89 protein-coding genes (1 of these 89 running past the window's edge) are annotated in these 115,343 nt (G+C 50.9%); 43 read left to right on the top strand and 46 right to left on the bottom strand.

Features of this window, described 5'->3' with window-relative positions; all coding sequences use genetic code 11:
• A protein-coding gene (locus ACYVC2_RS12360) for an FG-GAP-like repeat-containing protein (RefSeq protein WP_461102740.1) crosses the window boundary here: on the bottom strand, window positions 1–2,952 show its start. It extends 3,633 nt beyond the left edge of the window; the window shows 2,952 of its 6,585 coding nt (coding positions 1–2,952); it begins with the start codon at window positions 2,950–2,952; its stop codon lies beyond the left edge, outside the window.
• Between the two features lie 221 nt (window positions 2,953–3,173).
• On the bottom strand, window positions 3,174–3,335 hold the full coding sequence (locus ACYVC2_RS12355) for a helix-turn-helix domain-containing protein (protein ID WP_461102739.1): 162 nt from the start codon (window positions 3,333–3,335) through the stop codon (window positions 3,174–3,176).
• 485 nt (window positions 3,336–3,820) lie between these two features.
• On the opposite strand from ACYVC2_RS12355, the gene ACYVC2_RS12350 reads away from it, so the two are divergent.
• The 3 genes from ACYVC2_RS12350 (at window position 3,821) to ACYVC2_RS12340 (ending at window position 9,078) form a co-directional block, all read left to right on the top strand.
• The gene (locus ACYVC2_RS12350; protein WP_461102738.1) at window positions 3,821–4,027 is read left to right on the top strand and encodes a hypothetical protein; all 207 of its coding nucleotides are present in this window, start codon (window positions 3,821–3,823) and stop codon (window positions 4,025–4,027) included.
• Window positions 4,028–4,299: 272 nt separating this feature from the next.
• A complete protein-coding gene (locus ACYVC2_RS12345; RefSeq protein WP_461102737.1) occupies window positions 4,300–5,538 on the top strand; it encodes an SGNH/GDSL hydrolase family protein in 1,239 nt (412 codons plus the stop codon).
• 75 nt (window positions 5,539–5,613) lie between these two features.
• Window positions 5,614–9,078 carry a PVC-type heme-binding CxxCH protein gene (locus ACYVC2_RS12340; protein ID WP_461102736.1) on the top strand — a complete coding sequence of 1,155 codons (3,465 nt, stop codon included), beginning with the start codon at window positions 5,614–5,616 and terminating at the stop codon, window positions 9,076–9,078.
• A 332-nt stretch (window positions 9,079–9,410) separates the two neighbouring features.
• Here ACYVC2_RS12340 and ACYVC2_RS12335 read toward each other — a convergent pair whose 3' ends face one another.
• The 5 genes from ACYVC2_RS12335 to ACYVC2_RS12315 all read right to left on the bottom strand — a co-directional run bounded on the left by ACYVC2_RS12335 (window position 9,411) and on the right by ACYVC2_RS12315 (window position 18,410).
• The gene (locus tag ACYVC2_RS12335) at window positions 9,411–9,725 is read right to left on the bottom strand and encodes an antibiotic biosynthesis monooxygenase (RefSeq protein WP_461102735.1); all 315 of its coding nucleotides are present in this window, start codon (window positions 9,723–9,725) and stop codon (window positions 9,411–9,413) included.
• Between the two features lie 62 nt (window positions 9,726–9,787).
• Window positions 9,788–13,885: a hypothetical protein gene (locus tag ACYVC2_RS12330; protein ID WP_461102734.1), complete on the bottom strand. Its 4,098-nt coding sequence runs from the start codon at window positions 13,883–13,885 to the stop codon at window positions 9,788–9,790.
• Window positions 13,886–13,989: 104 nt separating this feature from the next.
• Entirely contained in the window at window positions 13,990–16,818 is a 2,829-nt protein-coding gene (locus tag ACYVC2_RS12325) for a tail fiber domain-containing protein (RefSeq protein ID WP_461102733.1), read from the bottom strand.
• A 157-nt stretch (window positions 16,819–16,975) separates the two neighbouring features.
• Window positions 16,976–17,140: a hypothetical protein gene (locus tag ACYVC2_RS12320; RefSeq protein ID WP_461102732.1), complete on the bottom strand. Its 165-nt coding sequence runs from the start codon at window positions 17,138–17,140 to the stop codon at window positions 16,976–16,978.
• 337 nt (window positions 17,141–17,477) lie between these two features.
• The gene (locus ACYVC2_RS12315; RefSeq protein ID WP_461102731.1) at window positions 17,478–18,410 is read right to left on the bottom strand and encodes a PLP-dependent cysteine synthase family protein; all 933 of its coding nucleotides are present in this window, start codon (window positions 18,408–18,410) and stop codon (window positions 17,478–17,480) included.
• A gap of 379 nt (window positions 18,411–18,789) precedes the next feature.
• Between ACYVC2_RS12315 and ACYVC2_RS12310 the strand changes: the two genes are divergently transcribed.
• From ACYVC2_RS12310 to ACYVC2_RS12295, 4 genes are all read left to right on the top strand, one after another.
• Window positions 18,790–19,608 (top strand): SDR family NAD(P)-dependent oxidoreductase, encoded by an 819-nt coding sequence (locus ACYVC2_RS12310; RefSeq protein ID WP_461102730.1) that lies wholly within the window; start codon window positions 18,790–18,792, stop codon window positions 19,606–19,608.
• A gap of 79 nt (window positions 19,609–19,687) precedes the next feature.
• The gene (locus ACYVC2_RS12305) at window positions 19,688–20,575 is read left to right on the top strand and encodes a helix-turn-helix domain-containing protein (protein WP_461102729.1); all 888 of its coding nucleotides are present in this window, start codon (window positions 19,688–19,690) and stop codon (window positions 20,573–20,575) included.
• Between the two features lie 107 nt (window positions 20,576–20,682).
• Window positions 20,683–21,042 carry a hypothetical protein gene (locus ACYVC2_RS12300; protein ID WP_461102728.1) on the top strand — a complete coding sequence of 120 codons (360 nt, stop codon included), beginning with the start codon at window positions 20,683–20,685 and terminating at the stop codon, window positions 21,040–21,042.
• A gap of 502 nt (window positions 21,043–21,544) precedes the next feature.
• The gene (locus ACYVC2_RS12295) at window positions 21,545–22,612 is read left to right on the top strand and encodes a tail fiber domain-containing protein (protein WP_461102727.1); all 1,068 of its coding nucleotides are present in this window, start codon (window positions 21,545–21,547) and stop codon (window positions 22,610–22,612) included.
• A gap of 576 nt (window positions 22,613–23,188) precedes the next feature.
• On the opposite strand, the gene ACYVC2_RS12290 is transcribed toward ACYVC2_RS12295, so the two are convergent.
• The 10 genes from ACYVC2_RS12290 to ACYVC2_RS12245 all read right to left on the bottom strand — a co-directional run bounded on the left by ACYVC2_RS12290 (window position 23,189) and on the right by ACYVC2_RS12245 (window position 36,142).
• Window positions 23,189–23,395, bottom strand: a complete 207-nt coding sequence (locus tag ACYVC2_RS12290; protein WP_461102726.1) for a hypothetical protein — start codon at window positions 23,393–23,395, stop codon at window positions 23,189–23,191.
• A gap of 4 nt (window positions 23,396–23,399) precedes the next feature.
• Window positions 23,400–23,645 carry a hypothetical protein gene (locus ACYVC2_RS12285; protein WP_461102725.1) on the bottom strand — a complete coding sequence of 82 codons (246 nt, stop codon included), beginning with the start codon at window positions 23,643–23,645 and terminating at the stop codon, window positions 23,400–23,402.
• Between the two features lie 20 nt (window positions 23,646–23,665).
• A complete protein-coding gene (locus ACYVC2_RS12280) occupies window positions 23,666–24,130 on the bottom strand; it encodes a helix-turn-helix domain-containing protein (protein WP_461102724.1) in 465 nt (154 codons plus the stop codon).
• Window positions 24,131–24,200: 70 nt separating this feature from the next.
• A complete protein-coding gene (locus ACYVC2_RS12275) occupies window positions 24,201–26,207 on the bottom strand; it encodes a family 20 glycosylhydrolase (RefSeq protein WP_461102723.1) in 2,007 nt (668 codons plus the stop codon).
• Window positions 26,204–27,760, bottom strand: coding sequence for a sialate O-acetylesterase (locus tag ACYVC2_RS12270; protein ID WP_461102722.1), 1,557 nt, complete (start codon window positions 27,758–27,760; stop codon window positions 26,204–26,206). Before ACYVC2_RS12270 ends, ACYVC2_RS12275 begins: the two co-directional genes overlap by 4 nt.
• Entirely contained in the window at window positions 27,757–29,043 is a 1,287-nt protein-coding gene (locus ACYVC2_RS12265; protein ID WP_461102721.1) for an MFS transporter, read from the bottom strand. Before ACYVC2_RS12265 ends, ACYVC2_RS12270 begins: the two co-directional genes overlap by 4 nt.
• Window positions 29,044–29,047: 4 nt before the next feature.
• Complete coding sequence (locus ACYVC2_RS12260; RefSeq protein WP_461102720.1) at window positions 29,048–30,196, bottom strand: Kelch repeat-containing protein; 1,149 nt, start codon at window positions 30,194–30,196, stop codon at window positions 29,048–29,050.
• 5 nt (window positions 30,197–30,201) lie between these two features.
• The gene (locus ACYVC2_RS12255) at window positions 30,202–31,134 is read right to left on the bottom strand and encodes a dihydrodipicolinate synthase family protein (RefSeq protein ID WP_461102719.1); all 933 of its coding nucleotides are present in this window, start codon (window positions 31,132–31,134) and stop codon (window positions 30,202–30,204) included.
• Window positions 31,135–31,300: 166 nt separating this feature from the next.
• Window positions 31,301–32,824, bottom strand: coding sequence for a RagB/SusD family nutrient uptake outer membrane protein (locus tag ACYVC2_RS12250; protein WP_461102718.1), 1,524 nt, complete (start codon window positions 32,822–32,824; stop codon window positions 31,301–31,303).
• An 18-nt stretch (window positions 32,825–32,842) separates the two neighbouring features.
• Window positions 32,843–36,142 carry a SusC/RagA family TonB-linked outer membrane protein gene (locus ACYVC2_RS12245; RefSeq protein ID WP_461102717.1) on the bottom strand — a complete coding sequence of 1,100 codons (3,300 nt, stop codon included), beginning with the start codon at window positions 36,140–36,142 and terminating at the stop codon, window positions 32,843–32,845.
• Between the two features lie 208 nt (window positions 36,143–36,350).
• Here ACYVC2_RS12245 and ACYVC2_RS12240 point away from each other — a divergent pair, with 208 nt between their 5' ends.
• The 5 genes from ACYVC2_RS12240 (at window position 36,351) to ACYVC2_RS12220 (ending at window position 41,654) form a co-directional block, all read left to right on the top strand.
• The gene (locus ACYVC2_RS12240) at window positions 36,351–37,055 is read left to right on the top strand and encodes a FadR/GntR family transcriptional regulator (RefSeq protein WP_461102716.1); all 705 of its coding nucleotides are present in this window, start codon (window positions 36,351–36,353) and stop codon (window positions 37,053–37,055) included.
• A 10-nt stretch (window positions 37,056–37,065) separates the two neighbouring features.
• Complete coding sequence (locus ACYVC2_RS12235) at window positions 37,066–38,271, top strand: sialidase family protein (RefSeq protein ID WP_461102715.1); 1,206 nt, start codon at window positions 37,066–37,068, stop codon at window positions 38,269–38,271.
• Between the two features lie 16 nt (window positions 38,272–38,287).
• A complete protein-coding gene (locus ACYVC2_RS12230; protein WP_461102714.1) occupies window positions 38,288–39,472 on the top strand; it encodes a n-acyl-d-glucosamine 2-epimerase in 1,185 nt (394 codons plus the stop codon).
• Between the two features lie 1,411 nt (window positions 39,473–40,883).
• Entirely contained in the window at window positions 40,884–41,174 is a 291-nt protein-coding gene (locus ACYVC2_RS12225; protein ID WP_461102713.1) for a hypothetical protein, read from the top strand.
• Between the two features lie 33 nt (window positions 41,175–41,207).
• The gene (locus tag ACYVC2_RS12220; RefSeq protein ID WP_461102712.1) at window positions 41,208–41,654 is read left to right on the top strand and encodes a hypothetical protein; all 447 of its coding nucleotides are present in this window, start codon (window positions 41,208–41,210) and stop codon (window positions 41,652–41,654) included.
• A 699-nt stretch (window positions 41,655–42,353) separates the two neighbouring features.
• On the opposite strand, the gene ACYVC2_RS12215 is transcribed toward ACYVC2_RS12220, so the two are convergent.
• The gene (locus ACYVC2_RS12215) at window positions 42,354–42,950 is read right to left on the bottom strand and encodes a hypothetical protein (protein WP_461102711.1); all 597 of its coding nucleotides are present in this window, start codon (window positions 42,948–42,950) and stop codon (window positions 42,354–42,356) included.
• 72 nt (window positions 42,951–43,022) lie between these two features.
• Window positions 43,023–43,505 carry a TonB family protein gene (locus ACYVC2_RS12210; RefSeq protein WP_461102710.1) on the bottom strand — a complete coding sequence of 161 codons (483 nt, stop codon included), beginning with the start codon at window positions 43,503–43,505 and terminating at the stop codon, window positions 43,023–43,025.
• A gap of 307 nt (window positions 43,506–43,812) precedes the next feature.
• On the opposite strand from ACYVC2_RS12210, the gene ACYVC2_RS12205 reads away from it, so the two are divergent.
• The 11 genes from ACYVC2_RS12205 (at window position 43,813) to ACYVC2_RS12155 (ending at window position 54,486) form a co-directional block, all read left to right on the top strand.
• Complete coding sequence (locus ACYVC2_RS12205) at window positions 43,813–44,550, top strand: LytR/AlgR family response regulator transcription factor (RefSeq protein ID WP_461102709.1); 738 nt, start codon at window positions 43,813–43,815, stop codon at window positions 44,548–44,550.
• Between the two features lie 212 nt (window positions 44,551–44,762).
• Window positions 44,763–45,536 carry a hypothetical protein gene (locus ACYVC2_RS12200; protein WP_461102708.1) on the top strand — a complete coding sequence of 258 codons (774 nt, stop codon included), beginning with the start codon at window positions 44,763–44,765 and terminating at the stop codon, window positions 45,534–45,536.
• An 81-nt stretch (window positions 45,537–45,617) separates the two neighbouring features.
• Window positions 45,618–46,553, top strand: a complete 936-nt coding sequence (locus ACYVC2_RS12195; RefSeq protein WP_461102707.1) for an NAD-dependent epimerase/dehydratase family protein — start codon at window positions 45,618–45,620, stop codon at window positions 46,551–46,553.
• An 83-nt stretch (window positions 46,554–46,636) separates the two neighbouring features.
• Entirely contained in the window at window positions 46,637–47,131 is a 495-nt protein-coding gene (locus ACYVC2_RS12190; protein ID WP_461102706.1) for a YybH family protein, read from the top strand.
• Between the two features lie 56 nt (window positions 47,132–47,187).
• On the top strand, window positions 47,188–47,727 hold the full coding sequence (locus ACYVC2_RS12185; protein WP_461102705.1) for a YybH family protein: 540 nt from the start codon (window positions 47,188–47,190) through the stop codon (window positions 47,725–47,727).
• A 60-nt stretch (window positions 47,728–47,787) separates the two neighbouring features.
• Window positions 47,788–48,282, top strand: coding sequence for a RidA family protein (locus ACYVC2_RS12180; protein WP_461102704.1), 495 nt, complete (start codon window positions 47,788–47,790; stop codon window positions 48,280–48,282).
• A gap of 108 nt (window positions 48,283–48,390) precedes the next feature.
• Window positions 48,391–49,635 (top strand): DUF1624 domain-containing protein, encoded by a 1,245-nt coding sequence (locus ACYVC2_RS12175; RefSeq protein ID WP_461102703.1) that lies wholly within the window; start codon window positions 48,391–48,393, stop codon window positions 49,633–49,635.
• A complete protein-coding gene (locus ACYVC2_RS12170; RefSeq protein ID WP_461102702.1) occupies window positions 49,617–50,201 on the top strand; it encodes a GNAT family N-acetyltransferase in 585 nt (194 codons plus the stop codon). The genes ACYVC2_RS12175 and ACYVC2_RS12170 overlap by 19 nt, the downstream gene beginning before the upstream one ends.
• An 83-nt stretch (window positions 50,202–50,284) precedes the next feature.
• On the top strand, window positions 50,285–50,689 hold the full coding sequence (locus tag ACYVC2_RS12165; protein WP_461102701.1) for a hypothetical protein: 405 nt from the start codon (window positions 50,285–50,287) through the stop codon (window positions 50,687–50,689).
• Between the two features lie 22 nt (window positions 50,690–50,711).
• The gene (locus ACYVC2_RS12160; protein ID WP_461102700.1) at window positions 50,712–51,224 is read left to right on the top strand and encodes a YybH family protein; all 513 of its coding nucleotides are present in this window, start codon (window positions 50,712–50,714) and stop codon (window positions 51,222–51,224) included.
• A gap of 28 nt (window positions 51,225–51,252) precedes the next feature.
• The gene (locus ACYVC2_RS12155; RefSeq protein ID WP_461102699.1) at window positions 51,253–54,486 is read left to right on the top strand and encodes a histidine kinase dimerization/phosphoacceptor domain -containing protein; all 3,234 of its coding nucleotides are present in this window, start codon (window positions 51,253–51,255) and stop codon (window positions 54,484–54,486) included.
• Window positions 54,487–55,072: 586 nt separating this feature from the next.
• Here ACYVC2_RS12155 and ACYVC2_RS12150 read toward each other — a convergent pair.
• The 5 genes from ACYVC2_RS12150 to ACYVC2_RS12130 all read right to left on the bottom strand — a co-directional run bounded on the left by ACYVC2_RS12150 (window position 55,073) and on the right by ACYVC2_RS12130 (window position 64,966).
• Window positions 55,073–55,285 (bottom strand): LytTR family transcriptional regulator DNA-binding domain-containing protein, encoded by a 213-nt coding sequence (locus ACYVC2_RS12150; RefSeq protein WP_461102698.1) that lies wholly within the window; start codon window positions 55,283–55,285, stop codon window positions 55,073–55,075.
• 167 nt (window positions 55,286–55,452) lie between these two features.
• A complete protein-coding gene (locus tag ACYVC2_RS12145; protein WP_461102697.1) occupies window positions 55,453–58,881 on the bottom strand; it encodes a VCBS repeat-containing protein in 3,429 nt (1,142 codons plus the stop codon).
• Between the two features lie 9 nt (window positions 58,882–58,890).
• A complete protein-coding gene (locus ACYVC2_RS12140; RefSeq protein ID WP_461102696.1) occupies window positions 58,891–59,925 on the bottom strand; it encodes a GntR family transcriptional regulator in 1,035 nt (344 codons plus the stop codon).
• A 241-nt stretch (window positions 59,926–60,166) separates the two neighbouring features.
• Window positions 60,167–61,666, bottom strand: coding sequence for a RagB/SusD family nutrient uptake outer membrane protein (locus ACYVC2_RS12135; protein WP_461102695.1), 1,500 nt, complete (start codon window positions 61,664–61,666; stop codon window positions 60,167–60,169).
• 9 nt (window positions 61,667–61,675) lie between these two features.
• Window positions 61,676–64,966, bottom strand: a complete 3,291-nt coding sequence (locus ACYVC2_RS12130; RefSeq protein WP_461102694.1) for a SusC/RagA family TonB-linked outer membrane protein — start codon at window positions 64,964–64,966, stop codon at window positions 61,676–61,678.
• Between the two features lie 92 nt (window positions 64,967–65,058).
• On the opposite strand from ACYVC2_RS12130, the gene ACYVC2_RS12125 reads away from it, so the two are divergent.
• Window positions 65,059–69,096, top strand: a complete 4,038-nt coding sequence (locus ACYVC2_RS12125; RefSeq protein ID WP_461102693.1) for a two-component regulator propeller domain-containing protein — start codon at window positions 65,059–65,061, stop codon at window positions 69,094–69,096.
• Between the two features lie 400 nt (window positions 69,097–69,496).
• Here ACYVC2_RS12125 and ACYVC2_RS12120 read toward each other — a convergent pair whose 3' ends face one another.
• From ACYVC2_RS12120 to ACYVC2_RS12110, 3 genes are all read right to left on the bottom strand, one after another.
• Entirely contained in the window at window positions 69,497–72,466 is a 2,970-nt protein-coding gene (locus ACYVC2_RS12120) for a PVC-type heme-binding CxxCH protein (protein ID WP_461102692.1), read from the bottom strand.
• 14 nt (window positions 72,467–72,480) lie between these two features.
• Window positions 72,481–74,658: a hypothetical protein gene (locus tag ACYVC2_RS12115; RefSeq protein WP_461102691.1), complete on the bottom strand. Its 2,178-nt coding sequence runs from the start codon at window positions 74,656–74,658 to the stop codon at window positions 72,481–72,483.
• A gap of 131 nt (window positions 74,659–74,789) precedes the next feature.
• Window positions 74,790–75,605 carry a hypothetical protein gene (locus ACYVC2_RS12110; protein ID WP_461102690.1) on the bottom strand — a complete coding sequence of 272 codons (816 nt, stop codon included), beginning with the start codon at window positions 75,603–75,605 and terminating at the stop codon, window positions 74,790–74,792.
• A 316-nt stretch (window positions 75,606–75,921) separates the two neighbouring features.
• On the opposite strand from ACYVC2_RS12110, the gene ACYVC2_RS12105 reads away from it, so the two are divergent.
• On the top strand, window positions 75,922–77,607 hold the full coding sequence (locus ACYVC2_RS12105) for a glucosidase family protein (protein ID WP_461102689.1): 1,686 nt from the start codon (window positions 75,922–75,924) through the stop codon (window positions 77,605–77,607).
• Window positions 77,608–77,876: 269 nt separating this feature from the next.
• Here the strand turns inward: ACYVC2_RS12105 and ACYVC2_RS12100 are convergent, their stop codons facing one another.
• The gene (locus ACYVC2_RS12100; protein WP_461102688.1) at window positions 77,877–79,340 is read right to left on the bottom strand and encodes a sugar ABC transporter ATP-binding protein; all 1,464 of its coding nucleotides are present in this window, start codon (window positions 79,338–79,340) and stop codon (window positions 77,877–77,879) included.
• Window positions 79,341–79,351: 11 nt separating this feature from the next.
• A complete protein-coding gene (locus ACYVC2_RS12095) occupies window positions 79,352–80,398 on the bottom strand; it encodes a Gfo/Idh/MocA family protein (RefSeq protein WP_461102687.1) in 1,047 nt (348 codons plus the stop codon).
• Between the two features lie 237 nt (window positions 80,399–80,635).
• On the opposite strand from ACYVC2_RS12095, the gene ACYVC2_RS12090 reads away from it, so the two are divergent.
• The 7 genes from ACYVC2_RS12090 to ACYVC2_RS12060 all read left to right on the top strand — a co-directional run bounded on the left by ACYVC2_RS12090 (window position 80,636) and on the right by ACYVC2_RS12060 (window position 88,025).
• A complete protein-coding gene (locus ACYVC2_RS12090) occupies window positions 80,636–81,664 on the top strand; it encodes a GntR family transcriptional regulator (protein WP_461102686.1) in 1,029 nt (342 codons plus the stop codon).
• Between the two features lie 3 nt (window positions 81,665–81,667).
• Window positions 81,668–82,486, top strand: coding sequence for a sugar phosphate isomerase/epimerase family protein (locus ACYVC2_RS12085; RefSeq protein WP_461102685.1), 819 nt, complete (start codon window positions 81,668–81,670; stop codon window positions 82,484–82,486).
• Window positions 82,487–82,520: 34 nt separating this feature from the next.
• Window positions 82,521–83,354, top strand: a complete 834-nt coding sequence (locus tag ACYVC2_RS12080) for a phosphogluconate dehydrogenase C-terminal domain-containing protein (protein WP_461102684.1) — start codon at window positions 82,521–82,523, stop codon at window positions 83,352–83,354.
• A 52-nt stretch (window positions 83,355–83,406) separates the two neighbouring features.
• Window positions 83,407–84,795: a glycoside hydrolase family 140 protein gene (locus ACYVC2_RS12075; protein ID WP_461102683.1), complete on the top strand. Its 1,389-nt coding sequence runs from the start codon at window positions 83,407–83,409 to the stop codon at window positions 84,793–84,795.
• 41 nt (window positions 84,796–84,836) lie between these two features.
• A complete protein-coding gene (locus tag ACYVC2_RS12070) occupies window positions 84,837–85,775 on the top strand; it encodes an ABC transporter permease (protein ID WP_461102682.1) in 939 nt (312 codons plus the stop codon).
• Between the two features lie 2 nt (window positions 85,776–85,777).
• Window positions 85,778–86,788 carry a substrate-binding domain-containing protein gene (locus ACYVC2_RS12065; protein ID WP_461102681.1) on the top strand — a complete coding sequence of 337 codons (1,011 nt, stop codon included), beginning with the start codon at window positions 85,778–85,780 and terminating at the stop codon, window positions 86,786–86,788.
• Window positions 86,789–87,338: 550 nt separating this feature from the next.
• Window positions 87,339–88,025 (top strand): hypothetical protein, encoded by a 687-nt coding sequence (locus ACYVC2_RS12060; protein WP_461102680.1) that lies wholly within the window; start codon window positions 87,339–87,341, stop codon window positions 88,023–88,025.
• Window positions 88,026–88,164: 139 nt separating this feature from the next.
• On the opposite strand, the gene ACYVC2_RS12055 is transcribed toward ACYVC2_RS12060, so the two are convergent.
• A complete protein-coding gene (locus ACYVC2_RS12055; protein WP_461102679.1) occupies window positions 88,165–88,428 on the bottom strand; it encodes a tyrosine-type recombinase/integrase in 264 nt (87 codons plus the stop codon).
• 1,284 nt (window positions 88,429–89,712) lie between these two features.
• Here ACYVC2_RS12055 and ACYVC2_RS12050 point away from each other — a divergent pair.
• On the top strand, window positions 89,713–90,717 hold the full coding sequence (locus ACYVC2_RS12050; RefSeq protein ID WP_461102678.1) for an aldo/keto reductase: 1,005 nt from the start codon (window positions 89,713–89,715) through the stop codon (window positions 90,715–90,717).
• Window positions 90,718–90,726: 9 nt separating this feature from the next.
• On the top strand, window positions 90,727–91,617 hold the full coding sequence (locus ACYVC2_RS12045; RefSeq protein ID WP_461102677.1) for a helix-turn-helix domain-containing protein: 891 nt from the start codon (window positions 90,727–90,729) through the stop codon (window positions 91,615–91,617).
• Window positions 91,618–91,961: 344 nt separating this feature from the next.
• On the opposite strand, the gene ACYVC2_RS12040 is transcribed toward ACYVC2_RS12045, so the two are convergent.
• The 3 genes from ACYVC2_RS12040 to ACYVC2_RS12030 are packed head-to-tail and all read right to left on the bottom strand — an operon-like array spanning window position 91,962 to window position 93,744.
• Entirely contained in the window at window positions 91,962–92,753 is a 792-nt protein-coding gene (locus ACYVC2_RS12040; protein ID WP_461102676.1) for a helix-turn-helix domain-containing protein, read from the bottom strand.
• 29 nt (window positions 92,754–92,782) lie between these two features.
• Window positions 92,783–93,514 (bottom strand): NAD-dependent epimerase/dehydratase family protein, encoded by a 732-nt coding sequence (locus ACYVC2_RS12035; RefSeq protein ID WP_461102675.1) that lies wholly within the window; start codon window positions 93,512–93,514, stop codon window positions 92,783–92,785.
• Window positions 93,475–93,744: an SDR family NAD(P)-dependent oxidoreductase gene (locus ACYVC2_RS12030; protein WP_461102674.1), complete on the bottom strand. Its 270-nt coding sequence runs from the start codon at window positions 93,742–93,744 to the stop codon at window positions 93,475–93,477. Before ACYVC2_RS12030 ends, ACYVC2_RS12035 begins: the two co-directional genes overlap by 40 nt.
• 984 nt (window positions 93,745–94,728) lie before the next feature.
• Between ACYVC2_RS12030 and ACYVC2_RS12025 the strand changes: the two genes are divergently transcribed.
• Window positions 94,729–95,013, top strand: coding sequence for a DUF6881 domain-containing protein (locus tag ACYVC2_RS12025; RefSeq protein ID WP_461102673.1), 285 nt, complete (start codon window positions 94,729–94,731; stop codon window positions 95,011–95,013).
• Between the two features lie 22 nt (window positions 95,014–95,035).
• The gene (locus ACYVC2_RS12020; protein ID WP_461102672.1) at window positions 95,036–95,488 is read left to right on the top strand and encodes a WapI family immunity protein; all 453 of its coding nucleotides are present in this window, start codon (window positions 95,036–95,038) and stop codon (window positions 95,486–95,488) included.
• 136 nt (window positions 95,489–95,624) lie between these two features.
• On the opposite strand, the gene ACYVC2_RS12015 is transcribed toward ACYVC2_RS12020, so the two are convergent.
• From ACYVC2_RS12015 to ACYVC2_RS11990, 6 genes are all read right to left on the bottom strand, one after another.
• Window positions 95,625–95,981, bottom strand: a complete 357-nt coding sequence (locus tag ACYVC2_RS12015) for a hypothetical protein (RefSeq protein ID WP_461102671.1) — start codon at window positions 95,979–95,981, stop codon at window positions 95,625–95,627.
• Between the two features lie 154 nt (window positions 95,982–96,135).
• On the bottom strand, window positions 96,136–96,963 hold the full coding sequence (locus tag ACYVC2_RS12010; RefSeq protein WP_461102670.1) for a hypothetical protein: 828 nt from the start codon (window positions 96,961–96,963) through the stop codon (window positions 96,136–96,138).
• A gap of 52 nt (window positions 96,964–97,015) precedes the next feature.
• A complete protein-coding gene (locus ACYVC2_RS12005; RefSeq protein WP_461102959.1) occupies window positions 97,016–97,300 on the bottom strand; it encodes a dihydrofolate reductase family protein in 285 nt (94 codons plus the stop codon).
• Window positions 97,301–98,060: 760 nt separating this feature from the next.
• Complete coding sequence (locus ACYVC2_RS12000; RefSeq protein ID WP_461102669.1) at window positions 98,061–99,461, bottom strand: Gfo/Idh/MocA family protein; 1,401 nt, start codon at window positions 99,459–99,461, stop codon at window positions 98,061–98,063.
• 307 nt (window positions 99,462–99,768) lie between these two features.
• A complete protein-coding gene (locus ACYVC2_RS11995) occupies window positions 99,769–99,927 on the bottom strand; it encodes a hypothetical protein (protein WP_461102668.1) in 159 nt (52 codons plus the stop codon).
• Window positions 99,928–100,273: 346 nt separating this feature from the next.
• A complete protein-coding gene (locus ACYVC2_RS11990) occupies window positions 100,274–100,657 on the bottom strand; it encodes a winged helix-turn-helix transcriptional regulator (protein ID WP_461102667.1) in 384 nt (127 codons plus the stop codon).
• Between the two features lie 103 nt (window positions 100,658–100,760).
• On the opposite strand from ACYVC2_RS11990, the gene ACYVC2_RS11985 reads away from it, so the two are divergent.
• Window positions 100,761–101,513 (top strand): SDR family NAD(P)-dependent oxidoreductase, encoded by a 753-nt coding sequence (locus ACYVC2_RS11985; protein WP_461102666.1) that lies wholly within the window; start codon window positions 100,761–100,763, stop codon window positions 101,511–101,513.
• 293 nt (window positions 101,514–101,806) lie between these two features.
• Here the strand turns inward: ACYVC2_RS11985 and ACYVC2_RS11980 are convergent, their stop codons facing one another.
• Both ACYVC2_RS11980 and ACYVC2_RS11975 read right to left on the bottom strand, forming a co-directional pair.
• Window positions 101,807–102,586, bottom strand: a complete 780-nt coding sequence (locus tag ACYVC2_RS11980) for an ABC transporter permease (protein WP_461102665.1) — start codon at window positions 102,584–102,586, stop codon at window positions 101,807–101,809.
• Window positions 102,583–103,503 (bottom strand): ABC transporter ATP-binding protein, encoded by a 921-nt coding sequence (locus ACYVC2_RS11975; protein ID WP_461102664.1) that lies wholly within the window; start codon window positions 103,501–103,503, stop codon window positions 102,583–102,585. The genes ACYVC2_RS11980 and ACYVC2_RS11975 overlap by 4 nt, the downstream gene beginning before the upstream one ends.
• Before the next feature lie 205 nt (window positions 103,504–103,708).
• Between ACYVC2_RS11975 and ACYVC2_RS11970 the strand changes: the two genes are divergently transcribed.
• The 3 genes from ACYVC2_RS11970 (at window position 103,709) to ACYVC2_RS11960 (ending at window position 106,491) form a co-directional block, all read left to right on the top strand.
• Window positions 103,709–104,743: a sensor histidine kinase gene (locus tag ACYVC2_RS11970; RefSeq protein ID WP_461102663.1), complete on the top strand. Its 1,035-nt coding sequence runs from the start codon at window positions 103,709–103,711 to the stop codon at window positions 104,741–104,743.
• A 7-nt stretch (window positions 104,744–104,750) separates the two neighbouring features.
• Entirely contained in the window at window positions 104,751–105,461 is a 711-nt protein-coding gene (locus tag ACYVC2_RS11965; RefSeq protein WP_461102662.1) for a LytR/AlgR family response regulator transcription factor, read from the top strand.
• 265 nt (window positions 105,462–105,726) lie between these two features.
• A complete protein-coding gene (locus ACYVC2_RS11960; protein ID WP_461102661.1) occupies window positions 105,727–106,491 on the top strand; it encodes a response regulator transcription factor in 765 nt (254 codons plus the stop codon).
• A 67-nt stretch (window positions 106,492–106,558) separates the two neighbouring features.
• Here ACYVC2_RS11960 and ACYVC2_RS11955 read toward each other — a convergent pair whose 3' ends face one another.
• On the bottom strand, window positions 106,559–106,870 hold the full coding sequence (locus ACYVC2_RS11955; RefSeq protein WP_461102660.1) for a hypothetical protein: 312 nt from the start codon (window positions 106,868–106,870) through the stop codon (window positions 106,559–106,561).
• Window positions 106,871–107,153: 283 nt separating this feature from the next.
• Between ACYVC2_RS11955 and ACYVC2_RS11950 the strand changes: the two genes are divergently transcribed.
• Window positions 107,154–108,251: a hybrid sensor histidine kinase/response regulator gene (locus ACYVC2_RS11950; RefSeq protein WP_461102659.1), complete on the top strand. Its 1,098-nt coding sequence runs from the start codon at window positions 107,154–107,156 to the stop codon at window positions 108,249–108,251.
• A gap of 30 nt (window positions 108,252–108,281) precedes the next feature.
• Window positions 108,282–111,086 carry a PAS domain S-box protein gene (locus ACYVC2_RS11945; RefSeq protein WP_461102658.1) on the top strand — a complete coding sequence of 935 codons (2,805 nt, stop codon included), beginning with the start codon at window positions 108,282–108,284 and terminating at the stop codon, window positions 111,084–111,086.
• Between the two features lie 193 nt (window positions 111,087–111,279).
• Here ACYVC2_RS11945 and ACYVC2_RS11940 read toward each other — a convergent pair whose 3' ends face one another.
• The 4 genes from ACYVC2_RS11940 to ACYVC2_RS11925 form a co-directional block, all read right to left on the bottom strand.
• The gene (locus ACYVC2_RS11940) at window positions 111,280–111,585 is read right to left on the bottom strand and encodes a response regulator (protein ID WP_461102657.1); all 306 of its coding nucleotides are present in this window, start codon (window positions 111,583–111,585) and stop codon (window positions 111,280–111,282) included.
• Window positions 111,586–111,736: 151 nt separating this feature from the next.
• On the bottom strand, window positions 111,737–112,231 hold the full coding sequence (locus tag ACYVC2_RS11935; RefSeq protein ID WP_461102656.1) for a HupE/UreJ family protein: 495 nt from the start codon (window positions 112,229–112,231) through the stop codon (window positions 111,737–111,739).
• Window positions 112,232–112,289: 58 nt separating this feature from the next.
• Entirely contained in the window at window positions 112,290–113,492 is a 1,203-nt protein-coding gene (locus tag ACYVC2_RS11930) for a hypothetical protein (protein WP_461102655.1), read from the bottom strand.
• Entirely contained in the window at window positions 113,489–114,085 is a 597-nt protein-coding gene (locus ACYVC2_RS11925; RefSeq protein ID WP_461102654.1) for a TetR/AcrR family transcriptional regulator, read from the bottom strand. The genes ACYVC2_RS11930 and ACYVC2_RS11925 overlap by 4 nt, the downstream gene beginning before the upstream one ends.
• A gap of 553 nt (window positions 114,086–114,638) precedes the next feature.
• Here ACYVC2_RS11925 and ACYVC2_RS11920 point away from each other — a divergent pair.
• Entirely contained in the window at window positions 114,639–115,079 is a 441-nt protein-coding gene (locus ACYVC2_RS11920) for a hypothetical protein (RefSeq protein WP_461102653.1), read from the top strand.
• Window positions 115,080–115,343 lie beyond the last annotated feature (264 nt).

Below are 115,343 nucleotides of genomic sequence, written 5' to 3'. Positions count from 1 at the left end.
CACATCCCCCACCGCCACGCTACGGGGAGCATCCCCTACCGCAACCTCCGGGTTGATGGCCGGAGCGGTAAAGTTACCCGACCCGTCGTTGAGCCGCACACTCACCGTGTTGCTGTTCTGATTAGCGGTCACAACGTCCAGATCGCCGTCCCCATCCACATCCCCCAACGCCACGCTATAGGGACGACCCCCTACCCCAAGCTCGGGGTTGACAGCCGGGGCGGTGAAGTTGCCCGACCCATTGTTGAGACGCACACTCACGGTGGCACCGCTAGCATTAGCGGTCACAACGTCCAGATCGCCGTCCCCATCCACATCTCCCAACGCCACGCTGGTGGGAGCACTTCCCACCCCAGGCTCTGAGTTAGTAGCCGGGGTAGTGAAGTTACCCGACCCGTCATTGAGCCGTACACTCACGGTAGAGCTGAGCTGATTAGCAGTCAATAGGTCCAGGTCCCCGTCTCCATCCACATCGCCTAGCGCCACGCTAACGGGAACAAACCCTACCCCAGGCTCCGGATTGGTAGCCGGGGCGGTGAAGTTGCCCGACCCATTGTTGAGACGCACACTCACGTTGGCGCTGTTCCGATTAGCGGTCACAACGTCCAGATCCCCGTCTCCATCCACATCCCCCAAAGCCACGCTGGTGGGAGAACTTCCTACCCCAGGGTTGGGGTTGACAGCCGGGGCGGTGAAGTTACCCGACCCATTGTTGAGACGCACACTCACGGTACTGTTGTCCTCATTAGCGGTGAGCAGGTCCAGATCCCCGTCCCCGTCCACATCCCCCACCGCCACGCTAACGGGAAGACCCACTACCCCAGCCTCCGGATTGATGGCCGGAGCGGTGAAGTTACCCCGGCCCGTGCCGCCCACCCCCGTGGTGAACCCGTAGACCTGCCCCCGGTCCAGCCGGGACTCACCCGTACCCTGAATGGCCGTCGTGCTGGTGACCAACACCGTCTCGCCCGGCTTAAAGTTAAGCGACGGGTTGAAGTTGAGCCGGTTGCCAGCCACGCTGGCGCTGCCCCCCTGCCCGTTGCGCAGCAAACCGCCCCGCTGGGCACTGAACACCCGCACACCCCCCAGTGTAGCAGCATTGTTGCTGAGCGGTTGAGCGAAGGTTAGGACCACGTTGGCGTTCGCAGGCGCCGAGCGGGCGTTGCGGGCGGGGCTGAGTCCGGTCAGGCTAAAGCATTGGGTCACGGTCAGGGTGGTAGTAGCGGTGACTACTTGTCCTCGGCTGCTGACCGTCAGGATGACGGTTTGTGTCCCCGAACCACTGGCCATCAGCGTCTGACTAAAGGCAGCACTGGTACTGCTGCCCGTAGTGGTCGACGTACCACTGGTGAGCGTGTAGCTGTAGCCGGTACTGAGGTCGTCGAGTGTGACCAGTGTGGCATTTATGGTAAAGGGTTGGCCCACACACACGGAGTTGGGACTTGCCGACAGGCCGCTAAGAGTGAGGGGATATGGCCGATTCAGCCGCACACTCACGGTGTTGCTGTTCTGATTAGCGGTCACAACGTCCAGATCGCCGTCCCCATCCACATCCCCCAACGCCACGCTAACGGGAATACTCCCTACCCCAGGTTCAGCGTTGGTGGCCTGAGCGGTGAAATGGGCCGTGCCATCATTAAGCCGCACACTCACGGTGGCACCGCTAGCATTAGCGGTCACAACGTCCAGATCGCCGTCCCCATCTACATCTCCCACCGCCACGCTTTGGGGAGAATTCCCTACACTAATGTCCTGACCAGTGAAGTTGCCCGACCCATCATTGAGCAGCACAGTCACGGCGTTGAAGCCACTGTTAGTGTGGAGCAGGTCCAGATCCCCGTCCCCGTCCAGATCCCCAAACGCCACGCTATAGATACCATCTCCATACGCAATTTCTCGAGAAGTGAAGTTACCCGACCCGTCGTTGACCTCTAACCTCAGGTAGCATTGGTTGCCCGAACAAGTACCGACCACAAAGTCCAGATCGCCATCCCCATCCACATCCCCCAATGCCAAGCATTGGGCTTGATAGTCTATAGCATAGTTTGCCAAGTTGGTAAAGTTGCCCGACCCATTATTGAGCCGCACACTCACGGTGTGGTCGAGACGACCAGAATTAGCGCAGAGCAAGTCCAGATCCCCATCCCCATCCACATCCCCCAACGCCACGCTTTGGGGAGCAGCCCCTACCCCAGGCTCAGGGTTACTAGCCGGGGCGGTGAAGTTACCCCGGCCGTTATTGAGCCGCACACTCACGTTATTGTCGCCAAAATTAGCGGTCACAAAGTCCAGATCGCCGTCCCCATCCACATCCCCCACCGCCACGCTATAGGGAATAGACCCTACCCCAGGTTCGGGGTTGATGGCGGGGGCAGTGAAGTTGCCCGACCCGTTGTTGAGCCGTACACTCACGGTGGAGCTGAGATAATTGGCGGTGAGCAGGTCCAGGTCTCCGTCCCCATCCACATCTCCCACCGCCACACTGGCGGGACGACTCCCCACCCCAGGCTCAGGATTGGTGGCCGGAGCGGTGAAGTTGCCCGTGCCAGTCTCCCCCACCCCGGTGGTAAACTGATAGACCTGCCCCCGACTCAGCCGGGCACCACCTGTACTCTGAATGGCCGTTGTGCTGGTGACATACACCGTCTCACCCGGCTTGAAGTTGGTCGTCGGGTTGAAGCTGAGCGTGCTACCACTTACGCTGGCGCTACCCCCCTGTCCGTTGCGCAGCAAACCGCCCCGCTGGGCGCTGAACACCCGCACGCCATTTAGCGTAGCGGCATTGTTGCTTAGCCCCTGATTAAAGGTCAGGCCCACATTGGTGGTCTGGGGCGCCGAGCGGGCGTTGCGGGTCGGCGCTAGCCCGGTCAGGGTCAGCCCCTGACCGGAAACCAGTTGGACCAGGGACCACAGGGCCAGCAGCAGAACCAATCGGTAGTAGGTGTGTTTCATACAAGTAGAGTAGATGACAGAATTCTGTAAGGTTCAGGCGATAGAAGATGTACCCTAGGGCATTGTCGGCCACCCGAGTAGCCGACTCAGACCCGTGTTTTTCTCTTCCGGGACTGGATCAAAAGTAGGGCATGAGTACCCTGTCAGACGATAACAAATGATCCAAATACGATAACAAATGGTTCATCCTGGGCCAAAACGAGGTATTTACGGCTGTTTTCTCAGCCTTGGGCCACAAAGTCGCGGGGGCTCACCTGGTAGCGCTCCCGGAAACATTTGCTGAAGTAGGCCGCACGCTCGAAGCCCACCTGATAAGCCGTCTCATTCAGCAAGACGCCCGAGCGCAGCAGTTGGGCGGCTTGTTTCAGGCGGTAGTTGCGCAACAGCTCGTGGGCGGTAAGCAGGCATCCGGCAACTCCCTAGTGACGCGTGCCTTAGCCGCTGTTGGTAAATTAGACCAGGGTGATATCGTAGCCTAAGCCTCCGAACCGGTTGTTAAGATGATAGCAGCCGACTAGAACATTGTATTTTTCTTCCCTTTTGTACCATCAATACACCATTGGGCTGGAGTTTGGTAATCCAGTGACTGGTGTTTTGGTCTTAGTTATAAAAATGAAAATACTTGGTCAAACCACGCTCTAGAACTAAACCCTCTGAATAAGCATGTATATATATGCCGCTACGGCGGACCGTTCGTATTTTACGGTTCGCCACAGTCGCTTGATAAAAATATTGTCGATGGCTGGAAGCTCCTAAAAATCGATCGGATAAGTCACTCTGGAAACATCATCCTGCTTTTAACCTGAACCGCACCCGTGTTCCCATTAGTGTAACGGATGTTAACCGGGATAGACTGATGGATCTAATTGTGGACCAAAGACATAACTATGGACTGGATTGGTATGAACAAAAACGGGTCAATCAAACGATCACCTTTACCAAGCATCCCATCGACCCGTTTCAGTCGCAGTATCATACGATGGAATGGGGGGATATTGATCAGGATGGAGAGAAAGAGTTAATAACGCGGAAACGATACCGGACCCCACAACGGGAACGACCCAGACGCCATTGACCCCGTTGGCCTGTATTATTTCAAGTGGAATGGCAAGTCATTCACAAAGAATTTTATCAGCTTGGGCCGTATGGAGAAGGCAAAGGAGTTGGCCTTTACTTTTCGATTGCCGACCTACGCGGCACTGGCCGAAACGACATAATCGTCGCCGGAAAAGATGGGCTTGCCATTTTTTTAATGAAACCCCATAAGACAGATCGTTATTTTCTATATGTAAGTAGCTTTTTATGCTGCTCAGGATCGAGAACCATTGCCTATTAATAAACTCATTCATGCGTAAGCTGCTGATCGTATTAACCTATTTCTCAAGCATACTTTTTATAGGGCTTTGCCCAGTTGCTTCAGCTCAGTCTAAAGCGGCCTTATCGAAAACAGACTTTGAGCTTGCTGAAGGAGACCGGGTTGTATTTCTGGGCAATTCACTGATCGAAGACGATGTGCAATACGGCTATCTTGAATTGGCCCTGACCACGCGCTGGCCGGGTCGCAGCGTAACGTATCGCAACCTCGGCTGGTCGGGCGATAACGTGTTTGGCGACGCCCGAAGCTACGTAACCACGCCACCTACGCCCTACGAACTGCTCATTCAGCAAATCACCAACACCAAACCAACGGTAGTGTTTCTGGCATATGGTGGTATTGAAGCGCAGGAAGGCGAAGCCGGGCTGACACGGTTTAAACAGGGCTTGAGCCAGTTGCTCGACAAAATTGACCAGCTTGGCGCTCAACCCATTCTCGTGTCGCCCATTCCGGTATTACTTCCTTCTTCCGACATCGTAACGCAACGCAACGCCATGCTGGAACTTTATGCCAAAACCATTGCGGAAATAGCCGCTGAACGCAAAAAGCGTTATGTCGATCTGTTTAGACCAATCCAGGAGGCCAGTAAACAAACGGTACTTACCGACGACGGCTTACACCTCAACGAAACGGGGTATTATTACCTGGCGACGGCATTCGAAGGTGGCCTGGGGTTACCTCCCCGTAACGGCCGTATTACCATCGATCTGGCCAAAAACGCAATCGACTCAAGCGTTCCGACGAAACAACTGACGGTTGATAAAAGGGCAACAAACGTGAATTTTTTGGTCGACGAACCCTATTTGCCTCTGCCCTCACCGAAACAGGACGGGAAAGTCATTTCGGTCGATAACGGACAAACGCTGACCATTAAAGGCCTAAAAAAAGGATTTTACACGCTAACGGTCAACGGCGACGAGGTAGTTACGGCATCGGCGAAGCAATGGACCGAAGGGGTTACACTTCGGCAAGGGCCATCGTTTACGCGCTCGGCTGAATTACGTCAGCTCATTCAAAAGAAGAATGAGCTTCATTTTTTCCAATATCGTCCGCTGAATCAGACGTATATCATTGGTTTTCGGTCTTACGAACAGGGCCGTCATAAGAAAGGGCTGGAGGAGCAAAGCTTTATCATTACCTGGCTGGAAGGCCAAATAGCGACTACCAATCAACGCAAAACCACTACGTATCAACTCATTCAGCTTAAATAAATTGAGTGAAAGAGCGAAAAAATGACTCAATCGCACTCTCGCTCTTGCACTCTTACACACTTTCGCTCTTTAATCATGCAACTCCTATCCTTGCTGCGTAAATGTCTGATTATTCCAGTTCTGGTACTGACAACAGCGCTGGTGAATCAGGATAAAGTCCTCGATGTGCCTGACCCCGACGTACAAAAAGAACTCGAATCGTTTAAGGTTGCTGATGGTTTTGAGGTGACTTTGTTTGCCGCCGAGCCGTTGGTAGCCAAACCGATTCAGATGAATTGGGACGCAGAAGGGCGGCTGTGGGTGGTGAGCAGTACAGCCTATCCGCATCTAAAAACGGGCGAACAGGCCAACGACAAGATTTTTGTTCTGGAAGATACCAATGGCGATGGGAAGGCCGACAAATCGACCATTTTTGCCGAAGGACTACTCACCCCAACGGGTATTTTACCGGGCGACGGTGGCGTGTACGTAGCCAACTCAACCGAGATTCTGCATTTTGCCGATACCGATGGCGACGGCAAAGCGGACAAAAAACGCCGGATTCTGAGCGGTTTTGGCACGGCGGATACGCACCACCTAATCCATACGTTCCGTTGGGGACCCGAAGGTAGTTTGTACTTTAATCAATCCATCTATATCTACAGCCACGTAGAAACACCATCGGGTATCAAACGGCTGGAAGGGGGTGGTGTCTGGCGATTGCGTCCTGAGCAGCTTGACCTTGATGTCTATGCTAAAGGATTAGTAAATCCCTGGGGATTACAGTTTACGAACTGGGGCACTACATTTATGACGGATGGGGCTGGTTTTGAAGGAATTAATTACGCCTTCCCTGGCGCTACCTTCCTGACTGCTCCGGGCGCTGAGCGTATTATTCGCGGACTTAATCCCGGTCAGCCAAAACACAGCGGGCTGGATATTATTTCAGGTCGGCATCTGCCCGATTCCTGGCAAGGCAGCCTGATTACCAATGACTTTCGCGCCAACCGGATCAATCGCTTTAAGGTGGAAGAACAGGGTAGTGGATTTGCGTCAAAACAACAGGAAGATTTGCTCTGGACAGATCATGTAGCCTTTCGTCCGGTCGATATTTCAGTAGGTCCAGATGGAGCGATTTACGTAGCGGACTGGTATAATCCAATCATTCAGCACGGCGAAGTCGACTTTCATGATCCTCGTCGCGATCAGCAGCATGGGCGTATCTGGCGAATCGTGGCTAAAAATCGGCCACTGGTAAAAAAGCCACAGCTCGAAAAAGGCACGATTCCTGAATTACTCGAAGCACTACGTTTGCCCGAAGACTGGACGCGTTTGCAGGCCAAACAGGTTCTGAAAGGCCGGGGGGCGAAAGCGGTAACTCCCGAACTGGAACGATGGGTAACTGGGTTGGATAAAAAAGACGCCAACTATGAACACTTGCTGCTGGAAGCACTCTGGACTTATCAGACCCTCAACGTCGTTAATGAGCCGTTGCTGCTGAACCTGCTGAAAGCCGACGATCACAATGCGAGGGCAGCCGCGTTACGCGCCTTTCACTTGTGGCATGGACAACTAAAGGATGAGCCTGCCTTGTTAGCCAAAGCCGTGCAAGATCCGCACCCGCGAGTGCGGCTGGAGGCAGTCATTGCCTTACGAAAACTTCAGTCGGCCGAAGCGGCCCGTACAGCCCTTACAGCACTTGATCACCCAATGGATGAATTCCTGGATTTTGCGCTCTGGCAAACCGTTCGCGAACTCGAACCACAGTGGGCCAGTCGCTTGAAAGCTGAGTCGAACTTTTTAGGTGATGCAAAAAAAACAGTATTTGCCCTCAAATCGGTGAGTAATTCAGAAGCAGTTGCCCAACTAGCGCAATTGTATCAGAAAGGCCAAGTGACTGACGACTATCAGAAGGACGTACTGACGTCGATTGCCAAGTGGGGCAAAACCGCGGAACTGAACACGTTATTCGACATGACGGTTCAGCAGTCACAGGACAAAAATACCGTTGCTAGGCTGGCCGCTCTGGGCGATGCAGCTCACCAACGTGCCGTAAAACCGACAAACGACCTGAGCCGCATTGCTGGGTTTATGAGCAGCCCTGATGAATCAATTGTCACCAACGCCATTCGACTGGCTGGGCTATGGCGTATGGAAGAGTTGAGCGAACGGCTGGCGAGCCTGGTTCGGCAAGGCGATAAATCCATTAGAAAAGCTGCTTTGGCGGCACTGGCTGCTATCGGAAGCAATAAAACCCAACAAATGCTGGTCAATATGAGCGGGCCGAAAAACACACCGGACCTAAGGCTGTTGGCTACGGCCCAACTAGCGTCGCTGGATGCGTCCGAAGCCGCTCGTATTGGTACAGAAATCCTGCGAACAATTCCTGTTGAGACCGATGCTTCTGACTTGTTTCGAGCCTTTTTTGCTTCCAAAGCAGGTACGCAGGCACTGGCTGACGACATAATGGCAAAGAAAATACCGGAAACATTTGCCAAAGCTGGCCGTCAGCTAATGACCCGTAACATTCCCTGGAATCGGCAGAAAGCTGACGAAGTGCTGGCCCTACAAAAAGCCCTGGAAGCCGCTGGCGGTGCGTTACCCGTTGAACGAATGCCTCAGCAACTGACGAACCCTGAAATTACGGCGTTAGCCCAAACCATCAGCCAATCGGCCGACCCCGCTCTGGGTGAGCAGGTATTTCGAAAAAGTGAACTGCTTTGCCAGACCTGCCATGCTATCGGCGGAGCGGGCGGACGTATCGGACCCGATTTAAGTAGCCTGGGCACCAGTTCGCCGGTCGAAACCATCATCCGTTCGGTTTTGTACCCAACGCTGTCGATCAAAGAAGGTTATGAACTTCAGCGTATTGTAAAAAAAGACGGGACTGAACTAATGGCTTACCTGGTGGGGAATGGAACCTCGGAGGTCGTGGTTCGTGATGTAGGGGGACAGGAAATTTCAATCCCGAAAAATCAGATCAGCACGATTGAAAAAACGCCGGGTTCGCTAATGCCTCCTGGATTGACAGCAGGCCTGGACAAGCAGGAGTTCATTAACCTGATTGGGTTTCTTTCAAAACTGGGAGGTCCATACCGTGTCCCTGCGACCCGGTTTGTTCGACGGTGGAGCGTCGTTTCAGCCACCAGGGAATTATCACGAAAACTGGTTGAAGAAGGAGGAATCTATGTAGCGAAGGATAACGGGAAATTACCCGTCATGCCCATTTACAGTAAGGTATCTGGCGAATTACCCATTAATGAACTACCAATTGTGGAAGCAGGACCAACTAAACGGTTCAGTTTCGTGCAGTTCAATCTGGAAGTAGTCAGCAAAGGCAACGTTGAGTTACGCTTTACGTCAACGGCTGGTATAATGGGCTGGGCCGGATCAAGGCCCTTAAAATTATCCTCCAGCGGTGTAGTTGTCGATCTGCAGCAGGGCGTTCAAACCATCACGCTGGCTATTGACCGCACACAATTTAAGGCTGCTGAACTGGGAATTCAGTTGCAGGATGCTCCACAATCGCCCGCCCAGGCCCGGCTCGTTATGGGCCGTTAAATTAAAAGTGATTTTCCGTTGAGCAAAAGACGACTTTACTAAAAAACGTATGCTATGGATTATAGTTGATAGTTATTGTAACTGATCAATTCAACTTTCCCCCTCCTTAATGTAGAATCGTTCATAAGACCTGCAATCCTTTCGAAAAAAGGGACTGGTTCATAACGGGAATGAAGAAAGCAAGGTTGCCAGTGCCGCCTGAAAGGGAAATCACAGTGCTTGTAAAATCAAGTTCGTCTGTTCAACATTACTTGCATTGACCAGCACGCACTGCTCAGTTAAAACTATACTGCGCCCTAACCAGCCCTAACCCATATCCTTTCCGACGGCAGTCAGCTGATCTGCCCCATCACCTCACAGCAGGCTACCGTGGGCTGAGCCGCAAAATACACCCCCAACTGCTGAAACACCGTCTGGCAGCCATGGCTGCTTTGGGCCCGCTGACAGCAGTCTGCACTCACCCACAGGCTCACCACCAGACACCGATCCTGGCCCGGCTCGGTTAAAAACTGGGCCTCGATAAAGCCCGGCTGATGGGCCAGCACCCCACGGAGCGAGCCCTCAAACAAGCGGCTGACCTCCGGCAGGCAGCCTGCCCGTACCGACAGCCATACCAACCAGCCATAACTCAGACAGTACCGTGACATATTAGGAACGTAAAGCCATCAACCCATTAGCCTGATTCATGGTCCAAGCGGGTAGGTGGGTATTACTGCTGAAAGTACTCGATTTTGTCGGCATCGGTGTTGTTGATAGTATTCACCTCACCCCCACTCGTATTGACCAGCGTCGCACTAATGGTCAGCACGCCTGTCGTCGCACCAGCGCTCAGTGGCCCCGTCAGGCCTACACTCAGCATTCCACCGGAGGCAATGGATTGGGTTGTCGTAAGCACGTAATACCCAGCCTGCGAATCATCGACCTGCCAGACGCTGTTCTGCACCGGCCTGCCCCCCACCCTTGTCTGACTCGCGTCGAAGCGCAGCCGTAACCGGGTATCTTTCGTCAGTCGTAGCGTAACTGGTCCCTGGGTTGGCGTTGAGTTCAGTTCAAAGACATCGATCACCACCGTGGCCTGCGAACTGCCGTTGCTTGTCGAGGGGCGGGCATACAGCACCGGTGACAGGTCGGGCGTCGGTGGATTGACGATCAGTACCCCCGGCCCACTCAACGGCGCTCCAGACGATCCAAGCGCCTGGAACGGTACGCCCGCGGGTTTATCTTCTTCGATAGGGCCGATGATAATATCCTCGGTCAAGTCTCCCTCTTCAGTGGTTTTAACGACGACACCCCCCGTTGGAAACGTATCGTTGGTATAGATCATAGTGCCGATGGTCAGGCTGCTTACATTAGTGGGAAAGCTGGGGATCAGAATACCGAAAATGGGTGGGGGCGGCAGAATGATGGGGGGCAGCAGCAGCGGTGGAATAACGATAATAAAGCTGAAAGTGGGAAGTTTGATGGTTTTCGTTTCAGGATCGTTGTCGTTCTCGTCTTCGTTATCATAGAAAGGCACAGTAACCGGCTGGGGACTTGATTCTACTCCAGCCTGATCGTTTACAGAATAAGTAAAGAGGGCCGTAGTCGCACCCGTGGCGGTAGGCTCTAACGTCAATTGCGTCGGATCGAAGCGGGTGATGACTTGGTCGGTATCAATAGGGACGCTCTGGTAATAAAGAGTACCCCCTGTGGCCGGACTCAGCCTGACAACGCGCCCGACCAGGTTGCCAGGATACGTACCATCTTCGGGATCACTACCATTGAAAGCACTGCTATAGACCGGTGCCCGGTTGCCCGCCCCGGGATTGGGCTGTAGCGGAAGCACCGATGCTGTCACCTGGGGCCGCTGTTCGATGCCGAAGCGAATATCGCTCACGTCGGCGGTGCTGACCTGTACCAGAAGTATGCCATCCACAACTGCATCTAAAGCCAGCGACTGTTGCTGACGTAGCATGGCTCCTCCGCCGGGAACGACCAGGGGTTTGTTGGCGTCCGGAACCGATTCGCCGGTATTGACCCATTGGCTGGGTAACGACGGGGTCTGACTGCCACCCGACAGGGTACTCAGCACCAGCTTGTAGACTTTGTTGGCCTGCACAGACAAGAATTTAAAGAAACCGGCAACGCTAACGGGGACCGTCTCGATAACGGTCGTTTCACTGACCAGCGATACATACACCGGCAGGGCGGGTCCGTTGACGGAGGCCCCGTTGATCTGACTATCGGTCAATCCATTCCCATCATCGAAAACATTACCTGATAGACTTATGGCGGGGGAAAAGGGCAGTGTGATGGTAGCCGGGGTGGAATTGACTCCGGCATTGTCTTTGACGGTGTAGGTGAAGCTGACAGTCGTACTGCCCGGAGACGTCGGGTCCAGGGTCAGCTTCGTCGGATCGAAACTGGCGACGGTCAGGCTTGTACTAATCGCCGTGGTGCTATAAAACAACGTACCCCCGACCGCTGCACTCAGCGAAACGGCCCGGCCCGTCAGTTTGTTGGCATACTCACCATCCTCGCGGTCCGTGGCCGAAAACGCCGTGGCCGAAACGGGAGCCTGCGCGGTGCCCTCCGGATTGGGCTGCGAAGCCAGGGTAACCGATTGAGCAGTAGGCCGCTGATTGATACCAAAGTTGGCATCGACCCGGCTGGTTGATCCAACCGATACCGAAAGTTTCCCGTCGGGGGTGAAATCGTTTCCGGGACCAGTACCCAGAAATTCACCTGTATTGGTCCAGCCACCGGGAAGTGATGGCTCTACACTGCCTGACCGGTTTGTACTCAGCACCAGGGTGTAGGCCATATTACCCTGAACGTTACTGAAGCTAAACTGACCACTGCTGGTAATGGGTACAGTGGCAAATACATTACCATCAATTGTCAGACTTACATATAGTGGCACCGGGCTACCGGTAATGGATGGTATCGACGTACCATCTAGCGGATTAGGCCCCTGCCCGATCGGGTTGACCGTGTTGTCCGTCAAGCCGTTGCCATCGTCGAAGAGGTTTCCGGCAATACGAATGCCCGCTCCCGTATAGGGCTGACTGATGTAGATTGGCGTGGACGTCGGACCGGAGCCGGAACTGACCTGGGCATTGTCGAAGAACGTGTAACCGAAATCAGCCGTCGTGGCATCATTCGAATTAGGGTCGAGAGATACCTGCGTGGGGTCGAAGATGGGAATGGTCAGGGTGGTACTGACGGGATTTCCCTGATAATAGAGCGTCCCCCCCGAAGCTGGCCGTAGACTGACCGGTCGGCCGGCCAGGTTACTCGCATAGGTTCCGTCTTCCAGATCGGTGGCCGTAAAGGCACTGGCTGGAATCGGCGTTCGGTTTCCGCCACCCGGATTCGGCTGGGCGGCCAGCACCACAGATGTGCCTTCCGGCTGTCGGTCGATCCCAAAATTGGCATTGCCCACTCCAACGGTCGTAACGGCGATACCCGTCAGGATACCATCGGCCAGCCCATCATTGCCCGCCCCCGTTCCCAGGTGTTCGCCTGTGGCAGTCCAGCTGGTGGGTAGCGACGGGGTTACACTTCCCTGTGGATTAGTCGACAGGACTACCGAGTAGGTACCCGCGGTGACGGCGCTGAACGAATACGTCCCGGACGTACTGACCGGTTCGGTAAAGACAACGTAGGGGCCAATCGTTCCGGTGCCGACCAGGGAGGCATACAGGGGCTGACTACCCGAACGAAGGGGGTCAATATCGGTGCCGTTCAGCGGAGCAGGTCCCAGCCCGATCTGGTTGACGAGTCCATCCGTTAGTCCATTACCGTCGTCAACAACCGTTCCGCTTACCAGAAATTCGGACGGAAACCGGCCAATGCCAACAGCGGTGATACCCGCCACCATTGTGCCGACCAACGTACTGTTGTCGGTATTGAAACTGGCGTAGCTGCTCCCTGCCGAATAGGGTTTCTCGCCCGTACTTAAGTTAATCCACTTCGTTCCAGTCCAGCCCACCAGCCGAAGGCTGGCCGGCGAAGCAAAGCTCGTCAGGTCCGGAATCACGACGCGGATGGTCAGGCCTGCGCCCGTACCACTCAGGGGCACCCAGTCCCATTGCCCCACCGGGCTGACGGCCGTCAGGGTCTGGGTATCGAACTGGCTGGTGGGGTGCAGGGCAGACGCATCCGAGGGATCGGGGGTAGTCGTGGGGTCGCCTTCGCTCCAGGCGACGCCGTAGTGGTCGGTAGCGGCAGGTGGGGCACTGATGGTCAGAGGTCGGCTGTCGCTGACGCTGCCAACGGGAAAGGTAAAGCTGGTGCTGCCCACTTTGCTGACGTAGCCATCGACATGCTGGGCGTCGGTCAGCCCGCCGGTGTAACGGGCCCGGGTCTCGAAGCGCAGGGCCCCGGCTGTGGTCAGAGACCGTACCGTCGTGGTAAGGCCATTGGCGAACGTGGCCAACCCCCGCACGTTGGCTCCATCGGTATTGGTGATGGCGATGGGCTGACCGGCTCCATTCTGTAGGGTCAGATTAAAAAAGTAAGGCCGTACGGTGCCCGCTATTCCCTGCGGCCCCGGCTTGCCCCCGGGTCCCTGGAAGATATCGGTATGGTTGGTATCAGCGGTGAAGGAGCCCAGGTTGACCAGCGTCCGAATGGAGGGACCCTGGTGGGTAAAGACACCCTGTTTGGTGCCGATATAGGTTCCACCGGCCTTCACCACGAACGACAACTGCCGTTCACTGATGCGGTTGGCCCGGTTGGTGATCCTGCCGTTGTTGCTAAACTGCGCCTGCGCCGAAAGGGTCAGCAGCAGCAGCACGAGTGAGTAAAGAGATCGGTTGTTCATGCACAGAAAGGTTGACCACCGGGCGACTGGAAGGCAGATAGCGTAGCAGACCGCCGGATGACGGTCTGGTCATCCGGCGGGCAGGTTGGCAGACCGCAGACCGGTTAGGGCTTTTGGGTGAGTTCGGCGTTGACCGATGGGCTGGCAGGTACAGTAAATAGCGCGGCTTCGAGTCTGCTCAGCCGGTCTTCTACCTGCTGGCCTTGCTGGCGGGTGGTTTCCAGTTGGGTGCGGAGCTGGCCGTTATCGGCTTTGAGCTGCTGATTGGCGGCTTTAAGCTGCTCGACTTCCTGGATCAGGGCTTTGATAGCGATCAGATTGACTCCATCGAAGTCGGCCTGGTTGATAGCCTTGTCTTCCCCAATCGTGCCAAGCGCATCGTGACCAAAGGCGGCAAAGAAGTCCTGAGCCATGGGGCCGTAGTGACGGAGCGTTCGAACATCCTGGCCTTTGTAGTTCCAGCTTCCCAGCCGCATCTGGCCAATTTTCTTAAGAAAAGATGCTCCATCGGCTGGCCGGAAGTTTTCCTTCCGCGTCGAATCCGACAGTGTCGTCCAGGCGTTCCCGCTGGGAGGAAGCGCGACCCCAGCGTTAGCATAGGGCAAATTGGCGGGGTCGGTCCGCAAAATATAGCCCCCACCGAAGTTCATGAGCATTTGATTATCTTCCGTATTCAGTGCACGAGAGTTGGTCCGGCCATCGCCAATGATAAACGAACCGACTTTGCCATTGGTCGATACCGAACTGCCCATGGCGGTCGAGTTTTTGCCGCTGGCCAGCACCTGGTAGCCAATGGCGATGGCATTCTCGCCCGTAGCCTGCGCTTGAAAGCCCTGGGCGGAAGAAGCCGCTCCACTAGCCAGCGACTGAAAGCCCATCGCCATGGCATAGGGGGCGGTAGCCTGTGTAGTGAAGCCCATCGCAGTGGAGAAGGGGCCACTGGCCAGCGTCGCAGTGCCCAGGGCGACCGAATTGGCCCCAATGGCCGAGGTGGATTGCCCCATACTGATGGCCGCCTGAGCGGCAGGTCCCGTTTGGGAGTTAATGCCTAAGGCGACTGAGTTGGGGCCATTGGCCAAAGTAGACTGGCCCAGGGCGACTGAGCCCGGGCCGATAGCCGAGGTGGATTGGCCCATACTAATGGCAGCTCCCGCTGCCACACCCGTCTGGGCATCGAAGCCCATGGCGACCGAATACCGACCGTTGGTGCGGGACAGGTAGCCCGCAGCGGTGGAATAGCGGGCCATGGCCATGGTAGATGTACCCATCGCCGTCCCGTCTGTACTGGCCTGGGTCAGATAGCCCAGCGCGGTGGCATTATCTCCACTGGCCAGTGTTTGCCGACCCAATGCGGTAGCAAAATTTCCCGTGGCGGTGGTGGACGTACCCAGGCTAATGGTGGAGACGCCGATCGCCTGGGCCTGATTACCGATGGCCGTCGACGTTTCTCCACTGGCGATGGAGAGATAGCCAGTGGCCATTGTATTGAGACCACTGGCCTGAGTCTGGTAGCCCATGGCCGTGGAGAATTGGCCACTGGCCTGAGCTTGATTGCCTAGAGCGGTCGAGCTGGGACCACTGGCCTGCGTCAAGTTGCCGATACTAAAGGCGGAGTTGCCAGCCGCATTGGCGGAGTTGCCGATCGCTACTGCGTTGGTATTATTGGTCTGGACAGACTGGCCTATCGCCAGTGAGTTCTCTCCGTTAGCCTGGGCTTTATTACCCAGCGCCATGGAGTAATCACCGCTGGCCCGGGCTACGTACCCAAAGGCAAAGGCGAACCGAGGTGTATCAAAAAAATTTCCGTTACCAGTCGGGCGATAGACATCCACTCTCGGATCAAATGCATCAGGATTAAAACTATCTCTTAGATAATCAATATTACCGGTAGCACTGCCGGCTCCAATGGCTACGTTATAGGAACCTTTCGCGAAGGAGTTATTGCCCAGCACCAAACTTCTCAGTCCTAAAGCGTAACTGTTGTTGCCCACACAAATGGCGAAAGCGGGCTCACTATCCGACTCTCCCGCGCTAACCCCGTTTTCGTTCGAAGAATTATCCGGAGTTCCCTTAGTGCTGGCTACTTTATAACCAGCGGCACTCTGGCTACCCAAAACGATTGATTGGTCCCCCACCGCCCAGTTCTTATAGCCCAGTGCGGTAGAAAAGTGACCCAGGGCCTGGGTCTGGTAGCCCATGGCCGTGGAGAACTGACCACTGGCCCGGGTGTTGGCCCCCGAAGCAAAGGAGAAATCACCGATCACATCCCGGGTACCACCACTAGCTATGGATTTAAATTCCCGGTTGTCCCAGAAACGTTGAAAAGACAGCGTATCGTAATAGTCCCGCTGGATATCCAGGGAAAGGTCAACAATGTAGGGGCTATTTTGCGATTGTCCTTTATTATAAGGGTAAGGAATATCCGGCCTGTTAGCAAGATTTGGTCGGCTCTGTCCCGTATAGACGCCCCCGGCCCGAAACGCGCCTTTGTTGCCATACCAGATCATTTTAGGCTCGATGGGCTGATTCTGGTACCGATAGTTACCCGCCGTGTTTGCTCCGTAGGCGGGGTCGAAACCCCCGTTTTGCAGGGCTCCCATTTTATCGAAGCGGGTGACCGTGGGCCGACCAGTGCCCCCCAGGGAGTCGACTCCGAAGAGAACGGTGCGCTTGGAGATGACGTTGAGAAAGGCTTTCCCCGAGTCGAGACCAACCCCGACGGTGGGGGCATTGAGTTCTTTGAGCGTTACCTGCGCCTGCACACCCAGCGAATTCAGCATTCCAAACATCAATAGCCAGCCAAGCCAGTTGGCTGACTTGTTGATGGGTCTCTTAAGAGCCAGTATGGAGGCTAAGCCAGCCCCCAGGGGAGCGGAATCTGACGGCTTAGCGTACAACTGAACAGACTGTACAACAAGTAGTGGTTGGGTCATTGAAGTAGCGATTTATTGACTTATTGCCGTTAAGGCGTCCCGCAAAGGTCCGAGACAGTTAATAAACCGACGGGTCTAAACTGACCAAATACCAGCCTGAACTGACCAAAGATCCTCTTTTTCGCATTTTATAGAAGCTACTCAGCCTTATCTACCTTTACTGCGGGAAATAGTCAATCTTGTCGGCATCCATATTGTTGTCGACAAGCACTTCCCCGCCACTGCCCTCAACGACGACTACCGACAGGGCCAGTCGCCCCGTCGTCGCCCCGGGGTTCAGCGTGCCCGTCAGGCCTACACTTAAACTCGCCCGGGCCATCATTACCTAACTGGTTGTCAGGGTGTAGAAGCCGCCTGAGGGCCCCGACAAGCGCCAGACGCTGTTGCTCAGGTGCAGGGGCCAATAAAAAGCCTTTAAACACCTATCAGCCAGCTGATCATGAGCGTACCCAATCAGCGGGTTTTGATGGACACCTGATCAAGCCGGTAGACGTAGATGTACTGTTGGGCTTGCTCACGGGCTTACCAGCAAAAGGGACATCTGATTCCGAAGTTAGTTGAGTAACTATCTCTATCGCTATTTTCAATAAACGCTCCTTCTTGCAACCAAAGAACTAGCCTGTCTCTGCTCCTTTCTCACGCCGAGCGAAAGGATTAGGTCAGTCGAATAAGCCACCGGCCAAATACTTCATACCAGAATCACAGGCAACCGTTGCTACAATAGAGCCCGGACCTAACTGGCAACCCAGATCCAACGCTGCCGCTACGTTAAGCCCGGTTGAGGTGCCGGCAAAGATGCCTTCACCAGCCGCCAGCAGTCGAGCTGTTTCTCGAGCCCGCGCTTCAGGTATAGCACGAACTTCATCATAGCTTTCAGGTGACAGAAGTGGGGGAATAAAACCCACGCCAACCCCATCAATGCTATGGCTACCTTTGACTCCCTGAGTCAACAGGGGCGATTCGGCAGGTTCTAGCGCTACTATTTTTAGATCAGGCCAGGTCTGTCTTAATTCCAACGATACGCCGGTCAGCATGCCCGCAGTACCAACAGCCGCTATGAAAGCGTTTACTGGACCTGGTGACTGCTGCCCAATTTCCTGGCCCAGTTTGCGGTACCCGGAAATCGCATCTGGGTTTTCAAACTGGCGCGTCCAGTAGTTCTGGGGGTGCTGACCTAATTCCGATGCTATGCCAATCATACGAGGAATCAAGTCAGGCGTTATTCGGCCGCCCTCGCTGGGGACAATTTGTATATTAGCGCCTAAGGCACGCATCGACTGGAGCTTCTCGCGGGCAAACGCATCCGATGAAATCACCTGGAAGCGATAGCCTTTCACGGCGCAAACAAAAGCCAGGGCGGTGCCGGTACTTCCGGCAGTGCACTCCACGACGGTCATTCCGGGCTGAAGCGTACCTCGTTCTTCGGCTTCTTCAATGATCGCCTGGGCCATGCGGTCTTTATAGGAGCCAGTTGGATTGAGGTACTCCAACTTAAGGTATATGGCAGCACAATGTTGAGGGACGATGTTGCGTAGCTGCACAAATGGCGTGTTTCCAATGGCGGAGAGCGCACTAAAAGCTGGGGAGGGCATAGTTTATTGCTTATTAGACCAATAACCAGGGGATGGCATTATGTACTGACGGTGGAAGACCCCCAAAGATGATGGGTCAACAGGCAGGAAGTGAAAATGCCTTAGTAAACGGTTAAACAAGGTTTATCCCTGTTTTTTACTTGTCAGTAGCTTGTTCAAGGTGTAAACACCAAAGCAAAGCACTCAAATATTGTTCTTCTCGTAAAACGCTCCCGCCTGAGACGAGGAGAGATTTGACTATCTGTCATTCGGGCGTTTTAAAAGATACCCTCTTGCTCGTTGTGGTACGTTAAAATGTGGTAGCTTTTCCCACTTTTGTATCCGTCCAGATCCTCGAACCGGCGCCAACTTTGCTTCATCAAATCAAACAAAGAATCTCATGAGCAAAACCATTTTGATTACCGGTGCCTCTCGCGGATTTGGCCAACTATGGACTAAAGCCTTTCTCCAGGCGGGCTACACGGTGGCCGCCACCGCCCGAAACCTGGTCAGTCTGGAGGAGTTGAAAGCCGAGTTTGGCTCTCAACTTTTACCCATTCAATTGGATGTGACTGATCGGCAAGCGGCTATTGGGGCTGTACACCAAGCCCACCAGCAGTTTGGCCGAATTGATGTGCTGATCAACAACGCAGGCTATGGCCTCTTCGGTAGCGTCGAAGAAACAGGCGAACAGCAAGCGCGTGACCTAATGGAAACCAATTTTTTCGGCCTGCTCTGGTTGACGCAAGCCGTCTTGCCCATCATGCGTGAGCAAGGCTCGGGCCATATCATTCAGGTATCGAGTGTATTGGGACTAATTACCTGGCCCAATGTGGGCCTTTACAATGCCTCCAAATTTGCCGTGGAAGGGTTAAGCGAAACGTTGGCCTCAGAAGTAGCCGATTTTGGCATTCATGTTAGCCTGGTGGAGCCTGCTCCCTATGCCACTGACTATGCCGGCTCCTCAGCCGTACGCACCCACCCCCTACCGGCCTATGAGCCCCTGAAGGCACGTCTGCAAGCCGGATATGCCGACCTGCCAGTCGGTCAGCCCGAAGCCACAACCGCAGCGATACTCCACTTGATTGAAAGCGAACAACCACCGCTCCGATTGCTACTGGGTAAGCTGGCTTATCCCTTAATCAAACAAGGCTACAACAGTCGGTTTGCCGAGTGGGACGCCTGGAACGAGGTGGCTACAGCCGCTCAGGGTGTTTAATAAACGTGCCCCGGTAGATCTACATCGCTTATAGTGTAGATTTACCGGGGCTACCAACTCAAGCTCCTTTTACGAACTCATGCGTCATTTCAACACCCTCAGTGCCATGCGCCGGGAGCTGGGCATGTTTCCACCCGAGCATCCCCAGCTATCCCTGGAGAGGGGTCTAAAAAGCTGCCCCCTGGATGGGGAGGCCTTCAGCATGGACTGTTACGGGGTTATGTTCAAAAAACTTAAAGCGGGTGTCATGTTGTACGGCCGTACACCCTATGATCATACCAATGGCTCCTTATCTTTTGTCAAACCCCGCCAACGAATTGAGTTCCGAAACCTGGAGGTGGAGGACGACAGTTTCCTTTTATTCTGGCACGAGGATTACCTCCACGGCCACCCGCTGCACGAGCAGATTGACCACTTTTCTTACTTCGATTACGAAGTAACCGAAGCGCTGCATCTTTCGCCACGGGAAGAACAAATTATTTGGGGCTTGTACAGCCAGATCGAAAACGAGTATTACAGTAATCCCGACGAATACAGTCGGCCGATTATTCTGACCCACTTAGATTCGCTGCTGACGTATTGTCAGCGCTTTTATAAACGTCAGTTTGTCAACCGTGCCGAACTATCGGGCAAAACGGTGTCTAAATTTAACCAAGCTTTAGGGGTTTATTTCAAGGATGGGTCACTGCAGACCAATGGCTTACCTACAGTTCACCAGTTGGCCACCCTATTAAATGTATCTCCGCGTTACTTGAGCGATCTGCTAAAGCAGGAAACGGGCAAAACGGCCATCGAGCTGATTCACATTGGGCTGATAAGCGAAGCTAAAAACCGGCTCAAGCAAAACGAACTGAGTATCTCCCAAATCGCTTTTACACTGGGGTTTGACAATCCATCTTATTTTTCAAGACTCTTCAAAAAAGAAGTTGGACTCAGCCCGCTCGGATTTAAAAAGCAACTTGTATAGTGGGTTGGGTAAGTATCCAGGAGCTTATTGCTCTTGGTGACTCGTTTGCTTCTTTCTCACAATTCGCTCGTTATAAACCCACTAGGTTTTAGATTCAGCTCCATTGTTTGCTACCCACCCAAAACTTTCCTGTGTATATTGGTCCCACCATGGAAAACCAAAACCCGATCCTTCGCTACCTGTCAACGGCTTACCGAGACCAGACGCCCGTCATGTCCAGCTCTAATGCGTGCGTGAGCCGACTAGCCATTATCGCGCAAGATCCTCTGCTGTTCGAAGTCGAGTTGACCATCGGCGCTGACCAGGTGCGGACGTACGCCATCCAGAAGCTGTCTACCGAGTCGATCGATAACCCCCTCTATCAGGTTGCACCGGTGCATCAAGGCGCAAGCGGGTCTTTCTCCAAACTATCCGAGTCGGACTTGTACTACATGGTTAGTGGTAAATCGTTGATTGACGAGGAGTAACAAGTTTCCTTCGACCAGCCCCGCCTTAGTCTGGCTGGCTCTCAACCCGCAATGAGCCCTCATACGACTGTCACCAAAGCGCATGGCGGAACGCTGCCACCCGAGATAAAGAGCGATTTGCGTATAGGCAATTCGGGGGTTTACTAAAATGACTTTTCGGGCTGAAGGCTACCTAACAGAGCTGATCGTGTTGATTAATGGCTATTCGATTGTATACTCATTAAGCAGCAACACCAGGCTTTAGCTTATTCCTAAGCGGCCGGTCAGCTGTAAAATGATCAGTCACTAGTGTCCTTGAACCTAATTCCAGTCAGAGCTTTTATTCGTACCCCTACCCACTCACCATTCTGTTAGCAAAAGCATTCAGGCTACAGCTTACTGACATAACCGCGTTGTTCACTTACCTAGGCAGCACATTAGCAGACATTTCGACCTGTATAATGGCCCAAATACCCACCTTACCAATCGTAGCCTTTTTCAGTGGCCTAACGATGACTAATCCATGAATAAATCTCTTCTTCTGAACGGTTTGCTATTGATGACCGCTTCGGCTAGCCTGGCTCAGGTGGGTATTGGCACGAGCACCCCCAAAGCCTTTCTTAGTGTACAACCAGGCCGTACCGTTTTGTTTGGGGCGGACACCAACCAGGTGGGCAGTGCCAACAAGCTCATCTGGTACGCCAGCCAGGGTGCTTTCCGGGTAGGCTATGTTGACACTGATGCCTGGAGTCGCTCCTCCGCTAACGACAACACCAGGGTAGGCCAGTATTCGTTTGGATCGGGTTACAACTCCACTGCCAGTGGTAAATACTCGACGGCCATGGGCGGTGGCACCACCGCCAGTGGTGACTTATCGACGGCCATGGGCTACTATACCACCGCCAGTAGTTTGGCATCGACGGCCATGGGCTTCTACACCACCGCCAGTGGTTTGGCATCGACGGCCATGGGCACTTTGGTGAGTACCAATCAACGGACAGGTAGTTTTATCATGGGTGATAATTCCAATACTAATACCACCAACAACGATGCCAACAACCAGATGATGATGCGCTTTGCGGGGGGGTACAAACTCTTCACCAACCCAGGGGCAACCATTGGTGTCTCCCTCAGCAGTGGGGGCAACGCCTGGCAGACGCTCTCCGACTCGTCCCGCAAAGAGAACTTCCGCTCCGTGGATGGGGCTGGCTTTTTAGAGAAGATTGCCAAGCTAAAACTGGGCTCCTGGAACTACAAAGGCCAGGATGCCAAACAGTACCGCCACTACGGCCCCATGGCTCAGGAGTTCTTTGCCGCCTTTGGCCACGATGAGCTAGGGGTAATCGGCGAAGACAAGTCCATCAATCAGGCCGATTTTGACGGGGTGAATCTGATTGCCATTCAGGCCCTGATACGGAAAGTGGAGAAATTGGAAGCGGAGAACCAACAACTCAAAGCTCAACTGGCCGTCTTTGCTCAACAGCAGCAGCACACTCAGGCGACCCTAGAGTCAACCCAAGCCCGATTTGACAAAATCGAAGCCTTCATGCAGTCGCAAACCACTGTGCCCCCCCCAACGTTTACCCCCTGACCAACATTGCTACCTGGTTAGCTTGTTGAGCATAAATATGAAGTAATGTTGCCTTTGTCAACTTAATCACTTGTTTATCTAATTTCAGAAAACGCTCCCACCTGAGACACAGGAGTTATCATGTATCTGCTTCAAAACTGAGCGTTATATGAAACGGATAATCTTCAAGTGATTTAGTAGTTGACCTGATCGTGATTCAAGGAGTAGAAGGGCCTTTTTTCTTGACCAGCACTGGGTTTCTAAATTCATTTTGCTGTCGAGTGGCTGAGTTAGCATGGACAGAGGGCATTAACTGTTTCGCGATGGCTGGTAGATGCAGTCTAACGATGCCTTTACATGCATAAATTTCGTTCTAGTGCTTTCCCAATTTAATTATTAGACATTATTGGCTTGTTCATCGGATTCACCTGCTCGTACCACCGTTTCAGTTTGTCTTCAGCGGTAGCTACCGTGAAACTCCAGTGAACCTTGACCGCCCGCTCGTTTCGTTCATCGGTCCACAACTCGATTTGACGAGCCAAATCGTCCAAGCTACCAATCCGTCGATTTAGGCATTGGCGTGCCAACGCTGAAAACTCAATGGCTCCGGCCACCCGGCTCGGCTGCGTTGAGCCAAGAACCGTGTTTGGGCGTAAAGTGAAACACCAGTTTACGACTCAACGACCGGGCCTGGCCAACCAGCAAATGCTCATAAAAAGAGCCGTACTTGTGGGTATTTAAATTATTCTGCACTAAATCAATATGTTCTACATCAGCGTAATAGGCAGACACTATTGCCTGCATAAATTCAGCGTAATCGGCTTTTGTTCGCTGTTTCCGCACCTGTCCGAATGCCTTTATCCAAGTCGTAGGCCAGTAAGACCACTGCCGTACCTTCTCTGATGTATTCATTATCCTCTCTGGCCGCTTTGCCGGGCTTGATCGGTAAGGCAGCCACCACATCGTTGAGCAACTGGCAGGGGCGTTCGTCAAAACAGATTCGCGCCCGATTGACCTGAGCGGGTTGACCGTACAGCCACAGAACATCCTCCATTTTTGCCAAATACTCCCCGTCTATCTGCCCAATGCACCATTGCTTTTTGAACCACGGCTTGAGCTTACTTTTTTTAACGCTAAACGAACTGACTCCTCATGAATGTGAATGTCGAGCTTAATCAAGCGGTCATTAATTAGGTTAGCCGTCCAGCGTACTGATCCATCAGGGGCTTCACTACAGGCAATGGCGGTGATTTCAGCTTCGACTTCAGCAGTGACTTTGCGGGGCTGGCCGGGTCGGGCTTTCTCGCTCAAGGCTCGTTCCAAACCGGCTTCCCGATATCGCCTACGCAAGTTATAGACGGTTGGCACACTGATTCCCAGCAACTCACTCACATCTTGGGGCTTGTGCCCCTGATGAGAAAACTGCAAGGCCCGTGCTCGGTTAAGTTTACGAGCAGACTCTTTACCTTTAGCCACTAACTGGTTCAAGGCGGTTAGGTCAGCGTCTGACAAAATGAAAGGTGTAGCAATTTGGCCCATGCCATAAAGCTATTAAATTTTCATATAATATCTATTTTGGTTAAACACTAGTAAAATAGGATGCTAGCCCTCATGGTTTCAATCGTTTTCGATCAGGAGAGAAAATTAAATCACCTTCAACCTCATAGTTAATTCCCACTTGTCGGACAAATACACAGGTAAACAGCCACTTAACCAGTCGATAATCATTTGTTTGAAAAGCGCCGACAGGCAATTTGAGTAGCACTTTATTCCACCCCTTACATAGCGCTACCGTCACTGGAGATCTGTTTTCGTAGGGCTCATTGCTATAAGGCGTTTCTAACTCCCCTGGGTGCAGCCCTGGCGTTGACCAGGCTGGCGGATCAACGGGTTTGTCATTGATCCAAATGCGGCTTCCCTTATAATCCCACATTCCTGCAGGTGGGGATGCGTCTTTCTCGGAGCGGCCGTAATTGTGAAAATCAATCCAGGCACCGACCTGCTGCTGGCGGGGTGAGTACACATAGGTATACGCATAAACGGTTTGGTTAGGCTGTGGCTGATTAACGTATGCGCGAACAACTTTAGGCCCCCAGGTATGTCGTAAATAAATCGTTGCACCCGTTGCCGGTATGCCATTAAAATCAGTCTGGCTCGTTTCGGGCGGAAACTTGGTTGCCAGATTTCCGCCGTTGGGATAGGGTTGGCTAAGCCGCCAGTGGAGTGCTGACTGACGAACGTAGGGGAAGATAAGCCTGCCAAAATGCATCCGTTTATGCGCAAGCAGGCGGCCTTCGTACTCCTCAAACGTGGCTTTATCCATCAGAACTGTTCCCGCCACATCTTCCGATTTTCCTCCGCCCCGCCAGGCGCGTTCGGCCAGGGTGAGCATGAGTGGGTAAAATCCGTTGAGTCGCTCGATATGGTCGACGTCGGTAAGTTTCCGGTCGTTCCAAATACAACCAATAGCGCCGAGTTTGGTCGGTGTAGCTTTCGGTACGTCGCACAGGTTTCGCTGAAACAGACTAATGAGGTCAGCCTGCGTGGCAAAATGATTGAAGTACAGATTTCGGGATTCAATAAATCGCATGGGGGGAATCGGCTTATCGTTGCGGATCCAGAGCTGCCGAATCGTGGCCGTGTCGAGCGAAGCGCCCGGGTACCAACCGATCACCTCTTTACCGCAGGCCCGCACGACAGCCGCCATTTCCGGAACAAACCGGGCATCTTTAAACGCTACTTCGTCGGTGCCAATGTGCAGGTATGGAACGTCGAATAGGGCGCAGACTTCACGAAGCAATTTCGTTACCCATACCTTACCCGAATCGCTTTGCATGTCGTAGCCCGTAGCCCGCTGAAAAGCCGCGCTATGGCCGGGCATGTCGATTTCCGGAATCAATAAAACATGGTGAGCCTTGCAAAAATCGACCAGGTCACGGGCCTGCTGCTTCGTGTAAAACTGTCCCGGAAAACGACGCGTGACGCTCGAGTCGGTCAGTTTGGAGAGGCTGTCACTCTGCAATCGCCAGGCCAGATCTTCCGTCAGGTGCCAGTGGAAGGTATTTATCTTGTAGCGTGACAGAATAGCAATGTGCTGTTTCAATCGGTCGATAGGAATAAAACTCCGGCCAACGTCGTGCATGAACCCACGGATGGGAAAAGCCGGAAAATCGACGATACGGCATCCTGCCAAAACAGGCTGGGGATTCGCCTGATTAAGCTGCTGAAGGGTCCGATACCCCCAGAATAACCCCCGCTCCGTGGAGGCATGGAGTTGTACCGATGAGCCGGAAACCCTGAGCGAATACCCTTCGGGCTGGTCACGAAAGGGCCCATTTGGCTCAAGTCGTATGACAATGTGTTTTGTTGTCTGTTGATTTTTAAATTGCTTGATTTGACGGACGCTGACTTTAGGAAAGCTCTCCAGCCAGCTTTTTATAGAATCGGCAATGGGTTGACCGTCGGCGGTATTGGTAGTGAGGTCAATGGTGCCCCGGATCGGAAAAAAATGACCCGTCCAGTGAATCTGTTGCGGGGCGGGTAACAGGGGGGGATGGCTGGCCAGAGCAGATGAGGTCAGCAAGCCCAGAAGCAGTACGGGATAAATAAATTTCATGGAAGCAGAATACGAAACGTTGATAACGGCAGTCCCTCAGCATTGACGACGTTGCCTTCGCTGAACGGCTGCCAGCCGTAGTACAGGTACGAATAAGTACTGACCTGCTCGACAGGCAACCGAATGGATGTACGGGTAAGTCTTACCCTCACGTCCAGCCGGGGACCATCCGCATTCCCTACCGAGAAACCCCGTACCCGCCCTCCGTCGGTCGTGCAAGGGCCCTTCCCTGTTCGGGATAGCGTCAGTACCCACTGACCTTTGCGTCGGACAACGCGGCTGATTGTGGGTGAAAGCGGCCAGTGCTGACCATACGTTTTTACCAGAATTTCGCGGGCCAGCCGTTCGCCCACCGTCTTCTTATTGGTGGGATGTACATCCCAGGGGTGACCCACATCACTGGTGACAGCCATGCCCACGTGCGCCAGACTGTCGGCCATCCGCCGTTGTCCGTCCCGAAAGAGCGGCCAGTAGGTAGACGAATAGCCCCGTTCAGTTCCGATTGACGACAGCTGACAGGTATAAATGGGTAAATCAGACCGTTGCCAGGTCGTGCGCCAGGCCAGCACCAGTTGCGGAAACAGCTGCTCATGTTGCCGGACGCGCGCGAGGCTGAGGGCGTTGCTTTCGCCCTGATACCAAAGTATGCCTTTCAGACCAAGCTGGTGGATAGGCCGCAAAGCTGCTTCGAACAAAAACCCCGGTTTAAATGGATGGTTGAAACCGAGCGAATCCTGTGGAATCCGATAGCCAGACCGAAGCAGTGAATCCAGATTCTGATGAGCACGTTGAATGCACCAGGGTTCGAGTACCAGATTCGACAGCCAGTCACCTCTGAAAAGGGAATCCAGCACCGGCTGGCGGTCAGCGACAGTAGCCGGCATCCAGGCTTCGGCCGGTGAGCCCCCAACGGCAACGTGAATCAACCCGATCGGGATACCCAGTTCATGCTGAAGTCGATCGCCGGTATAGAAGCCTACGGCCGAAAAAAGCCGGGCAGACAGCGAATCGGCGAGTTGCCAGTGGGCAGTCCGATAAAATTGATCGGGTTGTAAATGGGGCAAATCGCTAGGCTGGTAAGGCTGGTTATAGGTTGTTAGGGCCGGGACCTGATTGAACAGGCGCAACATCGGGTTACGGGCTTGGCGTAGCGTCTGGCGCGCGAATTGATCGTTGCCCATCGGAAACGCCATATTTGACTGACCCGCACACAGCCAGACATCCCCCAGCCAGAGATCCGTCAGTTGAAGCCGTTGGCTACCGCTCTGGACCGTTAGTGTATCCGGCTCAGCGGATGCTACACGAGCCCGAAACGTAACCAGCCAGGTTGAATCCGCCTGGACCGGGCCCGCCTGCTCTTCTCTGCCCAACCGAAGCCTGACGACCGATCCCGGTGTCGCCCAACCCCAGATACGGATTGGCTGGTCCCGCTGAATGACCATACCTGACTGCCACACTGGCCCTAACCGGAGTTGCCCCTGGACAGGACCGCCGATGAGCCCACCGATGAGCCCGAAAATCCATGCCAGTCGTCTAATGCGAAAGGCTCTCATGACTGAATTACTGGACTGCTCAGGGGCTCATCCACGGGTACATAATCGACGGTTTTGGGTTTAAGCCCAAGCAGCTGCAGCAGTAATGCCCCTACTACGATGAGCGCCAGCCAGGCAAAACCAGCGCCCAGTTTTCCCGCATCTGTCGATTTTCCCAGCCAGTCGGTGACCAGTGCTCCGGCGAAGACGCCCGTCATGTTCATCAGCCCGTAGGCTGTGGCCCGCCGATGTGCCGGCACGAACTGACAAAGAATCGGCATGTTGTTGGCGTCGAACATACCAAACCCAACCCCGAAACAAAGCGCAGCCCCAACGATATGCCCCAGGGAACTCCCGTAACCGAGTAGCAGTAGGGCTGGAATTGTCAGCGACAGTCCAATGGCGCTGGTATAGAGACGCCCCCGAACATTCGTCTGTACCCATCGATCGGAGAGTATTCCACCGAAAATAACCCCCAGAAACGAAGAAACGGCAACACTGATCGTAGCGAGCGGTCCCGCCTGGCTCATGTCGATGGCCAGGTTCGTTGCAAACAAGGTCGGTAACCAGTTTTTGGTAGCCCAGCCCGGTAAACTGGGTATAGCGTAGACCAGAAGTATTAACCAGAAGGATGGATTCGCTACTAATAATCCCAAGCTTTTTATGGGCGAAGTACTCATGTTCCTTGGGAGCTTCTCTGGTGCGGCTGGCTGTGTACCCCGGTAGGTTTCCCGCAAAAACAGGCTTAATAAGACGGCATAAGCTAATCCCGCCAGACCAAATACCTGAAAGGCCAGCTGCCAGGAGTAGGTTACCGCCACCGTAGCGCCAAATCCGCCCAGCGCCTGCCCGGCATATAAGCCGGTCATGTGAATCCCCACGGCCAGCGATCGGGTACGGGATGAGTGGTAATCGGCGATCAGCGCCAGTCCGGCGGGAATGTACAACGCTTCACTAATCCCCATAATCGCCCGCAAACTGTACAATTGCGCAAATGTGCTGGCGTATCCCATCGAAAACGTCACTCCCGACCAAACGGCCAGACTGCCAACGATAATCCATTTCCGATTCAGGCGATCCGCAATTAGACCCGACACCGGACTCATGAGCCCATATATCCAGAGAAAAATAGCCATTAATCGACCGAAATTTGTCGCCGATTGCAGCGCCTGAATATCCACCTGCATGGATGGCCGCATGGTCGCCAGCATTTGCCGGTCCATGTAGTTCAACATGGCCACTACCCACAATAGGCCCACGACAACCCAGGCGTAGGTTTGTTTGTCAGCAGTCGGTTTGAACATTGGTTTAGGGATTAGTGATGGTTATTACTCGTACAGCCGGTGTGCGAATTCCGGGCGACACTTCCCCGGACGGTAAGACAAAAGCGTTGTCCCAGTGAACAGCGGTGGTCGTAACGGGCGCCGGAAACGGCATACGACCCAGTACCGACCACCGCCGGGTATCGATCAAGAACTGCCAGATTTCCCGCCGAAAACCGGGGTGTTTAGCCTGCAGCTCATTTCGTTGCGCTATCCATGTGGCCTTCTCCCCGCTGTCAGGCTGTTTTGCGATCTGGTTATTCAGGGCTTCGATCTGCCGCAGCCGGACACCATCGTCACCCCCGAACAATACCAGCCGATTCGTTCCGAAGCCAACGGCTGCGTGAGCGGCCACACCTACCGGCAGGTTGGGAAGACGTGTCCAGCTGTTCTGCTTTGGATCGTACTGGTACGCATCGTTTAGAACCGTCGTCCGATTATCAATCGTTTGCCGACCACCCAGCACATACAGGTACGGACTATCGGACCCGGTCAGGGCTACCAGTGCCGTAAAGGCCCGCGCGGGACCGGGCAGGTCAGCACGGGTTTGCCAGCCGGCTTTTGAATTCAGAAGATTCAGCACGTACAGACTCTTTACCGGTCCCGGGTTAGATTCGCCCCCGAACACGTACAGTTCGTCGCCTAGTATGGCCGCTGACAGATTGTCCAGCGGCTGGGGTAACGGAGGCAATGGTTCCGTAAGCACCTGCCTGGCGTCAGCATCCCAGGTCAGGGTAAAAACTTCGGCATACCGTCTGCTCGCATCATTACCACCCAGGCCAATAAGCCGATCCTTCCAGACTACCGAAGCTCCGTAGGCCAATGGCTTTTCAAGATGACCAGCCCGTTGCCAGCGCATTGATTCGCCCAGCCGCTCTAACACATAAATGCTGGATTGCCAGACTTTAGACCCGTTTTGCCAGGGGTAACCGTTGGGGAAATTAGCTCCACCCGCCACCAGCAGCGCACCGTGGCTCGTTCCCACAAAGGCACCGGCTACACCCGGATTCGGTTTGCCGTCAACCTCGGGCAAGTCCGGCAGTTGACGATAGAGCAGCAGATTCGGCTGGGCATTGGTCGGTATATTCCCCAACAGGCTCATTATCAGCAATAGATTGATCAACCACGTTCTCATGCATCTCAGACCATCACCGGCACCTTTGACGAATACGTGTAAAAATCGATGGCCTGTAAATCAGCCAGGAAAGCTTGGTACTGCTCCTCGATCATGTTTTTAACCGGCAGACGGAACGGGCCACAATTCAAGCCAATGGCGCGCATGTACGCTTTGCCGGTGGCGATTCCGCCGTATTTACCCAGCAGACGCACGATGGCAATGGAGCGGTCCTGCATCTGCTGCGCCCGGGTTATATCGCCCGCGTCGAAGGCCGCCATTAATTCGTGGTAAACCGGCGCTGCGTAGTTGAACGTGCTCCCTACGGCCCCTCTGGCTCCCATCGCCATAGCCGCCACAAAGATTTCGTCCCAGCCCCAGAGCATGTCATAGCGCCCATCGCCGTAAAGCAGACAGCGTCGGTAATCCATCAGGTCGTTGTGGGTAAATTTGATGCCCCGGAAATTGGGTAATCGCCCATCGATGCACGCCAGCAGGTCGATCATCGGCAGATTCACGCCCGTCAGGGCCGGGATGTGGTAGAAATACAGGCCAATATCAGGGACGGCTTCGCCTATCCCGATGCAGAACTGGGCCAGCATCTCTACGGTGGCGGGTTTAAAATAAAAGGGCGCCAGCACAGCCACGGCATCGAACCGGTGTCGGGCGGCTTCCTGAGCCAGCAGAATACTTTCGGCTTGTGAAGTTCCTCCTACCAGCATGATTTTCTGTAAATCCGGTTCATCGACGGCTCCCCACGCCTGAATCAAGGCCTGTTTTTCGGGATACGAAAGCGATACGCCCTCGCCGGTCGATCCGCCGACAAACGCGCCTTTAACCCCGTTCTGCGCCAACATCCGGGCATACTGGGGAATGAGGTCGAGGTGAAGCTGTCCGTTGGCATGCATCGGCGTAAACGGAGCGGCTACCAGGCCGGTAATTTTTGAAAAGGTTGTCATTCGTGTTACTTGATTTAGTCAGCGATCAGGTTTCTCCGGAAAAATTTCCGGAGAAATCCCCAACTACCAACCTATGAAAAAAAATTATTCGTTTGTACAGGCTCTCTCCTGCTGACAAAGGAAGCTCTGAGTTGCTTCGTCCTTGGCAGGACAGAAATTACCCTAGTTAATAACCAGGCGTCTGAGTCAATTTAGGGTCCGTATTCAGCATGGCTACGGAAATCGGCAACAAAAGTTTGTATGCCTGCGAAGCGGGTAAATACGCCGGATTGACAGCATTGAACACGTACGCATTACCCGCCCGGCGCAGCGCCCACCAGCGTTTGCCTTCCCCGATAAATTCGCGCAGGTACTCATCCAGGATGGCGTTCATGTTCGCATCCTGGCTGCCACTTGTGTAAGACGTATAGCCGGTACCATAAGCCCGCGCCCGGATTGCATTGATCTCGGTCGATGGATCCGTACCTGATTTGGCTTTGGCTTCGGCCAGCAGGAGCAGCACGTCGGCGTAGCGGTAAATCGGGAAGTCATTGTCGTACAGCTGCGTACCTGCGTCGACCCGACCGATGAATTTCGTCAACAACACACCGGCCGTTGGGTTACCCGTCGTGTTGCGGTACATGACTCGAAACGACGATCGTATCCGGCTGTCTTTCGAATCACTCAGGCGATTGATCATGGCCTGCGATAACCCAACCCGGCTGGCCCCCGCCACGTAGGGATAGGCCGAACTGACCGTTACCGCCGGACCGGGCACAGGATCGAGCACCAGCGTACCAGCCTGCGTCGTGTTGACCTGAAAACTTCCGTAAGCACTCATCGTCAGTTCGTTCTTCTCAAAGCTGAGCGCGAAAATGATCTCCTTATTATTGGCTTCTTTAGTAGGATCGAAGACGTCAGCGAAGTTCGTTTGTAGCCCAAGTGTCGAGAGGGCTTTCACCTCTTCCAGCGCCGTTCGGGCCGTGGTCAGGTCAGTTGCTCCGCCCCCCAGGTTGGTGGCTGACCAGATGTACACATCCCCTTTGAGCGTCAGGGTAGCGGCCCGGTTCCAGTAGACCCGTTTGGTCGTAAACGTGTTATCGCCCGCAAACAAGTTCAGTGATTGTTCCAGATCACGTTTTATCAATTGCATCACGGCCTCCGGCGTTGCCCGTTCGCGGTACAGATCGCTCAGGTTATCAACCGACGTAACGCGATCGGTGGTGATGGGTACGCCCCCCCAGGTTCTGAGCAGCGTATAATACACATACGCCCGAAGTCCGTACATCTCCGCCAGATACCGATTGCGGGTACTTTCGACCAGCGGAGAGTTGGGGAATAATTTAATGACCGTGTTGATCCGGTCGAGCAGGGTATACAACCCTGCCCAGTTGGTGAAGGGCACATTGGTCGCGCTGATGTTCTGCGACCAGAGTTGTTTCAGGGTGCCGTCTTCCGATTCAGTATAAAGACCGTCCGCCCAGAGGTCGGAGCGCATCTCGCCCAGTTGAAACAGGGTCGCCTGGTAGGTTCGCAGGGAGGCATAAACGCCTGTATAAAGGGTCTGCGCTGCGTTGGCGTCCGACAGTACCAGCGACTGGTTGAGCGAAGTCTGCGGCACAACGTCATTCAGTTGCTGCTGGCAGGAAAAAAGGCCCGACGATAAGCTCAAACAGCCGGTCAGCGTCAGGACAAGGGTGTGTTTTTTCATGATCGTTCGAAGAGAAGGTTACAAACTGATGGTAGCGCCCAGCGTAACGGTACGGGGTAATGGGAAGCGTCCGACATCATTGCCGCCTACTTCGGGGAACGTGCCGTTGTACTTGGTAAAATACACCAGGTTGGAGCCCGTCAGGAACACCCGGAGGCCCTGAACTCGTTTGTGGGTCAGCCGTTCCAGCACCTGAGCGGGCGTATCGTAGCTGAGCGTCAGTTCCCGCAGCGCCACGTAGTTTCCTTTCTGCCAGAAGTTGGCCGGAGCCGTGGTGCTGCCGCCTGCGTCGGTGAAGTAGTTGCGGGCGTAGTTGGCCCAGTAGTAACGGGGCAGCGTGCCCGACGGGTTTTCCGGCGACCAGGTATTCGTCACGTCCACCGGCCCGTTCTGCGACCCCTGCACCTGCGACATCCCGCGCAGATACGACTGGTTGAGAATGACAAAGCCCAGTGAATAATCGAACTGGCCGAACAGGGTAAAGCCTTTCCAGCTCAGATTCGACGAAAAGCCTCCCTGAATGCTGGGCGTCGTGCGGCCAACATACACGAAGTCGCGGTAATCGAGCGTGTCGTTCCGGTCAAGATCGCGCCAGCGGGCATCGCCCAGCAGCTTAATCCGTTTGTTGGTATAAGGCAGGTACGAGTTGTACAGGTTGGCGCGGGCATCCAGATCAGCCTGGGTGGTATAAATGCCGTCGTAAACCGGGGCGTAGATCTGATCCAGCCCGATGCGCTGCCCTTCCTGCAATCCACCAACCCATACCAGCTGATTCGTCGTCGGATCGAATACCTGCGAGGCATTCTGCCGGTTCAGGGGCAGGCCATTGTTGGGAAGTTTGATGGCAAAATTTTTGATGCTGTAGAGGTTTGCATTGACCGACCAAGACAAACCACCTTCGCGCTCAGGCCGGATGATCTGCGTGCGGATGTCCAGTTCGATTCCCCGGTTCTGCAACTGCCCCAGGTTGGTAACGTAACTGTTGTAGCCCGTCCATGCCGGAATGTTCAGCGTGGAGATTTTGTCGTAGACATTTCGAATAAAATAATCGGCAATGACGGTAACCCGGTTGCTAAACAGGCCCAGGTCCAGACCTAGGTTGAGCGTGCTGGCCCGCTCCCACCGCAGATTGGTGTTGGTGATTCCGCTGGCGGCAAAACCGGGCTGCCCGTTGTAGATACCGACGTTGGCGTACTGGGGGGTTGTCGCGTAGTCGCCGATGATCGGATTACCGCTGGCGTCGAGCGGGTTGATGCTGCCGTTGACGCCCCAGCTGATGCGGGGCTTAAGTACGGATACGTACTGCTTCAGGGGCGAATTGGCGAAGAACGGCTCGTTGTTCAGATTCCAGCCCGCCGATACGCCCGGAAAGAAGCCGTAACGATTGGTAATCAGCTTCGAGGTCCCGTCGTAGCGCATGTTCATCGTCAGCAGGTATTTATCGGCGTAGCTGTAGTTGATCCGGCCAATTCCGGATGCCAGCCGCTGCCAGCTGCTGAAGGAAGATGTGGGCACGCCCACCGCAGCTGTGGAAGCCGACAGCCAGGGAATAAAGTCGGTAGCGGCTAAATTGGCCGCAGCGCCGTATCGGTACTGGCGGTATTCGTAAAACTCCCCGCCCCCCAGCACCGACACGGTATGCAAGCCAAAATCCTTATCGTACTGCAGAAAACCATTGTAGGTATACTGGCTGCTACGCACGTTGGCGAACGATGCGTTCCGGGTAGCCACCAGTGCCCCGCCCGTACCGTTGATATACGCTTTGGTAAACTGGTCATTCGTGTTGTAGAGGTAGTAACCCGATGCGCTGCCCAGCACTTTCAGGAAAGGCGTCAGCCGATATTCCACATTCAGGCCACCCGAATACCGTTGCTCGAAGGTGTTGTTGATGAACTTATCCTGGAAATAAGCCGGGTTACCCAGCGTGCTGCCATCCACGCCCGGCAGCTGTTCGCCCGAGCCATCGCGCGTCAGCCTGACGGTGGGCGCAATGCCTGTAAAGCGCTGGACAATCCCCCCAGACAAACTTCCACTGGCATCGGCCGTGAGGTAAGACGGGGTACTGGTGGCGCTGTAAGCCGCCAGGTTCAACCCGATGGTCAGGTTTTTGCCGACGTTCAGCCCCCCGTTGAAATTCAGATTGAGCCGTTTCAGACCCGAACCGATAATGATTCCCTGATCGCTCAGGCTACCTACGCCCAGCGAAAAATTGCCCATGTCGTTACCGCCCGATGCGTTGAGATAGTGTTCGTTCAGCACACCCGTCTGCAAAATCAGGTCCTCGAGTTGACGCTGGGTAGTGGATCGGTACAGGATGCTGTCCATCTGCGCCGAATTGAACGGATTCTGGTCCACCAACAGATGATACTGCGAATCGTTCAGCAAACTTCGGTTGGCATTCGTAAGTAGCTGGGTCGAATACTTGCCGTCGGGCGCCGTCCAGCCGGAGTTTAGCCCCCAGCCCCAGGCCCCGGTCAACTGGTTGCGGGTGTTGTTCATTTCGGCCGTGTTGTTGTCGGCCTGGGCCGCAGCATAGCGGCTGGCCAGACCCCGGCGGTTCCATTTAATATAGTCTTCGGCGCTCATATACTGCATCGGGTTTCGCCGGACGTAGTTGGCCGCATGCTTAAAGGTGTAGGTGACCGATGTACGGCCTTTCTTCCCTTTTTTAGTCGTCACCAGAATGACTCCATTGGCCGCCCTGGCCCCATAAATAGCTGTTGAAGCCGCATCTTTCAGGACATCCATTTTCTCGATATCCTGTGCATTGATTCCGTAGAGCGACGGAACGATGACCCCATCTACGACGTATAAAGGCGTCCCTGATCCGCTAAAATCCGTGCCACCCCGTAGTACGATGGTTGGCGTTGCGCCGGGCTGACCGGACGTTTGCTGAACCCGTAAACCCGGTGCAGTACCCTGCAGCGCTGTAGCAGCGTTCGTACGGGGGACCGACTTAAGCACCGTGTTATCGACACTGGCCACCGAGCCGGTCAGCGTCCGTCGGCTTTGCTGGCCGTAGCCCACCACGACAACCTCATCCAGGCTACGGGCACTTTCAGCCAGATCTAGGGTTAGTGTGGTCTGGTCGCCAACCGGTACTTCCTGAGTCGACATACCGATCTGCGAAATAACCAGCACATCTTCCCGTTGCGCAGGGATTGAAAACCGGCCGTCACTGTCGGTCACCGTACCCCGGCTGGTCCCTTTGATCGTGATGTTGACGCCGGGTAATCCTTCCCCGGTGCGCTTGTCCCGAATGGTCCCCGTGAGGGTGGCTGTCTGCGCCCAGCCCGGCAGATACATAAACAGGCCCATAATAAGTATTACATATAGCCTAGTAGATTTTGGATAAGTCGGCATCGCCTACCTGATTTTGGGTGAAACAAGGAATAAATCGATGCTCCAAAATTATTATGTTATACTTAATAATCAAAAATTAAGGAAATTTTTTTATTTATTCTTCTTTTTGCCGAATATTGTCGGACTTAATGTACAAGCATAATTTTTTTAAATCATACATAATATGAATTACGCTGGTATCCAGGCCGAATCAAGATCGCATGAGCTGAATACGCTTGTTGATAAGATCGAAGCCGATTTGCTGGACTTTTTCAATACCAATCAATTGAAAGCGGGGGATGCCATTCCAAAGGAAGTGGAGCTGGCTGCGCAACTGGGCGTCAGCCGAACGGTCATTCGGGAAGCCATGCTGCGACTCCGGACGCGGGGGCTAATCGAGTCCAAGAAGAAACGGGGCACCGTCATCACTAATCCCGACCCACTCGCGCTGCTCGAAAAAAGTATGTACCCCGGCATTTTAAATGACGAGACCCTGCGCGACATTTTCGAGCTGCGGATGGTGCTGGAAATCGGGATGGGCGATCTGCTGTTCGAGCGGATTACCCAGGCTGACATCGATGAGTTGTACGCTATTGTGGCTGAGGAACCGCTCAATACGCAGGAGATGGTGTTCGATGCCGAGCAGGAAATTCGTTTTCACGGAAAACTGTACGACATCACGGGCAACAATACCCTGCGCCGGTTTCAACGGATGCTCCTGCCAATTTTCAAATACGTTCATGAAAGCGGCCTGCTGAAAAAGCCGATCCAGCACAAAAAATTCGTGTCGCACCGGGGCCTGGTCGACGTGCTCCAGCATGGCAACCCCGAAACCTTCCGGAATGCGATGCGCAACCATTTCGAAAACCATTTCCAGCGGTTGTTTTAACGGTTCGTCTATGCGCTGTTTTTTTCTGATTTATCTGAGTCTTGGAGCCTGCATTTCGGCTATATACCGTCTGAGCGATGCTCAACCAACCGTTACGGCCACTTCGCCCGTCGCATCCGGTCTGCCTGAAACAGTCGTTTTTCGAAATGGCGATGGAGGTTATACCTGCTATCGAATTCCAGCCATTGTCAAGGCGCCAACCGGCGAGTTGCTGGCTTTTGCGGAGGGCCGCAAAACCGACTGTGGCGATTTCGGCGATGTGGACATTGTGGTTCGCACCAGTCGCGATAACGGCCAGACCTGGGGGGCTGTGCGTGTGGTGGCCGACTATGGCGTAGCCCAGGCGGGTAATCCGGCTCCGGTAGTCGACCGGACTGACCCACGGTTTCCGGCCGGACGCCTGTTCCTGCTGTACAATACGGGCACGGCATCCGAGAAAGACGTGCGGAACGGGAAAGCGATCCGGGAGGTGTGGTACAAAACCAGCACCGACGGGGGGATAAGCTGGTCCGAACCGGTGAACATTACTACCTCGGTCAATCGACCAAACAAGCCGGACGTCAATCCCCGATATGCTTTCCCGGAGGATTGGCGATCCTATGCCAATACACCCGGACACGCCCTACAAATTCAGAACGGCCGCTACAAAGGTCGGCTGTTCGTAGCAGCAAACCATTCGGAAGGGGCCGTTCAGCCCCAATTCCGGGATTACCGCGCGCACGGCTTCTATTCCGACGATCATGGAAAGACCTGGAAGCTATCGGCCACCGTTACCTACCCCGGCGGCAACGAAAGTACAGCGGCTGAAACCTCGACCGGTAGCCTGCTGATGAACAGCCGAAACCAGTCGGGTGATGTTAAAAGCCGACTGCTGGCCTTCACGACCGACGCGGGTGAAACCTGGGAGCGGGTCGAGGTGGCCAGCGACCTACCTGATCCGGTCTGCCAGGGAAGCATGATTGATTACCGACGGGGCAACAAGCTTGTACTGCTTTTTGTCAATGCCAACAGCCAGACTAAACGCGAAAAACTGACCATACGCTTGAGTCAGGATGATGGGAAGACCTGGTCGGCGGGCCGGGAAATCTACCCTGGTTCAGCTGCGTACTCGGATCTGGTTATTCAGCAGGATGGTCAGATCGGTGTTCTTTACGAGCGGGACAATTATACCACCATCACCTACACGCACTTTTCTTACGATTGGCTGGCCCAGTAACAGCTCTTACCCACTCATGACATCTACGACTTTTTCGCAATACGCAGCCCAATACCGCGATAACCTGTTGAACGACGTACTTCCGTTCTGGCAACGCTTTTCACCCGATCGGCAATATGGGGGCTTCTTTACGTGCCTGGACCGCGAAGGAAACGTGTACGATACTGACAAGTTTATCTGGCTGCAGGCCCGTCAAGTCTGGACGTTTTCGATGTTGCATAACCGGGCGAGTACTCTACCGGCAGAGTGGAGAGCTGACTGGCTCGGCATGGCTGAGCACGGAGCCGATTTTCTACGGAAGTTCGGGCGGGCCAGGAATGGTAACTGGTATTTTTCCCTGACTCGTGACGGTCAGCCACTGGTGCAGCCCTATAACATTTTCTCCGATTGCTTTGCGACCATGGCCTTTGGCCAACTCTCGCTGGCCACCGGCAACGACGAGTATGGGCACATCGCCGAGTCCACGTTCCGGCAAATCCTGGCCCGGCGCGATAATCCCAAAGGAACCTGGAATAAAGCCGTTGCAGGAACCCGACCGCTGAAGAATTTCGCCCTGCCCATGATTCTCTGCAACCTGGCGCTCGAAATCGAGCACCTTCTGGACAGGCCGTTGGTAGAGAAAACCATTGACGAATGTATTCACGAAGTGATGACAGTTTTCTTCGATCCGGCCCTAGGGTTGATTCGGGAGAATGTCACGCCCGAGGGGCGGGTATCCGATTCCTTCGAAGGTCGACTGCTCAATCCGGGCCACGCCATCGAAGCCATGTGGTTTATTATGGATCTGGCGGGCCGCCGTAAGGATCGGACGTTGCTGGAGCGGGCGGTACAAATTACCGTCGACACCCTCAATTATGCCTGGGACAACGATTTTGGCGGCATTCTATATTTCATGGATGCGAACGGCCATCCTCCCCAGCAACTGGAATGGGATCAGAAGCTCTGGTGGGTGCACATCGAAACGCTGATCAGCTTGCTAAAAGGCTATCAGCTCACCGGGAACCAGGCCTGCTGGGAGTGGTTCGAGCGCGTTCATGCGTATACCTGGTCGCATTTCCCCGATCCGGTCCATGGGGAATGGTTTGGTTACCTGAACCGGCAGGGCGAGACGCTACTACCGTTGAAAGGCGGTAAGTGGAAAGGTTGCTTCCACGTTCCCCGGGGACTATATCAGTGCTGGAATGTACTGGAAAAGATATAAGTAGAAAACTGGACAAGCGCATTGCTCCGTGTTTGAAAACCTTACATTTCGCCACTTTTGGTTAGTGTGAATAGGTTAGTATAAATACGCCTAAAGGCAGACTCACGCTAAAATCTGGGTGGTATACTCAGCAAATGCAGCGCATCGTGCATGATAACGCCAAAGGCAGTCATGCGCTTGATTAGCTTACCTTCTATAGGAATGATACACTGCTACATCGGTACAAAGAAGTCGAAGCCCATTCTTATGTCGAAGATCAGGCCCGGAACACAGTCATTGCAAAGTATGACACGATTGGATAGTTGAATTGGTACATTATTCCCAGTAGTCGATTAATTAAGGTTAGTCAGATCTGTAATCCTTACGGTTCAGCTCTTGATATGGTCATCAGTACGTAGACCAATGATAACTACTTGAAGGCAAAACTACATCCGTAACTGGCGGTACTCCTTTGTGTCTGTGTTGAAGATTAGTAGCGGTATGCTTAAACTAAACCAGCTAATTAGGTCTTACGCCACTGCACTTGATACCATACTGAGTACGTATGCGAATAATCCTTACGTAGAGAAAATCTATATCCCTACTGACATCTGTTACAAAGTTGACGAAGGGTATCTTTAGATCGTGGTATTTGTATAAAAACATGTATAAAAAGGGTAGTGACATCGTATGTCACTACCCTTTTTATATCTGGATAAATTGGACTATTCTGAGGGTTGTTGTATAAGAAATGTGGCTGTTGCAAAAGTCCAGACTGACGGATATCTTAGTCCTTATGCGTCTGTTTCAGCGCTCAAAAGTATCATAGTTGTTGGCTAAAATTCGTCACTATCAACCACCGATCTACTTTTGCAACAGCCACGAATCTTATGTTAAGAAACTTTTCCAAGAATTGACCCTTTTGTCACAGAGTAAAAAAAGCCATTCTACCCCTCACTTATGTCGCCATAAACGAAGCCCAGAACTCCAGGTAAGTAAGGTTGAGATCACGGCATAAGTACCTACTAAAAAACTTAGATTTTGAACACTTCGTTGTGGTGAGCTCGCTAGAACGAACAACGTAACAGAGCCTAGTACGACTAATCGGCCTATCAGGCTATGCTGCACCAGCCAATTCGCTCTGGCTGGCCTGGTCCAGCAAAGAAACCCTTGCAGCAGTAGCCCACCTATGATTACCCCAGCTTCAAGCCAACCCATGAAGTGATTACGGATGGCTGCCAGCGCAACAGCCAGCGTCAAGGCATTCAAGCTGATGTTGGTCAAGAAAGCAAAGGAGTATTTCATCAATGCTCGGATTTGACTCTGTAAGCCTAAGAAGTGGTTATGTTACTCACCAAGCGGCTAGCAACAATTTGAAAAGTAAGTATTTAGCTATATTGGCTTAACATAATCCAGATTATACAACAGGGAAATGGTGCAAAATATAGATAAGGAGCAACAGCAGTTATACGAATGGATAGATAAGTTGCTCTGGGAGGAGTGGGACCCTATTGGGGTCAATGATATACCTGAGGCCAAGGATGAGTATCAATCCTATACTCCTAGGTTGTTTAACTTAGCGATTGAGGGGGCAACAACTGAGGTTATGGCTAAAGAGCTTTTCCAAATAGAAATGCACACAATGGGCTTATTTGGCAATCGTCAGAGGTGTGAACTGATTGCACAAAAAATTGCAGATCAGGCAAAAAACAGCCTGGGTTAACATAATTGCACTTATATAACTATTAAATCTAACATGATCATCAGCCTTTATACAGTATTAAGTCTCCTTGGTAGTGCTGTTTGGCCAAATCGCTCTGCCATAGAAAATTTTATGCATTTTTTCCTTAACCGAGAGATAACCAATTCCAGAGTTAAGGTCTTCGATAAGACATTCAGTTTGTACTCCCCGCGCTGGAATCATATAAAATCCAAGGTCGAAAAGGAAATAGGCAAGATTGATAAAATGGATACTGTAACTACAAATCAAACTAAGGAGATTATTCCTATTAGTACTAAAGTGAACTATTCAAAAAAGGTTGACCAACATACTATTCTATTAATGAAGCCTGTTTTCAATCCAAAGGATTCTACTGTCATAGCTGGAATACTTTCTCAAGGCTCTACCGTCGTTGTTTTATACAAATTCAGCAAAGGGAAGTGGTATACTGTGAAGTCTTTATACTCAGAGTTAGGTAGCTAGAAGACGCGTAACTTATTAGATAATACCTAGAATGCTAAATTTTTGCTTTATACACAACTTCTGACTTTAATCTCTTAACATATTCCAGATTATACAACAGATTTTTTAGAGAATCTGCATACTTTAATCATCACTACAAGGCTGGTTGAGTACATTACTTCCATCATGATAGAGCTAAAGAAATATCCTATTCCACATATAGGCTGGACTAATAGCCTAACGATTACGCTATTAGTGGTTGCAAGTAGTTACTTCTTCTTATTGCCGCCTTCCTACTTAAGTCCAGAGTATATCAAACTTTACAATCAGTGTAGTACATGCCAGGAAGCACAAAAGCTTGCTGTACGTAATTTCGCCCGCCACAATTACCAGATCTTTAAGTGGGGCTTACCAGATCAGGACTCTCCTTCAATTGGAATCGCTGATGACTTAAAGGACGAGTTCGGTATTGTGACTCTTCATGGTGGGTGTGTATCTCCGCCCAGCTTGGTTTGTTATGACCGTAAGATGCGGCAATTATTAGTAGGCCGATATGGGTCAATATTCAGGTAGGTTAACATAACGGCACTTATGCAACACCCCTCAAAATAGTTTAATTTACTTAGGTTGTAAAACAGGGTGGTGACATCGTATGTCACCACCCTGTTTTTTCATCATAGATGACCTATCGTTCTACTCACCAGGTTAGCTCTATTGGGCTTACTTAAGGGTGACATCGGTGATTTTTACGCGAAAGTAGCCATCCCTAAACCGGGCCGTTTCCGGCATGCCATTCTGCAGACGATTATAAACGCCTTTATCCTCACTCAACGACAGGGAGAACCGGCCTTCTACCATACCCATAACTCGGTCAACCTTGGTTACCTTTACCCAACCCGGCTTGAGACCCTGGTAGACATAACGTTTGGTCAGTCCGCCAGCGTTGCCCACATAGGATAGGTGCGTGGACTCTTGCGGCTGGCCCCTTTGATTTAGTCTAGCCATCGACGTTCGCCCTTTTTTCAAGGGGATGTTATAAATCATTAGGATCTGGGTTCGGGTACACTCAGGATCTACGCACCCATTATTCGTATTGGTATTGGGGCCGCTGCCCATACCCGGATAATCAATATCAGTGTAGACAAGCAGATTAACTTGTCGAATATCGTCTAAGCGCTGATTAGGCGCTTTTAGGCGCAGGAGTTGGCCCGAGCCATACCAAACCGAGTCATTCAGACGGCTGGATACAGTAAATCGGCTGAATGCCGACAGGCGGCTTTGCCGGGCACAGCCGGCAGAGGCCAGCCAAAGCATCATGTAAAAGCCTAAACATCTCATAGCGGTTGTGGCTGTTGCAAAACTCTAATTCTTCTTTTGAAAGCATTAGATCTAGAATCGCCTTCCAGTGGCTGACATTCTCTGTAAAATGGGCAAATACTGTTTATAAGGTCGTACATCACCCACAATTTGAAACTCATTCAGTAAACTGTAACCAGAATAATAGGAAGCTGGAAGTGAGCCTAATGGCTTCTCATTTTCGAACACAAACGCAATGGGCAAAACATAGCCACCAGCGTAGCGGTGACTAAGAGGAGGCAACTTTTTGAAAGCTCTTAAGACCTGCGCTTCGAAATCAAAGCCTGTTTTTTGAGGGTTTAAAATCAAAATATCCTGGATATGACCTTCCTCGGTTACTGAAAAGCGCACATAAATCTTAGCCTGCATGCGTGTCTTTTCTGCATCGGCCGGGTAGATAAGGTGTTTGGTAAGGGTATGGATGAAGACGGGATCAAATCGAATGGTCTTGGTGTCATCTTGGCCAAAAGCCAAGCATTGGGCTAAGACAAGCATGGTAAATAATGTAATCTTCATTGCATCAGCCAACTACTATATTTATATTACAAAAGCAGCCAATTCCTATAACTACTACTAACTTGACAAGGGGTGGAATCAACTGAACTAAAGTAGCAAGGGGTAGCCACAGTATTCCCTGATTTCTGCAACAGTTACAATACTTATACAACTTGACCAGAATAAGTACAATTACCGCTAACGACTTATCTTTACTTTCTCAGTTAACATATACAATCCCTTACCAAAAGGAGGCACCCGGTACCGAGTCCAACCTTTCGGTACGTGCGTAATGATTACCTGACGAATGATCAATAAATAGAATGGAATGGACACCCCTTTGAAGTTGCTCGTCGTGGAGGACGACATGATCATTGCCGCCAACATCGCCCTGCAACTTACTAAACTTGGCTATGAGGTCAGCGGGATTGTTCCTCGGGGCGAAGAAGCCATCCTACACGCTGAAACCAACCGGCCTGACCTGATTCTGCTCGATATCAGTCTTAAAGGCGCACTCGACGGTATCGACACAGCCCATGCGATCCACCAGCAGTGGAACATCCCGATTATTTACGTCACGGCCAATACGGATGAAGAGACTTTTAACCGGGCAAAAAAAACCCACCCTTATGCCTTCATATCCAAGCCGATCCGGGCAATTGAGCTACAACGAGCCATCGAATTGGCCATTAGCCGCCTGGCCAGCGAACACCACGCCACTGTAGGCCCTGCTCCCGACGCACCTTTTGTACTTAGTGACCGGATTTTTGTTCGGAATCGGGAAAAGATCATCAAGATTTTCATCGCCGATATTCTCTACGTGGAAGCCGACCGCAACTACTGCCACCTCTACACGGCGGGCAAAGAATACCTGCTGACAACGACCCTGAAGGTGATGGAAGATAAACTCCCCACCAATTATTTTGTGCGGGTGCACCGGTCCTATCTGGTAAATCTGACGCAGGTCGACGAGGTGGCCGAAGGTTATATCGGGATTAAGGGTAAAACGATTCCTCTAAGCCACAATCTGCGCGAGGCATTGCTGAAACGAATCCAGACTATTTGAGCCTCAAAATCAGTCACTTGATCAACCTTAGCGCTATCTGTTTATTCCCACGGTAAGTAATTCCCGGCCTTCGGACAGTAAACCCGTGTGTTCGTCCTTTAGCACTTGGCTTGAGAGCATGTTGGCGGTAGTTTAGATTCGTTGTTGGCCCTATCATTTTGTCGAATCGATTGGGCCAGCCATTTCTAATCCACCCCAAAGCGTTCTTAACTATGCGGCTCCTTTTTACCAAGGTTCGTTCTCCGAAGATTTTTTGCTTTGTGTGGCTCCTGTCCGCTATGGTGCTACAGGCTCAGACCACGCGTACTAAACCGCAGCTCTTTCGCATCCACGAGGCCCCCGTTATGCCAACGATGGCAGACCAGTACGAACGTGTCTCGCAGGAGCTCGTCAGTCAATGCAGAAAACAGGGCATACACCATGGCTGGCTCACGATTCAGGACAATGACCTTCGGTATTACACCATCGCGCCAATCGAGCACATGGCCGACCTCAACAAAGACTCGCTGGCTCCCTTGCAGGAGAAGATGGGTAAAGAGGCCTTCGCTACTTTAATTGCCGATTTTGACAAGTGCTACCCCAGTTACCACGATTATATGGTGTACCTCCCGCAGTATTCCTACGCACCTGACCAAACCAGTCAGTCGGAGTACGCCTACCGAGGGTACGATTACTTCTATTACGAACCGCAGCATCAGCGTAAAGTAGAGGCTCTGTTCAACCGGTTTAAGGAACTCTATACCAGTAAAGCGGGCAAGATTCCTTACAACGTATATATGAGCCGGTTCGGTACCTGCGAAAATTTTGTACTGGTTGAAGACCTGGCCAAAAGTCAAGCCGACTTTAAAGCGAGAGATGGGGCTAATACGGAAGACTTTCGAACCGGGTTCAAGAACCTCATTGCCGAACTGAAGCCTTTCATCCGGCGCATAGAATCGAGAATTGGCCACTTCCGGCCTGATTTGTCGTATTCAGCAGCGAACTAAATACCCTTTCCTCAATAACCACATGTAGTCAACTCCTGCCGGCAACTATTCTTCCCGGCGGCTTAAACAAAGCCACACTTTATGCAAACGGTAGGTATCCTTGGCGGAGCTGGCTTCATTGGCAGCTACGTCACTCAAAAATTTCTGGCCGAAGGCTACGCCGTGAAGGTGTCGGCTTCTGACCCAGCCAATACCCAAAAGTACGCCCACCTGAGCACCCTCGACAAGGCGGAAAACCTAACTCTGGAAGCCTGCGATGTGCGCGACATGGCTACGCTGGAGTCCTTTATGCAGGGATGCGCCATTGTAGTACACGGCGGCACACCTTTTCAACTGGCAGTAGAAGACCCGCAGCGCGACCTGCTGGACCCAACCATTCAGGGTACGGAAAATTTTCTAACCATAGCCAGTCGAACCGAGGGACTCAAAAGTGCGGTATTTATCGCATCGGTGGCCTCCTGGAACACTTCGTTTCCAATGCCACCACCCGCCCTGGCACCCGGTCAGGTGTTTTCCGAAGCCGATACGCCCTGGTTCAGTGCGGAGGACCATCCCTACGGACAAGCCAAGTTTCTGGCCGATCAGGTTGTGCGAAAGTTTGTCGCAGAAGACCCCACTATTGGGTTCCAAATCACCTCGTTGGCGCCGGTTTCGGTGATGGGACCTCCCCTATCGGCCCGTACCGACTCGACTTCGCAGGAGTTCATGTACCTGTTCAAGAACAAGATTGCCCCCAATCCTTTCGTCGAGATGATGTTCGCTGCGGATATAGTTTTCGCGGTGGTGGATGTGCGCGATGTGGCCGAGGCTGTTTTTCAGGCGGCTACCCGACCGGGGTTGCATGGAAAAAACTACCTCATTTCGAGCGAGAGCTACCGCATCTCCGATTTATCGCTCATGCTGAACCAGCAACCGCCCGTAGCCGAAGCCGCCACCGTGTACAGCAATACGCTGGCCACCAGCGACCTCGGTGTTACGTTTCGTCCAGCGCAGGAAACGCTGCACCAGGTGGTGTAGCAACACTGGCTCATGAATTCCTCCAATCCATGCATATAACCCTACACGCTGTAGCTAAATCTTAAAAACCGAATCAAACTTCAATGAAACCCAATCAACTACCCCTGATACTGGCTGCTTTTGCCACGCTGCTTGTGTTTACTGTTAGCTGTAATGCGCCCGCCAAAGAAAGTGCCGTAACGGTCGATAATGCCACGCTTAAAAAAGAAATCGAAGCCGCCAATATTGAGTTCGCGGGCTACATCGCCAAAGGCGACTCCGTGGGCATGGCCAATTTTTATACTGAAGATGCGAAACTGATGTTTTCAAACGCACCGGCTATTGTGGGCCGCAAAAACATCCAGACTGTTATACACAACGTCCTTGGTTATGGAATCGCCAGAGCTGAGTTCAAGGCCATCGACGTGTGGGGAACCGGCGATTTTGTTTCGGAGGAGGGCCAGTCAAGCTTATTCGATAAAGCCGGTACGCAGGTGATCAAGGACAAGTACATCGTCCTCTGGAAAAAAGAAGCCGGTAAATGGAAACCCTTCCGCGACATATCCAACTCCGATTTACCCCTGCCTATGGCTAAGTAAGTCAATGAATTTAATCAACCCTGTTTGACAACTCCTTTTTAACCTCACAAACCCAAATGAAAACCAATCAATTACTTCAGATGCTGGCCGTTGTTATGGCCATGTTCCTGTTTGCCGCCGGTTGCAACACCCCCGCCAAAGAAACGGCTACCCAAACGACTAACGCGTCGGTCCAGGCATCTCAACCAGTCCAGGTAGATGAAAAGGAAATTGACACCCTCACGAAAGAATTTTTTAAAAACGTTGAGAAACTGGATATCGAGACATGCATGTCGTTCTTCGAGGATTCACCGGATTTTTTGTCAATTAATCCAGATGGCACCGTTGGGGACTACGGCTCACTAAAAAAACTGAATGCGGATGGATTCAGCCAGATGGCTTCGTTCAAACTTACGCCCAAAAAGGAAGCCATCCGGATACTATCCGACTCACAGGTTCTCTACGCTTTCAACCACAGTCAGGACGCTACGCTCAAAAACGGCCAGAAATTACACTACGAAAACGTGTCCGGAACGATGCTCTTCACCAAAATCAATGGCGCGTGGAAAGCGACGTTTTACCAGGAGTCTGCATCGCCACCGGTAGCCGTCAAGTAGCAAATACAGAGCGCTTATAAAACCTATCTCCTCGTAGCCTTTTCTCTATTCGATAGACCTATGAAAATAGACCAATTTATTCCTGTTTTTGCCGCCCTGATCCTGTTTACAGTCGGTTGCAATACCGCCCCCCAAAAAGCAGATGAGAAACCAGCGTCTCAATCCGATGCACCGGAGTACTTTCTGTTACGGCCCGAAGTCGAAAAAGCCTATGGCTATACCCACGCCGTTCGGATTGGCAATGAACTGAAAATATCGGGCGCGGTCAGTATGGACGAGAAAGGAAACCTGACGGCGAAAGGCGATCTGGGCCAGCAAATGAAAAATTGCTACGCTGATCTGGACAAAATCCTGAAGCACTATGGCTACAGCTGGGACGACGTTGTGGTAGAGAATATTCTGACCACGAACATGCCCGAATTTGTGAACCAGTCGGCTTACCGAAATACAATCTACAAAAAGCAGTTTCCGACCGGGTCGTGGCTTGGCGTGAAGGAGTTAGCGCTGCCCGGCCAGCTAATTGAGATCGAGTTAGAAGCCTATAAAGTGCGCTAATTCAGTTAAGCAAATTCGATGATGAGCCTCATCGTTTTCGACAGATTCCTGCCTGAGGTTATTCAAACCCTCCAGAACACATAAACGAGTGTTAGCCGCTATATTGAAATGACCTTTCCGCTCCCTCATACATCGGTAATCGAAGGCTCCCTCAACCCAGCGCCTTCATTCATCAAAAGCCGTATCGAGTCCATCGACGTACTGCGGGGCCTGATTATGATCATAATGGCGCTGGATCATACGCGCGATTTCTTCCACGCCCAGGCCTACACCGACGACCCGCTCAATCTCGATACCACCACACCGGTTCTGTACGCCACCCGCTGGATTACCCACTTCTGCGCCCCTACGTTTGCCTTGCTGTCCGGTACGTCCATCTACCTGCAGGGTTTACGAAAATCGCGCAGCGAGTTGAGTCTGTTTCTGCTGAAACGGGGTATATGGCTCATTGTAGCCGAGGTGCTCCTGATTGCACCGGCGGATACGTTTACCCTGTTTAATCCCATCACGCTGGTCGTTTTCTGGTCGCTGGGCATCAGCATGGTGTTCATGGCCGGGCTGACGTGGCTGCCGTTCCGGGCCATACTGAGCATTAGTCTAGCGATCGTTTTAGGCCATAATCTGCTGGATGCGGTGGAACAGGCACCGGGATTTACATCGGGTTTTTGGTGGGCACTGTTTCATGGTGGCGATCACCGTGTGTTTGAATACGCACCCGGTCGGGTCATTGTGGTACTGTACCCGTTTCTTCCGTGGCTGGGGCTAATGATGATGGGCTACTGCCTGGGCCGTCTGTTTGAGCCAACGGTTGCGGCCCAGAAGCGTCAACAGTGGCTGGTTTATCTCGGTGCCGGAGCCATTGGGTTATTTGTGGGGCTGCGTTTGCTGAATGGATACGGCGACCCCTTCCCCTGGAGCGTCCAGAAAAACGGTCTCACAACGCTATTCTCGTTCCTGAAGGTGCATAAATACCCACCATCGCTGCTGTACATGTGCATTACGGTAGGGCCGGGACTGCTGGGACTGGCGTTGCTGGAGAACATACACAATCGCATTACGGCCGTGCTGCGCATCTACGGACGAACGGCCTTTTTTTATTACACGATCCATTTTTATGTCCTGCACACCCTGCGCATGCTTGTCTTTTTTGCCGCTGGCCATTCCATGACGGAGGCCGATAAATCGCTGCAAATCATACCGATGCGGTTTGTGCTACCCGGCGATGGAGGCTACAATCTTGGGGTGGTTTATCTCATTTGGCTAGCTGTTGTCGCGTCGTTGTATCCCCTGTGTCGCTGGTATGATGCCTACAAAACGACCCACAAAGAGCAGTGGTGGCTGAGCTATCTGTAGAAAGTAAAAAACCAAAACCCAGTCAGGAAATGAGCAAAAGTGAAAATGTAAAAACAAGAACGGTTGTCATTCCTGACGACCTGGAAGCCGTTAAAAAATTATGGTTTGACTACTTAGTTTGGGGTAACGACAGAATGCAGGAACTATATGGCGTCCATCCTCATAATCCCAAAGAAGCAGTTGACCAGGATATCCAACAGATTGGCAAGTTTCAACCTCCTTACGGACAGCTAATCCTGGCTATTTACGAAGGTGAAGTATGTGGGCTTGGAAGTCTGAAACGTATCAACTCCGACATCGGTGAAATAAAACGGATGTTTGTTGATCCAGCTACTAGACGAATTGGAGCTGGACGAGCTATCCTTGACCGACTTTTACTTGAAGCAAAAAAAGTCGGTTATAAACAAATTCGGCTTGACAATCCGAAGTTTATGGAAGCCGCTCACGCCTTATATAGACGTTTCGGATTTCGTGACATTGACGCGTATCCGGAAATGGAAATCCCCGCAGAGTTTAAAGACTATTTGTTGTTTATGGAATTGGATTTAACGGACGACGCTACGTAAGTCCGAACTGATAAGGACAGATAAACCCAGCCTATACTGCCGGGGGACCGATCTTAAAACAGTCAAACTAACCAATCAAACCCATGAAACAATTCCTGATTTCCCTGGCTGCTCTTTGGCTGCTGGTTAGCCTCGGCATGTCGGCCTCTGCACAGGCTCAGCAAACGGCAACGACTTCGCTCAAAAGTATTCACCTTTTCGATATGCCAGCGGGTGTAACGGAGGCCCAACTGTCGGCGTTGATTGGCGAGCTGAACACGATCATTAAACGCCTGGGGTACAGTAACGCCGGATATACACTCTACAAAGTAGACGGGAAAGGAGCCGACAAATACCACTACTTCTTTGAGGGCAATTGGCCCAATGCCAACGCGTACCAGAAAATCCACGACGACAAATCGTTTCAGGAAGCAGATAAAAAACTTGGTACGGTGTACGAGAAAATAAAAGCCGTTGAACTCTACCGTCGCTTAGTGAGAGTACCTTAATCGTCTAACCATCAAAAACTTAATGAAAACCAATCCATTTACCCTACTCCTGACCATTGTTGCCCTTACGTCTATCTGCGTTACTGGTTGCAACGCCCCCGCCCAAAAAGCAGAAGCTACCACTGAGCAGGTAGCGGCTAAACCCGATATGGCCGCCATCAAAACGGAAATACAAGCCATTGAAACCGAATGGGCCAGCGCCACAACCGCTAAGGACATCGACAAAGTAATGGCACTCTACACAGACGATGCCATAGAAATGGCCGACGACGAACCCATGTCCGTGGGAAAGGATGCCATCCGGCAGGTGTTGCTCAAAAGTATGAAAGCGCGCAAGGCCGGAACTACGGTTTCCTACGAGACGATGGATGTGTACGGCGATGGCAACGTAGTGACCGAAGTCGGGAAGACAACGGTGAAAGACGCGGCTGGCAACGTAGTGAGCACCGGCAAATACATGGGAATTTTCGAAAAACGCGACGGAAAATTTATCTGCATCCGCGATATCAACAACGAGGATCAGAAGGATAAGTGAAGTAGCTTGGGCTAACAAACAGGTCAACATGAATGGATGCGTTGTTTTTGGGTGGCTCCTCCTGCTAGTGTGCCTGTCCGCGTCCGCCGGGCAGGCACAATCCACGGTGCTTTACTTCGACGAACCTCCCAAAGAGACGCTGGGCCGCAACCGGAATCAACTAACCATCAATCGATTCTTTACCGACCGCGACGAATTTCTCTGGTTCGTTGGCGGCAGTGGCCTGAACAGGTACGACGGCCATGAGATCGTAACGGTACACTCTGATCCGGCGAATTTGAACTCCCTCTCCTCGGCGCGGGTGGCGGATATGATTCAGGACGAGCGAGGCACGTTCTGGATAACCACCCGCGACGGGGGCCTGAATGCCTACAATCAGCGAACCGGCAACGTGGCCCATTTTCGACACCTGCCCACCAACAAAACCAGTTTATCGTCGGATAAGCTTCGGTTTCTTCAACGCGATGAATCTGGTTATCTCTGGATCGGCAGCGATTATGGCATGAATCGGTTCGACCCCAAAACAGGCAGCGCTGTCCGTTTCTTGCCCAAACCAGGCGAGGCAGGGCAGTTGCAGGGCAACCCGCTGTCGCCCATTCTGGTGGCACCCAGTTATGTTTATGTTTGTACAACAGCTGGTTTCGAGCAGTTTGACCGAACCAGTAACCGTTGGCGGTGCTTTCCGACTGTAAACAAATCAGGGGTGCCCGTCATCAACGCTACCGATGGCCTCAATGTAATTAACGGCCTCTGCAAAGATCGTCGGGGCCTGATCTGGATGGGTGTCCCGGACCAAACCGGGCTTCGGGTTTTTGACCCCAAAACCGGGCAAATCAATTGGTTCGATGGTCGAACGGCCGATGGCAAACCCATTCCGTTTCCAAATGTGATTCTGGAAGATCGGGCGGGGCGGCTTTGGCTTTGCTGCGATAACGACATCTTCCGCATTTCAGCCGACCGGACCGTCGTGGAGCATTGCACACCCGTAGCCATCAGCAATGGGGAACAACTCAAGGAGTTTGTAACCCTCTACGAAGATGGACAGGGGTTAATCTGGCTGGAGCGAGCGAGCGACAAAAATCCGCTTTTTTTCGACCCCCGCCAGGAACGCCACCCCAACATTCCACTGCCCAAATTGAGCAACTCCGCCGGTGCCGTTCCGACCCGGCCTGGATTGGCCCGACCCGTAACGGAATCCCTCATGCCCGACTCGGAAGGCTTCCTTTGGATCAGTACCGATCTGGGCCTGATTCGCTATAATCCGGTCCAGAATGAGATGAAGGTTGTCTTAAAACAAGCCCTCACCTATTTCACCCTCACGCTGCCAGGTTCGACCCGAACCGACTACGATCCATACCTGCTGGTTGGTGCGGAGGCTGGCCTGTTCGTATACAACAAAAAAACGAGCCAGCTCATACCCGTCCGTTTAGATAAGGCCGGGAGTAAGACGATCCCGAACGCCATCGCTTCAGTTATTGACCGGGATGGTGACCTTTGGATTTCGACCTGGGGGCAGGGGCTTTTCCGCATTCCGAAGGGCAGCTTATCGGTTGAGACGGGGCTGGTGAATACGTATGAACAGTGGAAAAACGATCCCACCAACGCCAACAGTTTACTCTCGAACACGCTCCAGAAAATTGCGGTCGATGCCCACAACACGGTGTGGGTGTGCGGAGCCGCTCATGGGCTTAGTCGGGTAAACAAACGAACCCGGCAAGTGCAGCGGTTTGTACTCCGGCAAGGCGACCCCTACGGACTGGCCAGCAACTACACCTTTGCGCCCGTGATTGATAAGCAAGGTGATGTGTGGATAACGAGTGGATATTCGGCTCCCTTACAGAAGCTTTCGGTCAAAACAGGACGATTCAAAAAATATAGTGCAGCAGACGGGTTCACGGACGATTATTTTGCCCACGCTACCCTCGACAGATCCGGCAAAATCTGGTTCAACCAGAATCAGGTGGTATCCTGTATCGACCCCCTTACGGAGCGCGTAACCACGTTTCCGCAGTTTGTAGGCAACTCGGCTTACTCCACGCCCATTACCGCACTGGCCACTACCGGCGAGATTTACTTCGGTTGCCAGAACAACTTACGGCGGTTTGGGCCAAACGATACCATCCACATCATTCCTAAAGCCTCATCACCGCTGCGACTGGTGGGCGTTTCCAGCTTCGACACCGACGGCGCGCAAACCATGCGACCCATGCCCCCGGATCGCTGGCGAACCAATGAACTGGCACTGTCGCACCGGGAAAACACCCTAGAACTAAAATTTGCGCTGCTGGATTACCGCAACACCAGCAGTCGTGCCTATGCCTATTCCCTGACCGGGCCGAATGACGAGCCACAATGGGTGAACATTGGCCTGAAAAACACCGTCGATTTTGCCCAGATGAAGCCGGGAACGTACCTGTTCCACCTGAAAGCCCGCAATAGCGACGGAATCTGGACAAATCTGGCGCCCCTCCGCATACACATCAGCCCACCCTGGTGGCAAAGTCTTTGGGCCTATTCGGCTTATGCGCTGCTGATGCTACTCGGCTTTTGGTACTTATTGAAGGTCCGTCTGCGTGAACAGGCCCGCGAACTGGCCCTGCAGGAAGCCGTCGTCATTAAACACCAGCGCGACGAGATTGCTCAGAAAAACGCCCAGAACGAACTCCTGCTGAAAGAGATCCACCACCGGGTCAAGAATAATCTGGAAGTGGTGTCGAGTTTGCTGGCCTTGCAATCGGCTAAAGTTACTGACCCCAACGTACAGGAAGCCATACAGGCCAGTCAAAACCGGGTGCAGAGTATGGGCATCATCCACCAGAAACTCTACCAGGGCAAGCAGTTAGGAGCTATCGAAATGTGCGATTATTTTCACAATCTAGGCGAAAGCATTCTCGATTCATTCGATGCGGCCGGTCGTATCACCATCGTCTGTTCGATGCCCGAACTGGTACTGGATATTGACACGGCGGTTTCCATAGGTCTGATAACGAATGAGTTAATCACGAACTCGCTTAAATATGCATTTATCGGTAAGGACAGTGGCACCATTCGCATCAGCCTGACGCGGATGGGCGACGATTCGTTGCTATTGATGGTAGCCGACAATGGTATCGGTAAACAGCCTGTGGAAGCCATCAAAGAAACGGGCTTCGGCACCCAGTTGGTGGAACTGCTTACCCGCCAGCTCGATGGTGTGCTGACCTACGAAAACCAGCATGGGACGTTGGTCAAACTCCGCTTCAACCGGCCAGCCATTACCTAAGTCCAGTCAAAATCAGAACCCTGTCTTCGACCGTTTGCTTCTCTGGCAACCAATTTCCGGCTTTCGATTGGGGTCGTTTTTGTTCTGTAACGGACCTGTTGATTCCCGTACCTTTTCGTCTCCTCCTGCTGGCCGTTTCCGACCACTAAAAAGGTGGCTTAACTGGTCAAATTTCTACACAATTCACTAGTATATAGTAGTTTAGATTATTTCTAGAAGCTATAAAAAAACGTCCATAGAAACGTCGGTCAAATCAATAGGGATCCACCGTGCCATCGACGTGTGACCGGCTCAGTAAGCTAGCCAAGCTAGCCGAAGATAACCTACCGATTGTACTTTAAAAGCCATTCCTAACACCAAGCAGGAAGCAGGCCAACCAAAAAACCAGTCGAGGTGAATTTTCAGACAAGTAGGGATTGGTCAGCCGGGCCGTCAACTTGGGCTAAAATCGTATTGACCCATTAGCTTGGGATTGATACGTTCAAGTTGCTGGCACCACTTGTTCATACTGGCCTCTGGATACCGCCAGCCTCAGCCCGTCAGGCAGTTGAATGGTTTTGACTTGCCGGGCCGGACCTTTCGTCAGTCACAGAATATGGCATGGGTTGACTAAAAACGATTTATGGATTCGTAAGAAGCCGGTTCGTGTTTGCATCCTCCGCAGGGTACTGGTCAGCATCAGACGCTGACCCGTTCGCGGATGAACGATCGTGTAGTTGCCGGCACCTTGTCGGTAAAGTACCTGGCTCAGCGCCATCGGAGCAAGACCCGGTAATTTTAGCGTATCAGGCTTTGTCATGGAGCAAATTGATTTAAAAGTACTGTTCCTAAAACAGCCTCCTCAGCGGGTAGCTCTTAGCCCACCCGCTGAGGAGGCTGTTTTAGGAACACCAGGGGATTCAAAGACCCGTTGATGTAACACGCTTGTTTGCGAAACTCAGCCATAAGCCAATCAGTAGCTGCCAATCAATCAGCGTCCGATAAATACCGGAAGATTTTTAACCCCGCGCCCACATTGGCAACCAACACCAATGTTGATCCATCCTGCCGACGAATGCGTGTTATGGCTTTCGCTTCTTTATCGGCCAAAAGCCCGCTGGTTGGTCTGACTGTAAAGCTCCCTTTTCCGTTGCCTACCAGTAGGGTCCCTTTCGATGCATCGTGCCAGCCGCCGATGGTTTCAGACGCGTAAGAGTTACCAATAAGCAGGGCATCCATATGCCCATCCTGGTTGAAATCACCTGGCAGAATGTCCATTACTGGAGCAAACTGTACCTCCTCGGGAAGCTGATGCCGTTTGAAGCCCTGACCTGTATTTTCGAAGTATAGGGTCTGGAATTCGGTGCTGCTGAGATGATAGGCGGCCTGGAGTTCCTCACTCGTAAACGACTTCTCAACGGTAGCTCTGGCGTATGAGTTGAAATCAGGGAATCGTCGTTTCATGGATGGGATTTGAAACGTCAGTAAGTCGCGGGGGGCTCGCAGCCACCGCTGGTTGTTCATATAATGAGTTAGTACAGGGTCGATATGGCCGTTTTTATCAAAATCGGCGGCATACAGTTCAAGGGGCTTATCAGGTGAGGCTTTATATTTGGTGTTTAGCCCCAGGTTACCGGCCATTAGGTCCATATCGCCGTCTTTGTCGAAATCGTCAGTAACGAGGGTGTTCCACCAGCCATTGGTCTGTGCGACGGACTGATTGAACGTATGCCTGAATGGCTCGGTGGTGAATTGGTTTCCATGATTATTTTTCAACACCGTAATGGGCATCCATTCGCCACAGAGTGCGAGATCCTCCCAGCCATCGCGATCAAAATCGGCCCAGACAGCCGACGTGACCAGACCAATTGCCTGAAATTCAGGAGCTAGCTGAGCTGTTGCATCAACGAAATGACCGTTTTCGTTTTTCAGCAAATAGCTTTTAACCGGCATGGGATAACTTCCCGGATTGAGTCGCCCACCCCGAAATAGGTCGAGGTCACCGTCATGGTCTATATCGCAGGCAAGCACGCACGAACCACTGATGGCTATTGGAGGCAGGGCTTGTTGGTTCAGCTCAAAGTTGCCATTGCCTTTGTTTAGGTAAAGCCGGTCCTGATAAGCCGTCGATGCCCCTTCGGCATGACTTCCCCCACTAACAACGTACAGATCGGAGTCGCCATCGTTATCGGCATCGAAAAACAAGGCACCGGTATCTTCCTGATTGGCCTGTTTGGGCAGCTCCGACTTTCGGAAACGTCCGTTTTGCTGTTGCCAGTAGAGGTAGCTTTTCTGACCAAAATCCGCCCCGATAAAGACATCCTCCAACCCATCGCCATTAGCATCGGCGACCGCCATGGGTGGACCATTCTGAGAATGCTTATGGGGCAGTAAAGGCGTTCGGGCAAAGTCGTTGAACTCACTTTCGACATGCACATAATCCAACCCGATTTCAGTAGCCGATATCTCCTGAAAAGTTGGTTGGGAAGAAGACTTTCGGGGAGTATACGTGCCTGTAGGTCGATACGCAACATGAATCAGCTGGTTTGGCGTAACGTTTTTCAAAACCTGATACCGACCATCATTCCAGATCACCTCCGCTGAATCGATGATCGACTTTTTCCCTAGCCCAAAATGAAGATAAGGCTCCACCGATGACACATAGCCTCGGGTTGGGTTAAATTCAGCGGTTTGTGCCTTACCACCGTAATAGAGGTTAACCTTTGTGCCCTGCGCCGGATTCCGGTCGAAAGCAAGTCGAAGCCACGCATTCTTTTCATCGGCCTGCTCCTCTTTTTTCGGCTGCTCCAGCGTGTTCTCATAGACAAAGGCTTCGTCGTCAATGGCATTGATTACAATGTCCAGGTCGCCATCGTTGTCCAGATCGGCGTAGGCAGCTCCGTTGGAGAAGTTTGGCGCATCGAATCCCCATTGTTCCGATACGTCTTCAAACGTTAAACTTCCCTCATTTCCCCGATTTCGGTAGCAGAAGTCAGGCAGTTTTACCTCGGGTAGCGTCTTAAGCTGTTGATAGGCTTTGGCATTTTTCTGTTGCCTATCGCCGAAACCGCCCGCGTGTAGATCGGCCAGATAGGCCGTAAAATCCAGGTTTGTTACATCTCGACGGTAGCCGTTGGTAATCAGCAGATCCCGATAGCCGTCATTATCGAAATCAGCAAAAAGCGGTGCCCAGCTCCAATCCGTTTTGTCAACACCCGCCAACTGGGAGATTTCAGAAAAAAGGGAGGAAGGCGATGAACCTCGGTTCCCTCCATCCTCCCTCTTGTCTCCTTCCTCCTTTCCTCCCCTATTTAACTGCAACGTATTGCGCATGAACTGGGGTTGGTAGCCCATCTGTAAATCCATGCGAAACCGGTCGTAGTTATAGCCCGGCACCATCATTTTTTGCCGCTCGTTGGTATTCGGCAGCATGTCAACCACCATAATATCGGGCAGCAGATCATTGTTAAAATCGGCAATATCGACCCCCATCGCGTTGTGCGTCTGATGGTTGAGGTAGTCGGCTGAGTGGTTGGTAAATGTGCCGTCCTGATTATTCACCCAGATCAGGTCGTTGGACAAAAAATCGTTGGAACAATACACATCTTCCCAGCCATCCCCATTCAGGTCACTGATAGCAATACCCAGCCCATAGCCTTCGGTCAAGATGCCAGCCTGGCGCGTTACGTTGGTAAAAACAGGATGACCGGCTGGGCCCTTACCCTCATTCCGGTACAATCTATCGTTGGAAGGAGCCTCGCCATTCACCCGTTTGGGGCGGAGGGCGTTGCGGTTCTGGCGGTCGAGGGCATTGGTGAGTACATAGGCATCCAGGTCGCCATCGTGGTCATAATCAAAAAAAGCGGTTTGGGTGCTGTAGCCCATATCGTTCAGGCCATAGGCCCGAGCCATTTCCCGAAATTGGACAGGCTTCCCCTTCGCTCGTGTTTGATTGACGAACAGCAGGTTAGCCCGTCGGGTCGTGTCTTGATCGAAACCGGCTACACTCACGTAAATATCCTGCCAGCCGTCCTGATTAATGTCGACCACCGTTACGCCCGTACACCACGCCTTTGTGGTGACTCCCGCCTGTTGGGTTGCGTCGTCAAACTGAAGCTGCGTTTCGGGCGTGTTTCCCCTGTTGAGATATAACCGACAGGAAACCTGATTTCCGGTGAAGAAAACGTCCTGGAAACCATCGTTATTAAAGTCGCCGATGCCCACGCCACCCCCATTATAGAGGTATTCGAACTGTAATACGTTCAGCGAGTCGGATTCCTGTATCCGGTTGGCAAAGGTGATACCGGTTTGCGACGAACTGAGTCGATTGAATAATTTGTGGGCTGATGGCTTACGGGCGGTGGTCCACACCAGAGAAGCCAACACCGGAACCAGTAGTAGAAGAAATGGACGCATCGGTAACGCTTATAAAGACCCTCGCTGAATGAACTGCATCGGAATACGAACGCTTTGCTTTCGGTTTTGACCGATGATATCGCTCAGGCTTCGCCCAATTGCCGACACATCCGTTTTAATCACCGAAATGCCTCCTGCTACTACGGCCTTGTACCGGGCATCGTTGAAGGAAACAATGCCTACATCCTGTCCCAGAACCATTCGGTTGCGGTTGGCTTCCTGAATGGTGGTTACCAGCGCATCCTCATCAAAGAGCAAATAGGCCGATCCTTTCTGAAGCGGAGCTTCCTCGACCGAATCCAGTACCCGACCCTCCAGGCCGTATGTTTCAGTAAATCCAAAAAAGGCACTGTACCAATCCGCAGCAATGTACTCGTTATCTGTCGTGACAAAATTCAGTTTTTTGTATTTCCGGAACAGGAATGCGTTTTGCTCCAGCACACTCCTGAGCTGGTCTCCGCTGCCCACACATACCGACGCACAGTTTCGTGGATGGGCCGTACTGGAGCCATCCAGCAGGATAAGCCGTTCCATCGGAATCTTCTTCAAGACCTTTTTCAGTTCGTCGGTTTCAGCCAGGTGATGCGGCATCAGAACGAAATAATGGTAATTACCCGCCTGATTTTCGAGGCTATCATAGAGGTACTTACGTTGGTACTCGTAGGCATAAATGTCTACTTTATAGTCTTTTCCAAGCTGGGCGCTGACGGCGTTAACAATAGCCCGGTTGCTCTCGTTGAGCTGACCCGTCAGAAACAAAACCCGTTTCAAGGTCTTGCCGCTGGCAATAAAAAAACCTTTGCGGTATAGGGATGTGATATAGCCGCTCTTCAATAAGTTGCAATAGGCCTTCTCGACCGTAGCGCGGGCCAGGTAATATTCGGCGCTGGTTTCGTTAATGGACGGCAATCGGTCGCCGGGTTTAAAAGCCCCGACCTCTATTTGGGATATGATTCCGTTAACGATCTGCAAAAATTTGGGCGTTTTCTCTTTATCGTCAATGCGCAGAAAGCCCGCTCGTTTAACAGTGGTTTCCCCAATCATATGTTTTCCGGTTTGAGTTCTGTCATGTCCAGTCAATGTTCAATCGCCGTACTACGGGTAGAAAAATGAGCTGGAAAACAGAACGAAGGTAGCTGGTGGCCGAAAGAGCGAGTTGGATGTTTTGTGCAAAAACTTGGACGTTAGTTGCACAACAGGCTCATTTTGAAGCGATTTTCAAGAATATAGCCCGAAAACAGCGTTTCCGGGCTATATGAATTTAAACCTAATACTATCATGCCTGCTAATAGCCCGGGTTCTGGACTACGTTCGGGTTCAGGTTCGTTTCAATGTCGGGAATCGGGTAATACAGATTCTTGACAGTGAACGACACATCGGTGCGGGCCGAACTCCAGTCCCAGCTACTGAGGTTGATCTTGCCACCCAGATGCCAGCGACGCAGGTCGAGCCAGCGGGCGCCTTCTTCACCCGCCAGTTCGCGGAAGCGTTCATTCATAACCCAGTCGGAAATTTTAGCTTTGTCGGTTTCGGTCGTAGCGAAATTGGCCGGTACGGTACCGCCTTTCACCGTTTCACGGGCGCGGGTGCGCACCTGGTTGATGAGCGCAATGGCATCGGACGTTGACCCACCCGACTCCAGAAGAGCCTCGGCTTTCAGGAGCAACACATCGGCATAGCGAAGAATACGGGGATTGTTGACCGAGGCTACTCCCGACTGCGATTTCTGATCGCCCGTATGCCAGTACTTATAAAACTGGAGTGTCTTCGGATCGAAAGTCGAGGTAATGCGGGGGTCGCCCGTTTCAAAGGCACTGGCTAGTTTTTTTGTGGCGATAAAAGGAGCTTTACCGCTCAACTGCGGGGAGTTTTCGTACCAGCCCCAGAACGTCGACGTGGAACCTACCCCATTTCGCTGGAAGTCGTTAGCAAGCCAGACGTTATCAAAATCGGGCTGAGACGCCTGAAACTCAAACAGCGATTCGGCGTTGTTCTCTGTTTTTACATCAAAATTATCGTTGAAATTCGGGACCAGGCTCACGCCCGTTATCTTGTTAAAAGCCGCAATGGCTGCAGTATAGTCGGCTGCGGCTTTCTTCACCGATCCCCGAAAGACCAGCGCTTTCCCCAATAAACCGTTGGCGGAATTACTGGTTACCCGGCCCCGGTTTCCGGCATCCCAGGTGGCAGGCAGCAACGAAGCGGCATCGGTCAGGTCCTTAATGGACTGATCCAGCAGGTCGGTATCTTTTGAACTGGGTGGCGTGATTTTATCGGCCGATTGAATACGCTCCGTAACGAGCGGGGCCGTTCCGTAGTAGTTCCAGAGGAGAAAATTGGTGTAAGCTCGCAAAAAGAGAGCTTCGCCCCGCAGACTGTTTTTCAGATTGGCCGTTTTGATTACCCCTTTTTCTTCGTCTAGCTTCTGTATAGCGATATTAGCCCGGTTAACAAGTTGATAGGCAATCCGGTAAAAATTCCGGCTATCATCGGTTGACGGTTGTAAGGTTCCGAATATTTCGAATGCGTAGGTACCTGTCGAGGTAATGTCATCGCCGGGCAGTTGCCAGAAGCCCTGCATGGGCGAACCCGCGTTAAACCAATAGAAATCCGTCAACTTTGCATAAACCCCCAGAATGGTCTTATTGTAATCGTTCTCCTCGGTGAAGTACGATGCTTCTGTGGGCGTAAGAGGTTGCAGGTCAAGATTTTTTTCGCTGCAACTAGCGTAAAACAGGGCCGTAAAAACGACCGTCAGCAAAAGGAATATCGAGTATTTTTTCATGTTCAGGAGTTAGAAAGAAGCAGAAACACCCATCGTAATGGAACGTACCGGCGGAATCAGGTCGGTGCCACCCCGGTCGATATCTTCCGGGTCGGGACCCGTCCAGGGCGTAATCACAAACAGGTTGGTCGCTCCCACATACGCCCGCAGGCCATTAATAAAGCCCAGCGAACGCGTTACCGACGAAGGAAGCGTATAGCCGAGTTGTACGTTCTTCAGGCGTAAAAAGGCGGCACTTTCCACAAAGCGGTCGGAGAAGCGGTTGTTGTTGGCCGGGTCCGAACGCACCGCTCGCGGCATGGTGGTCGATGGATTCTGGGGAGTCCAGCGGTTCAATGTGGTTGTCCACTGGTTGGTGCCGGTGCTGCTCATGTTTTCGCCCGCTGCCCGCCAGCCATTGTAGCGGTAGATATCCCCTACCCCCTGGAAGAAGATCGACAAATCGAAGTTTTTGTAACTGCCACCCAGATTAAAGCCATAGTAATAGCCCGGAATCGTGCTGCCCAGAAAGGTACGGTCGTTGGTATTGATTTTACCGTCGGGGGTTGGTGAAACCGTTTGTCCGGCTTCGGTCGGGTTGCCGTAAACATCCTTAAAGTACATATCGCCCGGCGCAAAGTTGTTGTTATTGGTGGCGTCGCTGTATTTAGCTTTCCAGGCGTCGATCTCGGCCTGGTTCTGAAAAATGCCCCCTTTCTCATAGCCCCAGAGGTAGTTCATGGGCTGACCCACTTCAATACGCCCAAATTCGTTGCCGAAGGGTAAGTTCTGGAAGGTCGACTCAACCCGGTTTTTCACCGTAGTCAGGTTTCCTGAGAGAGTATACCGGAAGTCTTTACCTACCGAACCATTATACCCCAGTTGAAACTCCATGCCGCTGTTCCGAACGGAAGCGATGTTCAGAATGGGCTGGTTCTGGTTTCCCACGCTGGCCGCTAAGTTGGCCGCCTGCAAAATGCCGGACGTTAAGCGGTTGTAGTATTCGATCGTAGCGGTCAATTTGCCTTTAAAAAATGAGCCGTCAACGCCCAGGCTGGTTGTTTTACCGATTTCCCAGGTCAGGTTTTGCACCGGAAAATCGGGCAGCGAGACGCCATTCAGCAGGGTTCCAATGCCGTTTCCGTTCCCCGAACCAAGGGCATAGTCGGGCGCATCGGAGATAAGGGACAGGTAAGCGAACGAACGGGTTTCCTGATTACCCAGCTTGCCCCAGCCGCCCCGGATTTTCAGATCGTCGACGAACGTAGCCGATTTCATAAACGGTTCAGCGCTAATTCGCCAGGCTGCCGAAACCGCCGGGAACGTACCCCATTTGTAGCCGGGGGCAAATCGGGAAGCCCCATCCCGCCGAACGGTAGCATCCAGGTAATACCGGCTTGCATAATTGTAACTCACCCGGCCCAGATACCCCTGCAGCGCGTTGATTTCACGGAAGGAGCTTGCGTTGGTGTAGGGCTGTACGTTCGTCAGGCTGCGAAACTCCGGTTGTGAAAACTGAATCTGCGAGGCACCGCCCTGTAAAAACTCATACACATACCGCTGATCCATCGCATTGGCCAGCAGGTCGATGTGGTGGTCGCCATAGGCATGGGTATAGTTGATACTGAACTCTTTCACAATGTTCGAGTTGCGCGTGTGCCGCTCGCCATACGTGCCTTTCGACGTGCCATCGCCCACCGTATAGGGATTACCCGGATTTTGCAGGAACAAATAGTTTTCGGTGGCCGTCCAGTCGTTTCGGCGGTTGTAATACCAGTCAGCACTGAGCGTCCCTTTAAATTTCAGGCCGGTTATTGGTTCTACCTGAAGGTAGGCCGTTCCCATATTACGCAGTAACGTATAGGTCCGGTCGGTGGTAGCCGCAACGCCGTAGATGTTATTGTTGGTTTCGGGGCCCCACAGCAGAGTTGTAGCATCAATGACCTTAGGCGGAATAGCCGGCAAATACAGCGGGCGCGAGGCAACGTCCGAGCCTAAATCCGGATTCGGCTTAAACGTCACATTGACCGCAGGCGCATAACCCTGCGGGCCATTCGGATCATAAATAGCCTGCCAGGGCGAGGTGTCGGCGGCATATTGCAAAGCAGCCGGCGTTTTATCGACAGCCTCTGAATAGGCAAGCCGGTAGGTAAGCCCCGCCGAAACGTACTTCGAAACCTTCGTATCGAGATTGGTTGCCATCGAATACCGTTTCAGGTTATTGAAAATCAATGGGCCTTCCGTATTGGTGAATCCACCCGACACATAATAGCGGGTCGCATCGTTGCCACCCGATATCCGAAGACTGTAATCGGTGTTGGGTGCATTTTTATTCAGCAGGGGCGTTTGCCAGTCCGTGGTGGGCCGATTGCCTAAATAAGCGGCATTGGCCGGATCGAACTGAACGGGCAGATTTTTGGCTTCGTTCGGATTATTGGCATAAGCCTCCCGGTATAAGGCGGTGAACTGGTTCACGTCCAGCATCTTCAGCGTTTTTGTCACGTTCTGGATACTGTGCGAAATCGACACATCGACCTTAGGCGTGCCTTTAACGCCTTTTTTGGTCGTAATCAGCACGACACCATTGGCAGCACGCACCCCATAGATTGCCGCTGCCGACGCGTCTTTCAGAACAGACATCGACTCAATGTCGTTGGGGTTGATCATCGACAGCACGTTTACATTTCCCCGGATGTCGCGCGTAATAGAGCCCGACGCGTTGTCTGAACCGGAACCGTATTCCGTTAAGGGGATACCATCCACAACATACAGCGGCTCGGCATTCCCGAACGTACTCACCCCCCGAATCCGAACCTGTGGCCGGGCCAGCGGGCTACCACCGGGGGTAGATACATACACGCCCGCCATCCGGCCCTGCATAGCTAGTTCGGGAGCCTGCGCAATACTTTTGCTGATCTCTTTGGACGATACCGTCGAGATAGCGCCCGTCAGGTCTTTCTTTTCCCGGGAACCGTAGCCAATCACCACCACCTCGCTCAGCGAACCTTCTTCAGCGGTCAGGGAGATAGTATAGTCGCTGGCGTTGGTAATGGGCACTTCTTTCCGAAGATAGCCAACGAAAGAAACCACAAATCGCTGGGCCGAAGTCGGGGCAGACAGGCTAAAATTACCATTCGCATCGCTGGTGGTTCCCTGCACGGAACCTGCCAAAACAATGTTGGCCCCCGGCAGAGGCATGTTATTGCCCGCGTCGAGTATTTTACCTTTCAGCGTACGGCTTTGGGCGAATGCCCCGCCAAAAAACAGGAGCAGCACCACTACCGTAAGCAGTGTTCGGGGGCTCGGGTAAAGTCGATTCATAGTAAACTAAAGTCAAAATTTTATGTTTCAGCGTTTAAAATTGGTACCTTTAGAAGATGCCTTTGTCCTATTCTGTCATAGGTATGTCAGCGTTGAAACGGATACTTTTTCTGCTTTTGGTAGGGTTACGAGCCTATGGCCAGGTTGCGTTTGAGCATCTGACAACGGCCGACGGACTTTCGCAAAGCACAGTCTGGAACATCGTGCAGGACAAAAAGGGCTTCATCTGGATGGCGACCTCCGATGGCCTGAACCGCTATGATGGCTACAGCTTTACGGTTTTCAGAAACCAACCCGGTCAACCAGCCAGCCTGCCCATCAGCAACATTGCTGCGGTTTATGCCGACAGCCACAATACCATCTGGGTGGGTCCGCGCAACAACGGCCTTAGCCGACTTCGGGAGGATGGGGAAACCTTTGAGCATTTTCAGCTTGATGCCGGAAACGGGCAGACCGAGCAGGTCAGCATCAGTTGTTTTGCCGAAGTAGATCGTCGATTATGGATAGGTGCGCCCGATCAGGGCTTGTTTTATTATGATTACGCCAGGAAACAGGTTGGCCGGTGGAAAGATCCACGTATCGGCACGTCGGTAACGGCTTTATATCGCGATAAGCAGGACGTGCTCTGGATGGGCACCAACGAGGGAAAGCTACTGGCTTTTTCTCCGAAGACGGGAAGTATAACAACCCACGCAATCCCATTCCCGACCAACGTAGAAGCCCATCACCGGGTAATAAATGTTATCAAAAAAGACCATCAGGGTCGATTCTGGATCGGTACCCATGGCGAAGGGCTTTTTGAGTTTGACCCGGAGCAAAAGACGTTTCGGCGGGAGTTAATTAGCCCTAAAGCCTATGAAACGGTTAATGTTATTACTGATGTAGTGGACGATAAGGCCGGTAACTTATGGGTTTTTACCGATTTTGGAGCCTGGTTTTATCCGCAGGGCGATCGCGCCAACCGGCAGTACCTTCTGCCGGACAGTGAGAATGAACACAGCCTGAGTACGCACGCCCTGAAAAAAGCACTTTGCGATGCCACCGGTAATCTCTGGATTGGCACCTGGCAGGGCGGGGTCAACATTGTATATGCGCAACCCGAACGGTTTAGTTCGTTCCGGCATCAGCCTTATAACCCCCAAAGCTTACTGACCGACCGGGTAACGGCCGTGACGCTCGATGGCCAGGGACAGCTCTGGGCGAGCTCAACGAAAGGATTGACCGTGATTTCGGCCAACCGGAAGCAGTTTCAACGGTATACAATGGCCAACTCAGCCCTGGCCGCCAATGACATCAACACCTTGTTTACAACGCCCAAAGGCAACGTACTGATCAGCACCTGGACGGCTGGCTTTTGCCTGTATGATCCTGTGAGACGGCTGTTTAAACCGTTTTTATTGCCAGGGAAAAGTAAGTCGGTTAAAGCCTTTGCAACGGCAGCCTCGGGCAAAATCTGGATTGGCACCCACGAGCGGGAACTCTATCTGTTCGATGAGCAAACCAACCAGCTACAACGGGTCAACGCCGAACCGCTGGCAGGTTTTTTTCAGAAACTGGACCTCAATACACTTTGTGAAGACGCAACCGGGAACCTCTGGATTGGCACTTACAATTCGGGCTTGTTGCGCTGGAAGCCCAATACGGGCCAAATCCGCCATTTCACGCGGGGAGGCACCGGAACACTGGGCAGTAACAGTATCACGACCATGTACGAAGATAGCCAGAAACGACTCTGGATCGGTACAAATGGCAGTGGGTTGCAGAAATTTAATGCGCAAACCGAGCAGTTTAGCTCCTTCACAACCAAAGATGGGCTGGCCAACAACTACATCGCGGGCATTAGCGAAGACCAGAGCCATAACCTCTGGCTCTCGACCAATGGCGGGATTTCCTGTGTTAACCCGGCCACGAACGTAGTTGAAAATTACGACCAGAGCGACGGCCTGATTGGAAAAGAATTTTTACCCGATGCCAGTGCTCAACTTCCTTCTGGCGAGTTGGCTTTCGGGAATATGCAGGGCTTGGTTTTGTTCCAGCCCGAGCGGGTGCGGCAGAAAACAGCCCCGCCCAACGTCTATCTGTCGGACCTGAAATTATTCAATCGGCCGGTTAGCCCAACCGAAAAAGACGCGCCAACAAAAATCAGCCTGACCGATGCTACCAGCCTGATTTTCCAACCGTTTCAATCGGTATTTACGATTGATTTTACGGCCCTCTCGTTCCTGCCCCACCGAAACATCAAGTACGCTTATCAACTGGTAGGCTTTGACACTGACTGGAACTACGTGGGTTCGCAACGGTCGGCACCGTATAGTAACCTACACGAAGGTGAGTATACGTTTCTGGTCAAAGCCGCTATTGGCAACAGCGCCTGGAGTCTGCCCAGAGCGATTCAGATAACCGTTCTGCCGCCCTGGTATCGTACCTGGTGGGCGTATGTGCTGTATGCTTGTCTGTTTCTGCTCGCGCTGTATGCCCTGCGTCGGATTATCCTGATTCGGGAGCGATTCAAAGCCGACCTACGTATCAAGCAACTTGAAACCGATACGATCAAGGCGCTGGACGATGCCAAAACCAGTTTTTTTACCAATATCTCCCACGAGTTCCGAACGCCCCTGACACTGATTCTAACGCCCCTGGATAAGCTAATTGCCGAACCCACCTTCAATGACCGGCTTCAACACCAGTTCCAGACTATTCAGCGGAATGCCCAGCGCCTGTTGCGCCTGATCAATCAACTGCTGGATTTATCAAAACTGGAAAACCAGAGTCTGCAACCCGATATTAGCCGGAACGACATCGTTCCGTTTGTGGAGCGAATTGTCCAGAACTTCGATGAACTGGCCGAAAGCAAACGCATTGCCCTGATTTTTAAGACGAACTTCGATGCATTCGATGGCTATTTTGACCCCGACATCGTCGAAAAAGTTGTGTATAACCTGCTGTCGAACGCGTTGAAGTTCACGGCCTCGGGCGGAGAGGTCCGCGTGTCTCTGACCATTGACCCTGCCGAAAAAAATGCATTACTGACGGTTAAAGACACGGGTATTGGCTTATCGGACGAAGCACAGGCGCATATATTTGAGCGGTTTTACCAGGCGAATGACCAGCCCGCCCAGAAAAAAACGGGGAGCGGCATCGGTCTGGCACTCACCCGCGAACTGGTCGAACTGCACCGGGGGCACATTACCGTAGAGAGCACCGAAAACGTAGGCACGGCTTTTTCGGTACACTTGCCCCTCCATGAAAAGGCCTTCCCCGTCGAGTGGCTCTCACAGCCAGCCGATTACGCAACCGAGTCAGCGCAGCCCATTCTGCCTATGATGGTTGCCGAACAGGTCGTTTCGCTGCCCCGAAAATCCCTCCCTATTTTGCTGGTGGTAGAAGACAACGAGGAGCTACGGCAGTATCTCAAAGAAAGTTTCGCTTCCACCTATCATGTGCTAACGGCCGCCAATGGACATCAGGCTATTTCGATGGCACAAAAGCACATTCCCGATTTGATCCTGTCGGACTGGCTCATGCCCGTTCAGGCCGGGCCCGAAATGGACGGCACCGAACTTTGTCAGGCGATTCGTACGAACGAAAAAACCAGCCATATTCCGTTCCTGCTCCTGACTTCCCGGTCGGCCAATCAGAGTCAGATCAATGCGTTCGGGACAGGTATCGACGATTACATGACCAAGCCGTTTAACCTGGCTATCCTGGAAACGAAGGTGAAAAGTCTGATTCAGAACCGCCAGTTACTCCGCGAGAAATGGAGTAAAAAGTTACTGGCCTCTCCATCTGAATTTCAGCTTCCGCCTATGGAAGAGCAGTTTATTCAGAAGGCGATTGGCATCATCGAAGCACACATCGACGACGCCAACTTCGACGCCGAACGGCTCGAAGAAGCCATGAACATGAGCCGCATGCAGTTTTACCGCAAGCTGAAAAGCATCGTCAATATGTCGGGTACGGAGTTTATCCGGCAGGTGCGGCTAAAACGAGCGGTTCAATTGCTGGAAAGCGGACATTACAACGTATCGGAAGTGGCCTGGCAGGTTGGCTTCAACGACCCGGCTTATTTCAGTCGTTGTTTCAAGAAAGAGTTCGGCAAAGCCCCGCAGGAGTATCTGGCGAGGGTTTGATTGCTTATTGGGCCTCTTGGGAACCGTTAGAGCCTCTACAGGGTGGTGTCAGTTTCTTAAAACGGACCAAGTAGGTTTCTTAAAACCTACTGGATATGCTTGTAACTAACGTGAATAATGGATATACCCCGAAGTTATCAACTAATTGTCAGCTATTTATAGTATCATTTTTTGTCATCCCGACGCCAGGAGGGATCTTCGGTAAATAACCCGTTGCCGAAGATCCCTCCTGGCGTCGGGATGACAAAAAACTAGTATAATTCTACTCGTAAATCTCCCATAATTCACGTTAATTAAACAAGGTTTTGAGAAACCTCACTTGCCAGTTTTAAGAAACTGACACCACCTCAATCCATGACAAGGCCTAGTATAGTATAGCCCTGTTTTCACAATTCTCTCACTATTTCAAGGTACTCAAATACTCGACCAGATCGACCAGTTCGTGTTTCGACAGGGCTTCGCTGAACGAGGGCATCATGGACTGGGGTGTCTGCGTTTTCGACTGAATATCGGCCTTCCGTATCGTTTGCGTTAACCCACCGGGCAGTTTCAGAACTACTTCATCCGTAGATTCACTGCCGATCAACCCCATAAGCTGCCCCCCATCGCGAGTTTTAATCTGGTTGGTTTCATACCCATGATTAATGCCTTCGTCGGGATACAAGATGGCCCGAAACAAGCCTTCTCTCGGCAGTTTAGCCCCAATTTTTGATAGTTCAGGGCCAAACAGAGCCCCCGATTGTGCTACCCGATGGCAGGTCTGGCAGTTCTCCGCAAAAACGATTTTACCTTTACTCGCCACGCCTTTTTCATACACAAGCAAATAAACCGGAGGCAGCACCTCGCCATTTTTACCGGCTGGTTTGGGCAGAAACTCGGCCGCTTCGCGCTTGATCTCGTTCCGGAAGGCACCAAACAATACACTGCTGGCGGCCGGTTTCAGAACATCGGGAAAGGTTTTTTTCCTGACCTCATCCAGCAAAAACCGCTCTCCTACCCAGCTGCTGCCTAACAGGCGGGTGGCGGTTTTACGGAGTTCGACGGGGCGGTGTTCATCCAGCATAACCTCGGCCAGCAACGTCAGCACATCAGGACTCCCATTGCCTTTGAGGGCCGTCATAATGGGCAGGGCGGTTGAATCGTCTTTCATCTGGCTACGTATGTAGTCTTTCCCCCCAAACTTCCACAGCAACTGCATGGCTTCCACGCCGGTTTGTTGGGTGGCGCAACAGCAGACCAAATTCAGTAACTGGCTGCGTTTGTCGGTTAGTTTAAACTTGTCGACCAGCCGAACGTAACTTTCTGTTTGTCCGGCGGTAGCCAGGGCCGTTTCGAGTGCCCGATTTAGGGCCGGTGTCCGCACAACCGTTTCGCCATCCATATGCTCCAGCGCCAACTGCTGAACGGCAGGCCGGGTATCCGTCAGGAGAGTGGTCAGCACTTCGTTTTTTGTAGCCGATGTATGAAAATCAAAAGCCCGAAAATACCGTGCTGTCTCGTCAACATTCTGGGTTTGCCGGATCAGTTGCACCAGCATGGGCATGGCTTTTGCCGAACGGGAACGCCAGACAATGTCGCGACCCGCCGGACTATTCCAGGTACTGCCTACCCTGCGAAGCCAGGCCGCCAGACAGGCATCGGCATTCAGGTCGGAGCCAATACCGAGTGCCTCCAGATACCAACGATCCTGCCCTGTGTACTGCATGGCCAGGGTAGCCCATGATTCGGCGGCTTCGGTTGTTTTAAGGAATCGAAGCGCAATGGCCCATTCACGCCGAACCTCTGGGGCGGGGTCATTCGCCAGCTGCGCACAGGCCGAAAACGGAAAAGGAACTTGTTGCCGGGCGGCTCGCAGCGCCGTCATGCGAATGTCAGGGTTAGAATTACGAAGGGCCGTAGCGATGTGTGTCGTTGCGTTGCCGTCCAGCCTGGCGAGTAGCCACAAAGCGCGGGCTTGCCAGACCGGGTTGGCCGATTGATACAGTTTTTGCAAAGCAGGCTCAGCCGAGTGTCCCGATTTCAATAAACTTACCCAGGCTTTCCGGCGAGCAGCCCAGTTGGGGCTTTTCAAGGCGTTAGTGGCGGCTTCGGGTGTATCGAGACGATAGGCTGGCGAACGATAAGCGCGGTTGTTGCCATAACTGACGCGGTAAATCCGGCCTTTGTTGGCATCGGCCGCCGTGCCACCGCCAATGCCGGGATCGTACCAGTCGGCCACCAGCACCGACCCATCGGGGGCTACGGCCACATCGACGGGTCGGAACCATTGTTCGCTACTTTTCAACACGTTCTGAATCGTAGCCTGATAGCCTGCACCGGCTTTTTTGGTTATATACGACCGGACAACATTGTGCAGTGCTTCGGCATGAATGGGCTGATTTCGATACAAGGGCGGAAACTGATTGCCTTCGTAAAAACAAAAGCCCGCTGGCGAGCCTGCTCCGGTAATGAGCACATTGGGCACAACGCCGGGATCGTTCTGATGCCAGTGGCGTTCGGGAATGGTTTTTTCGAGATTGGTGCGAGAGGTTGTCCAGGCGGCCCCGGTCATTTCATCACTGAAGCCATAGTTGCCGTACTCCATGACATAATTGATGCGGACCGATTCATTTCCATCGTCATCATTGTCAGTTACCCAGAGATCCCCGTACGAGTCCAGCGTTGGTTCGTAGTGATTCCGAAAATTGTGGGCAATGGTTTCCAGCTCGCTCCCATCGGGGTTGCACCGCAGAATCAAGCCATTCCGATAGGGGTTTCCTTTGCCATTGACCGGGTTCCCGGCCTTGTCCAGTACCGCTTTTCCGTGTTTGTCCAGCACCTCCCCGCCATGATTGCCCATCGAAAAGTACAGCTTACCATCGGGTCCCCAGAACGGAGCGTGAATGCCGTGGTCCCGTTGACCGAACCCCGAGAACAGCGTATCCACCCGGTCGGCATGGTCGTCGTGGTTCGTGTCGAAGAGGGCCAGCAGATAAGGCGCCTGAGCAACAATTACCCGATCTTCGGCCAGCAAAAGCCCCATCGGTGCTTTCATGCCCGGATGTTCAAAGAAAACCGTTCGCTTGTCGGCCCGGCCATCGCCGTTCACATCCTCCAGAATAACGATTTTATCTCCCTTCCGATCAAATTCGGCGGGGGCCACATCATAATTGTGCGACTCCGTTACCCAAACCCGCCCGCGTTCGTCGACTTCCATGTTCGTCGGATTCGTCACCAACGGTTCGGCGGCAAACTGCTGCACCACAAATCCGTTGGGTACGTGCATCGTTGCCAGCGCCAACCGCGGATCGTGCGGTTCGGGCAGTACGTTGACAAACCCGGATACCAGCGATACAACAGCTACTGAGGCAAGGAATAACCTTCTATTCATGTTAACACTGTTCATTACTTTAACATCACCTCGCCCGTTTTCATATCCATCAGCACCGTCGATCCCTGAGCGAGCGGCACCCGAATCGACTTCCCGTTTTTCAACTGAATGGTCCGGGTACCTCCTTCTTTGGTGTGCAAGAGTAGTAAACCCGAGTTGGCGTAGGTGAAGTCGTTCTTTTCATTGTAAATATGGCAACCCGCCTGCCTGAAAATTTCCCGGAAGCCATCGGTCCCATTGAGCGGCAGACCACAGAAAACAGTCGTAAACCCGTTGCCCTGTTTACGGGCGATGATCGGCTGATGGGTGCCCTCCAACTCAGCCACTGGCTGAGCCGTTTTATCATTCACCACCACCAACGGCTCAACGGGACCGCTAAATTTGTAGGTGTAATCCGGTTTCAGAAACTTAACAACCGGCGCTTTATTGGCCGTGGTCCGTTCCAGTTGTAACCCCGACAGCGATTTTACGAAGTTCAGGTCCAGCCGCTCGCCGTTGGTGTAGCCCGTCAGGTAATTCCAGATCAGGGTTCGCCCGTTTTTAGCGACTTTCTCCTGAATGAATTTCCGCTGAGTATCGGTAAGTTTGTAGACGTTCATAAACACTATGGCCTTGTACTGATCAAGATTAACCCGGTCGAGGTCGAAATCATACACCTGATCGCCCACCGTTCCTGAGCGCATGGCCTGCTCAATGGAATGGTCGAGGACGTTTACCGTAATGGGCAGCGGAGCCGATTTCAGGTAATAAAACACATCCTGACTCCAGACATACAGTACGTCGGCTTCGGATTGGTAAGGCACCGTCAGGCGTTGTTCGAACAGTGCTTTCTCGGCTTTCATAGCGGCCAGGTAGTTCGGATCATCCCACCAGCCGAAGCCTTTCTGTGGACCGAAATCATAGAACCAGAAGCCAATGCCCCGCATGAGTGGCAGTAGCGCACATCGTTTCATGATGTTGGCGTAGGTCGTATCGTAGCGCGATGTATAGCGGATATTCTCGAAATCATTTTTGAACAGATAGCCATTGTCAATTTCATCGAACCAGAGTTTTCCATGCAGGAGTGTCGATTCGATAATACCCCGTGAATTACCCGAACCACCCGCCTTCCGACTATCGGGCCAATACGTCTGGGGCGCCGACAGGTAGTCGATATAAGGACTGTCGAGCACCTGTTTGATGAATAAATGGCCGCCCACCGTTTGCCGGTTGAAGGTCATGTGCAGGTAGCCATAAAAAATACCGGTGATGATGGGCCGGGGCCAGGTGTCTTTGACCAGTTTACAGAAATAGATGGCGTCGTCGGCTACTACCTGCTGCTGGGCTGTAAAGTAGTCGATGGTGCGCTGCTCCTGCGTGGGGTTTTTAAAAAAGCCATCCTGCGTTTTTAGCCGCTCGGCGGTGTTAGGCACGGTGGCATTATCGAGCGTAACGCTGGTGGACTGCCAGGCTTTTTGCAGGTTTTTTGTGGTTTTGTATTTATGGGTGAGCCAGCTATGAAAGTAGGTCGTCATGGCCGGGCTGGTGTCAGGATCATGGTCAATAAAGCCCCAATAATGCCACTCGCCGTAGATGCCGCCCGCTACGTGCATACCGATGACGGCATTCCCCTCCGGCGTTTTCGACAGTTTCTGACAGAGTTCCACCAGTTTCTGACCTGACTCCTGCTTCCATTTGGCCGACGCCAGACTCGCCCGCAGGGCGGCATGAATGTCGTGTTCTTCGTTATGAAAAGGCGGCCCCGCTTTCAGGGTCGTATCGACGGGCGTATCGGCAAATTGGGTGCATTCATCGGGGTGGGCTTTGTTCCACCAGAAAGGCGCGTTCACATGAATACGGATGACAACACCGGCTTCGGGGCACTGGTCGAGTACACCCCGAACCTGTCGTTGCGCTTTCCGGATGTCGAGCGTATCGACTTGCTGGTGCCAGATATCTTCGAGCCACAGATCGACCTGAAACAGTCGAAAACCGATCTGACAAAAATTATTGATATTTCGGGCGGGCACTTCTTCCCACGACCAGCGTCCGCCGTAAGCATGGGTCAGTGCATAAAAGGCCGGTGCCTGAGGGGTTCCGTTCACAAAAAGCGTGGGCCGCCCATTCAATGGCTTTACTTCCGCCGATTTAGGCGGTTGGGCCTGGAGAAACGAGCCACTTAGCCAGAGGATTATGTATAAAACGAACTTCATTGATATAGCGGAAGCAAAACGAGAAGTATCGGGCGTGTCGGCTCATACCGCAAGGCCAAACGATGGCAAGTTACCTTAACCAGAAAACCGTTCTGTCCTACTCTATAATGGTTATGTGGATTGGCCAGGGCTTATTTCTTTGCTTTTGTCTGTAACCAATCCATCAACAGCGTCTGGTATTCACCCAGATAACTATGGCTTACGCCTTCAATTTCTTTCCACCAGAGGTTGACGCCTGCTTTCAGGAAATCGTCTTTGAGTTTTCGGTTTTCTACATTCAGCCACTCCTTTTCGCCCCACACCATCCAGACCGGTGTCTGCTTAAACCGGACCGCTTCGTTGCTGGTCACATCTTTCCCCAAAGCCGCCGAGTACATGCCCACAGCCGCCCAGCGGTTCATCGATTTCTGAGCAATACGAAAGGCCCCTCCACCGCCCATCGAGAAGCCATAGATATACTGCCGGTTAGGATCGGTTTTGAACATAGCGTCGAAATCAGCCATACACTCAAAAATATCGGACTCGGCTACATCCCTGTAGCCTTTGTCGCCCCGGCCCCAGGGCAGAATCATGAACCCTTCCCGCCGGCTCATTTGCGCGGTTGCCCCGGCTGGCTTGGGTTGCAAATAGTCATACAGCATCATCCAGGGCGAATTATTCACACCGCCACCGCTACCGTGCAATTCCAGGTAGAATGGAAACGTGGCTGTAGCAGGCGCAAACCCTTTGGGCAAAAAGAGCCAGTAGTAACTATTTCGGCCATCGGTTTTTGAGGTAAACGTCATAATAAGGGGCCGGGTACCTTCCAGATACGTTGCCCATTCAGCGCCTTCATGCTGGAAAAACGACAGCGTTCCGGCGACTGCTTTTAAGTTGGCTTCGGTGGGTTTTAAGCCGTGTGTGGAATCCAGACTCATTCGGGCAACCGACTCAAAATGACGCTTCAATATTGGATTTTTCTCACGGGAAGCCAATTCAGTTAATCGCGCAACTAATTGATTAATTTCGGGATAAGGCTGTGAAAACGACGGCTGGGTTAGCGTACTTATCAGGATCATCAAAGCGATGGGAAGTGACGGCTTGTACGATGGGTTCATCGACATAAGAGAATAGTTCGTAAACGTATGCTTTTGCAAATAAGGCTAGCAAAACAATGGATCTATCCTGTGCTATCTCCGGGTTCGGCAGGTCGATAAAGCAGGACAACGTTATGACTTAGATCCCTTTTATTGCCCTGGATTTACTACCTCCAGCGTGGCCTTTATGAATTACCGCTTAAAAACAACCTTGATTATCAGCCTATTCATTAGTAGTTTCTGCTTGAGTTTCGGCCAGCCTAAAACGCAGTTTGGTAAAGGAGCGGGTGAGTACGCAACTCTCTTCAGTAGTCTGCAAAAGCAACTGGTCGAAACAGAGTACCGTAAAACCGTTCGATTTGGTGGCAAGGAGCGAAACCAGTTCGTACAATGGATTCGTGACCATGTTCATGTGATGAAGGCCATGAAGTATTTCGAACCCGAGATCAGCAGTTTCTGGCAGTTCTTCATGGAGAATCAGACCCGCGAAGGGCTCTATTACGACTATTACTACCCTATTACAGCCCGGGAAAACCACCGGCTGAACCTGTTTGATAAACGCTATTGGAAAGTATTTGCACGCGATTCCATCCAGATGCATCGGCTACCGGTTGAGGCCGACCTGGAATACCTGATGGTCGAAGGCGGCTATTACATCTGGCAGGCCACGGGCGACACAACTTACATCAGGCAGTGGATCGATAAACTGGAAAAAGGCATCACCTACTCCATGACCGACCCGCTGCGATGGTCAACGAAATATCAACTCGTAAAACGGGGATATACCCTCGACACCTGGGATTTCATGCAACTGCCAACCACCCGGGCAGAGTACGTCAAACAGGGGAATGATGTGCAAACGGGCATTTTCAACATCGACGAGAAAACGCCGATGGGTATCATGCACGGCGATAACAGCGGAACCTACGCGGCCTGCCTGCAATTGGCAAAACTGTATACGGCCCTGGGCAATAAAGGAAAGGCCACGTACTGGAGCGATCAGGGCGCAGGCATCCGCAAACGCACGAACGACCTGTGCTGGAACGGCCGGTACTACGCCCATTTTATTCCCGACGATCCGATGCCAGCCTACCTGAAAATGGATCAGAAAAATACGCTGAGCCTATCGAATCCTTATGACATCAACCGGGACCTGCCTACTGAAGAAATGGCCCAGTCGATCATTAGCACCTATCTGGGGTTGAAAGATAAAAATGACGAACATGCCTTTGCCGAGTGGTTTGGAGTTTACCCACCTGTTGAGCCCAGTTTCGCCGACTATTTGCCCGGTTCGTATATGAATGGGGGCGTCAGTACCATTGTGGGGGGCGAACTGGCCAAAGCTGCCTTTCAGCATGGGTTTGAAACCTATGGTGTCAACGTATTGAACCGGATGGACAGCCTGATGAAAACGCACGCCGGAAAGCTGCCCGTATCCTATAAACCCGATGGCACGGTCGATGCCGGTATTCCCGACAACTGGGGGCAGGCAGCCGTGTACAGCGCCATGATTGAAGGGCTGGCCGGGGTAGTAGACAAAAGCATGCTATTCGAATCGGTTGAGCTGTCGCCCCGGTGGCTGGCGGCTGGTAAAAACGAGGTGGACCTCACAATTGCCTATGGACCTTCCGGGAAATCAGTGAGTTACACCTATCGGCACGAGCCCCAGCGTAAGACCATTTCGCTGGCGGTACAGGGCGATCCCAAACAGTATACCGTCCGGCAGCTTCTGCCTGCGGGCAAGCAGCTAAAACGAGTTACAATAGATGGAAAAACGAGCCCTTCGACCACAGAGCTGGTCCGAAACAGCCGGTATGTCGTTGTTAAGGCCGTATCAGGTGGAGCACACACGATCAAAGTTGATTATAAATAACGTGAATAATGGCTACCATAAAAGTTAAATATATGTATATCAATCAGTTGACTAGAGATGGTTTTTGTCATCCCGACGCCAGGAGGGATCTTCGGTCGAGACCAAGCGTTCCAACTTACCGAAGATCCCTCCTGGCGTCGGGATGACAAAGGTCGTCTCTTATTAAATATCTGATTCTCAATAGTTTATTTTTTTAGAATACCCGCTATTCACGTTAAATAGCTTTTATCCCTGTAGCCACCGCTTTTCTAAGGTATGCTACTAACCGACTAATTCGTAGCCAACGTCATGATTCGTTCTTCGGTTGCTTCCTCGCGGCTTAGTTCGCCCGAAAACTGGCCGTCACGAATCACCAGAATACGGTCGGCGAGAGCCAGTAGTTCCGGAAGTTCGCTCGAAATAAGCAACACGCCTTTGCCTTGAGCCGCCAAACCCCGGAGGATGGCATATATTTCTGCTTTGCCGCCCACATCGATGCCATGCGTTGGTTCATCCACAATCAGTAGGTCGGGGTTGACCAGCAGCCAGCGGGCCAGCATTGTTTTTTGCTGATTTCCTCCGCTCAGATTACCCACCAGTTCCCGGACGGAAGGCGTTCGAATGCCCAGTTGATGCCGGAATGATTCGGCTACGGTCGCTACCCGGCTGCGGTTATACCAGGGCCCTGTCGCTGGCGACTTAGCCGTAACCATATTCTGAGCAACAGACTGTTCCATGAACAAGCCCAGTTTTTTACGCTCTTCGGGCAGGTAACCAATCCCGTACCGAACGGCATCGGCCGGGTGCGCAATAGTCACTACGTTTCCGTGAAGCCGGATGGTGCCTGAATCGTGTTTGTCGATCCCAAAAATAGCCCGCGCAATCTCCGTACGTCCGGCCCCTACCAGGCCAGCCATACCCAGAATTTCACCTTTATGAAGTTGAAAACTGATCTGTTTAAACCGCTCACCCGACAGGTTCTGAATCTGAAGTAACACGTCACTGGTAGCTGATGATGCACGTTTCTCCGCTACTAAACGCCGACCAACCATTCGACTAATGAGCGTATCGGGTGTGGTATTGGTCATTTGTTCGGTTCCCTGGTAGCGTCCGTCTTTCAGCACCGAAACCCGGTCGGACAGTTCGAACAGTTCGGGGAGCCGGTGCGAAATATAAACGATGGCTTTGCCCTCCGTTCGTAACTGCCGTAGTAACGTAAATAAGGTAGCCGTTTCCCGGTTAGTAAGGGAGGCCGTTGGTTCATCCAGTAGTAGGATTGCCGGATTCTGAGACAAGGCCTTGGCAATTTCTACCATCTGCTTCTGACCCGGCGACAACTCACTCACCAGTTCATGCGGCCGGATATCGGGTAAGGCCAGCTTAGTCAGCAAGGCTTGCGTATGGGCGTATAAGGTCTTATACTGGATTAAACCGAAGCGGTTTTTAGGCTGGCGATTTGCATATATATTTTCAGCGACGGTCAGACTGTCGACCAGACTCAATTGCTGGTAAACGATAGCAATGCCCAGTGCGGTTGCATGGGCCGGGTTATCGATCTGAACCAGCTGTCCGTTAAGCAGAATCTGACCGGAATCGGGTTGCAGGTTTCCCGTCAGTATGTTCATCAGCGTGCTTTTACCAGCTCCATTTTCCCCACAGAGCGCATGAATTTCGCCCGAATCAATGCTTAGGGATACGTTCTCAAGCGCCTTTACGCCGGGAAATTGCTTGCTGATGTTGAGGAGCTGGAGCATACACGGGTGGATCAATTTGTGAGGTTTACCACTTCATTCCGCCGGGCCGAATCATAGGCGGCATAGACCAGTCGGATCGTCTCAAAATTATCGGAACCTGTAGTTTCGGCAGGGCCAGCCAGGGGTTGATTTTTCCTCTGTAAATCAGCGAGTAAGTTCTGATTGCAGGCAACGATGGATGAATGAACGAGCGCATACGCCGGATCGGCCCAGGCATAGTTGGGGAGAGTCGCCATGGTGGTGGTCGTTCCGGCAGCGGTAGTTGTTTTCAATACATAGTCGTTGGTCAGCACCAGCGAACCGGCTGAACCTTCAATGCTGACGAGCGTTTGCGGAAACGCTTCTTTTTCCAGAATAGAGGCATACGACATCTCTACGTAGCAACTCAGGCCGCTTTTCATACGGAGCAATACGTTGGCTACATCTTCTCCATTTATGCGGGGATTTACGCGCGCTGTCTGGCAATAAATCGACTGTGCTTCGCCGAACAAAAATCGGGTAATGTCGAGAATATGAGACCCAATATCGGTTAGGATAAACTGCTCCAGCTCGGCCAGAAAAGGTTGATTCTCAAAGACCGGAAAAGCCGAGCAGAAACTAACCCGTGCTTTAAACGGCCTGCCAATTACGCCCGACTCAAGGGTCGCCCTGATGGCTCGAATAGGGGTTTGCCAGCGAAAATTTTCATGGATGTATAGTCGGGTTCCCGCTTTTTGGCAGATGTCCAGCATTTGCCTGGCGTCATGGAGACTTGGCCCCATCGGTTTCTGGCAGATCACATCCAGCCCCCGTTCGGCCGCTTTCCGGGTGAAATACAGATGCGTATCCACATCCGTGATAATATCCACGAAGTCGAGTTCATGTGCATGATGGTCCAGCAGTTCATCAATCGAATCATACACATTCGGGACATTGAACTGCCGGGCAAACGCATCGGCCTTGGCTCTGGTTCGGTTATAGAGCGCAATCAGTTCAACTCCGCCAACGGTAAACCAGGCAGGAATCTGGTAGTTAGCCCAGAATCCCGTTCCGATTACGGCAAATTTTAACGACTTCATTTCGAGTAAAGTTTTTCTACGTAGTAGTGTTTGTAGAGTTGCAAGCTGTTACATCCACCGATAGTGAATGGCTCAGCAACAAATATTTTTACTTTTTAGACGATTTAGTTTGACTATTTCAAAAAGGCAGTACATTTGCCTCACTGTACTCTACTCTACTGTACTGCTTAAGTTCTGAAGCAAATGTAGCTTCTTTTGTCTTCTTCACAAGAAAATCTAAAAAAAGTAATAGGGGGTATGCAGGATAGCCTAGTCGATCCACCAAATGTGGCCCAGCCAAATGCAGCTCAACCAAAATATCAGCAGTTAATTGAAACTGTTCTGGTGGGTATCGAGCAGGGAACACTGGAACTGGGTCAGCAATTACCCTCCATCAATGAGTGGGCCAGTAACCAGGGCGTAGCGAAAGTGACGGTAGCGAAAGCTTATGAAGATCTTCGGCAACGGGGTGTCGTACGGTCGCAGCATGGCAAAGGCTTTTACGTTGCCAGCACTAACGTCCGGACATCGCTGAATGTGCTGATGATTTTCGATACACTCAATGCCTACAAGGAAACGCTGTACGATGAATTGAAAGCCGCCTTGCCAGCCGACGCCAGCCTAAGTGTATTCTTTCATCACTACAACCCCAGCGTGTTTGAATCGCTGATCCGGAACAACCTTGGCCGATACAACGCTTACGTACTCATGCCCCATTTCGATAGTGATGTAACGGACACCGTAGCGCTGATTCCGACGGATAAACTGTTGTTGCTGGACCAGCTATTGCCCAACCTGCCAGGCGATTATTCAGCGGTGTATCAGGATTTTGAGCAGGATATTTACCAGGCGCTGACTGCCGCGTCTGACCGGTTGAAACAATACAGCAGCCTGACCCTGGTGCAGTCGAAAGACCGGTTTCAATATATTCCGGCGGCTACGCTGGCGGGTTTCCAGCAATTTGGGCGAGATCATAACTTTCCTTGCCATGTTGTCGACGCCTATTCGGATGCGTTAGTACAGGCAGGTGAGGCCTTTCTCCTCTTTGCCGACCGGGATCTGGTCTCCTTCCTGAAACAGGTTGACCACCTGGGTCTTAGACTGGGCCAGGAAGTGGGACTGCTATCGTACGACGATACGCCGATGAAAGAAATTCTGGCTGGGGGCATCAGCGTTATCTCGACCGATTTTGCGCAGATGGGAAAAACGGCCGGCCGCTTGCTGACCAGCCGCCAGCGGGAGAAAATTGCCAACCCCGGCGGATTAATCCGGCGAAACTCTCTGTAGGCCATGCAGCTTGGAATCGGGACATATACGTATAGCTGGGCGGTAGGAACACCTGGCAACAGGCCAGATCGCCCTCTCGACGAATTGGGCCTGTTGAACCGTGCAGCCGCGTCGGGGTTCAGGCTAGTGCAGATTGGCGACAATTTGCCACTGCATACGCTGTCAATGGAACAAATACGTGCCTTTGAGCAACAAGCTCAACAACAGGGCATCCGGCTGGAAGTTGGCGCACGCGGGCTAACCGAAACCAAACTTGACCAGTACATCAACCTGACCGCAGGCCTGAAAAGCCGGTTGCTCCGCTTCGTCATTGATTCGACTGCTTACGAGCCATCCCTAGATACGGTCATTGGGATCCTGAAAAACGCGCTGCCCAGCCTGAAGAAAGCGGAAATTACGGTAGGTCTGGAAAATCATGATCGCTTGCTGGCTCGTGAGTTTGCTCATATTGTTGAACAGGTTGGGAGCGAGCAACTGGGCATCTGTCTGGATTCTGTCAACTCGATGGGCGCGGGCGAAGGCCTGGCCGAGGTCGTACACACATTGGCACCGTATACGGTCAATCTGCACCTGAAGGATTTCGGTATCCGGCGGTTACCCCATTTGATGGGCTTCCAGATTGATGGGCGACCTGCCGGGCAGGGCCTGTTGAACATACCGTGGCTGGTGGAACAGGTAGCCGCGCGCGGCCGCTGTCAGACCGCCATTTTAGAGCAATGGGTAGTGCCCGAGTCAAGCCTGTCAGCCAGTATCGACAAAGAGGAAAGCTGGGCGGCCGACAGCATAAACTACCTTACAAACAGCAACTTATTTACCCGATAAACAACTTTTTCATTTTTCAACGGATCTACCTAAAATGACTAAACTAGCTTTAGTGGGCGCGGGCGGCAAGATGGGCTGCCGACTAACCGACAACTTTTTAAAACTGACTACGTACACGGTTTCCTACCTGGAAATAGCGCCACAGGGCATTGAAAACCTGTGGCAGCGGGGCGTATCGGTTAGTGAACAAAGTGCCGCCATAGCCGATGCCGATGTGGTTATTCTGGCGTTACCCGATGTGGCCATTGGCAAGCTTTCAGAGGAGATTATTCCGCAAATGAAGTCCGGTGCGCTTGTGCTGACGCTGGACCCGGCGGCTCCACTGGATGGGGTGATTGCCCACCGTGACGATCTGGGTTATGTGATCGCGCACCCCTGCCACCCGTCGGTGTTCAACTGGGAACCAACCGAAGCGGCTTTTCGGGATTTTTACGGCGGCATTTCCGCCAAGCAATCCATTGTGGTTGCCCTCATGCATGGCACAGAAGCGCACTATGCGCTGGGCGAACAGGTAGCGCAGGACATGTATGGACCCATTAAGGATACCCATCGAATTACGCTGGAGCAAATGGCCATTCTGGAACCGGCTATGGTGGAAACGCTCGCCCAGACCTGCATGGAAGTGGTGAAAGAAGGCTTCGACCGAATCGTAACCCTCGGCGTTCCTGAAGCGGCCGCCCGCGACTTTGTGCTGGGTCATCTCCGCATTCAGATTGCCGTACTGTTCAGGGAGGTCAACGGGACGTTTTCCGATGCAGCGTATAAAATCTCGAAACGTGCTAAACCCATTCTGTTTCGCGAAGGCTGGGAACGCATTTTTGAGATGGACGACATCCGCGAGCAAGTAAAGGATATTACAGCCCGCTAGTGTTAAGTCAACTTACGGGATATACCGGCCCAATCTCGTTCATTCCTAAACCATGAAAAAGTCTATTTTTCTACTCTTGTTTGCCGCTATTCAGAGCCTCGCTATGGCGCAGAAGCCCTTTACGGGCGGGCGGTTGAAGGTGTCTGACAACAAACGCTACCTGGTTCATCAGACCGGTACGCCTTTTTTCTGGATGGGCGATACGGCCTGGGAACTCTTTCACCGGCTAAACCGCGAAGAAGCGGATCAGTACCTCAAACACCGCGCTGAACAGGGCTTTACGGTTATTCAGGCGGTAGCTCTGGCCGAGTTCGATGGGCTCAAAGAGCAAAACCCCTATGGTGAAGTACCCCTTCTGAACAATGATCCCACCAAACCCAACGAAGCCTACTTCAAACACGTCGATTACATCATCGACAAAGCGGCCGAGTATGGTCTGGTAATCGCGTTTTTACCAACCTGGGGCGATAAAGTCTTCAAGGATAAATGGGGCAACGGCCCGGAGATTTTCAACCCCGCCAATGCCAGAACGTATGGCCAATATCTGGGAAATCGCTATAAAAACCGCGAAAATATCGTTTGGGTGCTGGGTGGTGACCGGCAGCCCCGCGAGGGTTCATCGGATGTAGAAACCTGGCGGGCAATGGCCGCTGGCATTCAGCAGGGCGTTGGCGGTACGGCAAAGCCACTCATAACCTATCATCCACAGCCTAACGGCCTGGAGGGAGGGGCAGCAAAATGGTTTCAAAAAGATGACTGGTTCAGTTTCAACATGCACCAGAACGGCCACTGCCGCAATACGGCTATGTATGACAACATCACCGTATCCTACAACCTCCAGCCCACCAAGCCCACGATGGATGCCGAGCCGATCTACGAAGATCATCCGGTTTGTTTCAACGTTAAAGATCTGGGAACCTCCAATGCCTATGACGTGCGTTTATACGCCTATCTGGATCTGTTTGCGGGGGCACATGGCCACACCTACGGATGCCACGACATCTGGCAAATGTATAGTGCGAAACGGCCGGCCGTCAATGGACCACACATCTACTGGCAGGAAGCCATGGACCTGCCCGGCGCCAATCAGATGAAACATGTTCGGAAGTTAATGACGGCCCGCCCGCTGCTTGACCGCGTGCCCGACCAATCGCTCATTGTCGAAAACAACCTGAGCCCGGCAGAACGTATTCAGGCCACCCGAGGCACCGACTACGCCTTTGTGTATTCTGCCGTTGGCAAGCCTTTTACGGTGAACCCCGCAAAGATTTCCGGCAAAAGCATTACCGCCACCTGGTTCGATCCGCGCACGGGAAAAACGCAGCCGGCGGGTACGTTCGATAATCAGAAGCCGCTTCAGTTCAAACCACCCACGCATGGGTACGGACAGGATTGGGTATTGGTGCTGGACGACGTTGCCAAAAATCACGCTGCTCTGTAACTAAGTTGAGCGTTTGCTGACCAACATGTATAGCTAACCGGATGCGTATACTTCTTCAGGAACGAATTTATTCGCTGACACTAACAATTTTGCTGGTGGGCATTGGCGCGACCATAGCTTTTCCGCAGACGTTTCCAACAATGGGCAACTGGAGCCAGCTCTTGCTGAACCTGAGTAACGATACCATTGTGGCCATCGGCATGATGCTGCTTTTAGTATCCGGGGCTTTTGATTTATCGGTCGGCTCGGTCGTTGCGTTTGCGGGTGGCGTGGCGGCTTATTGTATGATGTCGCTGAACCTGCCAATCCCCCTGGCACTGCTCGTAGCGCTGGCCAGCGCCGGGCTGATTGGGCTCGCGAATGGCTATCTGATTGCCTATCAGGGTATAAACCCGATGATTCAGACCCTGGCCACCATGGGTATCGTTCGGGGTGGAGCGCTGCTAATGGGTGGCTCCGGTATTCAGAATCTGCCCTACTGGTTCAACGCCATCAGTCAATCCCGCCTGCTGGGGGTGCAGATGCCCGTTTGGTACATGCTGTTGCTGGTGGGTACGTTCGCTTTCCTGATGAACAAAACGGTATTTTTTCGGCGCTATTATTACATTGGCGGCAACGAACGGGCAGCCGAATTGTCAGGAATTCGCGTCAAAAGGATGAAGCTCTGGGGCTTTGTCATGACCTCTTTACTAGCCGGAGCAGCCGGTATTCTGCTGGCTTCCCGACTTGGTACAGCCTTGCCTACCGCAGGCCGCGGACTGGAGCTTAGGGTGATTACGGCCGTCATTCTGGGGGGAGCCAGTTTGTCGGGTGGGCACGGCAAAATCCCCGGTGCGCTGCTCGGTGCTGTATTTATGGGGTTAGTCAGCAATGTCATGGTACTTGCGCGGGTGTCGGGCTACTGGCAGGAGATTATTCTCGGCTTGATTTTAATTGCCGCCGTCTGGACCGATAAAGCTCTGCAAAAGCGGGCAACTTAACCATGAAAAAACTCCTGTTATTCAGTCTCCTAGGCATTTCATCCTGCGAACTTCCACCCCGCCAGGGTTCGACCGATGGAGTGGCGAACACCGTTGCCGAAACAGCCCCAACAGGTACTACGGAAGAGTACGTCATGGTGACAACCGCCGTGTCGATGCCCATGTACGTTAACCACGATCAGGCTACGTTCCTGCGGTGGGGCCGCGAACACAAGGTGAAGGTATCCATTCTGGGACCTGCTGACTGGGATGTTCCGGCACAGATCAACACGATTGAGGAAGTGATTGGTACCCGTCCGGCCGGGCTGCTCATCAACGGCACCGATCCGGCCATTGGACCGGCTCTTAACAAGGCGGTGGCGGCTGGTATACCTACGGTCGTGTACGATTCGGATATACCGAATTCAAAACGCCATGCCTTTCTGGGTACCGACTGGTATGAGATCGGTAAGATGCAGGGGAACGAGATGGTACGTTTACTGGGTGGAAAAGGGAAGATCGCGTACATGGGTATTCTGGGCCTCACCAACATGGAAGCGGGGTTTCGCGGGTTGCTGGATGTGGTGAAGAACTACCCCGGTATCGAAATAATTGGAAAGTTTGACGATAAAGCCAACGTGGAAGATGCTGCCCGGATCACCTCCGATCTCCTGGCGGCCCACCCTGATCTGGCCGGTCTATGCGGATTCGACTCCAATTCAGGGCCGGGTATGGGGTTGGCAGTGAAAGAGGCCGGGCGCGTTGGACAGGTAAAAATCACTACGGTCGACTGGGAGCCGGAGCACCTTCAACTGGTTCGGGAAGGAGTTATTCAGATGCTTGCCGGTCAAAAACGGGAGTTATTTACCTGGTACGGTGCTCAGTTCCTCTACGACATGGTTCATCAAACGAACCGGCTTTCGGCGCATGATGAACAGGCTGGCATCACCAATATACCAACCGCGGTGAATACGGGTTTACTACGTATCACAAAAGAGAATGTGAATGAATTTATCAGCCGTTCGGCCAACTAGTTTTTCTGGCTTACTGGGTCAAATCTGGGGCATTGAACGCAACATCCAGCAATTGCCGAACACGGCTAACGACCCGTTGATTATTTACCCATGATCCATCCAGTTTCATGGTTACCTGGCTGGGGTAGAAGATTTGTCCTTATTTAGCTTTGACTACGCCGGCTCGGGACGACGAGCTGTGTTCGATAATGAATACAGTAGTGTTTACACTAGTAGGCTTACAAGGGCGAGTCAATATCAAAACCGTTCAGGAAAAGGTATGGATACGGCCATCATTAGTTGTTAATACATTGATAGTAAACTGTTTATTTGTAACGCTGTTCGATTTTAGATCGTCAATGAAAACGTTCGATGTGAATCTGGACACGATGCGCAACATTTTGATATCTGTAAATGATAATCAGTCAACTACTAGATCGAAAGAAGCAGGCTAACAAGCCTGTACTGCTCGGGTACGGTGGCCAGTTGAATCATTAAATACGCCTACATATAAAACAATTCCATCGCTCTTAAGTCTAATGAGTTACATTAAAAATAACTTGTTAACGTTATGAAAGCAATTCGATTTAAAGTGTTTGTAGCGGTAGGCTGTGCATTTCTGACTGTCAGTGCCGCTGCGCCCATGAAAGCCTCATTGACTACGAATGTTCTAGATTCGCCGATAGCTGGTAAAGTGGTTGTTGAACAATCCATCGGGCTACCTACTCAAGCCGCTCTCCAGGATAGCGCTACGACTATCGCTCACCTGGATAATGCTGTTGCAGCCCTGGCCAAAGGCGATACATCCGCCACGACTCAGGAACTTCAGGCTGGCATTTCAGGTATGGAAACGGCTGCCCAAACCAAACCGACCTCCTTCAAAGCTAAACTGTTGGCCCAGGCGGGTAAGCTAAAAACGCTTTTACCGCTAATCCCAACGGGTGCCCTGGGTAACGGTGTTTTAGGTAAAGCGGTTAATTTGGCTAAACTAGCCTTTGGCGGCAACCAGCTCGAAGGACTCTTGAGCGCAGGTTCTCTGTTGGGCAAAGGCAGTCAGTTAACGACTAGTTTGTCGGGCATTAGTAGTGCCTTATCGGGCCTGGGAGGTGGCAAGCAGGCTTCAGGCAATTCCTTAGTGACGCGTGCCTTAGCGGCTGTTGGCAAGTTAGACCAAGGCGGTATTGTAGCGCAGGCCTCCGAACCGGTCGTTAAAACGGAAGTAAGCAGCTTGCTTAAGCTGGTAAAAGGAGTCTTGTAAAAATGAGGATCTCGTAGCCTATCCCAAGTTAAGAGATTGCAAAAATCGTTCAGAAAAACGTCCGATTTATAGCCTGCTTTTCACGACTCACCGAGCCTTGCCCACAGGTATCGGATCAATTGTTCCTGCATGAAACGCATCACAGATCAAGCGCCGAATACAGTCGGTCAGACATGGGCGCGACGCGCTCCTTCTTTTTGCTGATTTCCCGCTTCTTCAGGCTATTGATTTTGATCACCTTGGCGCGAAAATCGCATTCTTCCCAATGGCGCTTTCGGGCTTCGGTAACTCTCATACCGCCATCGAGCATCAACAGAATCATCACTCGATGCCTTGGCTCCTTCACGGCCTGTAACATTGCCTCCTGTTGCTCTCGGGTGTGAAATTCAACTTGTGCTTCCATAGTATTCGGCCGGTTCAAATCAATTTGCAGTTAGTGCATTTATTGATCTAACCTGCGACCAATATAAGTAACAGTAGTCATATGTTTCACCATCTAGTTACATCGCTATCCGGTCACGATTCCGTATAAGACACAAAAAAGCAGGCCAACATCGTCAGCCTGCTTTCCGCTGCATGGGCAGCCCCGTTCTATGCACACCATTCGAGAATCAGTAGATCTCCGTTGAAAGAGCGTATTTAGTAGTAATCCACGGAAAGGCCATGTTCCTATAAATCCGAAATGACATGCCGGTACGTCTACAGACGACAGAGTTGCGAACGCTGATCGATAAAATTCTCTCCGCTTATCTTGAGCAGCTCGAACCAGCATCCGTGAAGACTTTTTCTGGGTCATTGAACAGGAGAACCTGTATGACCTCGCTCAGGATCCGAAAGATTTTACCCTAGGCTCCCTGCAGGAAATCGTAGCAGAGCTACAAAAGCTGGCCAATCAGGAAAGCAGTTATGTTTCGACAACTATTGATCTTCGTCGACTCTCATTCTTGTTGAGATATCTCTCGGGGATTTGACAGTGAGATAAACTAAACCAGGTTATAAGACAGTAATTGAGGCTTTATTTTGTAGTCGATGTAGGTATAATATAACCCTACCAGAGTTAAACTCTAATCAGAAAATGACCTTAGTGGATCTACGTAGAAGCGGGCTTGGTCTACATGCTGTCAAGTACCTACTCGACTCAAGTGGTGTAAATCAAACTCAGGCTAAAGCTATAGTTTCCCATCTTACTCTTGAGCCAGGCAACTGTCATCGATGCAAGTTTGATACGTTGCCAGGAGGAAGCACAGTATGTCCAAACTGCAAGTCTGTTAACCTCAATTGGTAGGGTCAACATAAAGCCATTCATATAACAAAATGAGCCGCGTAGAAAAGCTGCTAACTCAAGCTAGTGAGTGCTTATCAGCTGATATGCAAATCGACGCAGAAGCAACGGTAGCCAGAGCGAATGATTTTCATGAGTTTATGAACCATCATGAGTGGGAATTAGCCATGGAAACTTTAGAAGAGGGGTGCTTTTGCCGTTTCGTACCGCAACGGCGGACCGTAAAATCCGTCACTTGACTTTATGAACGCGATTCATCGTCTTATTTCGGGGAGCGTTTTGGCAAGACAATGGTTTTTTATTATTAGTCCGACTCAATCAGTAATATACGCTGATTCTTGATTTGCTGAACTTATACGGGGATTTGCATACATCTCGGTCGTGAGCGCTTCCGACCTTTGTGCTATGGAAAACAAAAAAATAGCATTGGGAAACCAGGGTTTACTAGTACCCACCATCGGTTTAGGGTGTATGGGTATGACCGGTTTCCAGAAGGGCCATATGTATGGCCCTGCCGATGAACAGGAAGCGATCGCCACGATACACCGTTCCCTTGAACTGGGCGGTAATTTTTTGGATACCGCCGATCTTTACGGGCCTTTTGAGAATGAACGCTTGATCGCTAAGGCTATCGCTGGCAAACGAGATCAGTTTACTATTGCCTCAAAGTTCGGCTGGGAGATCAATGATCAGGATGAGCTAACCTGGAAGATCAACGGCCAGAAAGACTATGTTAAGAGATCCATAGAGCGCTCACTAAAAAATCTGGATACCGACCATATCGAACTGTATTATATGCACCGACTGGATAAAAATACGCCCATCGAAGAGACGGTAGGGGCGATGAGCGAATTGGTCAAAGAAGGCAAGATCAGCTATATCGGTCTGTCGGAGGTATCCTCAGAAACGGTTAAACGGGCGCATACGGTACATCCTGTTACGGCCGTACAAAGCGAGTATTCTTTATTTGAACGGACGGTAGAAGAACGGGGCGTGCTGAGAACGTTGCGTGAATTGGGGATTGGCTTTGTGGCCTATTCACCTTTGGGGCGGGGTTTCCTGTCGGGTCAGATCAAAAGCATCGACGACCTGCCTGAAAATGATTTCCGCAGGGCCATCCCCAGGTTCCAGGGCGAACAGTTCCTGAAGAACATCAGGTTGGTCAAAGCGATCGAAGCGATGGCCATGGCCAAACAGGTTACCCCTTCACAGCTTGTGCTAGCCTGGATCATCGCGAAGAATATTTTGCCTATACCCGGCACGAAGCGCCGTAAATACCTGGAACAAAATATGGCCGCTATACAGATTGAGATGAGTGATGCCGATATGGCCCAACTGGAAAGCATCGTGCCCCTGGGTACCGACACCGGCGCGCCTTATGATGAGTTCAGTATGGGCTTAATTGATTAATTTTAGATCATGAATGCCATTCCATCGCTATCAGAATTTCATAGACTGCTCTCCTTACCCGAACCTAAGCACCCACTGGTCAGTGTGATCAACCTCTCGGAAAGCGTCTTCCTGGACGATGCTATCTGGAAGGGTTTTGTCAACCGTTTTTATTGCATGGCGTTGAAACGGGAGGCCAAAGGCAAGATCCGTTACGGGCAGCAACACTATGATTACGATAAAGGCGTGCTGAGTTTCACTGCCCCTAACCAGGTGCAGCACCTCGACCTAGCGCAAATGGAATGCGGCTCCGGGTACCTACTGACCTTCCATCCTGATTTATTGTTAGGCCATCGTTTGAGCGGTGCAATAAGTAACTACGGCTTTTTTGATTATGCGGTCAATGAAGCGCTGCACCTTTCGGCTGATGAAGAAAATGATCTGATCTCGATCCTGCAAAAGATCAATAAGGAGTGTGTACATATTGATAAGCATACGCAGGAGATCATCCTCAACCAGATTGAGCTTTTCCTGAATTATTCGGTGCGCTTTTATGAAAGGCAGTTCATTACGCGTAAAAACAACAATCACCAGTTATTAACCCGATTTGAGCAATTGCTGGATGCGCATTTTAACCAGGCTACCATCAGCGAACTACTAACGGTACAGACAGTAGCCGAGCGGATGAATCTGTCACCCAATTACCTGAGTGATCTGCTCCGGGTACACACCGGTCAGAATACTCAGCAACATATACACCAGAAACTGATCGTGAAGGCGAAAGAAAGGCTTTCTACGACCAGTATCTCGGTTAGTGAGATCGCTTATGCTTTAGGATTTGAGCATCCACAGTCGTTCAGTACACTTTTCAAAAAAAAGACGGATTTTTCTCCGTTGGAATTCAGGGCATCGTTCAATTGACCTATCATCGATCCAAGCCCTGCCAGCCATCAACGAGCGGATCCAACTATAAGTAGGAAATAGCATCTCTTCTTAGGGGATGTTGTAGTATACTCACAACACTTTTCAACAACTACAGGCTGGAATTACTGTTAAAATTTGGAGTAGACAAATACCACTCGTCTCAATTGGGAGCGTTTACTGAGACCAGATTCGGAAGGTAGCGGTTGATAAAGTAAATTAAGATTGCCTCCAAATCTATTCTCCCTGGATGAGGATCCCCAAAGACAGCAGAACAGAAGTACAGTGGACTGCTCAGCAAACGGATTTGAACTGTTCAGGAAAACCCTGCCACGAAACGTACTCTACTTGCTTGTCGCCACTTCAGTAGGGGTTTTTCCAAAGGTCTTTTTAAAGACAAAGGAGAAATGAGACAAGTCTTCAAAGCCTACTTCCAGATAGACAGCACTTGGTTTCTGGTGTTGACGGCTAAGTTGGAAATACGCTTCGTCCAATCGTTTCTTCAGCAGCCAGCTACCAGGTGTCATGCCAAAGGTTTTTTTGAAATCCCGTTTGAATGATGAAACACTCCGTCCGGTCAGAAATGCAAATCGCTCCAGACTGATGTTGAACCGAAAATTTTGCTGCATGTACTCCTCTAAATCAATTTTGTGGGGGATGCTAAAATTGAAAAAGATGGACGCCAATTCGGGTTGTGACCTTAACAAAATCAGCAAAAGCTCTTCCCGTTTAATATCGGCGAAGGTTTCGTCTAGCTCTGAATCGCTGGAGTAATACGGCTCCAGCGATTGAATATACTGCTTGATGAATGGATTCTCGTTGACATAAAGGAACGAATCACCGTAGGTTGAGGGGCCAACCGGGTAAGCATGTCGTTGGGTAAAGCGTTTTAAAAATGGCTCATCCAACGTGATGATAATTTTGACAAACTGATCATCTTCCTTGAACTTAGTATAGCGAATCAAATGATTTTTCCGGGCTATGAAGCAATCCCCGGATTGCATACTATAGCGCTTTCGACCGTCATACGCTTTCATTGATCCCTTTAGTAGGAACATGAAGTAATGCTCTGAAATAAACTGCTCCGGTGAAAGTTCAGGTCCTAAATGACAGGAATGGATTTGATTGGTAGTCATTTTTTGAAGGCTGACGGTAGCGCATAAAGTTACACCGGAATCTCACTATCCAGGCTGGCCAAAATAGCCTCTTCTTTGCTTCGTGGGTGCCAATCTAACCTATCTTTGGCTTTCTGATTCGACATGGCAATGTAATACGTCGGATCAATAGGCTTCAGATCGGCAATCCGACCGGCTTTTTGAGGGCGTTCTTTTTTGATAAGCTGTGCCACATCATAAAAACTGACTACACCGTCTGAAGTTGCCAGAAACCGTTGATCTTTGGCTTCAGGTAGTACCATCGCTTTGATATGAAGATCGGCCACATCACGGACATCAACCACCCCAAAGGTAAAAGTGGGATTTTCGGTAACTGTACCGTCAACGATCGCTTTGATCACTCCCTCATACGAAGCCGGAAAAATCCCGCCAATAATGGGACCAAAAATGCCTACCGGATTGATAACCGTCAGTTCCAAGCCCTCTCCCTGATCCCGAATAAACTCCCAGGCCGCTTTCTCTGCGATTGTTTTGGATTTGATGTAGGCTTGAACCGGGGTATTTTCATCAGTCCAGTCGTTTTCGGTAAACGTATGCCCGTTGGGGTCAGTACTGTAGCCAATGGCGGCAAATGAAGAGGTCATCACCACCCGTTTTACGCCCGCTTTCCGGGCCGCTCTCAAAACCCTCAGTGAACCATCCCGAGCCGGTATGATGAGTTCGTTCTCGTCTTCAGGCTGTCCTAATGGAAAGGGGAGGCTACGTGCAAAACGTAGGTACATCCCTGAACTGCCTCCTCCCAGCCCTCATCGGCGGTTAGGTCGGCTTCCACATAGGACAACTTTTCCAAGTCGACCATTCCGGATTCGGTTAAGGCATTAACGATAGCTTCTTTTTTAGCCAATGAGCGCAGTGTCGTTTTAACGGTGTAGCCTTTTTGGAGCAATCTCAAAACTGTGTGAATACCCACAAACCCCGTGCCCCCGGTTACTAATACGGTTTGATTTGTCATTGTTTCCTGGTTTAAATACAGGGCCAAAATTGGGGAGTAAACCAGTAGGGAGGTTTGTTGTAAAGGTCAAATTTTGTTTGTTGTGAAGGTCAACTTTCAGTAAGGACGAACGAAAACATGGGTCAACTTTGAGGCTGGTGACTCGTAGCCACCTAGTAGCTAAGCTGCTTTTAAAAGCGGCCTTTGTAGACTTTCAAACAGCCCTTTAATAGAGTAGACGTATTTGGCTATTAGTTATTTACTGTACTACTTTCAGATGACATGAAAGTAGATTGATTTCTTATGTCAAATAATGCCCGGATTATTGATAATCAAATCTCTCTTCGTCTCAGGAAGGAGCGTTTTAAGAGAATAAGTTGACGGTGGTTAACCGGTGAAATCTGTTATTTTTTAGCTTTCTCTCCATTAGACTTTTCCTTGTCAAGTTGTATAAGGAATCTTATGTTAAGAAACTTTTCCAAGAAAAGGCCCTTTTGTCGCAGAGTGAAAAAAGCCATTCTACCCCTTACCTATGTCGCCATAAACGAAGCCTAGAACTCCAGGTAAGTAAGGTTGAGATCAGGGTATAAGTACCTACTAAAAAACTTAGATTTTGAACACTTCGTTGTGGGGAAGTCGCTAGAACAAACAACGTAACACAACCTAATACAACTAATCGGCCTATCAGGCTATGCTGCACTAGCCAATTCACTCTGGCTGGTCCACTCCAGCAAAGAAGCCCTTGCAGCAGTAGCCCACTGATGATTACCCCGGTTTCAAGCCACCCCATAAAGTGATTACGGAGGGCCGCCAGCGCAACGGCCAGCGTCAAGGCATTCAAGCTGATGTTAGTCAAGAAAGCAAAGGAGTGTCTCATCAATGCTTGGATTTAAGTCTGTAAGCCTAAGAAGTGATTATGTTACTCACCAAGCGGCTAGTAACAATTTGAAAAGTAAGTATTTAGCTATATTGGCTTAACATAAAGAAGATTATACAACAGTTTTGATGAGATATATTCAAGTGGATTGGATACATAACTATCCTGATGATCCAACCCAATTGTATTCAGAAGTAGGAGAGGATGGCTATGAAATAAGAAGAATTGATATCTATCGAGATGGACGTATTGAACGTGTTTCTGAGGACACCCAAGACGAGTACAACTTTTTGAATCCTCAAGTATATCCGTCTTTAGAAGAGCTTAACAGCAAGGATGAGTGGGATGAAGTTAAAGCTCAAGAAATAATCAAAGATGACTTTGAAACTATCTGGGCGAACGGCCTAGCCTAACATAATGCCACTTATACAACAGATGAATTTTTCAATCCAAGGAGAGCATGGGTTTATTAAAATAGAAATTGAGGAAGTATTTGGATACCCAAATCGTACATGCCACTGGGGTGGTTACGAAACAAAAAGTAAGCTAGCCTTTAGGAATGGAGCTTATGTTGTAGAAGGTAATATTTGGCTTTCCACAGGCGAGATTTATAATTTTTACAACGACTTAAGTAGCGCTTATGTATCAGTTAGTGGTAAAGCGAAGCTCTTTCATGGGAGCATTTTGTTATTTACAGTCAGTTTCGATGATACTGGACACTTGGTTATAAAAGGCAAGTTCTCACCATATCATTCAGAAAGTAATTTATCCATATTTGAGTTGGTAAGTGATCAAAGTTACCTAGCCGACACATTGGCAAGCCTCAAGGATATTGTCAGCGTGTATGGCGATAATACCGGAAAAATTCCCGAAAGCTTGAACTCGTAGAATTATAATTATTAGTAGGGCTATGTGTAAAGTGATTTTATTAATTTCTCAGAATATTCTCTTTACATAAAGTTAGTTATACAACACGGATAAGAAAAGTCTAATTCTTATCCCTGCTTATGAAATGTATTAATTATTATTTTTCTGATATAGGACTCACGTTCATAGCTTTCGCGATTACTACCCCTTCTAATCCTACCGAAGCGTCTAAGACAAAAAGAGTATAGTCTTTTTCGCGAATAAGCTCGACATAATATTCATCAAGCTCTTGGTGATCAATAACAACTTCCGTTAGCGAGAACTTATCGAATGAAGTAATCGAAAAAACCACGTTTTGTACAGCAAAAGGCCCCAGATCCCACCAATCAACCTCTTGAAAGTCAATTTGATATTTGCCCCTCTTTGGTAAGTTGGCTGATAATAAGAGTTGGCTAACTTCCGGCTTACTCTCAATACCAATTATTTCAGCGTCATGAAAATCAACCTCACTCATTAGAAAAGTATTATTTGTTGAAGAGCTATTTTACACTAGAAAATTAGACTTTTCTTGTCCGTATTGTATAACTAACTTTATGTATAGGGAATAAACTTATTTCATTGGGATAGTTTGAATCGAGTGTATCCTCTATTGATCCAATTTAATAATCTTACTGAGCTAATCCCTGTAATGCAGTTGCCTCCTCTTTACTCAAGTCGCCATAATAATCCATCCTAACTGGTTCTGTGCCCACTAGAAATCGATAAAAAATGTAGGCGTTTAGATAGGCTCCCAATTTTGTCGGGTGGCCATCCTGGTCATAGAGCCCAAGTAAGCGATGCTCGGTTAACGCTTGATGATACGTCTGGCCAATATCAATTGTATTCACTTTCGTAACAGCTGCCAAGGAGTCACTTTCACTACTGAGCAACTTAAACTCATCCTCCAGACTATTGACTTGTCTGGAGCAATACTGTTCTTTTTCAACTGGCCTGTCAATCAGGGCAGCGGGATAGCAAAATTGAGTAGGAAATTCCCGTTTTGGAGCCCACGTTTTGAAGAGGATAAATTGACATTTGGAGTTGGTGACCAGTTTCTTTATTTTTTCGATACTCACTTGAGAGGAATACTTTCTTACCTCTGGGATCAAGATGCGGAAAGGGGCTTCTTGTAAAATGACAATATCCCAGGGTTGGCTTACAATCGCTTTTTCGGTTTCGGTTTGTTCACCTGCCTTTTTGATCCGAGTGGTTGTTCCATCTCCATTTCTTGCTACAATAATCTGGGTTAGATGAGCTTCCAGGGACATACCCGGAAAAGCACTTACGGTTAGGTTTACTTCTGGATGAGTGCGCTCTAACATGGCCTTGAGATAGTCAGGCATGCCACCATAATAGGTTAAGCTATTACCAATAAAAAGCACGTTTCTCTTGGGTAGTTGTTGGCCGTAAGCCACGGAAACCAGCAGAATGAGCGTTGAGAACCCGAGAAGTTTCATGGAGCTTATGAGTAGGCAAAATCTGTTGTAAAGCAGGTCGTTGCGTTTTGGTTCAGGTTGGCTTGCTAGATACGTTTCGATTTGTTCTTATGTGTTCATGGAGACGAGTAGCAGATGAGTGGCAGATTTTCGTTTGTGATCGCCCTTTGTGATACAACGTCACGACGCCCGAGCCAAGCGTTTTTGATTCCAGCAATGTCAACTTACTCACTGGTATCGAACGGTCAAACAGCGGGATACCTGCCCCCAGCATGACCGGATGCAGGGTTAATTTGTAGGCATCGATGAGTCTCCGTTTCATCAGACTTCTAGCCAGTCCAGGACTTCCGAAAATCACCAGGTCTTTGCCGGATTGCCGTTTAAGTTGGTTCACCTCTTCAACCTGATTGTCCTTAATCAGCGTTGTATCATGCTAGTCTGCTCGGGGCAAGGTGGTAGAGAAAACGATTTTGGGAATTTCCTGCACCCATCGGGCAGGGTCGCCTGTGCGGTTCGCCGTTGCGATCGTTTGACCAACTGTATATAAAGTCGTCTTAGATGGGAGCGTTTTGTGAGAGCCCGTTGAACCTGAGCTGATTGTTATCAGCAGCTTCAACGAGTTTTTTCAATTCGCAACGAGTTGTTTAATTAACTATTTGTTTGGCTATTTCCAACTACTTGCCTGTTTGTGGATCTTTATTGTGAAACACCAGACAACCTTACACATGCGGCTTTTTAGCAAGAGTTCCTTCTGCCTTATTTTACTTTTTTCGGTTGCATTTTCTTGCACTACTGAAAAGGTAGACTGTGGATGTAGTGGCTCAGCCTACCGTACCCTTGAGAAATTACAAGCCAGATACACCGATGAGGGCACCTTCGTTGCTCCGCTTGTCTTCAAACAGCTTTTTATGATAGGGCGAGCCAGGCCTCGGCTTATCCAGGTAGTAAGTTCGATTCTGGCCTAGTACATACCAGCGTTCTGAGAGGCAGTTATTTTTTACTATCTGTCTAACTCAATCAGAGGCATACGCTAGCACGTATCAACTGAGATTTAGTCAACCAATTGATACGTGCTAGTCTTCCAGTGGCCTTTATATCCTCGGCGAAGAATCACTGACTTATGTCAGCTTCATGCTAGCCGGGTCCCAATGGACGATCTGTTTGCTAAAATAACTTTCGTTACACGACAGGGCGGGAGCCGCGGCTCGAAAGCCAAACTGAGCATCTTCCACCACCGGTTTATTCAGCCGGATAGCATCAAAGAAGTTGGTGAAATGATCGACATGATCACTATACCCTTCCGGTGCTCTGAAGGTGACATCCATTTTAAGGGGCCGCTTTCGCTGCTCAGCTGTCCATTTGGCATCATAGTCCTGCTGCATCTTCTCCTGCATACTCTTGGAGAAGGTGAACAGCGAATCGTACCCACCAAACCCGGGCGCCTGGGGTAGAAGGCTGTGTTTGATGCTCAGGTTATTGCCCATCACATCGATCACCCCTTCCGAACCCACCAGCCGGATCACTTCCTGTCCGCCTGTTCCACTAATAAAATTTACCTGTAAGGTCAGTTGGAAAGCCGCGTGCTCGGGGCTATCGGGGTACTGCATGACCCCCGACATGACATCGGGTAAGTTCCGCCCATCTTTCCAGTAGCTGAACTGTCCAGTGCTATAGATGCTGTTAGGACCCTTAGAGCCCGTGATGAAGTGGGTGCCGCTCAACAGGTGAATGAATAAGTCGCCCGCCACGCCTGTCCCGACTTCCTTAAAGGCCCGCCACCAAAAGAATTTCTTGGCATCGAACGGCATTTTGGCCGTCACTTCGATAAATCGATCCCAGTCGGTCGTTACCGCATCCGCATCCGTGGGAATGGTGTACTCCCAGGCACCGATGGAGCTTTGCCGGTCGTAGACGGCATTGACCATATTGAGTTTGCCAATTTCACCGGCCGCCAGCAGTTCCTTGGCTTTGGCATAGCCGATGCTACTGACCCGCTGACTACCGACCTGGAAAACCTTCCCCGCCTTTTTGGCGGCTGCCATGACGGGATACCCTTCAGTGATTTTATAAACCATTGGCTTTTCGCAATACACGTGTTTGCCTTTGGCCAGGGCATCTTGGGCGATGCGGGCGTGCCAGACGTCATGGGTGGCAATAATGACGGCGTCAATATCCGGACGGTCCAATAGCTCTTTGTAGTTTCGAGTGGTGTAGAGTCCATTCCCAAACTGTTCTTTAGCATTTTCCAGCCGTCCCGTATACAGATCGCAGATACCGGCCAGCTCAACCCCGGGTACTTTTAGGGCTGAACCCAAATCAAAATGCCCCTGGACTCCGTAGCCAATCACACCCAGCCGAATTCGATCATTTGGCCCGCTGGGTTTTTCGTAGTGCAGGATGCGTTCTTCAGCTTTGGCCTGAGCGGCCAGCGAGGATAACGGCGAGGATGCGGCCACTAGGCTGGTTGCCCCAATCTGTTGCAAAAAGTGCCGTCTTGAAGCCCGATTGTCTTTTTTCATGATTGCTGTACTATAAAGGAAAAAACGCTAGTTGATAGAATAACTGACAAAGGCTACTTTTCTACTGTCGGGAAGCCCCGACAAATACTGATCGTGCCCTGCCCACCATAAATTACGGAGGGATTTCTTTGATCGCTTAAATTTTAAGGTTCATGAGCCGGAGTGTGACCTGTTTACCTAATAAATGAGTAAGCTTTTCATCGGTCGTGTAAGCAATGTAAACGATCCCGTTATTGTCGGGCGAGGGGTGAGCAAACCAGTTCGAGTTTTCATCCGATGTTAGCTGTTTAGGATTGGCCTCAACGGTTCACATGCGGCAGATTTGCCTGTGGCCGATGCGGTAGGAGTTGAAATAAACGTAGTTGCCATAGAACGAATTATCAGGGCCATTGTCCAGCCCCTCCGTGCTGGTCAGCCGTTTTTCAGTTGCCCCCGACGCCAATGGTATAAACGTTAAAATTGCCATTCCGTATGCTATTGATAGTTGATGACAGGTATTAAACCAAGCCGTCCAAATAAAACGCCCATTCATTGAAGCAGCCGCATGGAAGTCCCGCCGTCTCAAGTATGAGGGTATTTTGAGACTATAAAATTGGTGATAAATAATCAGGGTCAATAAGACTGGCTTGTAGGGCAGTACTTGCGCTATAGGCTTGTTGGTAGTTTGCTTTTACCTAATCACCCCACCAAATTCACGCCAGGTTAAGCCAATAGCCCACATCGCCCATCAAACTGACACATCCGTTCGACAGTCTGTATTACAAGTGGATTTAGGGAGCCAACCTAAAAATTAGATGGGTTCAAGCTAGGCTCTAGCCATGGCCAACTTCCTCCTTGAATGTCGCTTTAACTTTTATCCTGTGATGTTGCCCCCAATCAGCCATTTCCCACAGGATAGGCCTCAAGGTCTGACCATAAGTGGTCAGCGCGTATTCCACCGTGACCGGTTTGGTAGGCTGCACCGTGCGACTGACTAAACCGTTGATTTCCAGCTCTTGTAATTCCTTAGACAGCATTTTGGAGCCAATCCCTTGTACTTCCCGCATTAAGTCCATAAACCGTTTGTCACCGAAGCTCAAGCACCCAATGATGGTGATTTTCCATTTGCCGCTTAGAATATCCATCGTATCATGGATAGCCTTGAGCTGACTGGGACAGTGCAGCGGCTTTTGATCAATAAATACTTTCTTGTTCATCCGTCTTGGCGCAACGTAGTTTCTCGAAGGAAACTACTTTCTAAAGGGAAACGCATATCCTGGGTAAAGTTCGTTCATCTAGCTTTGCCAAAAAAGAGAGCTCATGAAAATAGATTTGACGCAGAAGGTTGCCATTGTTACCGGCAGCTCAAAGGGTATTGGCGCTGCCATAGCCAAGGAACTTGCCGCCTGTGGCGCAATTGTAGTTATCACCTATCATTCAGCGGCAAGCGATGCAGACCGTGTGGTTAACGCCATTCAGGAGGCAGGCGGGCAGGCCATTGCCCTTCAGGCCGATATGGCCCGGCATACCGATATTATTGATTTGTTAAAACAGGTGAAGGAGCGCTTTGGCAAGTTGGATGTGCTGGTGAATAACGCTGGCATTGCCCGATTCGGCCCCATTGAAGCGGTTACGGAGGCTGATTTTCTGGAACAGTACCGGGTCAATGTGTTAGGTCCCCTGCTGACGATCCAGGAGTCTTTAACGTATTTTCCCCAAACAGGAGGCAGCATTGTCAATATCAGTTCAGTAGGCGGACAGAATCCAGGGCCATACACCAGTATTTATACCTCATCGAAGGCGGCCCTGAACGCATTGACCGTTTCTTTATCAAGAGAACTAGTGAACCGCCATATCCGGGTCAATACGGTGGCACCGGGTCCAACTGATACTGAGGGGTCAAAGGCGCTGGGCCTGGCAGGTAGTGCTATCGAAAAGGACATGATTGCCGCTATACCAATGGGTAGATTCGGCAAACCGGATGAGATAGCCCCAGCCGTTGCTTTCCTGGCATCGGATAACGCGGGCTGGATCACGGGTGAAAACTTAGCTGTTTCGGGAGGAATGCGCTAAAACGGATACTACTCTAGCGAGAAGTTAGGAGTGCTAAAAACAAGCCCCCTATCGGTCGGGTAAGGATGTCTCCTTAAGCTGATCTATTGACCCAGATCGGCACCTTGTTAATCGGTAGCTATACTTTTGGAGTTCTAATCGACACTATTTCACCCTGCTTTCTATGTAAGAAACAGATACCTGACCTCTCTTCGTCTCACTTTGGAGCATTTCTTGAGATGATCAGACTAGACTTTGGGGTGAAAAGTGGTTAATGAAATCGTAGCGGCCATCACCAACAGCAGGATAAACTTTTACTCAACATCTCGACCATAGGTTGCCAGAAACCCTCCCATAGCGATGCCAACAAACGTACCCAATCCGGCCCACACGTAACCGTTGACCCAGCCAGCTTCATACCCCTGGTCCCGGATGGAAAAATAAACCCAGAGATAAGGGGATACGTAGCTATACGCCCAGGATTTTACGACCAAGCCAATCAGACTAACGAACACGCCAAAAGCCGCCGGAACAATAAAGTTTCGAAATCGGAAACTTAAATAAAACTGAATGGCTGTCATGCCTAATCCGATCAGAAACGTTTTCCATACATTTCGCACTAGAATCCAACCGTCAGTTGAGGGATTTAGGTCTAATGCTGGACTGAGCCACTTTAGCAGCCAACCCGCCACTTCCCCAAAGACGATCAGGGCTAGCGAGCTAAACAGCAATAAGCCGACAAAAAAGAAAAGCTTACTGAAGTAGATGCTCCATTTGGGAATCGGTAAACTATAGATATGCTTCCAGGCATTAGCCTGATGTTCAAGCGCGGTCACCAGTGCAGACTGCAAACTAATATACATGGGCAACATCAGCATCGTCCACATGACCATCAGGTGAAAGACGAAAAGCTGCCAGGCCGTATGCTCGTGTTTTTGCTGAAGAATACTTTCCCCATGAAAGTAATACGCGGCAAAATCAAGGGCAGCCGTTAAAAGGGGAACCCCGACCGAAAGCCAAAGAATCAATGTACGGCCCGTTTTGCGCTGTTCAACGCGTAGTCCTCGAGTGAAATAACCAATATCGGATGTCATAATTGTCGGTAGTTAGCGTTCGTTAAGGTTAAAAAAATATCCTCCAGGGTGTCTGCTTGTGGTTGTAGCCTGTATACCGCGACCCCTTGCTGAACAAGTAGTTGATTGATTTGAGCCGTTTGCGATGGCCCCTCAACGGTTAGGTGTATCTTGTTAGGAGTGATCAACTGGGCGGCATAGTTCGCACTAGTCAGCAAAGCCATGGTTCGTTCGGGATTAGCCGTTTGCAAGATCAGTCGGGTGGCTTGCAGTTGCCGCAATTGACCAGGAGTTCCCTGAAACAGGATGCGGCCCTGGTGAATAATAGCCAGATGAGTGGCTATCTTTTCGATTTCGCTCAGTAGATGAGAAGACACAAAAATGGTTTTACCCAGCTCCTTGTTAAGCCGGATGAGCAGGTCACGAATGTCACGGATGCCAGCCGGATCGAGGCCATTGGTCGGTTCATCTAAAATCAATAGTTCTGGATCGCTCAGTAAGCTCATCGCCAGGCTTAGTCGCTGTTTCATGCCCAGCGAATATTCCTGTACAGGCCGATGCGCATCGGTCGTTAGCTGAACGATTTCCAGCACCTCGTCAATGCGTTTTTGAGAAACCTGAAGGAGTCGTCGACTCAGGTCCAGATTTGCATAGCCCGACAGATGTGAATACAGCGATGGAGATTCAATCAACGCCCCAACCCGTCGGAGAATGGATAGCCGGTGCGTGTGGATGGACTCTCCGAACATAAAGATATTGTTTTCCCGAGCGCGAATCAGACCGAGTAGGAGCCGGATTGTGGTCGTCTTTCCGGAGCCATTCGGCCCCAGAAACCCGAAAATACTGGCTGCCGGAACGTCTAACGACACCCCGCTGAGCACGAGACGCTCGCCAAATGAGTAAGTCAGTTGCTTGGTCTGAATGATGGCTGTCGACATGGTTTCGCTTTGTTTCGATTCAAAGCAACCACCTCACAGCCAACCAAAAAAAAGGAATAGACCGATAGGGCAAACACATCGACAAACGTATAACCGATTTCGCTCAAAAAATTCGTCGGCAAAAAAAGCCTGTTGAGCGATGAAAAGGAACGTTCCGGGCCAGACAGATCCATTGCTCCTGAAGAATCACTAAACTCGTGGTCAAATGGCAATTCTTTTTCCCAACGACCGTTTCAAAGGGCTCCTTCATTACGGCCTACCGATGCTTCATGGCCTGGGCTGGTTGCTGTACATCGGTATGGTGGTCTACGTCGTCATACCACGGGTCAGTTTGCCTTTTTTTGTTGGATATCAAGGCAGTTACCTACTGAGTCAGGCTGTTGCCTTTTATGTTGCTTACCTCTACACCGTTCCCCGATTACTGGCCCGGCAGAAATTCATCCTCTTTTGGGGATTTACGCTACTGCTGTTGATCGGCTTGTCGATAATCACGGTTCTTTTTTACAACTGGATGAGTCTTCATACGGCAGGTAGTGAATTTCAGTCGAATCCCCTCTCCTTCCAAAAACGAACGCCGGTTCGGTTCTTAGGATTAATCATCGTGACGGGCCTGGCCCTGTTTAGTCGGCTGGGTACGGATTGGGCCGTGTATCGGCAGCAGCAGACGGAGCGGGAAAAAGAGCACGTTCAGATCGAACTAGACCTTTTGAAGGCTCAACTCAACCCGCATTTTTTGCTTAACACCCTTAACAGCCTGTATGCCCTGTCGTTGAAACAGTCGCCCCATACGCCGGAGGTGATTATGAAACTCTCCCTGTTGATGCGATATTTACTTTACGAAACGGCTGACAACCTAACCCCATTACACAAAGAGTTGGAAGCGATTCAACATTACATCGATTTGCAGGAATTGCGGTTATCGGCCCCCGGAGCCGTCCAATTCACCCAAACCGGCCCCGTTGAAACGACCCAGATTGTTCCTTTTCTCCTGCTCCCGCTGGTCGAAAATATGGTGAAACATGGTCGCCTACCGATGATTATCCAAGTGGCTGTCACGGATCATCAGTTGACTTTTCACACGCGAAATGGCCTGCGCGACCATCCAGCTCTCGATTCCAAAGGCGGCATTGGATTAACGAACCTGCGTAGACGCCTTGATCTACTTTATCCTTCCCACCATCAGTTAGTAAGTTCAACCGAAAATGGTTTTTTTCAACTCGAGTTAACTCTTACCTGGTAAGCACCCTATGATCCGATGCATCGCTGTTGATGATGAAGCGCTGGCGCTGGAAGTCATCCAGAATTATATCGAAAAATTGCCGGATTTCCAGCTGATACGGACCTGTCAAAGCGCTCTGAGCGCTCTCCAGCTCCTGACTCAAACGCCGGTCGATCTGATGTTTTTAGATATCAATATGCCTGATCTGACGGGACTTCAATTGTTGCGCTCACTTAAAGATCCGCCGTTGGTGATTCTGACGACGGCTTATCCGCAACATGCACTGGAAGGCTTCGAACTGGATGTCGTCGATTATTTGATAAAACCCATTCCGTTTGATCGCTTTGTGAAGGCGATTCAGAAAGCGCAAAACCGGTTGCAAACTGCCGAATCGGTATCCGATAAAGGGGCAGAAACGACATTTCCAGATGAGCCGGAATTCATTTTTATCAAAACGGAATACAAGACCGTGCGCATTGATGTCAAGGACATTATTTATCTGGAAGGCATGAAAGATTACGTGCAGATTCACACCAGCCAGGCCCGGTTCATGACCTTACTTCCTTTGAGTCGGTTACTGGAAAAACTACCCGCTCGTCAATTTGTTCGGGTACATCGTTCGTATATTATCGCCCTGAGTCGAATCGACAGCATCGAACGGAATCGAATCCACCTTGGTCAAGTCCTGCTTCCCATTGGCGATCTATACCGGGACGAATTGATGAAACGAATTGGGTAAGCTAGGCCAGGATAAGTGCCATTTAAGCGTAATGTGTTACTAATAATAATGACCCACAAAACGCCCGAATACGTGTACTCAAATTTCTCCTTGTCTCAAATTGGAGCGATTATTAAGACATTTTATAAGTGTTAAGTGGCTCGCAGCAGTTAAACGTCACATATCGGCCATTTTATCAATATATAGTTATCTTTATTAAACAAATTATCAACACGTATTTATAATAAAATACTTAGTTTTGATATTATGTACATAAATACCCGTAATGGCAAAAATATTAGTAGTCGAGGATGACTTGCAGTTAATGGAAAATATCAGTGAGCAGCTCGAATTATGTAATCACGAAGTTGTAACCGCACCGGATGGAATCAGTGCGTTTGAATTACTACCCTCTTTTCTGCCCAATCTAATCTTATGCGATGTCATGATGCCGAACATGGACGGCATTGCATTTATCCGGGCAACAAACCGACACGCTCTTTACCGGTCAATTCCGGTTATTTTTATAACTGCCCGAGTAGCCGAACAGGACAAACTTCTGGGCTTAGAAGAAGGCGCTGTTGATTATTTGTTCAAGCCCTTCCTGCATAAAGAACTACTCCTAAAAGTTAATAATATCACCCGTGGACAAACTGAGTTAGTATTGCACCAATTAGAGCAGGCGGCCGCTCACCAGGAAACCGAAATTCAGTTCGTCAAGCGCTTTAGCGAGTTACTCGAGCAGCATGCTGGTAATCCATCCTTGACCGCCGATAAATTATCGTTGGAAATGAACATGAGTCTGTCGGCGATGCAACGGAATCTAAAGAAGTACCTCCGACGGAACTTTCGTGAACTGTTAAAAGACCACCGTCTTCGTAAGGCTACAGCGTTTTTGTTAGAAACCGACCATAGTCTTCAGCAGATTGCCGACCGATGCGGCTTTGGGAGCCTATCTTATTTCTCATTCAGTTTTAAGGAAGCCAATGGTGTGTCACCCCTGCGTTTTAGACAACAAAACCGCCCGAAAATGGCTCTACCCAACACATAACGTTGGCACCGGATATGCTCCGAATGAGCCAATACAAACGTTGAGACGGACAACTTAGTTATGCTCCTTAGCTCACGCCAGCCCCCTGTTCCTTTAACAGATGACCGATTTGACCGTTAAGCTTTTGCATAACCGTTATATGACTTTTCAGCAAAGAGACAATGGCCAACGGCGATTGAGTTCGCTTTGTTTGCTGCTCTAATTCGGCTACAAACTGTTCAATAGTGTTGATCAAGGCTGACTGTAAACGGCGGAACTTACTAACCTCATAAGCCGATGCAGTCAACGGGTAAGTTAGTAATAGAGAAATCAAATAGTAGTTGGTATACAAAGCGTCTACTTCCTGTTGCCAATCGGTTCGACTCGCCGTCTTATTCATGTATTATTGGGCGTTTTGTGTTAAATGTTGACCAAAATGAGCGACCTCGAATGGCCCAAACAAAGCTAAGGCAGCGTTTTTTCTATTCTAGTTCGATTTTTTTATAATAATCGCGGCAAGCTTCCTGCGCATAGCGGGTGCTATTATTTTTATTGATAAAGCGAGGCTTCGCCTGTTTAAGTAGACCCTGCGTGTTTTTCAAGTAAAGGCTCAGCCTTACACTTTGATCCAGGCAATACCAAACGACCCAAACCATCGTACCCTCTTTTGACCATAAATGAAAATGCAGGTATTAGTCATCGAAGATGAGTCATCTATTCGTGAGAACGTAGCTGAACTGCTTACCCTGGAAGGCTTTATTGTCGGTACAGCCCACGACGGCCAGGAGGGCATAAACCAAGCCATTCAATCACAACCCGATTTAATACTTTGCGATGTCATGATGCCCGGAATGAACGGGTATCAGGTACTGGAGTCCATTCGCGCTCACCGGTCGCTGAGTCACGTACCCTTCATTTTTCTCACTGCCAGAGCCGAAGCCGATGACCTCCGCCAAGGGATGGTCTTAGGCGCTGATGACTACCTCATCAAACCGTTTACGAGTAAAGACTTACTAAAATCCATCGAAACCCGGTTGAAGAAAGAGCAAATTCGCAACAACCAAGTACAGGCCCAGTTGACCGAATACCTAGCCAACCTGGGTCGTGTCACGATTCATGAACATAACACGCCCCTAGCCGGGATTATGGGCTCTATCGGCCTATTAAAGGGAGTTCACTCTACGCTCGACTCCGCCGAGACGAAGTTTATGCTGGACCAGATGATGACGTGTTGCTTACGGCTCAAAAGAACCCTCGACAATGAACGGCTCACCAATCAACTGATCCATCCGCATGGTTCAGTTGATTACGACGCATTAAGCCAGGGCAACTCCTATGTGTTCGATGCGCTTGTTGAACAGGTTAAACAAACGATTGAGAAAGAGCATGAACAGCCTGCAACCATCCTTATTGCTACTGAAATGGCCCATCTACGCTTACCCCCCCACAGCCTGACCAAGATACTGGAGGAGTTGATAGACAATGCGATTAAGTTTTCGGACAGAGGTCGTGACGTTTGTGTGTCGGGGCTGATTCGTGATGAGTGCTACCAGCTTACCATTACCAACTGGGGACGTGCGTTTAAATCCAGCGATGTTCGACGGATTGCTCCATACACTCAGTTTGACCGCAAGTATTACGAGCAGCAGGGTTCGGGGCTGGGCTTGTTCATCGTCAAAACGTTAATTGAGATGAACCAGGGCCACTTACAGATTGATAGTACGCCAGAGGGCCTTACGAAAGTGACGCTCCAGCTTCCGCTTATGGACCCTAAAGCTTAAGCGATTGACCATTCTGTAACCTACCGTTTTATGACTTTATCAGAAACCGAGCAGCAGCGCTTACAGGCGCTCATGAGCTATAGTATTCTCGATAGTTTACCGGAAGCAGAATATGACGCTATAACCCAGATAGCTACCCATATCTGTCAAACGCCCATATCACTGATAACCTTTTTGGATAATGAGCGTCAGTGGTTTAAAGCAGCCCAAGGTCTTACCCTCAGGGAGACGCCCCGGCAATATTCATTTTGTGCGCACGCCATTCAAACGCCGACCCAGCTGATGGAGGTGATGGATGCCCGTGTGGATGAACGCTTTGCTCAAAACCTATTTATGTTAAGCGACCCGCCTGTTATCTTTTACGCGGGTGTCCCGCTGGTTGATGAGGCTGGACAGGCATTGGGTACCTTATGTGTCATTGATCATCAGCCACGGCACCTCTCCGATCAACAGGCCACAACCCTTAAATCGTTGGCCCAGCAGGTTGTATCGCTCTTGAAACTGCGTCGGAGTCAGACCTTACTAAGCCAGGCCAATCAGTTGCTGAACGATACTAACACGATATTACAAGCCGTCGTAAGTAGCTGTCCGGCAGGTTTGACCCTTTTCGAACCGGTTTGGTCGAACGGTGAACTGACTGATTTTAAGTATGTTTTCACCAACGGCGTTGGCGCCATTGGTGCTGGACACAGCGTCGAACAGATGATCGGTAATACACTTAATACCCTGTTTTCTACGACCGTTACGGCTGACCTGTTCGACCGATTAAAAACGGTTCAACAAACCGGCCAACCGCTCCACTTACAATGGCAGGTAAGTGTTGAACACGGGCAGATTTGGTATAACCTATCCATGGTCCCAATCGGGGAACGAGTCCTATTATGCCTACAGGATATCTCGCCACTGAAACGAATGGAGCAGCAGCTACAGGCCCAGACTGAAAATTTAGAGCAGCATGTTGCGGAGCGTACTCTAAAGATCGGGCAACTTTCGGCCTGGCAAAATGCAATTCTGGAACATGCCGGTCAGACGATCATTTCAACGGATTCCAACGGTATCGTTCGAACGGCGAACCGGGCGATCGAACAGTTGGTAGGCTATAAACCCGAAGAATTGATCGGTTGCGTCATTCAGATTGAACCAGGCACACCGGAAAATCCGGTACCCCTGGTTTCGTACCAGCCTTCTTCCGATCGCCCTACATCAGGACTATTTAAAACGGCGTTGGAAACAGATGGCTTTTTTCATACTGAATGCTTAATTCTGGGTAAAAGGGGGCAACGTATCCCGGTCTTTATGACGGCCAGCACCTTAAAAGATGAGGGCGGTAAGGTGACAGGATACGTCGGGATGGCAACGGATATTTCAGCCTTGAAAGCCGCCGAAGAAAAGGCTGAAAAAACGAGTCGTGAGCTAAAGATCTTCTTTGAACGGGCGCTCGACCTCCATTGCATTACCAGCCTGGACGGGCATTTCTTAAAAGTAAATCAGGCCTGGACTGACACGTTAGGCTACCGGGCGGAAGAAATGGAGGGGCGTTACTTTCTCGAATTTATTCACCCCGACGACCGCAACGAATCATTACAAACCTACCAGATGCCCGTCATTGACGGTTTTGTAAACCGGTATCAGCACAAAGACGGTAGTTATCGCCTGATTCAATGGCGCGCCAAACGGTATGAGAAACTGATCTATTCGTCAGCCCGGGATATTACTGAGCGAAAAGAGGCCGAAGATGCCCTGAGGGAAAGCGAACAGCGGTTTCGGGAAATTGCCGAAAACGTGGATGAGGTTTTCTGGATTCAGTCGGCGGATCCGTTTCAATTGTTATATATCAATCCGGCCTATGAACGCGTCTTTGGCATTCCATCCCAACGTCTCTACGAGGATCCTTACTCGTTCCTAAACTCGGTTATTCCCGAAGACCGTCCGATGGTAGAAGCGGCATTCAATCGGTATCGCCAGGGGGAGGAAATTCCCGTTCAATACCGAGTTGTGGGCGGGGACGGCCTGGTTCGTTGGCTTAATGTTCGCAGTTTTGTAATGAAAGACAGTGGGGGTGTTCCCCTGCGGTGCATTGGCATTGCCAGTGATATTACGGATATGAAAGAAAAGGAGCTGGTGCTTGAGCAATCGCTGATCCGGGAGCAGGAATTAAATAAGCTCAAATCCCAGTTTGTCGCAACCGCTTCCCACGAATTCCGGACGCCCCTGGCAACTATTCAATCGAGCGTCGATCTGATTCGTATGCACTTAGTGCGATCGATCCAGGGTCCGCTCCCACCCGTTAGCCGACATCTGGAAATTATTGAACGGGAGATTGCCAACTTTAGCGAGTTATTAACCGACATCCTGACGATTGGCAAGATTGACGTCGGCCGAATTCCCTTTCATCCTGAACCGGTTGATTTGGTTGCCTTAACGAACCGAGTGATCGAAACGCATTTCGCGAATCGTAAGGATAATCGGGTCGTAGATGTATTACTTGACGGGGAACCAGAACGGGTTTCTGTGGATCAGAAGTTGATCAGCCACGTACTGGTTAATTTACTGTCAAACGCCTTTAAGTTCTCCCAAAGTAACCCGAAGTTAGTGATCAGCTTTGGCGTGCAAATGGTCATATCGGTTATTGATCAAGGAATTGGTATTCCTGCCGATGAACAAGCCCACTTATTTCAGACGTTCTTTCGCGCGAAGAATGTGGTGAATATGCCTGGCTCGGGTTTAGGGTTAGTGATTGTTCGCGAGTTTGTGGAGCTACACGGAGGTACAATACGAATAGATAGCGTTGAACATGAGGGGACAACTGTAACATTCACCTTGTTGAAAGGCTAGCCAACCCTATGTAATCTATTTCCGTATTCAGACTATTGCTAGCCAAGAAACTCTCCCGGTTAGTAGTTGGCATGATACAGGCCGCCCTGCACTAAACTCGGAAGGGTTTCGCTTCCAAGTTCTTGGCTAATAACCCACGAGACTAGCTACTTCTTGACTAGCGGAGCAACCCTTTCTGGGGTTTTGTATAAGACTAGTTGATCGGATAATCAATGGTCGGCAGACTCACCGATTGATGCCAATAGTGGTGCAACATCCGCACGTAGGTATGCCAACCATGTAAGGCCTCCGGTTTGAGCGTATAAGCCACAGCCCCTTGATCATAGGCTTGTTCGATTTTGGTTTGTTCATCCAGCACACTCAGCATAATGATGGGGACCGCCCCCTTATAGTGGGTCCGTAGCTGAGGCAGCAAACCAAACCCATCTTGGGCATGCCGTAAATCAACATCCAGTAAGATCAGTTGAGGGGCTGGTTGGGTTTGTAAATAATCCAGCATTTCATGAGAATGCCATAATCACTTCCCTAATAAGAGCTGATCCAGATATGGCTAAAAAGAAGTAATTCATACTTTGATCAAACCGGTAAGCGTGATCTTTTCACTCAGTAATGCATTCAAGCTGGATATATGATCCAGTATGCTTACGCATTTATCGCACTAACAAGTATAGGCCGATTAAACTCGTCACTATTCCGATCTGGCGTAAGTGCCTTCTGCCTTGACTCTCTTCCACCAGTAGAAGTCCTCCAAAGGTACCAATCAAATGAAGACTAACGGTTGTAATTAAAAATCCAAGGATGTATTCAGTGATTCCGTCGGTTCGGTTCATTTCTGAGCCATGGGCGAACCCATGGCAAAAACCAAAAACACCCACCGGAAAACTAGATACGAACCAACCCGTTGGTTGATCAATACTGACAACTAAACCTAGCATCAGTACCGACATCGCAATAGCTGTTTCCAAATACGGGATAATGGGGTAGATTATTCCCGTTACACCACCGAGAACCATCATCCCGGCAAAACAAGCTGGCACGATATAAATCGATCGCCCCCCCAGTTGGGCACTCCAGGCACCTACAGCGAGCATAGCCAGCAGATGGTCTAAGCCTGTGAGCGGATGCAACAAACCCGTGCCACCCATACCATGACCCCAACAAGGCTGAATCCACAATAGCAATAAGCTGATTAACAAGCATCCCTTAGCTAAGAGCGGTCGTCGGATGTTGTTTAGTTTTCTTAGGATCATTCAGAATAAGCACTAAAGCAAGTATAGCTGGGATCATGGGAAATAAGGCTGTATACATACCTGAAAAGTAGGTGTAAGGCACTCCCTCCTGAACCATGCGGACAATCGGAAAAACCAGTAAATGAGTGGGCTCGCCGACAATCATGCCCACGATCATGAACCATAAAATAAAGTTACCGAAAGCCTGCCTTTTCCAAAGGCTATAACCAGCGAACACCCAAACAAGAGGACCAATCAAGGTGATCACATAATCAAATTCAGCATCACTCCAGGGATGGTGTGAAATGGCGGCAATACTTCGATTAAAATGCGTTAATACTTCCTCACCAACATGGCCATAAAATAAAGCGAGTAAGAGCAGATATAGTGGAGCAACTTTATGGGGATCGGCGCTATTGTGAGCGGTTGTTTTTCGCCACCCGATGAGGCCACCCATCATGGAACCAATAATGACACCAACCGGTAGCGGCCCCGCCTGAATGTACAAGGTGATCGCATACACGGCCCCAAAACTGACAAATAAACCCGACCATAAGTTAATCCGACGAGTTGACATGGACACAATGGGTTGGCTAACGACCGGCGTTGGATTTGACTTGGCTAGGGTTAATAAGCCCCAGGCGCTAAGCAAAAATTGCCCTATACCGATAAAGACACCCAGAAAATAGCTATGCTGGTATTGCCTTAACTGAGTTAATTCTACGCCCACCTGGATCAATGCTTCAAGGCCACAAAAGAGGAACCCCCAAAGCGCGAAGAACAGCCCGGTGGCAGGCTGTTTGATGAGAAAGTAGCCGCCCAATAAAAGCAAACAAACGGGGAGGCAAACCTGGACCAGGAACCAGTGGCTATAGGTATTAGCCATGTGAGCCTGGAACAGGGTTGGGTACTGTGCATGAACGAACTCACCATAGTGAGCTGCGTAGCGAACGGTACTTAATCCCAATAGACCTACAATATTTACTAGGTAATAAACAACGACCCGTGGAGGAATTGGCTCTGATTTAGCCCGACGAATCCAAACGAGTAGGGCTATTCCACTCAGCAAACTATACTCTAGGCCTACACCTATACCGGCTTGGGTAAAGAGAATAACCGAAACGGTGATCGCTAAGCAACCAATCCATAATTGACGGGATAAATTGGTCCTGTTCATGAGTTAGTTGGGTTGAGCGGTTGGTTCAACAGTCGGTCTTTAATGTGTATTTTACGCTGTTGAATAAACTGTAGATACCCCGTCGGGGATAGGTCAAAAACTTTTTCTAACATGGGCTGAGCCACGAACGGATAGACACACAAAGCGACCATATCGGTAAAAAACTGCTGGGCTTCGTTAGCGGATGGAAAATGTTTTGCGAATTGGGCTAAATTGATTCGCTGGTTACCGGCGAATACGTCGATCATTCGTTGTGGATCTCGATTAATTTCGTGCAGCACAAAGGCGGGTATTGTCGGGTTAGCCGACAGCGCGTCCAGGGTATGGTCAACATAGTGGATGACGATCTGATTCAGGGGTAGTTCACTGGTTAGGATTAGCTCAATTTTAGCGATAAACAGGTCGAGGGCTTGTTGGAAAACTTGGCTGAATAGCTCCTCTTTGGTTTTAAAGTAATAGTGAAGCATGGCCTTATTGATGCCTGCTTTGTCGGCGATCTCTTGCATACGGGCCCCATGAAGCCCTTTTTGTTGAAAGATGGTGACCGCTTCGGTTAAAATCCGACTTTGAGTAGATTCCTGTATGATAGCCATTAACTAACCAGTTGGTTAATGACAAAGGTATATTAATTTATTGAAACATCACTATATTGAAGTTAAGCGTCAACAAATTCATCCTTGTTGGTTGAGAAATCCAAGGCTTCGTCTGATATATATGACCTAGCTGTTGACCGTATTTTTAAACGGCCGAATTAATGAGCAGATACATGAATACTTCGTCGCCTAAGACGGAAGCCTATTCATGAACGTTTCTTCGTCTCACTGAGGAGCGTTTTCGCGAGACGCTACCCTCTTAATTTCTGGCCAGTGGTCCGCCACCTCTACCCAATCCGCAGCAGTTTCTCATCCAGAGGGTTTGAGGAGACAGTTAATCACAAGTAATTAGGCTAACGATTTGTGCTTTAGCTAACATATCCGCACTTATATAACAACTATGCTCTGTTCGAAGCACGTCATAAACTGGGGTTGTTTGGTACTAGGTTTAACACTTCTCATCCCAAATACTTATGCTCAGTCAGGATATCCCCCACCCTGTAATGATGTAAAGCAGGTTAAGCTAGATACGGACTCTAATAAGCGTCAAGTCTTGTATGATTTCATTCGTCGTTGCGAGCAGAACCAATGGAAAAACGATAAAGGCATTGTTCTGCTCCGAGAATATCAAAATGAACAGGGCAAAACCTGTTGGTTACTCTTACCGAGTATCGATGACAGCTACAAGGATAACCCGCCTAGTCGGTTCGCTTCGTTTAATGGCGACATTATCTTAGTTTTTGAGGCCGATGCTAATCGAAATGTCAAACCAGCGGTGGGTGACAAACCCCGTTTAAATCATTGCTTGGAGCAAATTATTGGTGATCGTGTTTACATTCGACCCACGATCAAAAGTCGTTGGACTGACAATGTTATGCCAATTACTAATCGTAAGATGGAAAGAGGAGCTTCGCGAATTTCAGGAGGTAATGGGGGCAGTTTAATTATCATCTTCAACGAAGATGGTAGCTACGAAAAGCTATTGCCTATATAAGACGATTTCAAAATACTTTATCATACAGGGCTCACCTGAATTCTAGTTTTGCTCCCTTTACATGAAGGAAGTGGCTGTTGCAAAAGTCGATTAGCCACTTGAACGTAGCTCAGCAGCAATCAACATACTACATCAATCCACCTTCAGCGGAGGGCCCACTACCTGCATGTCATGGTCGGCAAATAGTTGAGCGATTTCTTCCGTAGAGGGCTCTTTGGCCAACCCCGCCATCCTGACAAAGAACTCCTCCATTTTGCCAGCCGG

The sequence above is a fragment of the Spirosoma koreense genome (assembly GCF_054777875.1).
Note: the sequence above shows the minus strand (reverse complement) of the source record. Positions and strands in the feature narration are given on the sequence as shown.

Coding starts and splice junctions, on each gene's coding strand:
- ACYVC2_RS12115 (WP_461102691.1), bottom strand. CDS start 74,658: ATGAAGTTCGTTTTATACATAATCCTCTGGCTAAGTGGCTCGTTTCTC.
- ACYVC2_RS12230 (WP_461102714.1), top strand. CDS start 38,288: ATGACATCTACGACTTTTTCGCAATACGCAGCCCAATACCGCGATAAC.
- ACYVC2_RS12030 (WP_461102674.1), bottom strand. CDS start 93,744: ATGACAAATCAAACCGTATTAGTAACCGGGGGCACGGGGTTTGTGGGT.
- ACYVC2_RS12150 (WP_461102698.1), bottom strand. CDS start 55,285: ATGACAAAGCCTGATACGCTAAAATTACCGGGTCTTGCTCCGATGGCG.
- ACYVC2_RS12055 (WP_461102679.1), bottom strand. CDS start 88,428: ATGGAAGCACAAGTTGAATTTCACACCCGAGAGCAACAGGAGGCAATG.
- ACYVC2_RS12270 (WP_461102722.1), bottom strand. CDS start 27,760: ATGAGAGCCTTTCGCATTAGACGACTGGCATGGATTTTCGGGCTCATC.
- ACYVC2_RS11985 (WP_461102666.1), top strand. CDS start 100,761: ATGAAAATAGATTTGACGCAGAAGGTTGCCATTGTTACCGGCAGCTCA.
- ACYVC2_RS12135 (WP_461102695.1), bottom strand. CDS start 61,666: ATGAAAAAATACTCGATATTCCTTTTGCTGACGGTCGTTTTTACGGCC.
- ACYVC2_RS12140 (WP_461102696.1), bottom strand. CDS start 59,925: ATGATTGGGGAAACCACTGTTAAACGAGCGGGCTTTCTGCGCATTGAC.
- ACYVC2_RS12200 (WP_461102708.1), top strand. CDS start 44,763: ATGCGGCTCCTTTTTACCAAGGTTCGTTCTCCGAAGATTTTTTGCTTT.
- ACYVC2_RS12060 (WP_461102680.1), top strand. CDS start 87,339: ATGAAAGCAATTCGATTTAAAGTGTTTGTAGCGGTAGGCTGTGCATTT.
- ACYVC2_RS12225 (WP_461102713.1), top strand. CDS start 40,884: ATGGTGCAAAATATAGATAAGGAGCAACAGCAGTTATACGAATGGATA.
- ACYVC2_RS12215 (WP_461102711.1), bottom strand. CDS start 42,950: ATGATGCTTTGGCTGGCCTCTGCCGGCTGTGCCCGGCAAAGCCGCCTG.
- ACYVC2_RS12145 (WP_461102697.1), bottom strand. CDS start 58,881: ATGCGTCCATTTCTTCTACTACTGGTTCCGGTGTTGGCTTCTCTGGTG.
- ACYVC2_RS11960 (WP_461102661.1), top strand. CDS start 105,727: ATGGCAAAAATATTAGTAGTCGAGGATGACTTGCAGTTAATGGAAAAT.
- ACYVC2_RS12165 (WP_461102701.1), top strand. CDS start 50,285: ATGAAACAATTCCTGATTTCCCTGGCTGCTCTTTGGCTGCTGGTTAGC.
- ACYVC2_RS11980 (WP_461102665.1), bottom strand. CDS start 102,586: ATGACATCCGATATTGGTTATTTCACTCGAGGACTACGCGTTGAACAG.
- ACYVC2_RS12245 (WP_461102717.1), bottom strand. CDS start 36,142: ATGGGCCTGTTTATGTATCTGCCGGGCTGGGCGCAGACAGCCACCCTC.
- ACYVC2_RS12220 (WP_461102712.1), top strand. CDS start 41,208: ATGATCATCAGCCTTTATACAGTATTAAGTCTCCTTGGTAGTGCTGTT.
- ACYVC2_RS12345 (WP_461102737.1), top strand. CDS start 4,300: ATGCGTAAGCTGCTGATCGTATTAACCTATTTCTCAAGCATACTTTTT.
- ACYVC2_RS12290 (WP_461102726.1), bottom strand. CDS start 23,395: ATGCAGGCAATAGTGTCTGCCTATTACGCTGATGTAGAACATATTGAT.
- ACYVC2_RS12285 (WP_461102725.1), bottom strand. CDS start 23,645: ATGGAGGATGTTCTGTGGCTGTACGGTCAACCCGCTCAGGTCAATCGG.
- ACYVC2_RS12180 (WP_461102704.1), top strand. CDS start 47,788: ATGAAAATAGACCAATTTATTCCTGTTTTTGCCGCCCTGATCCTGTTT.
- ACYVC2_RS12095 (WP_461102687.1), bottom strand. CDS start 80,398: ATGAAGTCGTTAAAATTTGCCGTAATCGGAACGGGATTCTGGGCTAAC.
- ACYVC2_RS12015 (WP_461102671.1), bottom strand. CDS start 95,981: ATGAGTGAGGTTGATTTTCATGACGCTGAAATAATTGGTATTGAGAGT.
- ACYVC2_RS12065 (WP_461102681.1), top strand. CDS start 85,778: ATGAAAAAACTCCTGTTATTCAGTCTCCTAGGCATTTCATCCTGCGAA.
- ACYVC2_RS12325 (WP_461102733.1), bottom strand. CDS start 16,818: ATGACCCAACCACTACTTGTTGTACAGTCTGTTCAGTTGTACGCTAAG.
- ACYVC2_RS12090 (WP_461102686.1), top strand. CDS start 80,636: ATGCAGGATAGCCTAGTCGATCCACCAAATGTGGCCCAGCCAAATGCA.
- ACYVC2_RS12010 (WP_461102670.1), bottom strand. CDS start 96,963: ATGAAACTTCTCGGGTTCTCAACGCTCATTCTGCTGGTTTCCGTGGCT.
- ACYVC2_RS12315 (WP_461102731.1), bottom strand. CDS start 18,410: ATGCCCTCCCCAGCTTTTAGTGCGCTCTCCGCCATTGGAAACACGCCA.
- ACYVC2_RS12025 (WP_461102673.1), top strand. CDS start 94,729: ATGAGATATATTCAAGTGGATTGGATACATAACTATCCTGATGATCCA.
- ACYVC2_RS11930 (WP_461102655.1), bottom strand. CDS start 113,492: ATGAACAGGACCAATTTATCCCGTCAATTATGGATTGGTTGCTTAGCG.
- ACYVC2_RS12185 (WP_461102705.1), top strand. CDS start 47,188: ATGAAAACCAATCAATTACTTCAGATGCTGGCCGTTGTTATGGCCATG.
- ACYVC2_RS12320 (WP_461102732.1), bottom strand. CDS start 17,140: ATGATGGCCCGGGCGAGTTTAAGTGTAGGCCTGACGGGCACGCTGAAC.
- ACYVC2_RS12105 (WP_461102689.1), top strand. CDS start 75,922: ATGAATTACCGCTTAAAAACAACCTTGATTATCAGCCTATTCATTAGT.
- ACYVC2_RS11975 (WP_461102664.1), bottom strand. CDS start 103,503: ATGTCGACAGCCATCATTCAGACCAAGCAACTGACTTACTCATTTGGC.
- ACYVC2_RS12075 (WP_461102683.1), top strand. CDS start 83,407: ATGAAAAAGTCTATTTTTCTACTCTTGTTTGCCGCTATTCAGAGCCTC.
- ACYVC2_RS12335 (WP_461102735.1), bottom strand. CDS start 9,725: ATGTCACGGTACTGTCTGAGTTATGGCTGGTTGGTATGGCTGTCGGTA.
- ACYVC2_RS11965 (WP_461102662.1), top strand. CDS start 104,751: ATGATCCGATGCATCGCTGTTGATGATGAAGCGCTGGCGCTGGAAGTC.
- ACYVC2_RS12240 (WP_461102716.1), top strand. CDS start 36,351: ATGAATTACGCTGGTATCCAGGCCGAATCAAGATCGCATGAGCTGAAT.
- ACYVC2_RS12035 (WP_461102675.1), bottom strand. CDS start 93,514: ATGTACCTACGTTTTGCACGTAGCCTCCCCTTTCCATTAGGACAGCCT.
- ACYVC2_RS12255 (WP_461102719.1), bottom strand. CDS start 31,134: ATGACAACCTTTTCAAAAATTACCGGCCTGGTAGCCGCTCCGTTTACG.
- ACYVC2_RS12155 (WP_461102699.1), top strand. CDS start 51,253: ATGAATGGATGCGTTGTTTTTGGGTGGCTCCTCCTGCTAGTGTGCCTG.
- ACYVC2_RS11940 (WP_461102657.1), bottom strand. CDS start 111,585: ATGCTGGATTATTTACAAACCCAACCAGCCCCTCAACTGATCTTACTG.
- ACYVC2_RS12195 (WP_461102707.1), top strand. CDS start 45,618: ATGCAAACGGTAGGTATCCTTGGCGGAGCTGGCTTCATTGGCAGCTAC.
- ACYVC2_RS11925 (WP_461102654.1), bottom strand. CDS start 114,085: ATGGCTATCATACAGGAATCTACTCAAAGTCGGATTTTAACCGAAGCG.
- ACYVC2_RS12275 (WP_461102723.1), bottom strand. CDS start 26,207: ATGAAATTTATTTATCCCGTACTGCTTCTGGGCTTGCTGACCTCATCT.
- ACYVC2_RS12020 (WP_461102672.1), top strand. CDS start 95,036: ATGAATTTTTCAATCCAAGGAGAGCATGGGTTTATTAAAATAGAAATT.
- ACYVC2_RS12070 (WP_461102682.1), top strand. CDS start 84,837: ATGCGTATACTTCTTCAGGAACGAATTTATTCGCTGACACTAACAATT.
- ACYVC2_RS12310 (WP_461102730.1), top strand. CDS start 18,790: ATGAGCAAAACCATTTTGATTACCGGTGCCTCTCGCGGATTTGGCCAA.
- ACYVC2_RS12265 (WP_461102721.1), bottom strand. CDS start 29,043: ATGTTCAAACCGACTGCTGACAAACAAACCTACGCCTGGGTTGTCGTG.
- ACYVC2_RS11945 (WP_461102658.1), top strand. CDS start 108,282: ATGACTTTATCAGAAACCGAGCAGCAGCGCTTACAGGCGCTCATGAGC.
- ACYVC2_RS12250 (WP_461102718.1), bottom strand. CDS start 32,824: ATGAAAAAACACACCCTTGTCCTGACGCTGACCGGCTGTTTGAGCTTA.
- ACYVC2_RS12340 (WP_461102736.1), top strand. CDS start 5,614: ATGCAACTCCTATCCTTGCTGCGTAAATGTCTGATTATTCCAGTTCTG.
- ACYVC2_RS12190 (WP_461102706.1), top strand. CDS start 46,637: ATGAAACCCAATCAACTACCCCTGATACTGGCTGCTTTTGCCACGCTG.
- ACYVC2_RS11970 (WP_461102663.1), top strand. CDS start 103,709: ATGGCAATTCTTTTTCCCAACGACCGTTTCAAAGGGCTCCTTCATTAC.
- ACYVC2_RS12080 (WP_461102684.1), top strand. CDS start 82,521: ATGACTAAACTAGCTTTAGTGGGCGCGGGCGGCAAGATGGGCTGCCGA.
- ACYVC2_RS12305 (WP_461102729.1), top strand. CDS start 19,688: ATGCGTCATTTCAACACCCTCAGTGCCATGCGCCGGGAGCTGGGCATG.
- ACYVC2_RS12085 (WP_461102685.1), top strand. CDS start 81,668: ATGCAGCTTGGAATCGGGACATATACGTATAGCTGGGCGGTAGGAACA.
- ACYVC2_RS12130 (WP_461102694.1), bottom strand. CDS start 64,966: ATGAATCGACTTTACCCGAGCCCCCGAACACTGCTTACGGTAGTGGTG.
- ACYVC2_RS11950 (WP_461102659.1), top strand. CDS start 107,154: ATGCAGGTATTAGTCATCGAAGATGAGTCATCTATTCGTGAGAACGTA.
- ACYVC2_RS12295 (WP_461102727.1), top strand. CDS start 21,545: ATGAATAAATCTCTTCTTCTGAACGGTTTGCTATTGATGACCGCTTCG.
- ACYVC2_RS12100 (WP_461102688.1), bottom strand. CDS start 79,340: ATGCTCCAGCTCCTCAACATCAGCAAGCAATTTCCCGGCGTAAAGGCG.
- ACYVC2_RS12000 (WP_461102669.1), bottom strand. CDS start 99,461: ATGAAAAAAGACAATCGGGCTTCAAGACGGCACTTTTTGCAACAGATT.
- ACYVC2_RS12175 (WP_461102703.1), top strand. CDS start 48,391: ATGACCTTTCCGCTCCCTCATACATCGGTAATCGAAGGCTCCCTCAAC.
- ACYVC2_RS11935 (WP_461102656.1), bottom strand. CDS start 112,231: ATGGGTGGCACGGGTTTGTTGCATCCGCTCACAGGCTTAGACCATCTG.
- ACYVC2_RS12160 (WP_461102700.1), top strand. CDS start 50,712: ATGAAAACCAATCCATTTACCCTACTCCTGACCATTGTTGCCCTTACG.
- ACYVC2_RS11955 (WP_461102660.1), bottom strand. CDS start 106,870: ATGAATAAGACGGCGAGTCGAACCGATTGGCAACAGGAAGTAGACGCT.
- ACYVC2_RS12050 (WP_461102678.1), top strand. CDS start 89,713: ATGGAAAACAAAAAAATAGCATTGGGAAACCAGGGTTTACTAGTACCC.
- ACYVC2_RS12205 (WP_461102709.1), top strand. CDS start 43,813: ATGGACACCCCTTTGAAGTTGCTCGTCGTGGAGGACGACATGATCATT.
- ACYVC2_RS12235 (WP_461102715.1), top strand. CDS start 37,066: ATGCGCTGTTTTTTTCTGATTTATCTGAGTCTTGGAGCCTGCATTTCG.
- ACYVC2_RS12280 (WP_461102724.1), bottom strand. CDS start 24,130: ATGGGCCAAATTGCTACACCTTTCATTTTGTCAGACGCTGACCTAACC.
- ACYVC2_RS12330 (WP_461102734.1), bottom strand. CDS start 13,885: ATGAACAACCGATCTCTTTACTCACTCGTGCTGCTGCTGCTGACCCTT.
- ACYVC2_RS12260 (WP_461102720.1), bottom strand. CDS start 30,196: ATGAGAACGTGGTTGATCAATCTATTGCTGATAATGAGCCTGTTGGGG.
- ACYVC2_RS12210 (WP_461102710.1), bottom strand. CDS start 43,505: ATGAAGATTACATTATTTACCATGCTTGTCTTAGCCCAATGCTTGGCT.
- ACYVC2_RS11995 (WP_461102668.1), bottom strand. CDS start 99,927: ATGGCAATTTTAACGTTTATACCATTGGCGTCGGGGGCAACTGAAAAA.
- ACYVC2_RS12120 (WP_461102692.1), bottom strand. CDS start 72,466: ATGAATAGAAGGTTATTCCTTGCCTCAGTAGCTGTTGTATCGCTGGTA.
- ACYVC2_RS12040 (WP_461102676.1), bottom strand. CDS start 92,753: ATGACTACCAATCAAATCCATTCCTGTCATTTAGGACCTGAACTTTCA.
- ACYVC2_RS11990 (WP_461102667.1), bottom strand. CDS start 100,657: ATGAACAAGAAAGTATTTATTGATCAAAAGCCGCTGCACTGTCCCAGT.
- ACYVC2_RS12045 (WP_461102677.1), top strand. CDS start 90,727: ATGAATGCCATTCCATCGCTATCAGAATTTCATAGACTGCTCTCCTTA.